The organism is Ruegeria sp. BG3 (genome assembly GCF_056538485.1).
This window is the reverse complement of record NZ_JBQFTE010000009.1, coordinates 1-115,343: the sequence shown is the minus strand read 5'-3', so window position 1 is coordinate 115,343 and position 115,343 is coordinate 1. Positions and strand designations below refer to the sequence as shown.

The 115,343-nt window shown below is 57.5% G+C and carries 97 protein-coding genes, 1 tRNA gene and 3 pseudogenes (1 of these 101 running past the window's edge); 45 read left to right on the top strand and 56 right to left on the bottom strand.

The window, feature by feature from the left end; genetic code table 11:
- From ACR0AI_RS15090 to ACR0AI_RS15070, 5 genes are all read right to left on the bottom strand, one after another.
- On the bottom strand, positions 1–105 hold the 5' portion of the coding sequence (locus tag ACR0AI_RS15090; protein ID WP_480675286.1) for an ABC transporter ATP-binding protein. Its footprint begins 1,599 nt before the window's first position; the window shows 105 of its 1,704 coding nt (coding positions 1–105); it begins with the start codon at positions 103–105; its stop codon lies off the left edge, out of view.
- A 4-nt stretch (positions 106–109) separates the two neighbouring features.
- Positions 110–1,060: an ABC transporter permease gene (locus ACR0AI_RS15085; RefSeq protein WP_170471477.1), complete on the bottom strand. Its 951-nt coding sequence runs from the start codon at positions 1,058–1,060 to the stop codon at positions 110–112.
- On the bottom strand, positions 1,057–2,034 hold the full coding sequence (locus ACR0AI_RS15080) for an ABC transporter permease (RefSeq protein ID WP_170483132.1): 978 nt from the start codon (positions 2,032–2,034) through the stop codon (positions 1,057–1,059). The genes ACR0AI_RS15085 and ACR0AI_RS15080 overlap by 4 nt, the downstream gene beginning before the upstream one ends.
- 106 nt (positions 2,035–2,140) lie before the next feature.
- On the bottom strand, positions 2,141–3,706 hold the full coding sequence (locus ACR0AI_RS15075; protein WP_480675288.1) for an ABC transporter substrate-binding protein: 1,566 nt from the start codon (positions 3,704–3,706) through the stop codon (positions 2,141–2,143).
- A 90-nt stretch (positions 3,707–3,796) separates the two neighbouring features.
- A complete protein-coding gene (locus ACR0AI_RS15070) occupies positions 3,797–5,377 on the bottom strand; it encodes an ABC transporter substrate-binding protein (protein WP_480675290.1) in 1,581 nt (526 codons plus the stop codon).
- A gap of 273 nt (positions 5,378–5,650) precedes the next feature.
- Between ACR0AI_RS15070 and ACR0AI_RS15065 the strand changes: the two genes are divergently transcribed.
- The 3 genes from ACR0AI_RS15065 (at position 5,651) to ACR0AI_RS15055 (ending at position 11,641) form a co-directional block, all read left to right on the top strand.
- The gene (locus ACR0AI_RS15065) at positions 5,651–7,393 is read left to right on the top strand and encodes a type I secretion system permease/ATPase (RefSeq protein ID WP_170638171.1); all 1,743 of its coding nucleotides are present in this window, start codon (positions 5,651–5,653) and stop codon (positions 7,391–7,393) included.
- On the top strand, positions 7,390–8,697 hold the full coding sequence (locus tag ACR0AI_RS15060) for an HlyD family type I secretion periplasmic adaptor subunit (protein WP_480675292.1): 1,308 nt from the start codon (positions 7,390–7,392) through the stop codon (positions 8,695–8,697). Before ACR0AI_RS15065 ends, ACR0AI_RS15060 begins: the two co-directional genes overlap by 4 nt.
- Positions 8,698–8,851: 154 nt before the next feature.
- On the top strand, positions 8,852–11,641 hold the full coding sequence (locus ACR0AI_RS15055) for a bifunctional aconitate hydratase 2/2-methylisocitrate dehydratase (RefSeq protein ID WP_480675294.1): 2,790 nt from the start codon (positions 8,852–8,854) through the stop codon (positions 11,639–11,641).
- 72 nt (positions 11,642–11,713) lie between these two features.
- On the opposite strand, the gene ACR0AI_RS15050 is transcribed toward ACR0AI_RS15055, so the two are convergent.
- From ACR0AI_RS15050 to ACR0AI_RS15020, 7 genes are all read right to left on the bottom strand, one after another.
- Positions 11,714–13,747 (bottom strand): bifunctional aldolase/short-chain dehydrogenase, encoded by a 2,034-nt coding sequence (locus ACR0AI_RS15050; RefSeq protein WP_480675296.1) that lies wholly within the window; start codon positions 13,745–13,747, stop codon positions 11,714–11,716.
- Positions 13,748–13,774: 27 nt separating this feature from the next.
- Positions 13,775–14,875 carry an S-methyl-5-thioribose-1-phosphate isomerase gene (mtnA, locus tag ACR0AI_RS15045; protein WP_480675298.1) on the bottom strand — a complete coding sequence of 367 codons (1,101 nt, stop codon included), beginning with the start codon at positions 14,873–14,875 and terminating at the stop codon, positions 13,775–13,777.
- 105 nt (positions 14,876–14,980) lie between these two features.
- Positions 14,981–16,282, bottom strand: coding sequence for an NAD(P)/FAD-dependent oxidoreductase (locus tag ACR0AI_RS15040; RefSeq protein ID WP_480675300.1), 1,302 nt, complete (start codon positions 16,280–16,282; stop codon positions 14,981–14,983).
- On the bottom strand, positions 16,279–17,097 hold the full coding sequence (locus ACR0AI_RS15035; RefSeq protein ID WP_170375678.1) for an ABC transporter permease: 819 nt from the start codon (positions 17,095–17,097) through the stop codon (positions 16,279–16,281). Before ACR0AI_RS15035 ends, ACR0AI_RS15040 begins: the two co-directional genes overlap by 4 nt.
- A complete protein-coding gene (locus ACR0AI_RS15030; RefSeq protein ID WP_170528328.1) occupies positions 17,094–17,984 on the bottom strand; it encodes an ABC transporter permease subunit in 891 nt (296 codons plus the stop codon). The genes ACR0AI_RS15035 and ACR0AI_RS15030 overlap by 4 nt, the downstream gene beginning before the upstream one ends.
- Entirely contained in the window at positions 17,984–19,111 is a 1,128-nt protein-coding gene (locus ACR0AI_RS15025) for an ABC transporter ATP-binding protein (RefSeq protein WP_170375680.1), read from the bottom strand. Before ACR0AI_RS15025 ends, ACR0AI_RS15030 begins: the two co-directional genes overlap by 1 nt.
- A 67-nt stretch (positions 19,112–19,178) precedes the next feature.
- Positions 19,179–20,264 (bottom strand): polyamine ABC transporter substrate-binding protein, encoded by a 1,086-nt coding sequence (locus tag ACR0AI_RS15020; protein WP_170375682.1) that lies wholly within the window; start codon positions 20,262–20,264, stop codon positions 19,179–19,181.
- 142 nt (positions 20,265–20,406) lie between these two features.
- On the opposite strand from ACR0AI_RS15020, the gene ACR0AI_RS15015 reads away from it, so the two are divergent.
- Positions 20,407–21,090: a GntR family transcriptional regulator gene (locus ACR0AI_RS15015; protein ID WP_170766770.1), complete on the top strand. Its 684-nt coding sequence runs from the start codon at positions 20,407–20,409 to the stop codon at positions 21,088–21,090.
- 75 nt (positions 21,091–21,165) lie between these two features.
- Entirely contained in the window at positions 21,166–22,563 is a 1,398-nt protein-coding gene (locus ACR0AI_RS15010; RefSeq protein WP_475218331.1) for an aspartate aminotransferase family protein, read from the top strand.
- A gap of 71 nt (positions 22,564–22,634) precedes the next feature.
- Here ACR0AI_RS15010 and ACR0AI_RS15005 read toward each other — a convergent pair whose 3' ends face one another.
- The 5 genes from ACR0AI_RS15005 to ACR0AI_RS14985 all read right to left on the bottom strand — a co-directional run bounded on the left by ACR0AI_RS15005 (position 22,635) and on the right by ACR0AI_RS14985 (position 27,883).
- The gene (locus ACR0AI_RS15005) at positions 22,635–23,951 is read right to left on the bottom strand and encodes a lytic murein transglycosylase (RefSeq protein WP_480675303.1); all 1,317 of its coding nucleotides are present in this window, start codon (positions 23,949–23,951) and stop codon (positions 22,635–22,637) included.
- 86 nt (positions 23,952–24,037) lie between these two features.
- The gene (gene nagA, locus ACR0AI_RS15000) at positions 24,038–25,195 is read right to left on the bottom strand and encodes an N-acetylglucosamine-6-phosphate deacetylase (RefSeq protein ID WP_480675305.1); all 1,158 of its coding nucleotides are present in this window, start codon (positions 25,193–25,195) and stop codon (positions 24,038–24,040) included.
- Positions 25,192–26,223: an SIS domain-containing protein gene (locus tag ACR0AI_RS14995; RefSeq protein ID WP_480675307.1), complete on the bottom strand. Its 1,032-nt coding sequence runs from the start codon at positions 26,221–26,223 to the stop codon at positions 25,192–25,194. Before ACR0AI_RS14995 ends, nagA begins: the two co-directional genes overlap by 4 nt.
- A gap of 8 nt (positions 26,224–26,231) precedes the next feature.
- Positions 26,232–26,996 (bottom strand): GntR family transcriptional regulator, encoded by a 765-nt coding sequence (locus tag ACR0AI_RS14990; protein WP_170638126.1) that lies wholly within the window; start codon positions 26,994–26,996, stop codon positions 26,232–26,234.
- Positions 26,996–27,883: a glucosamine kinase nucleotide-binding domain-containing protein gene (locus tag ACR0AI_RS14985; RefSeq protein WP_480675309.1), complete on the bottom strand. Its 888-nt coding sequence runs from the start codon at positions 27,881–27,883 to the stop codon at positions 26,996–26,998. The genes ACR0AI_RS14990 and ACR0AI_RS14985 overlap by 1 nt, the downstream gene beginning before the upstream one ends.
- Before the next feature lie 156 nt (positions 27,884–28,039).
- Here ACR0AI_RS14985 and ACR0AI_RS14980 point away from each other — a divergent pair, with 156 nt between their 5' ends.
- The 6 genes from ACR0AI_RS14980 to ACR0AI_RS14955 all read left to right on the top strand — a co-directional run bounded on the left by ACR0AI_RS14980 (position 28,040) and on the right by ACR0AI_RS14955 (position 34,054).
- Positions 28,040–28,921: an N-acetylmuramic acid 6-phosphate etherase gene (locus tag ACR0AI_RS14980; RefSeq protein WP_480675311.1), complete on the top strand. Its 882-nt coding sequence runs from the start codon at positions 28,040–28,042 to the stop codon at positions 28,919–28,921.
- A gap of 31 nt (positions 28,922–28,952) precedes the next feature.
- Entirely contained in the window at positions 28,953–30,203 is a 1,251-nt protein-coding gene (locus tag ACR0AI_RS14975; protein WP_480675313.1) for an ABC transporter substrate-binding protein, read from the top strand.
- Positions 30,204–30,267: 64 nt separating this feature from the next.
- Entirely contained in the window at positions 30,268–31,182 is a 915-nt protein-coding gene (locus ACR0AI_RS14970) for a carbohydrate ABC transporter permease (RefSeq protein WP_170459957.1), read from the top strand.
- Positions 31,183–31,192: 10 nt separating this feature from the next.
- Entirely contained in the window at positions 31,193–32,032 is an 840-nt protein-coding gene (locus tag ACR0AI_RS14965; RefSeq protein ID WP_480675315.1) for a carbohydrate ABC transporter permease, read from the top strand.
- Positions 32,029–33,057 carry a Gfo/Idh/MocA family protein gene (locus ACR0AI_RS14960; RefSeq protein ID WP_480675317.1) on the top strand — a complete coding sequence of 343 codons (1,029 nt, stop codon included), beginning with the start codon at positions 32,029–32,031 and terminating at the stop codon, positions 33,055–33,057. The genes ACR0AI_RS14965 and ACR0AI_RS14960 overlap by 4 nt, the downstream gene beginning before the upstream one ends.
- Before the next feature lies 1 nt (position 33,058).
- Entirely contained in the window at positions 33,059–34,054 is a 996-nt protein-coding gene (locus tag ACR0AI_RS14955; protein WP_170471518.1) for an ABC transporter ATP-binding protein, read from the top strand.
- Positions 34,055–34,056: 2 nt separating this feature from the next.
- On the opposite strand, the gene ACR0AI_RS14950 is transcribed toward ACR0AI_RS14955, so the two are convergent.
- From ACR0AI_RS14950 to ACR0AI_RS14885, 14 genes are all read right to left on the bottom strand, one after another.
- Positions 34,057–35,316: an aminotransferase class V-fold PLP-dependent enzyme gene (locus tag ACR0AI_RS14950; protein ID WP_480675319.1), complete on the bottom strand. Its 1,260-nt coding sequence runs from the start codon at positions 35,314–35,316 to the stop codon at positions 34,057–34,059.
- 146 nt (positions 35,317–35,462) lie between these two features.
- A complete protein-coding gene (locus ACR0AI_RS14945) occupies positions 35,463–36,569 on the bottom strand; it encodes a LysM peptidoglycan-binding domain-containing protein (protein ID WP_480675321.1) in 1,107 nt (368 codons plus the stop codon).
- Between the two features lie 40 nt (positions 36,570–36,609).
- On the bottom strand, positions 36,610–37,719 hold the full coding sequence (locus tag ACR0AI_RS14940; protein WP_480675322.1) for a LysM peptidoglycan-binding domain-containing protein: 1,110 nt from the start codon (positions 37,717–37,719) through the stop codon (positions 36,610–36,612).
- A gap of 45 nt (positions 37,720–37,764) precedes the next feature.
- Positions 37,765–39,027 (bottom strand): transporter substrate-binding domain-containing protein, encoded by a 1,263-nt coding sequence (locus tag ACR0AI_RS14935; RefSeq protein ID WP_170375717.1) that lies wholly within the window; start codon positions 39,025–39,027, stop codon positions 37,765–37,767.
- A gap of 21 nt (positions 39,028–39,048) precedes the next feature.
- Positions 39,049–39,834, bottom strand: a complete 786-nt coding sequence (locus ACR0AI_RS14930) for a PP2C family protein-serine/threonine phosphatase (protein WP_480675324.1) — start codon at positions 39,832–39,834, stop codon at positions 39,049–39,051.
- A 3-nt stretch (positions 39,835–39,837) separates the two neighbouring features.
- The gene (locus ACR0AI_RS14925) at positions 39,838–40,908 is read right to left on the bottom strand and encodes an FHA domain-containing protein (protein WP_480675326.1); all 1,071 of its coding nucleotides are present in this window, start codon (positions 40,906–40,908) and stop codon (positions 39,838–39,840) included.
- Between the two features lie 203 nt (positions 40,909–41,111).
- Positions 41,112–43,343 (bottom strand): serine/threonine-protein kinase, encoded by a 2,232-nt coding sequence (locus ACR0AI_RS14920; RefSeq protein ID WP_480675328.1) that lies wholly within the window; start codon positions 43,341–43,343, stop codon positions 41,112–41,114.
- A 340-nt stretch (positions 43,344–43,683) separates the two neighbouring features.
- Positions 43,684–44,967 carry a dynamin family protein gene (locus ACR0AI_RS14915; RefSeq protein WP_480675330.1) on the bottom strand — a complete coding sequence of 428 codons (1,284 nt, stop codon included), beginning with the start codon at positions 44,965–44,967 and terminating at the stop codon, positions 43,684–43,686.
- Positions 44,964–47,006 (bottom strand): dynamin family protein, encoded by a 2,043-nt coding sequence (locus ACR0AI_RS14910; protein ID WP_480675332.1) that lies wholly within the window; start codon positions 47,004–47,006, stop codon positions 44,964–44,966. Before ACR0AI_RS14910 ends, ACR0AI_RS14915 begins: the two co-directional genes overlap by 4 nt.
- Positions 47,007–47,074: 68 nt before the next feature.
- Positions 47,075–47,905 (bottom strand): hypothetical protein, encoded by an 831-nt coding sequence (locus tag ACR0AI_RS14905; protein WP_480675334.1) that lies wholly within the window; start codon positions 47,903–47,905, stop codon positions 47,075–47,077.
- A gap of 23 nt (positions 47,906–47,928) precedes the next feature.
- The gene (locus tag ACR0AI_RS14900; RefSeq protein WP_480675336.1) at positions 47,929–48,330 is read right to left on the bottom strand and encodes a hypothetical protein; all 402 of its coding nucleotides are present in this window, start codon (positions 48,328–48,330) and stop codon (positions 47,929–47,931) included.
- A gap of 37 nt (positions 48,331–48,367) precedes the next feature.
- Positions 48,368–50,098 (bottom strand): dynamin family protein, encoded by a 1,731-nt coding sequence (locus ACR0AI_RS14895; RefSeq protein WP_480675338.1) that lies wholly within the window; start codon positions 50,096–50,098, stop codon positions 48,368–48,370.
- An 8-nt stretch (positions 50,099–50,106) separates the two neighbouring features.
- The gene (locus tag ACR0AI_RS14890) at positions 50,107–52,119 is read right to left on the bottom strand and encodes a dynamin family protein (protein WP_170375735.1); all 2,013 of its coding nucleotides are present in this window, start codon (positions 52,117–52,119) and stop codon (positions 50,107–50,109) included.
- A 2-nt stretch (positions 52,120–52,121) separates the two neighbouring features.
- Entirely contained in the window at positions 52,122–52,544 is a 423-nt protein-coding gene (locus ACR0AI_RS14885) for a hypothetical protein (protein ID WP_170638087.1), read from the bottom strand.
- A 415-nt stretch (positions 52,545–52,959) separates the two neighbouring features.
- On the opposite strand from ACR0AI_RS14885, the gene ACR0AI_RS14880 reads away from it, so the two are divergent.
- Positions 52,960–53,044, top strand: a tRNA-Leu gene (locus ACR0AI_RS14880).
- Between the two features lie 80 nt (positions 53,045–53,124).
- Here the strand turns inward: ACR0AI_RS14880 and ACR0AI_RS14875 are convergent.
- On the bottom strand, positions 53,125–54,183 hold the full coding sequence (locus ACR0AI_RS14875) for a transporter substrate-binding domain-containing protein (protein WP_170678141.1): 1,059 nt from the start codon (positions 54,181–54,183) through the stop codon (positions 53,125–53,127).
- A 208-nt stretch (positions 54,184–54,391) separates the two neighbouring features.
- On the opposite strand from ACR0AI_RS14875, the gene dapE reads away from it, so the two are divergent.
- Both dapE and rnr read left to right on the top strand, forming a co-directional pair.
- A complete protein-coding gene (dapE, locus tag ACR0AI_RS14870; RefSeq protein ID WP_480675340.1) occupies positions 54,392–55,531 on the top strand; it encodes a succinyl-diaminopimelate desuccinylase in 1,140 nt (379 codons plus the stop codon).
- Positions 55,532–55,593: 62 nt separating this feature from the next.
- On the top strand, positions 55,594–57,852 hold the full coding sequence (gene rnr, locus ACR0AI_RS14865) for a ribonuclease R (protein WP_480675342.1): 2,259 nt from the start codon (positions 55,594–55,596) through the stop codon (positions 57,850–57,852).
- On the opposite strand, the gene ACR0AI_RS14860 is transcribed toward rnr, so the two are convergent.
- The 4 genes from ACR0AI_RS14860 to ACR0AI_RS14845 form a co-directional block, all read right to left on the bottom strand.
- Positions 57,849–58,961: a TfuA-like protein gene (locus ACR0AI_RS14860; RefSeq protein WP_480675344.1), complete on the bottom strand. Its 1,113-nt coding sequence runs from the start codon at positions 58,959–58,961 to the stop codon at positions 57,849–57,851. The genes rnr and ACR0AI_RS14860 overlap by 4 nt on opposite strands.
- Positions 58,958–60,091 (bottom strand): YcaO-like family protein, encoded by a 1,134-nt coding sequence (locus ACR0AI_RS14855; protein ID WP_480701379.1) that lies wholly within the window; start codon positions 60,089–60,091, stop codon positions 58,958–58,960. The genes ACR0AI_RS14860 and ACR0AI_RS14855 overlap by 4 nt, the downstream gene beginning before the upstream one ends.
- A gap of 95 nt (positions 60,092–60,186) precedes the next feature.
- Positions 60,187–60,483 (bottom strand): hypothetical protein, encoded by a 297-nt coding sequence (locus ACR0AI_RS14850; protein WP_480675348.1) that lies wholly within the window; start codon positions 60,481–60,483, stop codon positions 60,187–60,189.
- Between the two features lie 102 nt (positions 60,484–60,585).
- Positions 60,586–63,876, bottom strand: coding sequence for an adenylate/guanylate cyclase domain-containing protein (locus ACR0AI_RS14845; protein WP_480675350.1), 3,291 nt, complete (start codon positions 63,874–63,876; stop codon positions 60,586–60,588).
- 172 nt (positions 63,877–64,048) lie between these two features.
- On the opposite strand from ACR0AI_RS14845, the gene ACR0AI_RS14840 reads away from it, so the two are divergent.
- Positions 64,049–64,693: an NADPH-dependent F420 reductase gene (locus ACR0AI_RS14840; RefSeq protein ID WP_480675352.1), complete on the top strand. Its 645-nt coding sequence runs from the start codon at positions 64,049–64,051 to the stop codon at positions 64,691–64,693.
- A gap of 102 nt (positions 64,694–64,795) precedes the next feature.
- Here the strand turns inward: ACR0AI_RS14840 and ACR0AI_RS14835 are convergent.
- Positions 64,796–64,976, bottom strand: a pseudogene (locus tag ACR0AI_RS14835) (IS3 family transposase); the annotation flags it as partial.
- A 291-nt stretch (positions 64,977–65,267) separates the two neighbouring features.
- Here ACR0AI_RS14835 and ACR0AI_RS14830 point away from each other — a divergent pair.
- Complete coding sequence (locus ACR0AI_RS14830; RefSeq protein WP_480675354.1) at positions 65,268–66,698, top strand: DUF1214 domain-containing protein; 1,431 nt, start codon at positions 65,268–65,270, stop codon at positions 66,696–66,698.
- Positions 66,699–66,827: 129 nt separating this feature from the next.
- On the opposite strand, the gene ACR0AI_RS14825 is transcribed toward ACR0AI_RS14830, so the two are convergent.
- A complete protein-coding gene (locus ACR0AI_RS14825; protein ID WP_480701396.1) occupies positions 66,828–67,217 on the bottom strand; it encodes a helix-turn-helix domain-containing protein in 390 nt (129 codons plus the stop codon).
- 616 nt (positions 67,218–67,833) lie between these two features.
- Between ACR0AI_RS14825 and ACR0AI_RS14820 the strand changes: the two genes are divergently transcribed.
- The 3 genes from ACR0AI_RS14820 to ACR0AI_RS14810 all read left to right on the top strand — a co-directional run bounded on the left by ACR0AI_RS14820 (position 67,834) and on the right by ACR0AI_RS14810 (position 71,436).
- Positions 67,834–68,055 carry a hypothetical protein gene (locus ACR0AI_RS14820; protein WP_480675360.1) on the top strand — a complete coding sequence of 74 codons (222 nt, stop codon included), beginning with the start codon at positions 67,834–67,836 and terminating at the stop codon, positions 68,053–68,055.
- A 6-nt stretch (positions 68,056–68,061) separates the two neighbouring features.
- The gene (locus ACR0AI_RS14815; protein ID WP_480675362.1) at positions 68,062–68,583 is read left to right on the top strand and encodes a DUF3299 domain-containing protein; all 522 of its coding nucleotides are present in this window, start codon (positions 68,062–68,064) and stop codon (positions 68,581–68,583) included.
- Between the two features lie 108 nt (positions 68,584–68,691).
- Positions 68,692–71,436, top strand: a complete 2,745-nt coding sequence (locus ACR0AI_RS14810; RefSeq protein WP_480675364.1) for an AsmA family protein — start codon at positions 68,692–68,694, stop codon at positions 71,434–71,436.
- An 11-nt stretch (positions 71,437–71,447) separates the two neighbouring features.
- On the opposite strand, the gene ACR0AI_RS14805 is transcribed toward ACR0AI_RS14810, so the two are convergent.
- The 6 genes from ACR0AI_RS14805 to ACR0AI_RS14780 all read right to left on the bottom strand — a co-directional run bounded on the left by ACR0AI_RS14805 (position 71,448) and on the right by ACR0AI_RS14780 (position 77,218).
- Positions 71,448–71,948 carry a hypothetical protein gene (locus ACR0AI_RS14805; protein ID WP_480675366.1) on the bottom strand — a complete coding sequence of 167 codons (501 nt, stop codon included), beginning with the start codon at positions 71,946–71,948 and terminating at the stop codon, positions 71,448–71,450.
- Between the two features lie 567 nt (positions 71,949–72,515).
- The gene (locus ACR0AI_RS14800; RefSeq protein ID WP_480675368.1) at positions 72,516–74,021 is read right to left on the bottom strand and encodes a S8 family serine peptidase; all 1,506 of its coding nucleotides are present in this window, start codon (positions 74,019–74,021) and stop codon (positions 72,516–72,518) included.
- Between the two features lie 74 nt (positions 74,022–74,095).
- Complete coding sequence (locus tag ACR0AI_RS14795; RefSeq protein WP_480675370.1) at positions 74,096–74,419, bottom strand: hypothetical protein; 324 nt, start codon at positions 74,417–74,419, stop codon at positions 74,096–74,098.
- A 16-nt stretch (positions 74,420–74,435) separates the two neighbouring features.
- Positions 74,436–75,086 carry a copper chaperone gene (locus tag ACR0AI_RS14790; RefSeq protein WP_480701394.1) on the bottom strand — a complete coding sequence of 217 codons (651 nt, stop codon included), beginning with the start codon at positions 75,084–75,086 and terminating at the stop codon, positions 74,436–74,438.
- 89 nt (positions 75,087–75,175) lie between these two features.
- A complete protein-coding gene (locus ACR0AI_RS14785; protein ID WP_480675374.1) occupies positions 75,176–76,783 on the bottom strand; it encodes a tyrosinase family protein in 1,608 nt (535 codons plus the stop codon).
- A 3-nt stretch (positions 76,784–76,786) separates the two neighbouring features.
- The gene (locus ACR0AI_RS14780) at positions 76,787–77,218 is read right to left on the bottom strand and encodes a hypothetical protein (protein WP_480675376.1); all 432 of its coding nucleotides are present in this window, start codon (positions 77,216–77,218) and stop codon (positions 76,787–76,789) included.
- Between the two features lie 393 nt (positions 77,219–77,611).
- Between ACR0AI_RS14780 and ACR0AI_RS14775 the strand changes: the two genes are divergently transcribed.
- Positions 77,612–77,875, top strand: a complete 264-nt coding sequence (locus ACR0AI_RS14775; RefSeq protein ID WP_480675378.1) for a cytochrome d ubiquinol oxidase subunit II — start codon at positions 77,612–77,614, stop codon at positions 77,873–77,875.
- A 293-nt stretch (positions 77,876–78,168) separates the two neighbouring features.
- Here ACR0AI_RS14775 and ACR0AI_RS14770 read toward each other — a convergent pair whose 3' ends face one another.
- Genes ACR0AI_RS14770 through ACR0AI_RS14760 form a run of 3 tightly spaced genes read right to left on the bottom strand, consistent with a single transcriptional unit; the run spans position 78,169 to position 80,569 of the window.
- A complete protein-coding gene (locus ACR0AI_RS14770; protein WP_480675380.1) occupies positions 78,169–79,332 on the bottom strand; it encodes a saccharopine dehydrogenase family protein in 1,164 nt (387 codons plus the stop codon).
- Complete coding sequence (locus ACR0AI_RS14765; RefSeq protein ID WP_480675382.1) at positions 79,329–80,030, bottom strand: DUF4166 domain-containing protein; 702 nt, start codon at positions 80,028–80,030, stop codon at positions 79,329–79,331. Before ACR0AI_RS14765 ends, ACR0AI_RS14770 begins: the two co-directional genes overlap by 4 nt.
- 41 nt (positions 80,031–80,071) lie before the next feature.
- Complete coding sequence (locus ACR0AI_RS14760) at positions 80,072–80,569, bottom strand: GbsR/MarR family transcriptional regulator (RefSeq protein WP_480701392.1); 498 nt, start codon at positions 80,567–80,569, stop codon at positions 80,072–80,074.
- A 611-nt stretch (positions 80,570–81,180) separates the two neighbouring features.
- Between ACR0AI_RS14760 and ACR0AI_RS14755 the strand changes: the two genes are divergently transcribed.
- The 4 genes from ACR0AI_RS14755 to ACR0AI_RS14740 are packed head-to-tail and all read left to right on the top strand — an operon-like array spanning position 81,181 to position 84,138.
- Positions 81,181–81,522 (top strand): copper resistance CopC family protein, encoded by a 342-nt coding sequence (locus ACR0AI_RS14755; RefSeq protein WP_480675386.1) that lies wholly within the window; start codon positions 81,181–81,183, stop codon positions 81,520–81,522.
- Positions 81,523–81,524: 2 nt separating this feature from the next.
- Positions 81,525–82,391, top strand: coding sequence for a copper resistance D family protein (locus tag ACR0AI_RS14750; RefSeq protein ID WP_480675388.1), 867 nt, complete (start codon positions 81,525–81,527; stop codon positions 82,389–82,391).
- Positions 82,392–82,399: 8 nt separating this feature from the next.
- Entirely contained in the window at positions 82,400–83,710 is a 1,311-nt protein-coding gene (locus ACR0AI_RS14745) for a multicopper oxidase family protein (RefSeq protein WP_480675390.1), read from the top strand.
- Entirely contained in the window at positions 83,707–84,138 is a 432-nt protein-coding gene (locus tag ACR0AI_RS14740; protein WP_480675392.1) for a c-type cytochrome, read from the top strand. Before ACR0AI_RS14745 ends, ACR0AI_RS14740 begins: the two co-directional genes overlap by 4 nt.
- 170 nt (positions 84,139–84,308) lie before the next feature.
- On the opposite strand, the gene ACR0AI_RS14735 is transcribed toward ACR0AI_RS14740, so the two are convergent.
- Positions 84,309–85,211: a LysR family transcriptional regulator gene (locus ACR0AI_RS14735; protein WP_170718713.1), complete on the bottom strand. Its 903-nt coding sequence runs from the start codon at positions 85,209–85,211 to the stop codon at positions 84,309–84,311.
- A gap of 194 nt (positions 85,212–85,405) precedes the next feature.
- Between ACR0AI_RS14735 and cuyA the strand changes: the two genes are divergently transcribed.
- The 5 genes from cuyA to ACR0AI_RS14710 all read left to right on the top strand — a co-directional run bounded on the left by cuyA (position 85,406) and on the right by ACR0AI_RS14710 (position 90,796).
- Positions 85,406–86,419 (top strand): D-cysteate sulfo-lyase, encoded by a 1,014-nt coding sequence (cuyA, locus tag ACR0AI_RS14730; RefSeq protein ID WP_480675437.1) that lies wholly within the window; start codon positions 85,406–85,408, stop codon positions 86,417–86,419.
- A gap of 32 nt (positions 86,420–86,451) precedes the next feature.
- Positions 86,452–87,411, top strand: a complete 960-nt coding sequence (locus tag ACR0AI_RS14725) for an ABC transporter substrate-binding protein (RefSeq protein WP_170377011.1) — start codon at positions 86,452–86,454, stop codon at positions 87,409–87,411.
- Between the two features lie 69 nt (positions 87,412–87,480).
- Entirely contained in the window at positions 87,481–88,536 is a 1,056-nt protein-coding gene (locus tag ACR0AI_RS14720; RefSeq protein WP_170377013.1) for a betaine/proline/choline family ABC transporter ATP-binding protein, read from the top strand.
- Positions 88,533–90,077 carry an ABC transporter permease subunit gene (locus ACR0AI_RS14715; RefSeq protein ID WP_480675395.1) on the top strand — a complete coding sequence of 515 codons (1,545 nt, stop codon included), beginning with the start codon at positions 88,533–88,535 and terminating at the stop codon, positions 90,075–90,077. The genes ACR0AI_RS14720 and ACR0AI_RS14715 overlap by 4 nt, the downstream gene beginning before the upstream one ends.
- The gene (locus ACR0AI_RS14710) at positions 90,074–90,796 is read left to right on the top strand and encodes an alpha/beta fold hydrolase (protein ID WP_480675397.1); all 723 of its coding nucleotides are present in this window, start codon (positions 90,074–90,076) and stop codon (positions 90,794–90,796) included. The genes ACR0AI_RS14715 and ACR0AI_RS14710 overlap by 4 nt, the downstream gene beginning before the upstream one ends.
- A 263-nt stretch (positions 90,797–91,059) precedes the next feature.
- Here the strand turns inward: ACR0AI_RS14710 and ACR0AI_RS14705 are convergent.
- Positions 91,060–91,575 (bottom strand): annotated as a pseudogene (locus ACR0AI_RS14705) (glycine betaine ABC transporter substrate-binding protein).
- A 15-nt stretch (positions 91,576–91,590) separates the two neighbouring features.
- On the opposite strand from ACR0AI_RS14705, the gene ACR0AI_RS14700 reads away from it, so the two are divergent.
- Positions 91,591–91,755: a hypothetical protein gene (locus ACR0AI_RS14700; RefSeq protein ID WP_480675399.1), complete on the top strand. Its 165-nt coding sequence runs from the start codon at positions 91,591–91,593 to the stop codon at positions 91,753–91,755.
- A gap of 27 nt (positions 91,756–91,782) precedes the next feature.
- Here the strand turns inward: ACR0AI_RS14700 and ACR0AI_RS14695 are convergent, their stop codons facing one another.
- Complete coding sequence (locus ACR0AI_RS14695) at positions 91,783–92,025, bottom strand: glycine betaine ABC transporter substrate-binding protein (RefSeq protein ID WP_480675401.1); 243 nt, start codon at positions 92,023–92,025, stop codon at positions 91,783–91,785.
- Between the two features lie 137 nt (positions 92,026–92,162).
- On the opposite strand from ACR0AI_RS14695, the gene ACR0AI_RS14690 reads away from it, so the two are divergent.
- The 8 genes from ACR0AI_RS14690 to ACR0AI_RS14655 all read left to right on the top strand — a co-directional run bounded on the left by ACR0AI_RS14690 (position 92,163) and on the right by ACR0AI_RS14655 (position 100,942).
- Positions 92,163–93,182 (top strand): GlxA family transcriptional regulator, encoded by a 1,020-nt coding sequence (locus tag ACR0AI_RS14690; RefSeq protein ID WP_480675403.1) that lies wholly within the window; start codon positions 92,163–92,165, stop codon positions 93,180–93,182.
- Between the two features lie 198 nt (positions 93,183–93,380).
- Entirely contained in the window at positions 93,381–94,424 is a 1,044-nt protein-coding gene (locus tag ACR0AI_RS14685) for an aromatic ring-hydroxylating oxygenase subunit alpha (protein WP_480675405.1), read from the top strand.
- Positions 94,421–95,950 carry a choline-sulfatase gene (gene betC, locus ACR0AI_RS14680; RefSeq protein WP_480675407.1) on the top strand — a complete coding sequence of 510 codons (1,530 nt, stop codon included), beginning with the start codon at positions 94,421–94,423 and terminating at the stop codon, positions 95,948–95,950. Before ACR0AI_RS14685 ends, betC begins: the two co-directional genes overlap by 4 nt.
- Entirely contained in the window at positions 95,950–96,747 is a 798-nt protein-coding gene (locus ACR0AI_RS14675; protein ID WP_480675409.1) for an SDR family NAD(P)-dependent oxidoreductase, read from the top strand. Before betC ends, ACR0AI_RS14675 begins: the two co-directional genes overlap by 1 nt.
- A 148-nt stretch (positions 96,748–96,895) precedes the next feature.
- Positions 96,896–97,828, top strand: coding sequence for a 3,5-dioxohexanoate:acetyl-CoA acetone transferase (kce, locus tag ACR0AI_RS14670; RefSeq protein ID WP_480675411.1), 933 nt, complete (start codon positions 96,896–96,898; stop codon positions 97,826–97,828).
- Positions 97,829–97,845: 17 nt separating this feature from the next.
- Positions 97,846–99,264, top strand: coding sequence for an aminobutyraldehyde dehydrogenase (locus ACR0AI_RS14665; protein WP_480701377.1), 1,419 nt, complete (start codon positions 97,846–97,848; stop codon positions 99,262–99,264).
- Entirely contained in the window at positions 99,264–99,998 is a 735-nt protein-coding gene (locus tag ACR0AI_RS14660) for an SDR family NAD(P)-dependent oxidoreductase (protein WP_480675415.1), read from the top strand. Before ACR0AI_RS14665 ends, ACR0AI_RS14660 begins: the two co-directional genes overlap by 1 nt.
- Entirely contained in the window at positions 99,998–100,942 is a 945-nt protein-coding gene (locus ACR0AI_RS14655; RefSeq protein WP_480675417.1) for a 3-hydroxyacyl-CoA dehydrogenase NAD-binding domain-containing protein, read from the top strand. Before ACR0AI_RS14660 ends, ACR0AI_RS14655 begins: the two co-directional genes overlap by 1 nt.
- A gap of 839 nt (positions 100,943–101,781) precedes the next feature.
- Here ACR0AI_RS14655 and ACR0AI_RS14650 read toward each other — a convergent pair.
- Positions 101,782–102,129: an FGGY-family carbohydrate kinase gene (locus tag ACR0AI_RS14650; RefSeq protein WP_480701375.1), complete on the bottom strand. Its 348-nt coding sequence runs from the start codon at positions 102,127–102,129 to the stop codon at positions 101,782–101,784.
- A gap of 214 nt (positions 102,130–102,343) precedes the next feature.
- A pseudogene (locus ACR0AI_RS14645) lies at positions 102,344–102,832 on the bottom strand (FGGY family carbohydrate kinase); the annotation flags it as partial.
- A gap of 177 nt (positions 102,833–103,009) precedes the next feature.
- Here ACR0AI_RS14645 and ACR0AI_RS14640 point away from each other — a divergent pair.
- From ACR0AI_RS14640 to ACR0AI_RS14610, 7 genes are all read left to right on the top strand, one after another.
- Positions 103,010–104,056, top strand: a complete 1,047-nt coding sequence (locus ACR0AI_RS14640) for a LacI family DNA-binding transcriptional regulator (protein WP_480675421.1) — start codon at positions 103,010–103,012, stop codon at positions 104,054–104,056.
- 94 nt (positions 104,057–104,150) lie between these two features.
- On the top strand, positions 104,151–105,455 hold the full coding sequence (locus ACR0AI_RS14635; RefSeq protein ID WP_480675423.1) for an ABC transporter substrate-binding protein: 1,305 nt from the start codon (positions 104,151–104,153) through the stop codon (positions 105,453–105,455).
- 107 nt (positions 105,456–105,562) lie between these two features.
- Positions 105,563–106,429 carry a carbohydrate ABC transporter permease gene (locus ACR0AI_RS14630; RefSeq protein ID WP_170375757.1) on the top strand — a complete coding sequence of 289 codons (867 nt, stop codon included), beginning with the start codon at positions 105,563–105,565 and terminating at the stop codon, positions 106,427–106,429.
- A 12-nt stretch (positions 106,430–106,441) separates the two neighbouring features.
- A complete protein-coding gene (locus ACR0AI_RS14625) occupies positions 106,442–107,272 on the top strand; it encodes a carbohydrate ABC transporter permease (protein WP_068333782.1) in 831 nt (276 codons plus the stop codon).
- A gap of 12 nt (positions 107,273–107,284) precedes the next feature.
- Positions 107,285–108,289 (top strand): ABC transporter ATP-binding protein, encoded by a 1,005-nt coding sequence (locus ACR0AI_RS14620; protein WP_170375758.1) that lies wholly within the window; start codon positions 107,285–107,287, stop codon positions 108,287–108,289.
- On the top strand, positions 108,286–109,059 hold the full coding sequence (locus ACR0AI_RS14615) for an L-iditol 2-dehydrogenase (RefSeq protein ID WP_480675425.1): 774 nt from the start codon (positions 108,286–108,288) through the stop codon (positions 109,057–109,059). Before ACR0AI_RS14620 ends, ACR0AI_RS14615 begins: the two co-directional genes overlap by 4 nt.
- The gene (locus ACR0AI_RS14610) at positions 109,059–110,555 is read left to right on the top strand and encodes a mannitol dehydrogenase family protein (protein WP_480675427.1); all 1,497 of its coding nucleotides are present in this window, start codon (positions 109,059–109,061) and stop codon (positions 110,553–110,555) included. Before ACR0AI_RS14615 ends, ACR0AI_RS14610 begins: the two co-directional genes overlap by 1 nt.
- Before the next feature lie 75 nt (positions 110,556–110,630).
- Here the strand turns inward: ACR0AI_RS14610 and ACR0AI_RS14605 are convergent, their stop codons facing one another.
- From ACR0AI_RS14605 to ACR0AI_RS14590, 4 genes are read right to left on the bottom strand one after another with little or no spacing between them, the layout of a single operon-like run.
- Positions 110,631–112,124 (bottom strand): cryptochrome/photolyase family protein, encoded by a 1,494-nt coding sequence (locus ACR0AI_RS14605; protein ID WP_480675429.1) that lies wholly within the window; start codon positions 112,122–112,124, stop codon positions 110,631–110,633.
- Between the two features lie 27 nt (positions 112,125–112,151).
- Positions 112,152–113,387 (bottom strand): FAD-binding domain-containing protein, encoded by a 1,236-nt coding sequence (locus ACR0AI_RS14600; protein WP_480675431.1) that lies wholly within the window; start codon positions 113,385–113,387, stop codon positions 112,152–112,154.
- Positions 113,384–113,515 carry a DUF2256 domain-containing protein gene (locus ACR0AI_RS14595; RefSeq protein ID WP_170552600.1) on the bottom strand — a complete coding sequence of 44 codons (132 nt, stop codon included), beginning with the start codon at positions 113,513–113,515 and terminating at the stop codon, positions 113,384–113,386. Before ACR0AI_RS14595 ends, ACR0AI_RS14600 begins: the two co-directional genes overlap by 4 nt.
- A 2-nt stretch (positions 113,516–113,517) precedes the next feature.
- Positions 113,518–115,032, bottom strand: coding sequence for a cryptochrome/deoxyribodipyrimidine photo-lyase family protein (locus ACR0AI_RS14590; RefSeq protein ID WP_480675433.1), 1,515 nt, complete (start codon positions 115,030–115,032; stop codon positions 113,518–113,520).
- Positions 115,033–115,343 lie beyond the last annotated feature (311 nt).

The window sequence follows — 115,343 nt, the reverse complement described above, 5'->3', positions numbered from 1 at the left end:
GATTTCACCCGGCTCGACGGACAGGTCTGCGTGATCCACCGCAGTGAACAGCTTGCGGCGGGTCGGGAATTCGACGGTGAGGTCTTGGATGGTCAGAAGGCTCATGAAATCACCGCAGTTTTGGGTTCAGCGCATCGCGCAGCCAGTCGCCCAGCAGGTTCACCGACAGGGCGAGGGCCAGAAGGGTGCAGGCGGGGAAGAACAGAATCCACCACTCTCCCGAGAACAGGAACCCCTGTCCAATACGGATCAGCGTCCCCAACGAAGGTTGGGTCGGAGGCGCGCCGACGCCAAGGAAGCTCAGCGTCGCCTCGGCGATGATGGCCAGCGCCAGCGAGATCGTTGCGATGACCAGAACAGGGCTGAGGACATTGGGAAGGATGTGTCGGAACATAATCGGGATTGAGCCGCGACCGATCAGCCGCGCCGCCTGCACGTATTCTTTGTTCTTCTCGACCAGCGCCGCCCCGCGGACGACCCGCGCAAACTGCACCCAGTCGGACAAAGCGATGGCGATGATCAAAACGTAGATTGCCATCTCATCGCGATATTCAGGCGGGGTCACGCCCTTGGCAATGCCGAAGATCAGCATGGCGACCAGAATGGCCGGAAAGGTCAGCTGAACGTCGGCGATCCGCATGATCAGCGTCTCGACCCAGCCGCCAAAATAGGCCGCGACCAGCCCCAGAACGACTCCGATGATCAGAGCCAGCAATACGGCGGCAGCCCCCACGAACAAGGAAATGCGCAACCCGTAGAGGATGGTCGAGAATACATCCCGACCCTGGTCGTCTGTGCCCAGCAGGAAGGTTTCCTGCGTAAACGCATTCGGTGTGCCCGGCGGTGTGAAGCCGTTCATCAAGTTTAGCGTCGCCGGGTCGAACGGATTGTAGGGCGCGATCAAGGGCGCGAAAATGGCGCAAAACACAAGGATCAGCACAACGGCCGAGGCGATGACAGCCACGGGCGAATGCCGGAATGACCAAGCGAAATCGCTGTCCCACGCTTTGGCAAAGCGCGACTTAGAGGCGGGTTGCGGGGTTTCGATCGTATCGGTCATGTGGCCCTCGCGTCGACACGCAGGCGCGGGTCAATGGCATAGTAAAGAAGATCGACGATCAGGTTGATCGTCACGAACATGACCGAGATCAGCATCAGATAGGCGGCCATGACGGGAATATCGACGAACTGGATTGCGTTGATGAACAGCAGTCCGACACCAGGCCATTGGAACACGGTCTCGGTGATGATGGCAAAGGCGATGATCGAGCCTAGTTGCAAACCAGTGATCGTAATCACCGGCACCAGCGTGTTTTTCAGCGCGTGGCGGAAGTTGATTACCCTGTCCGAAAGCCCTCGGGCACGGGCGAAACGGACGTAGTCGGCGCGCAGGACCTCGAGCATCTCGGACCGCACCAGACGCATGATCAGGGTCATCTGATACAGGCCCAGCGTAATCGCGGGCAGGATCAGCGCCTTTAGGCCCGAGGTGGTCAGAAACCCGGTTGACCAACCTCCGATCATGACCGTCTCACCTCTGCCGAAACTGGGTAAGAGGTCAAGTTCGACCGAGAATATGTAGATCAGCAATATCCCGATCAGGAAGGTGGGCAGAGAGACCCCGATCAGACTGACCGTCATGATGATATTCGCCGCCACTCCTTGTCGTCGGATCGCCGTGAAGACGCCCAGCGCGATGCCCATGGTGATGGCGAGGAAGCCTGACACGAAGGCCAGCTCAAGCGTCGCAGGCGCACGTTCAGCGATGATGGTCGAGACCGGACGGCCTTGACGGTAGGACACTCCGAAATTGCCCTGAACCGCGCCCTGCAGGAACTTGGCGTATTGCACGATAAATGGCTGATCGAGGCCCAGTTCCGTCCTCAGCCGGTCGATATCGGCCTGTGTGCGTTCCTGACCCAGCATGTTGTCGATCGGATCGCCGACAAAACGAAACATCGAGAACGCGACCAGACCCACGACCAGCAAAACGATCACGGATTGGAACATCCTTCGAACAATATATGCGAACATTCAGAATCCCCGGTTGATCGGCCTGTCTAAGCCGCGTCTGACCAAATGGTCAAGATACCGCTAACGAAACAGGGGCCAGAACGATCCGGCCCCTTGAACAGCGTTTTCAGTTTACACTCACCCACCGCAGGATGAAGAAGTTGTCCGGCCGTTGGGTCAACTCGATATTGCTGCGCGTTCCCCAGACCAGAGGTTGCACATACATCGGGACATAGACCTGCTCATCCTGAATGATGCTGGTGACCTCGTCCAACATGGCCTGACGGGTGCCTTCATCCAGCTCGGACTGAATCTGCGGCAGCAGTTCATCGACACGCGCGTTCGAGAAGCCACCGAAATTCCAGCTGCCCAGCTTTTTCTCTTCGTTGGGCGTCGCGACCAGAAAACGCACGGGGTGTTCGGCGTCGAACGTGCCCGGACTCCAGCCCAGCAGGTACATGTCGTAATTGTCCTCGCGCAGTTCGGGCCAGTAGTTGCGCACCGGCATCGCGTCCAGTTCGGCTGTTAGGCCGATCTGTGCCAGCATGCTGACAATCGCCTGACAGACGGCCTCGTCATTCAGATAGCGGTCATTGGGGCATTTGAGGCCGAACGAAAACCCATCCGCGTATCCAGCTTCGGCCAACAAGGCCTTTGCTGCCTCGACATCATAGGCGGGGCGTTCTGCATTGGCCGCAGAGTAACCACTCATCGCAGGGCTTACGAGTTGCGAGGCCGCCTCGGCATTGCCGCGCATGATCGTGGCGAGGATGGCATCGACATTCACCGCATGCGCCACGGCCTGGCGCACACGCGCATCCCGGAACGGGTTGGGTTTGCCAGCATCGTCGGTGTATTTCAGAGCCTCGGCCTGATGATCAAAGCCCAGCATGATCACGCGGGCCTCAATCCCCTGAATGACCTCGACCTCGTCATTGCCCTGAAGGCGCGCCACGTCCTGAATCGGAACGGGCTCAATCATATCTACATCGCCGGACAGCAAAGCCGCGACAGCGGTAGCAGAGTTCTGGATCGGGTTGAATTCGGCGCGGGCAATGTTGTGCTCTGCCTCACCCCACCAATCTTCAAAAGGCTCCAGAACAGTGCGCAGACCGGGCTCACGCGCGGTGATCTGAAACGCGCCGGTGCCGTTGGCGTTCAGCGTCGCGTAATTCCCGGTTTCCTTGTCGGGCAGAGCCGCCTCATTCGCCTCAGCCCAGCCCTGATCCATGATCATCCAGTTTGCGATGGACGACGGGAACAACGGGTTGGGTGCAGTGGTCATAAAATCGACGGTGTAGTCATCGACCACCTTGACCTCGCTGATCGGTGCAAACCAGCTGCGGGTATCCGAGACCTCATCCGAGGCACGTTGATAGCTGAACAGAACATCCTGCGCGTCGAATTTGCTGCCATCGTGGAACGTTACGCCCTCGCGCAGGGTGAACCGCCAGCCTTCGCCGTCTCCAATCGGTTCCCAACTAGTGGCCAAAGCGGGCTCGACGCTCATGTCCTTGCCGCGGCGGACCAGCCCTTCGTAGACATTGTTGAGAAAGCCAAGAACAGCAGCCGAATTGACGGCATGCGGGTCCATGGTCTGTGGATCGGTGGTCGAGGCCCATTTGAATTCAGCTGCCTGAGCGGCGCTTGCGGCCAAAAAGGCCAAACCGATGGCCGTTGCCTTGAAGGTCATGGCGATACCTCTCTGTTTTAGGTGAACAGTCGTGAAACACCAAATGACAGGGCGCTGGTCCGCGCCCTGCCCTGTCTTGCACCCTGAACCTTAGTTCATGGTAAAGTATTTGATCTTCGGCGAATCTTCCGGCTCAACGATTGTGCCGACATTCGACTTCATACCCCAGTTCAGCACCTGATGGTGAATCGGGATATACAGTTGATCGTCCTGCACAACCTGCCAGATCTCGGCGATCTGCGCGTCACGCTTCGGAAGGTCCGTTTCAGAGGCCAGCCCCTGGATCTTGGCGTCCAGATCCGGGTTGTTGTACCGGGTCGCATTCCACGAGCCGTATTTCTCACCCTTGGTGTGAACCAGGAAGTTGAAGATATACTCGGAGTCGTAGGTCGGAACGCCCCAGCCCAGCATGTAGAAGTCGGTCTCGAGGTTCGAGAGCAGCGGGAAATGCTGCGCCTTGGGTTTGGCATCCAGATTCACCGTGACACCAATCTGCGCCAGCATGCCGACGGCAGCCTGACAGATCGCTTCGTCGTTGACATAGCGGTCATTGGGGCAGTTCAGCGTGATGGAGAACCCATCCGGATATCCAGCCTCGGCCATCAGGGCCTTGGCGCCTTCGATATCGGTCGTGGAGGAGCTGTCCATGCCCTCATCCCAACCGTTCACGAAAGGCGGTGCGATCATGCCAGCAGGGGCCGACTGGCCACGCATAACGACCTGCTTGATGGCATCCCGGTTGATTGCCTTGGACATCGCCTGACGCACGCGTACGTCTGCCAACGGGTTCTTCCCGTCCACATTGTCCGAGCCCAGATCCGCATCACCCATGTTCATGCCGAAGAAGATCACGCGGTTCTGAGGCGCCGTTCGCACATCCAGACCATCGGTATCCGCAACACGGGCCAGATCCTGAACGGGGACGTCCTGAATGAAGTCGACCTCACCCGATAGCAGTGCAGCAACTCGGGTCGCGGCGTTCTGGATCGGGGTATAGATGATCTCGGTCACTTCCAAGGGGAACTCATCCTTACCCCAGTAGTTCTCGTTCGCGGTCAGGACGGTTTTCACGTCCGGTTCACGGCTGACCAGCTTGTACGGGCCAGTACCGTTTGCGTTCTTGGCGGCGAATGTATCCTCGCCCCCTTCATAGTCCTGCACCTTCACGGCGTTATTCGCCTCGGCCCAAGCCTTGTCCATCATGAACATGTTGGTCAGGTTATTGGGCATGATCGGGTTCGGACCGTCGGTTTCGATCTCGACCGTGTATTTGTCCGGCGCGCGCACCTCTTTGACCGAGGCGAGCAGCTCTTTGTAGTCCGAATCCGGCGTCATCGCGCGGTTGAGCGAAAAGACAACGTCTTCGCTGTCGAACTCGGCGCCGTCATGGAAAGTCACGCCTTCACGCAGTTTGAACACCCAGACATTCGGGTTTTCCTCGGACGGGGCCCATTCCGTCGCCAGCGACGGCACAAGCGCCCCGGAATGGTCGCGCATCACCAGCGTTTCCATGATCTGATGCGCCATGGCCGAGGTCGGACCCTCGTTCTGCGCATGCGGGTCCATCGTAAGCGAGTCGCCCGCGCGTGCCCAGCGCAGCGTTTCCGCAGAGGCAGTACCAGCCAAAAGGGCCATGGCACTGGCTGCGACCAGCAAGTGTTTCACTCTCATTGTAATCTCCCCAATTCTTTTTTAACCCGCACGGATGGCGGGTGATCGACGAAGCGCGATCAACGTGCCCTTGATAATCCAAATCATTCTGAAACTTGCAATGCCTAATTGGGGTGCTGGACCCGAGGGGAACCTGCCAGATTTTAGCCGTTTGGCCGGATTTCGCTGGTCCTTTGACGATCGAGTTGCATACCCTAACTCTTTCTTCGAGACTCGGTTCGCGGTAAAAAAACGTAGCCGCATCAGGCTGGACATCGTGTCGGGGACATTGATTTGAAACAGACAAACCGCAAACCGCCCAACCCGAGGCGAGAGCTTCAGAGCGTGCGCAACCAGAGCGTATCGTTTCTGGGTGTCGCGTTTCTATTCAGCATCTTCGTCAACCTGCTGATGCTGACCGGGCCGCTGTTCATGCTGCAGGTCTATGACCGGGTTCTCAGTTCGCGCTCGGTCGAGACGCTTACGGCGCTGTTTCTCCTGGTGGGGCTACTATACGGCTTGATGGCCATGCTGGACTACGCGCGCGGCCGGATTGTGGCGCGGTTCGGGGCCAAATTCCAATCCTCACTGGACGAGAGGGTTTTTGACGGAACCATTCGGCGCGCACTGTATCCACAGGTGCGTTCGGCCCCGGCAACGGCGTTGCGCGATCTGGAGGCCGTTCGGTCGCTTTGCGCGTCGCCTGTTTTCCTCGCCGTCATGGATATCCCGTGGACGCCCGTTTTCCTGGCTGCGATCTTCCTGTTTCACCCCTTGCTCGGCTGGCTGGCGGTTGCTGGTGGTAGCTTGCTGATCGTCATCGCATTGCTCAACCAGATCTTGACCAAACAGAAGGTGGCCGAGGCACAGGTTGCCTCGGGCCGGGCCAATGCCTTTGCGGAACAAGCGCGGCAAGCCGCCGAGGTAGTGCGGTCGCAGGGCATGCAGGGCGACGTCGCACAGCGCTGGTTGTCACAGCGTAGCAACGCCTTGTCACAGAGCATATCGGCCAGCGACTGGACCGGTAGTTTCACGTCTTTGACCAAATCGCTGCGCCTGTTCCTGCAATCCGCGATGTTGGCGCTTGGCGCTTGGCTGGTGTTGCGCAACGAGATGACAGCCGGGGCCATGATCGCCGGTTCGATCTTGCTGGGCCGCGCTTTGGCACCTGTGGAAATGGCGGTGGGCCAATGGGGGCTGATCGAAAACGCGCGAACCGCATGGTCTCGTCTTGGCACCTTCCTCGATGAAACCCCTCCCGAGCAGACCAAGACCAAGTTGCCCGTGCCCGAGGCGCGTCTCGTCGCAAAAGGTCTGACGGTCATTCCGCCCGGCGTTCAAAAGCCAACCCTGCGCAATGCCTCGCTGCTATTGGAACCCGGCAAGGCGCTGGGTGTGATCGGCAAAAGTGGCTCGGGCAAGACGACTCTGGCCAAGGCGCTTTTGGGCTTGCTGACCCCCGCAGCGGGTGAAATTCGCTTGGGTGGCGCGACACTGGATCAATATGCTGCAGATGATCTGGGCCACTACATCGGCTATCTGCCGCAACAGGTCACGCTGTTCAACGGAACCGTGACAGAGAACATCGCCCGGATGTCGCAACAACCTGATGACGCCGCTGTTGTCGCCGCCGCCAAGAAGGCAAACGCACATGAGCTGATCATGTCTTTGGAGAAGGGTTATGACACTTTCCTGGAAGGCAATGACAGCCAGCTGTCCGGCGGTCAGAAACAACGGATCGCGCTTGCCCGAGCGCTCTATGGTGATCCTGTGCTGCTGATCCTGGACGAACCGAACTCGGCCTTGGACGCCGACGGCACAGAAGCGCTGAACCGCGCGGTGCGCAGCCTCAAGAAAAGCGGCAAGGCCGCAATCATCATGACGCACCGCCCGCAGGCGATTTCCGAATGTGATGACCTGATCGTGGTCGAGAAAGGCCAGATCGTCAAAGCAGGCAGCCGGGACGAAGTTCTGGGTTCGATGGTTCAGAATGCCGGTGCGATCAAACGACACCTCAATAAAGTGGGTGAGAAATGAGCAACCCTCCTGCGCGCCGCAGTTGGCGCATAACCTTCCCTGCAACTGTGGGCTTTGTTGCGCTGCTCATCCTTGTTGTGGGCATCGGCATCTGGAGCGTTCGGACCCAACTGGCCGGTGCGATCATCTCACAGGGTGTGATCGAGGTGCAAAGCAACCGTCAGGTGGTCGAGCATCCCGATGGCGGGGTCGTCGGCGAGATTTTTGTGCGCGACGGGGATCTCGTGGAAAGCGGCGATCTGTTGCTGCGTCTGGACGATACGTTTCTGGCTTCGGAAAAGACCGTGGTCGAGACGCAATTGTTCGAACTGCTCAGCCGTCAGGCTCGGTTGGAAGCGGAACGCGATGGGGCCACCTCCGAGGAGTTGGCGGCAAAGCTGCGCGAGTTGCAGCAACGCGAAAACATCCCAGACGATCTGATCGCAGGTCAGCAGCGCCTGTTTGACGCTCGCAACGAGACTTTGACCCAACAGACCGAGCAATTGACCCGTCAGAAAACCCAGATCGAAAACGAAATCGACGGCACACAGGCACAGTTGACCGCCGCCCAAAAGCAAGTGGAGCTGATCAGCGAAGAGCTCAAGGATCAGGAAAGCCTGTTGCAGCGCGGCCTGACACAGGCCAGCCGCGTATCGGCCTTGCAACGGGAAGAGGCCAATTTGACCGGCGCCATCGGGCGGCTCGAGGCGACCATCGCCCGGCTTAAAGGACAGATTGCATCGACCGAAATCCAGATATTGGAGCTGAACGCAACCCGCCGCGAAGAAGCGATCACTACGCTGCGTGACGCACAGACGCGCATCGCCGAGCTTGCTGAACGGCGCCTGTCGCTGACCGAGCGCCTCTCGCGTCTGGATATTCGCGCGCCCGTTTCGGGAACCGTTTATGACAGTCAGGTTTTCGCCCTGCAGTCGGTCATCCAGCCAGCTGAACAGATGATGTATGTGGTGCCTCAGGATACGCCGCTTCTTGTGGCAGCCAAGGTCGATGCGATCCATGTGGACCAGCTGTTTCGTGGGCAAGAAGTCGCCCTGCGCTTTCCCAGCTTCAACCAGCGGGAAACCCCGGAACTTGATGGCCATGTTATCAATGTCTCAGCGGACACATTCACTGACGAGGGCACAGGCTTTACCTTCTACCGGGCCGAGCTGGTCCCCGATGACGGTCAACTGGATCGCCTCAACGGTCAAACTCTGCTGCCAGGCATGCCGGTCGAGGCGATGATCAAAACAGACGAGCGCACTCCGCTGTCCTACCTGACCAAGCCGCTGACCGACTACTTCACGCGAGCATTCCGGGAATAACACATCGCGCCTGGGGCAACCTGTCCCAGTATCGCAACTTGCAATCCCTGCTGATTTAGTATACCGCCGCATACAAAGAGTATGCCCGGGCGTCAGATCCATGTCTGAAACCGGGACCTCAAGCACCTTCTAACGCCAATACGTCGGGATAGCCATGAGCCTGTATACTGATTACCTTGCCGAGATCGAAACACGCAAAGAGCAGGGGTTGAACCCCAAACCCGTCGATGACGGTGCCCTGACAAAAGAGATCATTGACCAGATCCGCGACGCTCAGAATGAACACCGCGCGGACTCGCTGCACTTCTTCATCTACAACACCCTGCCCGGCACAACCAGCGCCGCAGGTGAGAAGGCGGCGTTTCTGAAAGAGATCATTCTGGGTCAGGCCGATGTCGAAGAAATCTCGCAGGATTTCGCGTTCGACCTGCTGTCGCACATGAAAGGCGGCCCCTCGGTCAAGGTACTGCTGGATCTGGCATTGGGCGACGATGCAGCGATTGCGGGCAAGGCGGCTGAGGTTCTGAAAACGCAGGTCTTCCTGTATGACGCGGATACCGACCGGCTGAAAGCTGCGCTCGATGCTGGCAATGCGGTGGCGAAAGACATCCTTGAAAGCTACGCCAAGGCCGAGTTCTTCACCAAACTGCCCGACATCGACGAAGAGATCGAAGTCGTCACCTATGTCGCCGCCGAAGGTGACATCTCAACCGACCTGCTGTCGCCCGGCAATCAGGCACACTCGCGCGCGGACCGCGAATTGCACGGTAAATGCCTGATCTCCGAGGCCGCGCAACAAGAGATCGAAGCGCTCAAGCTGAAGCATCCCGGCAAGCGCGTCATGCTGATCGCTGAAAAAGGCACCATGGGTGTGGGCTCGTCCCGTATGTCGGGTGTGAACAACGTGGCCTTGTGGACCGGCAAACAAGCCAGCCCTTATGTGCCTTTCGTCAACTACGCCCCCATCGTCGCAGGCACCAACGGCATTTCTCCGATCTTCCTGACCACCGTCGGCGTGACCGGCGGCATCGGGCTGGACCTGAAGAACTGGGTCAAAAAGGTCGATGAGGATGGCAACGCAATCCTCAACAATGACGGCAACCCGATCCTGGAAGAGAAGTACTCGGTCTCCACCGGTACGGTTCTGAAGATCAACACCAAAGACCACAAACTGCTGAGCGAAAACGGGGAAGAGCTGGTCGACGTGACCTCGTCCTTCACACCGCAAAAAGTTGAATTCATGAAGGCAGGCGGTTCCTACGCCATCGTCTTTGGCAAGAAACTGCAGACATTCGCGGCCGAAGCACTGGGTGTTGAGGCACCGCTGGTCTTTGCTCCGTCGAAGGAAATCAGCCACGAGGGCCAGGGCCTGACAGCGGTTGAAAAGATCTTCAACAAGAACGCCGTTGGGACCACACCCGGCAAGACCCTGCATGCCGGGTCGGACGTGCGCGTCAAGGTCAACATCGTCGGCTCACAAGACACAACCGGCCTGATGACCATGCAAGAGCTTGAGTCGATGGCGGCAACGGTTGTCTCACCCATCGTCGATGGGGCGTATCAGTCCGGCTGTCACACGGCCTCGGTCTGGGACCTCAAGGCGCAAGCCAACACCCCCCGCCTGATGAAGTTCATGAATGACTTCGGCCTCGTCACCGGGCGTGACCCGAAAGGCGTCTATCATTCGATGACCGACGTGATCCACAAGGTGCTGAACGACATCACCGTGGATGACTGGTCGGTCATCATCGGCGGCGACAGCCACACCCGCATGTCCAAAGGCGTGGCCTTCGGGGCCGACTCGGGTACCGTGGCGCTGGCGCTGGCCACGGGTGAGGCCTCGATGCCGATCCCTGAATCGGTCAAAGTGACCTTCAAGGGCACGATGGCCGAGCATATGGATTTCCGCGACGTGGTGCATGCGACCCAGGCGCAGATGCTGGAACAGCACGGCGACAACGTGTTCCAAGGCCGCGTGATCGAAGTGCACATCGGCACGCTACTGGCCGACCAGGCGTTCACATTCACCGACTGGACTGCCGAGATGAAGGCCAAAGCCTCAGTCTGTATCTCGAACGACGAGACCCTGATCGGCTCGCTGGAGCTGGCCAAGTCGCGCATCCAGATCATGATCGACAAAGGCATGGAGCATGAGAACGGCATGCTGCAAAAGCTGATCAACATCGCCGACGCTCGCATTGCCGAAATCAAGTCCGGCGAAAAGCCAGCGCTGCGCCCGGATAACAACGCGAAATACTTCGCCGAGGTAGTAGTTGATCTGGACCAGATCGTTGAACCGATGATCGCCGACCCGGATGTCCACAACGCCGATGTCTCCAAGCGCTATACCCACGATACGATCCGCCCGATCTCGTACTACAATGCCGAAAAGCATGTGGATCTGGGCTTTGTCGGCTCGTGTATGGTGCATAAGGGCGACATCAAGATCGTGGCCCAGATGCTGAAGAACCTTGAAAAGGAAACCGGCAAGGTCGAGTTCCAGGCCCCACTGGTCGTCGCAGCCCCGACCTACAACATCATCGACGAGTTGAAGAAAGAGGGCGACTGGGAAGTACTTGAGAAGTACTCAGGCTTTGAATTCGACGACCTGTTCCCGAAAGAAAAGGCGCGGACTGAGTACGAGAACATTCTGTATCTCGAACGTCCCGGCTGTAACCTGTGCATGGGCAACCAGGAAAAGGCCGCCAAGGGCGACACGGTTCTGGCCACCTCGACCCGCCTGTTCCAGGGCCGCGTCGTGGCAGATGCGCCGGACAAGAAGGGTGAATCGCTGCTGGCCTCGACCCCGGTTGTTGTCCTGTCGGCCATTCTGGGCCGGACACCCACGATCGAGGAATACAAAGCCTCGGTTGAAGGGATCGACCTGACCAAGTTCGCCCCTCCGGTTGCGAAAAACCCGGCCACTCAATCGGCGCATTTCTAACGCCGCATTTGACACGTTTTTCCTGCGCGCGGCCATTCATCGGTCGCGCGCAGGTGTTTTCAGGGGGCGAAGCTAGCGCAGCTCGGCTTCGGTGTTGCCACCGTCGACCGTGATGACGTGTCCCGTGGTACGCTCCATCAAGGCAAGATTGACAAAGCCTTCGGCGACATGATGCGCCTCGACCTCACGGCCCAGAAGGTTGCCGCCCATATAGACCTCTTCGCTAACACCTCGCGCGGCGGCGCGTTCCCTGATGAACGCATCCGTCAGCAGGCCCGATCGTATCTTGTCAGCATTGACCCCGTTGACCCGAATACCAGACCCCGCCAGTTCCAGCGCCAGTTGCCGCATCAGGAACATCGTGGCGGCTTTGGGGGTTCCATAGGCGCCCAGGTTGCGACCGGGATTGACCGCCTGTTTCGAGATGTTGAACAGGATCTGTCCACCACGCCCCTGATCCTGCATCAGCTTGGCAGCGGCGGTAGCAAAGGCCTTATGCGCGAAAAAGTTCAACTCGAAAGCCGCGCGGAAGGCGTCATCCTCCAGCTCAACCAGAGCGCCACCGGTGGCCGTGCCCGCATTCGACACCAGAATATCCAGCCCCCCGAAGGCCGCAACTGCAGCCGCCATCGCTGTATCGGCAGCGTCAGCTTGCGTGATGTCGAGCGCGCAGGCCGCGTGCCAGCGACCCAACTGGGATAGGGCCGCATCCAGCGCCTCCTGATCCCGATCCACCAGAACGACATTCGCGCCCTTGGCGGCAAAGGCTTTGGCGGTTGCCAGACCAATAGCGCCTGCCCCTCCGGTCACCATGACGACCCGGCCCTGAAACGGCGGAGAGGTGCCTTTGCCCAACTTTGCTTGCTCCAACGACCAATATTCGCAATCGAACATGTCCTTTTCACCGATGGGATAGAACCCGCCCGCATCTTCTGCGACCGCGCGCACGCGGATGTTCTGTTCAGCAAGATCAGCCGAGGCTGAGGCCGCCTTGGCGTTCACCCCAATCCCCAGCACACCGATCCCTTCGATCCACGCATGTTTGGGATCAGGGGTCAGCATGGTCTTGGGTTCCGCGGCCTGAGGGGCCTGACGGTCGAAATAGGCGCGGTAATCCACAGCGAAGGCTTCGACCTTGGCCTTGATGCTCTCTCGGTCGGTTAGGTCCGCCTGTTTCAGCACCAGCGGCCAACCCTTGGTGCGCAGAACGTGATCCGGTGAGGCCATGCCGCGAGTCGCCAGCGCGTCCGCATCGGCGCGCGCCATAAACGCATGTGTCGCGAGGCCATTTCTCAGATCGAAAACGGGCATCGCGCCGTCCCGATCCGCCGTGACCTCGGCGATCACACCGCGCAAGACGGGCAACATTTCCAGCCCGTTGGCAGGCAGACGTTCACCAATTGGCGTCAGTTCGGTCAGGCTCAGATAGTCCGCGACCTCATTGGTATGCTGAACGATCTTGTCATAGCTTTCCTGCGCGGTGGCGCCAAAGGCGAAATGACCATGTTTAAGGAGCAGCAGCCCTTCAACATCAGGGTTGGCGTCGTACACATCCGCCGCTGCTTTCGCGAGGCTAAAACCGGGCATGATGTAAGGCACGATCCCCAGCCGGTCGCCGAAAATCTCGCGACAGACCTCCTCGGCATTGGGCAAGTCGGCGAGGATCAGAAACGGCGTCGCGTGGGTGTGATCGACGTATTTGTGTGGCAGGAAGGCATGCAGCAGCGTTTCCACTGACGGGTTGGGCGAGGCCGAATTCAGCAGGCTTGAGCGCTGATAGTTCACCATGTCTTCATCCGACAACTTATCGAGTGTGCGTAGCTTCAACAGTGGCTCTTGCCAGACACCGGGCAGTCCGGGCGCTTCGATCGTGTCCAGATCCCAGCCCGAGCCTTTGACGTGCAGAACCGGCCGCATCTCGCCGAACAGATCGGGGCGCTCTAGCTTGACCGAGGTATTACCCCCGCCATGCATCAGCAGATCCGGGTTCTGACCGATGAGGCGCGAAGTGTAGACCCGCTCTGCCAATTCCTGATCCGCCGGATCGGCCCCGGCAGCCGCACGCCAGTCTGCGGCGGCCTGCGCCTTGTACATGTTTTCGATCATGTTTTTTGTATCCTTGTCGTTCTGCGCTCAGGCGGCTTGGCCAACCTTTTCGGGGAACATGGCTGCCAGACCTTCGGCGCTGGCTTCGCAGACGCCCCGTTCGGTGATCAAGCCGGTGACCAGACGGTTCGGCGTAACATCAAAGGCCGGGTTGCCCACAGCCGAGCCATCGGGGACGACACAGACCTCTCCAATGCCCTCCTCTGTCATGCCAAACACATGCGAGATTTCGCGGTCCGGTCGGTCCTCGATCGGGATTTCGGCGACCCCGTCCCGCAGCGTCCAATCGATGGTGGGTGAGGGCAAGGCCACATAAAACGGCACATTGTTGTCATGCGCGGCCAGGGCTTTCATATAGGTGCCAATCTTGTTGCAAACATCACCGGTCGAGGTTGTTCGATCCGTCCCGGTGATCACCAGATCTACTAGACCATGCTGCATCAGGTGACCGCCTGCGTTGTCGACGATGTATTGATGGCTGATGCCATGTTCGCCCAGCTCCCAAGCGGTCAATGCCCCTTGGTTCCGAGGTCGCGTTTCATCAACCCAGACATGGATCGGCAAGCCAGCGTTATGCGCCTGATACATCGGGCTGGTCGCAGTGCCCCAATCCACGGTGGCCAGCCACCCGCCATTGCAATGGGTCAACAATCGCACCGGCTCACCTGAGGGTTTGCGGGCGGCGATGTCGCGGATCAAAGCAAGCCCATGTTCTCCGATCCGGCGATTGATCTCGATATCCTCTTCGCAGATATCATCCGCCAGCGCCCAGGCCGCAGCGGCGCGCTGATCAATTGGCAGAGGCAGCAGGGCCTCCCGGCAGCGCTGCAACGCCCAATTCAGGTTTACCGCCGTTGGCCGGGTCGCGTTCAGAACCGAGGCTGAATGTTCAAAACTCTGATCAGACGGGTCCCGAGACATCGCATCCGCCATACCATAGGCAGCGGTCGCCCCGATCAGAGGCGCCCCACGCACCCACATCTCGCGGATTGCGGCCTCAAACTCGGCCAGAGAGGACAGGGTGGCGATCCGGAAATCATGCGGCAGCCAGCGCTGGTCGATGATCCTGACCTCGCCGCTTTCAGCGTCGCGCCAGATTGAGTGGTAGTGAACACCGCCATTTTTCATCCTCTGCCCTCCGGTCGGGTTTCATGGGGTCTTCCACACGTTCCAGTATTTTCACGCAGGCCTCAAGCGCCGATGGGTTGTTTCTGCAAAGCCTTTTGCAGTGGATCACAGATCGGCCAACCCCATAGCGGCATAGGCGGGCGGCATCAGGGCGCGCCGCCACCAGCCCAAAGGAAAGCGCCGGGCGGTCTCGGACACAACCTTTGGCAATTCGCTGGTCTGACCCAGCGCCAACCGCCCCAGGGCCCGGCCGCTATAGGTGCCCATGGCGACCCCGTTGCCATGATAGGCAAAGCCCGCAAACATCCCTGCCTGCCCCGGAACCGGCCCGACAAAGGGCACCAGATCGCGCGACATGCACACCATGCCCGACCAGATATGAGTGACGTCTACCTCGGCCCACGCCGGGAACATGTGCTTGAAGTCGCACTGCACTTGCGTGCGGATCGCTGCCTCGGATTTGGGTGAGGACAGCAGCCCGCCCCGCATGCCAAACAGGAACCGACCGTCCGGCATCAGGCGGAAATAGTGCAAGAGATTGCGCGTATCGTAGGACATCTGATCCGAGGTCCAACCCTGCGCCTCCTTCTCGCCCGGCGTCAGAGGACGAGTGACCAGCACCGTGGATTGGGCAGGCATGTAACGAGCCGACATCCAAGGCGGGATATCTTCGCTGGAGTACCCATTGGTGCAGACCAACACTTTGTCGGCTCGGATTTGGCCCTTTGGTGTTTGAACAGCAAAGCCTGACGCGGTCTTCTCAATGCTCAGAACGGGGCTGTTCTGAAAAAACATTGCGCCTTGCGCCTGCGCGGCTTGGGTTAAACCAAAAAGGTATTTCCGGGGATTGAGGCCGAAGCCGACAGGTGTCGTGTACCCACCATGGAACGGCCCGTTCAGGCCTAGACCGGGTAGATCGGTAGCTTCATGCAGTATGCCTTGATCTTCGGCCTTGCGCCTCAGCGCCTCCATCGCGCGGCGGGAATGGGCCAGTTGCGTCTCACCTTTTGAATGCCGATCCACGTCGATCCCATAGCGGTCCAGAAGGCTTGCGACGAGTTGCACCGCGTCGCTTTCAGCTTCGGAATAGGCTTGCGCGGAAGCTTCACCATAGCGACGACACATGGCCTTGTAGCTGAGTTTTGATCCCCCCAAACAGCAGAACCCACCATTGCGTCCTGAAGCCCCCCAACCGGGTGTTTCGGCTTCACACACAGCGACGGACACGGCGGCATCCGCCAGATGCAGCGCGGCCGAAGCTCCGGTGAAGCCGCCGCCGATGATGGCAACATTAACCTGCAAATCACCCTGCTGCTCGGGCCAGTCGGGGGCGGCTATAGTTTCATCCCACCAGCACCCCTGCCTTGGCCCATCGCCATAGGTGTAGTCTGGAAATATCCGCTTCATTCGGCGCGCACGGCGGCCATCTCATCCTGCTTTTGCCGCATCATGGCACGCTTGGTGACCAATGAGGCGGTGATGACGCCGATAGTCACAACCGCGATCATGAGAGTCGACAGCGCGTTAATCTCAGGGCTGACACCAAGCCGCACGGCCGAGAAAATCTTGATCGGCAAGGTCGTGGCAGACGGACCCGAAGTAAAGGACGCGATCACCAGATCATCCAGAGACAGAGTAAACGCCAGCAGCCAGCCTGAGATCACCGCCGGTGCGATGATCGGCAGGGTCACCAGACGAAACGCTTGCGCGGGCGAGCAGCCAAGGTCCAAGGCGGCCTCTTCCAGCGACTGGTCAAAGGTCACAAGACGCGAGGAGACAACCACCGACACAAAGCACATCGAAAAGGTCGTATGGGCCAGAACGATGGTCAGAATCCCCCGGTCCAATCCGATGCCGATGAAGAGTAGCAACAGCGAAAGACCTGTGATCACCTCTGGCATGACCAGCGGCGCATAGATCATTCCCGAGAACAGGGTGCGGCCAAAGAAGCGCCCTCCGCGAACGAGGACATAGGCCGCGGCGGTACCCAGAATGGTTGCCAGCGTCGATGAGAACACCGCCACCCGGATCGTCACCCATGCCGCGTCCAGAAACGCTTCGTTCTGGGCCAACTCTCCGTACCATTTGGTCGAGAACCCAGCCCAGACAGTGACCAGTTTGCTTTCGTTGAAACTGAAGATGATCAGGATGATCATCGGGATGTACAGGAACGCGAACCCCAGTGTCAGGGAAACCGTGTTGAACCAGCTTAATCTGTTCATTTCTCAGCCTCCGCCTGTTTCTGCTGATTGCGCTGGAACAGCACAATCGGCACCACGAGGATCAGCAGCAGAACCACCGCCACCGCGCTTGCGACCGGCCAGTCACGGTTTGAGAAGAACTCCTCCCACAGGACCTTGCCGATCATCAGGGTGCCCGAGCCGCCCAGAAGTGAGGGGATCACGAACTCACCGATCACCGGGATCATGACAAGGAAACAGCCCGCAATGATGCCGGGGCGCGACAAGGGGATCGTCACCAGCCAGAAGGCCTGAAGGCGCGAGCATCCAAGATCCTCGGCGGCTTCGATCAGTGACTCGTCCATGCGCTCCAACGACGAATAGATCGGCAGGATCATGAACGGCAGATAGGTGTAAACGATGCCGATATATACCGCCGTGTTGGTGTTCAGAATCGTCAGCGGGGTCGAGATGATACCCGTCCACAGCAAGAGCTGGTTCAGATACCCTTCGTTCGACAAGATACCCATCCAAGCGTAAACGCGGATCAGGAACGAGGTCCAGAACGGCAGGATCACCAACATCATCAGTGTCGGGCGCCACTCAGCAGGCGCGCGCGCCATGCCATAGGCAATCGGATATCCCACCAGCAGCGTGAGAAAGGTTGAGATCAGGGCGATCTTCAGGCTGGAGAGGTAGGCCTTCCAATACAGGTCATCCTCGGTCAACCAGACGAAATTCTCAAAATCCAGCTGGCTGAAGAAATCCTTGATCCCGGCCCAACCCTGCGACAGGTCCAAGGTCGGCGTGTAGGGCGGGATCGCCAGTTCCGTGTCCGAGAGTGAGATTTTCAGGACAATGAAAAACGGCACCAGAAACAGCGCCAACAGCCAGACATAAGGAACTGCGATCAGCAGCGCGCGGCGCATCAGCTTGCCAACAGGACCGCAGCCGTCGCTGTCCAAGACAGCCAGACCGGGTCTTCCCATGTGAATGACCGACGCGAGATGCGGCGGGTATTGGCCGTTTGCGCCTTGATGATCGTGCCGTTCGGCAGCTCGACATGATAGGTCGAGAGGTTGCCCAGATAAGCGATATCCAACACCTTGCCCTGCACGGCATTGATTGCCTCGGCAGGGCGGTCGGTTGAGATCGTCACCTTCTCGGGCCGGATCGCCAGATGGCAGGCCTGACCCTCCGAGAAGCCGTTCGCCGAGGTTGCCGTCAGCGGAGCCTGCCCTTCGGCCCAGTCGATCCGATAGGTTTCCTCACCATTCGCAGTGGCGTGGCCTTCGATGATGTTTACGTCGCCGATAAAGTCAGCAACATAGACCGAGTTCGGGTTTTCATAGATGCGATCGGGCGTGGCGACCTGCATCAAGCGACCTTGATCCATTACCGCCACGCGGCTGGCGACGGTCATGGCTTCCTCCTGATCGTGGGTAACGATCACAAAAGTCGTGCCGGTCTTCTCCTGAATATCCATCAGTTCGAACTGCGTGTCCTGTCGCAGTTTCTTGTCCAACGCACCCAGAGGTTCGTCCAAGAGCAACAGCTTAGGCGCCTTCGCCAGCGACCGCGCCAGCGCGACCCGTTGCCGTTGACCGCCCGAGATCTGATGTGGCTTACGGCGTGCAAATTGCTCGAGCCGGGTCAGGCGCAGCATCTCTTCCACCCGGTCCTCAAGGTCATGCTTGGGCATGTTGTCCCGACGCAGACCGAAGGCGATGTTTTCCCAGATGCTGAGATGCGGAAACAGCGCGTAGGACTGGAACATCATGTTCACTGCGCGTTTGTTGGGCGGGATCGGGTCAATGTCCTGACCGCCCAAAATGATGTGCCCTTCGGTCGGCGTTTCGAACCCCGCCAGCATGCGCATCATCGTGGTCTTGCCGCAACCCGACGGACCGAGCAGGGCAAAGAATTCTTTCTCAAAAATGTCCAGAGACAGATTGTCTATGGCCGTGAAATCTCCAAACCGTTTGGTAACATTCTGGAATTGGATCAAGGGTTTCGCCTGCGGGTCATCCCACGGCGCAAAGACGTCAGAGTTCAAAACGGCCCCCGTTCGACAATCTGGAAGTGGGCGCAAGGCGATCCCCGCCGCCTTGCGCGAAATCGGATCAGGTGCCCGATTTGATCTTGGTCCACATACGGGTCACAACCCGCTGTGTTTTTGCCGGGTAAGGTGTCGTGATGTAGAGGTTTTGCATCGTCGCATCATCCGGATAGATCGCCGGATCACCGATCACGTCTTCCTCAAGGAACTCTTGCGAGGCCTTGTTGCCGTTGGCGTAGTACACATAGTTCGACGCCGCCGCCATGTTGTTGGCATCAAGGATGAAGTTCAGGAACTTATGCGCGCCTTCCGGGTTCGGAGCGTCCGCCGGAATAGCCATCTGGTCGAACCACATCAGCGAGCCTTCTGCGAAGGGGTGGTATTCGATCTCAACGCCGTTGTCGGCCTCGGCCGCACGGTCGCGGGCCTGCAGAATGTCACCCGACCAACCAACTGCAACGCAGATATCGCCATTGGCCAGCGCGTTGATATATTCCGAACTGTGGAATTTCTGGATGTAAGGGCGCACGCCGGTCAGAACTTCCTCGACCTTCTTGATGACGTCCGGGTCATGGCTATCCGGGTCCTCCCCCAGATATTGCAGTGTCATCGGGATCATTTCAGCGGGGGCATCCAGGAAATGCACTCCGCACTCGGCTAGTTTCTCCATGTTTTCGGGTTTCAGCACCAAATCCATGCTGTTCAGCGCAACGTCATCCCCCAGCGCTTCTTTCACCTTTCCGACATTCACACCAATGCCCGTGGTGCCCCACATGTAGTTGATCGAATAAGCATTGTTCGGGTCGTATCCGGCAGTACGCTCCTGGATGACATCCCAAAGGTTGCCAGCATTGGACAGCTGAGCCGTATCCAGTTCCCGGAATGCTCCGGCCTGGATCTGGCGCTGAAGGAATGTACCCGAGGGCACCACGACATCATAGCCAGAGCCACCGGCCAGCATCTTGGTCTCCAGCAATTCGTTGCTGTCGAACACGTCGTAGATCAGGGTCAGCCCTGTCTCTTCCTCGAACTTCGTTAGAAGCTCCTCGTCGATATAGTCCGACCAGTTATAGACTCGCACCTCTTCGGCGAAGGCCGCCGAAGTCCCCAATGCGAGAACCGCTGTCAGTGTCAGCGTCTTGAACATCATTTTTGTTCTCCCTGCGATTATGGTGGGTATTGTCCCGTTTTTTTGGATTTGATCAAGTTTTGCGTTTTTCGACTTTCTGAACTATGGTTCCAAAAGGTCAACAGCCCGGCAAGTCGGCACCCATCGAGACAAGGCAAACCAATTGGATTTGATCAAAAATAAGGCACCTAAGCCCAATATTGACGCCGGGAAACGGCCCGCGCACGAACAGGTCTACCACACCCTCAAATCTATGATCATGTTCGGCGAGCTGGTCCCAGGTCAGCCCGTCACCATTCAGGGCCTGACTGATTCGCTCGGCGTCGGCATGACCCCCGTGCGTGAGGCGATTCGTCGTCTGATCTCGGACGGCGCATTAGTGTTTCAGGGCAATCGCAGGGTCAGTGTGCCCCTGTTGTCCAGCGGTGATGTTGAGCAAGTGATCTTCGCCAGAATTGCCATAGAATCAGAGCTTTCAAGGCGATCCACCGCCAAAATGTCCGCCAGCGACATTGATCAACTGGAATCAATCGACCAGCAATTGGACCAGATGATCGCGGATGGTGACGTTCATGGCTACCTGCATCTCAACCACAGATTCCACGAAACGCTATATGCACATGCCGATGCGCCCGTTCTGAGCGATTTGGCCGAGCGTCTGTGGCTCCGATTCGGGCCATCCTTGCGTGTGGTCTGCGGTCGCTTCGGCACTCAAAGCCTGCCTGATCGCCATAAGGACATCATCGCAGGGCTGCGTGCCGGGGATGCGGAAAAGGTGGCGAAAGCGACCGCTCAGGATATCGAGCAAGGCATGGAACTGATGATCGAGTCTGCCTCGGACATCTAGAAAACACCGATTCGATTGACAGGAAATAATTTGATCATATTGTGACTCGCAACCACCGTTGCAGGAGTCTTTCGGATGTCCACGATCACAAACCACATGCCCACCGCCGAATTGCAAGCGCTGGATGCCGCCCACCACATGCACCCGTTCTCTGCCAACGGAGCGCTGGGGAAAGAAGGCGCGCGCGTCATCACCCGCGCCAAAGGCGTCTATCTGACAGACAGCGAAGGCGAACAGATCCTGGACGCGATGGCCGGCCTGTGGTGCGTGAATATCGGCTACGGGCGCGATGAGCTGGCCGACGCCGCCGCCCGCCAAATGCGCGAGCTTCCCTACTACAACACCTTCTTCAAAACGACCCACGTGCCCGCAATTGCACTGGCCAACAAACTGGCCGAGCTTGCGCCGGGCGATCTGAACCACGTATTCTTCGCCGCTGGCGGGTCCGAGGCGAACGACACCAACATCCGCTTGGTGCGCACCTATTGGGCCGAAAAAGGCCAGCCCGACAAGAACATCATCATCAGCCGGCACAATGCATATCATGGCTCGTCAGTGGGCTCCGCTTCGTTGGGCGGAATGGCCGGCATGCACGCACAGGGCGGTATTCCGATCCCGAACATCCACCATATCAATCAACCCAACTGGTGGGCCGAAGGCGGTGACATGACGCCCGAAGAGTTCGGCCTCGCCCGTGCGCGAGAACTAGAAGAAGCCATTCTGGAACTGGGCGAAGACCGGGTCGCGGCCTTCATCGCCGAGCCTGTTCAGGGCGCAGGCGGCGTGATCGTCGCGCCCGATACCTACTGGCCCGAAATCCAGCGCATCTGCGACAAATACGATATCCTGCTGATCGCCGATGAAGTGATCTGTGGCTTTGGCCGCACCGGCAACTGGTTCGGATCGCAGACCGTTGGCATCAAGCCTCATATCATGACTATCGCCAAGGGCCTCAGCTCGGGCTATGCGCCCATCGGCGGGTCAATCGTCAACGACGAAATCGCCGAGGTGATCGGCGGCACGGAGTTTAACCACGGCTACACCTATTCCGGCCACCCGGTCGCGGCTGCTGTTGCTCTGGAGAATCTGCGCATCCTCGAAGAAGAAAAGATCGTCGAGCATGTCCGCGACGTCGCCGCCCCATACCTGAAGCAGAAGTGGGAGGCGCTGGCCGATCACCCGCTGGTGGGCGAGGCCAAGATTGTCGGCATGATGGCGTCGATCGCGCTGACCCCGGACAAAGCCAGCCGCGCCAAGTTCGCCTCAGCCCCCGGCACGGTGGGCTATATCTGCCGCGACCGCTGCTTTGCCAACAACCTGATCATGCGGCATGTGGGTGACCGGATGATCATCTCTCCGCCTCTGATCCTGACGACGGCGGATATTGACGAGATGTTTGTGCGCATCCACAAGTCTCTGGACGAAGCGCAAGCCGAGATCATCGCGCAGGGCCTGATGAAGGCGGCCTCCTGATCCGCCCTTCATCTGGCTGAAAATATCCCGGGGGAGACGCCGATAGGCGGCGGGGGCAGAGCCCCCCTCCTCTACCTCAACCGCTCAAGCAAACGAATGGACGCATAGCCATCTGGCAGCAGTCCTTGAGCCAGCTGATAGGCCCGCACTGCATTCACCGTATTCGGCCCGGTGCGCCCATCTATGCCCTGGGTATCAAACCCGGCCTGCGTCAACCGCGTTTGCAATTCCTTTTTCTCGGTAAAACTCAGCACCCGGTCACCACGCGGCCAACTGGCCTGAAACGCAGCATCTCCACTCAAACGATCCGACAAGTGGCCGATTCCGATCACATAGGCATCCGCACCGTTATACGCCTCGATCACGCGGAAGTTGTCAAAGATCATCAGCGCAACGCCCTGCCCGCCCGCAGGCAGCAAGATCGCCGCCCGGCCATGATCGCGCACCGGTTTGCCATCCAGCCCGACCACACCACGTGCCGCCCAGTCAGACGGCGTCAGAGTGTAATCCCTCTTAGCCGTCGCATAGTCGAACCCCCCGGGCAGGCGTACCTCCACACCCCAAGGTTGCCCCTTAGTCCACCCATGTCGGGCCAGATAAGCGGCGGCCGAGGCCAGCGCGTCGGTCGGGTCCTCAGACCAGATATCACGGCGCCCATCGCCATCGAAATCAACTGCGTGGTCCAGATACGAGGTTGGCATGAATTGCGTATGCCCCATTGCGCCAGCCCAGCTGCCCACCATGCGACCCGCACTTACATCCCCAGCCTGAATGATCCGCAAAGCGGCAATCAACTGGGTCTCGAAAAACGAAGCACGACGGGCATCAAAGGCCAAAGTCGCCAGCGAGCGGATCGTCTGGTTGCTGCCACGATACGACCCGAACGAAGTCTCGAGGCCCCAAATGGCAGTCACGACCTCTTTTTCGACGCCATATTGCGCCTCGATCTGCAGCAGGACTTTCCGATGCCGGTCCAATGCCGCGCGACCATTTGAGATGCGTGTGTCCGAGACAGCCGCGTCCAGATATTCCCAGATCGGCTTTGAAAATTCGGCCTGATTGCGATCCCGCTTGATGACCTTTTGGTCATAACTCAGCCCGGACAATGCGTGATCCAATGTCTGCTGAGTAATCCCCTGCGCCATCGCCCGCCGCTGAAACGCGCCGAGCCATGCCTGAAAGCGGGCGTTGCCTTCTACCGACACCCGAACGGCCTCAGCCGAAGGTCGCGGCACCGGCCGGAGGGAGACCACCACATCCGCCGAGGCCAATTGTATCGTATTGTCCAAAAGTCGATTTTCTGACCTTTTGGAAGTTTCTGCTAAACCTGCCTGCATCATGGATGCCCACAATGCGGCGGTCATGACGCCGCCTATGCATTTACGCATTCCGTTTTTTCCTGATTACTGCTCTGGTTCAGGATAGCGCAAGATGGGCGATTTTCAAAGCGCGCAGACCAGTGCCACCGACAGCCTCAGCCGCGGATTTGCTGACCGTCCTGCCAGACGGCCAGCAGGTCCCCCTCAGGGCCGATATGCAAGACATGTGCCAGCGCGCCTCTGGTCAAACGTCCGATCTGACGATTGCCGATCAGATTCGCAGGCACAAGGCTGGTCATGTGCAGGGCTTGTTCAAACGGCACACCGACCTGCTCGGTAAGATTCCGCGCCGCTTGCAGCAATTCCAGATGCGCGCCTGCCAGCGTTCCGTCGGCCAGCGTCAGCCGGTTGTCGTCGCGGAGAATTTCGCGGCCGTTGAGTTCAAACACGCGGATATCCGACCCTGCCGTCGCCATGGCATCGCTGACCAGAAAAATCTCACCGGGTCCCAGCTTGGCATTCAACGCATTGCGGATCATGGCGGGATGAACATGGATCATGTCCGCGATAAGACCCGCCGAGAATTTTCCCTCGGCCAATGCCGCGCCAACGGTTCCCGGCGCGCGTCCTTGCATCTGGCTTTGCGCGTTGAACAGATGCGTCACACAGCGCGCACCAGCCTTTGCGGCGGCAACGCAGACCTCATAACTGGCATCGGTATGCCCCAAGGAGACCAATACGCCGGCCGCCGTCAGTGTTTCAATCTGGGCGTTAGTGACGCTTTCGGGCGCCAGTGTCACTATAAGCACCGGCAATTGGGCGGCGGCCTCAAGCAGGGCCGCGACATCCGCATCCTCCATCGGGCGGATAAAGGCAGCGTCATGCGCGCCTTTGCGGGAGACAGCCAGATGCGGGCCTTCCAGGTGCAGGCCAACGATCCCCGGAACGCCTTGCCGTACGGCCTCAATCGCGGCTGAGATGGCGTTTGCGGTGACCTCGGGCGAATCCGTGATCAAGGTCGGCAGGATCGAGGTCGCCCCGATCTGCGCATGAGCCCCAGCCATGATCTGCAGCGCGTCGACATCCGGCTGGTTGTTGAACATCACCCCGCCGCCGCCATTGACCTGCAGATCGACGAAACCCGGCGCGAGAAGTCCACCCTCCAGCGCGACTGGCACATGCCCAGAGCCAAGTTCCGACATGGGAACGACGCCATCAACCCGCCCACCCCGATGCAACAGCGCGTGGTCTTTCACGATGCCGTCCGGCGTCAGAATATCCGCTCCGATGAGGGCGTGGGTCGTCTCCGTCATACCGTCTCCGTCACCTTCTTGAGGTGCCGGGGGGCATCCGGGTCAATGCCGCGCGAGGCGGCGAAAACCTCGACCATGGAGTAGAACGAAACGATCAGGCTCAGCGCGTCGGTCAGCGGGTGTAGCGTGCGGACATGTTCGACCGGCGACGCAGATTTGACCTTGGTCGTGGTCGCAAAAACGCGGGCCCCTTTGGCGCTGATCGCATCGGCGACCTCGGACAACGCGGATTCCGCAGCATCGGCAGCAGCAAAGCTGAGGACAGGAAACCCTTCTTCGACAATCGAGACCGGCCCATGCAGCACTTCGGCCGAAGAATAGCTTTCGGCATGCAACTGGCAGGTCTCTTTGAACTTCAAAGCCGCCTCGTTGGACATGGCCAGCACCTGCCCGCGCCCCAAGGTGAACAGCGACGCGTTCGCCCCAATCGCAGCCCGTACCTCAGGCCAGTCAATACGCGCAGCCTGCGCCAGCCGTTCTGGTAAATCGCGAATGGCCGCCAATAGCGCCTCATCCCGCGCCCATTCAGCCAAGACCCACAGGCCTGCCACGGCCGAGGACACAAATGTCTTGGTCGCGGCCACACTTAGTTCGGAGCCTGCCTGTATATCAATCGTATGGGCGCAGGATGCTGCCAGCGGAGAGGCCGCGTCATTGGTCAGTCCGATGGTCAGCGCGCCATCACGATCCGCGCTGCGCACCATCGCCAGGATATCCGGGCTTTGCCCGGACTGGGACACGGCCAGACATAGGCTGTTTTGCAACCGAAGCCGCGCGTTGTAGATCGACGCGACAGAAGGCCCAACCGAGGCCACCGGCAGGCCCAACAGGATTTCCGACGCGTATTTGAGATAGGTGCAGACATGATCCGACGACCCCCGCGCCACGCTTGTCAGAAAGGCAGGATCAAGGGTCCGGGCGACCTCGGCGGTGGACGCGATGTCCTTTTGACCTCGGCTGAGCAGCCGTTCGACCACTTCGGGTATCTCGTCGATTTCCCGGCGCATCCGGGTGATCTGTTGTTGCATAGGCTTTCCTAGCTATTTGCAAGGCGCAGTTCGGCCACGAAATCATAGGCATCACCGCGATAGACAGAGCGGGTGAATTCCACCACACGTCGATTGGACAGGAACGAGGTCCGGACGATCCGCAGCCCTGCCACGCCCGGCTCGACCCCCAGAACGGCGGCATCGTTGGCCTCAAGGTTGATCGCTGAAATTCGCTGCATGGCGCGTACCGGGCGGTTGCCATCACGTTCCAGCACTTCATAGAGCGAGGATGTTACGCCTTCGGGATGCGGCAGGATATCGACCGGCAGGGCCGCGTGCTCAATCGCCATTGGCCTGTCATTGGCCATGCGCAGACGCGACAACCGCGCCACCTCTTCGCCCGAGGACAGGGCCAGCGCCATGACCTCTTCCGGTGAGGGTGTGTGGATGCCCCGGTCCAACCACTCGCTGGTCGAATCCAGCCCCCGACGGGTCATGTCTTCGGTAAAAGAGGTCAGCAGAGACAGCGATTGTTCGACCCGAGGCGTTCCGTCCGCCACGAAACTGCCCGAGCCCTGACGCTGCACGATGATGCCACGCTCGACCAGATCCTGCAGCGCGCGCCGGACGGTAACACGGGACAGGCCGGTCAGATGGGCCATTTCACGCTCGCCCGGTAGCGGGGCGCTTTCGGCCAGAACGCCAGCCTCGATGCTTTGCTCAAGTCGCTTGCGCAGCCGTACGTAAAGGGGGCCTGTGGCCTCCTGCAGCCAATCGGCGGGTTTCAGGAATGTCTCGATCGTGTCGCTCATCATCCCGCTCCTACCTTTGCCCGCTCGGCCAGGTGACGCGCCAAAATCAGGGCACCGTCAAGCGGCGAGCCCTTGGCCTCGGTCAGGCAGGCCTGCATGTGAGGCGGCAGATAGTCCGTATAGTGCGGCGCGACCCCGCCGATCATGCAGATAGGCGATCCATCGGTGTGACCAAGTGCACGCAGCCCTTGCGCCAGATAGTCGGCCCCGCCCTGCATCAGTTCCTGCGCCACGGGATCACCACCAGCCGCAGCCGCGATGATCTCGGGGGCGAGGCTTGCGAAATCAGAGGGGATCGCCTGTCCAACAAACGCAACGATTTGCATAGGATCGTCGTCATACTCTGCGCTGATCGTTAGGGTCAGCGTGCTGTGTGGTTGAATGCCGTCCATCGCCAAAAGAACGCGTTGCAGTAGCTGAACGCCTAACCAATTGCCCGAGGCCTGATCGCCGATCAAAGCCCCGTAGCCGCCAATAAACTGCGTTCGCCCATCGGCCTGACGGGCCAGAAAGGATCCCGTTCCAACGCCGATCACAGAACCGTCCTGCGCGCCCAACGCGCCCACAACCGCCGATCTGCGGTCATCTTCGACTTCGACAATCCGCGAGGGCAGACTGCGCGCAACCTCCGACGCCGCAACGGCATCCGTCACCCCAGCCAGCCCTGCATAGGTCGGCATCTCGGCCAGATGTGCTCGGGATAATTGCGCTTTATCGGCCAAGGCCTGCAGCCCCTCATCGAGGGTACGCAGCGCTTTCTGACGATCCGAGAAGGCATTGGCACTACCCAATGTCACCTCGACCCGACCGTCAGGTGTGACCATCGCGAACCGGCATTTTGTGCCACCGCCGTCGATTGCAATCAGGTATTGGAAGGACTCATCCATATAGATACCTTTAGAATACCTTTTGCCGAAAAAAAAGACCTCAGCTTATAGAAACTGAGAATTATCGGCCAAATCAGGGGTTTTTAGCATATTTTTCCAAGGAGAGGTAGACAAAAGGTATTATATAGGTATTACTCTCATCTGGGGAGGAATCAAATGCTGCCGCAAACGGAAATGCTGCGCGACGAGGTCGAAGGGCTCGACCTGAGGCAAAATGCCGACATCCTGGGCTATCTGCTTGAGGCACAGAAGGCGGCATTGCGCGGGCTTGACGGCTGCTTGGATGCCCTTTCAGAGGGAGCCGCCATTCTGACGCAGACTGTGCGCCGGGGCGGCAAGATTTACTACGCTGCAGCCGGTTCGTCGGGCCTGATGGGGCTGGCGGACGGGGCCGAGTTGTCCGGAACATTCGGCCTTTCGCCTGAGACCATGGCGATATGCATGGCAGGCGGGATACCGCAGGGCGCAGCAATGCCCGGTCATACCGAAGATGATGAAACTGCGGCGCAAACTGCGGCGGCCAAGGTACAACCGGGTGACGCTGTAATCGCCCTTTCCGCCAGTGGCAGCACGCCCTATGCCGTCCAATTTGCGCGCCGTGCGCGCGCGCAGGGTGCCAAAGTCATCGGAATCGCCAACAATGCAGAGGCACCGCTGTTCGCCTGCGCAGACTGCGCTATCCACCTGAACACGCCGCCCGAACCCATTGCAGGCTCAACGCGCCTTGGGGCCGCGACGGCGCAGAAAGTGGCTCTTAATATGATGTCCACGCTGATGGGCATTCGCCTTGGGCATGTGCACGACGGGATGATGGTGAACGTCATTGCCGACAACCATAAACTGCGCCAACGCGCCGAAGGGATCGTTGGAAAAATCGCCGGGGTCTCGTTAGAGCAGGCCAGTGATGCACTGACCCGCGCGTCCGGCAACGTGAAACAGGCGATCTTGCTGGCCGCAGGCGCCGAAAGCCCGGAGCGGGCCGAGGCGCTTTTGGCGCAATACGATGGCCACCTGCGCCCAGCACTGAAACAACTTTAAAACCAAACAAAATACCAAGGGAGAAAAGACCATGAAGAAAGTATCACTAAGCGCCGTTTTGCTGGCGTCGTCGGCCCTTGCAGGCGCCGCCTATGCCGAAACGGTTCTGACCATCGAAAGCTGGCGCAATGACGATCTGGCCTTGTGGCAGGAAAAGATCATCCCTGCCTTTGAGGCGCAGAACCCGGATATCAAGATTCGATTCACGCCTTCGGCCCCTGCAGAATACAACGCGGCCCTGAATGCTAAACTGGATGCCGGATCGGCCGGAGACCTGATCACCTGCCGTCCGTTCGACACTTCGCTTGGCCTTTATGAGGCCGGTCACCTGACGAATCTGTCGGATCTGGGCGGCATGGCCAATTTCTCGGACGTGGCGAAATCTGCGTGGCAGACTGATGACGGCGCGGCGACCTTCTGTGTTCCCATGGCCTCGGTCATTCACGGTTTCATCTACAACAAAGACGCCTTCAACGAGCTGGGCATCGAAGTCCCGACAACCGAGGCTGAGTTCTTCGCCGCGCTCGACAAGATCAAAGAGGACGGCACCTATATCCCAATGGCCATGGGCACCAATGACCAGTGGGAAGCGGCCACCATGGGCTACAACAACATCGGCCCGAACTACTGGAAAGGTGAAGAAGGCCGCCTGGCTCTGATCGAAGGCTCACAGAAGCTGACGGATGAGGCATGGGTTGCACCCTATCGCCAATTGGCGAAATGGGGTGAGTACATGGGCGACGGGTTCGAAGCCCAGACCTATCCGGACAGCCAGAACCTGTTCACTCTGGGCCGCGCAGCCGTCTATCCGGCAGGCAGCTGGGAGATCAGCGGTTTCAACAATCTGGCCGATTTCGAAATGGGTGCGTTTAAGCCTCCGGTCCAGAATGCGGGCGATGAGTGCTATATCTCGGATCACACCGATATCGCTATCGGCTTGAACGCCGCGTCACCCAACGCAGAGGCTGCGCGCACCTTCTTGGATTGGGTCGGCTCGGAAGAGTTCGCAACCATCTACGCCAACGCCCTGCCCGGCTTCTTCTCGCTGTCCAGCTTTGACGTCGCGATGGACGACCCGCTGGCGCAGGAGTTCGTAAGCTGGCGTGGCGAGTGTGGCTCGACCATCCGCTCGACCTATCAGATCCTGTCGCGCGGCACGCCAAACCTTGAGAACGAGACCTGGAACGCCTCGGCTCAGGTCATCAAGGGCGAAGAAAGCCCCGAGGACGCGGGGCAGCGCCTGCAGGATGGCCTCGCCTCCTGGTACGCACCGCACCAATAACCACTCACGAAACCAACGGGTCCGGCCTTCGGGCCGGACCCACCCAGAACAGTCGAGGCACAAGATGGGCAACAGCCGGATCAAATGGCACATAGTGGTGTTCCTTGCGCCCGCCGTGCTGGTTTACACTGCCGTGATGATCCTGCCGCTTTTCAACACGCTGCGGCTGGCGCTTTATACCGAGGTCGATCAATCCCGCGTCTTTGTCGGGCTGGACAATTTCCGTACCCTGTTCGGCGATCCCTTATGGTCGGATGCGTTCTGGAATGCGTTAGGTAACAACTTCTGGTTTTTCTTCATTCACATGCTGGTGCAGAACCCGATCGGCATCGCTCTGGCCGCCATGCTCAGCCACCCGCGGCTGAGGTTTGCCGCTTTCTACCGCTCGGCCATCTTCATTCCGACAATCCTGTCTTTCGTGATCGTTGGCTTTGCCTGGAAACTGATCCTGTCGCCGATCTGGGGCATTGCGCCGGACATGCTGGCCGCTGTTGGCCTGAAATCCCTCTATGCTCCGTGGTTGGGGAAAGAGGAGTATGCCCTGACCACCCTGGCGCTGGTGTCGGTCTGGCAGTTCGTCGGTATCCCGATGATGCTGATCTATGCTGCCCTGCTGTCGATCCCCGAAGAAATCCTTGAGGCCGCCGAGGTCGAGGGCATCACTGGCATGGCCGCCTTCTGGAAGATCAAACTGCCGCTGATCCTGCCGTCGATCGGCATCATCTCGATCCTAACCTTCGTGGGGAATTTCAACGCGTTTGACCTGATCTATGCTGCGCAAGGCGCGCTGGCGGGGCCCGATTTCTCGACCGATATTCTGGGCACCTTCATGTACCGCACCTTCTTCGGGTTCCAGCTGCAGCTTGGCGATCCGCATATGGGCTCGGCCATCGCGACGGGTATGTTTGCGATCATCCTGACTGGCGTCTGCGTCTATCTGTTCCTGATCCAGACCCGCATCCGCCGGTATCAGTTCTGAGGGCCTAAAGATGAACAAAGCCCGCAGAAACCCGTTCAATATCGCCGCCATGCATGGCGCGCTGATCCTGTACACCCTGATCGCGCTGTTCCCGGTCTTCGTGATCGTGATCAACAGCTTCAAGTCCCGCAAAGCGATCTTTCGTGAGCCGTTGGCCCTGCCGGATGCCGAGACATTCTCGATGATTGGCTATCAGACGGTGATGAAACAGGGGGATTTCTTCCTCTACTTCCAGAACTCGATGATCGTCACGGTGGTCTCGCTGTTCTTCATCCTGCTCTTCGGCGCGATGGCGGCCTTTGCCCTGAGCGAGTACCGCTTTCGCGGCAACACCGTAATGGGCCTCTATCTGGCCTTGGGCATCATGATCCCGATCCGTATCGGCACGGTCGCCATCCTTGAGATGATGGTCGCGACCGGGTTGGTGAACACGCTGATGGCGCTGATCTTGGTCTACACCGCGCAGGGCCTGCCACTGGCCGTCTTTATCTTGTCCGAGTTCATGCGGCAGGTCAGCGACGATCTGAAAAACGCGGGGCGCATTGATGGCCTCAGCGAATACACGATCTTCTTCCGACTGGTTCTGCCGCTTGTGCGTCCAGCCATGGCGACGGTGGCGGTGTTCAACATGATCCCGATCTGGAACGATCTGTGGTTCCCACTGATCCTGGCCCCAGCCGAGGAAACCAAGACACTGACGCTGGGCAGTCAGGTCTTCATCGGGCAGTTCGTCACCGACTGGAACGCGGTTCTGTCCGCGCTCAGCATGGCGATCTTGCCGGTCATGGTTCTCTATGTCATCTTCTCGCGGCAATTGATCCGCGGCATCACTTCGGGGGCGGTTAAATGATCCGAGTCCTCATCGCAGGTCTGGGCAATATGGGCCTCAGCCACGCGCGAGCGCATCACCATCATACCGACGCGCAGATTGTTGGTCTGGTCAATCGCTCGGGCCAGGTCGATCAGTCGGAGTTGCAGGGATATCCCGCCTTCTCCGACTTCCACACCGCTCTGGCAGAGACTGCACCTGATCTGGTGGTCATCGCGACCTACTCCGACAGTCACGCCGACTATGCCTGCGCCGCGATGGAGGCGGGCGCGCATGTGTTTGTCGAGAAACCTCTGGCCACCACGGTCGAGGATGCGCGCCGCGTTGTCGCCAAAGCGGCCGAGACGGGGCGCAAACTGGTGATCGGCTATATCCTGCGCCACCACCCCTCGTGGATGCGATTGATCACTGAGGCACGCGGCTTGGGCGGGCCTTACGTGTTCCGCCTGAACCTCAACCAGCAATCCACCGGCCCGACTTGGGAGACGCATAAGGCGCTAATGCAGACCACCTCGCCGATCGTCGATTGTGGCGTCCACTATGTGGATGTGATGTGCCAGATCACCGACGCCCTGCCCGTACGGGTCAACGGCATGGGCCTGCGCCTGTCGGATGAAATCGCCCCGGATATGTATAATTACGGCCAGTTTCAGGTGGTGTTCGAGGACGGTTCGGTCGGCTGGTACGAGGCCGGATGGGGCCCGATGATGTCCGAAACCGCGTTCTTCGTGAAAGACATCGTCTCACCCAATGGGGCCGTTTCGATCACCGAAGGTAACAAGGGTGCCTCGGACGATGTGGACGGGCACACCAAAGTGGGCGGCATTCTGGTGCATCGCCCGGATGGGGACAGTCTGATCGAAATGGACGGCGAACCGGGCCATCAGGAGCTGTGCGATGCAGAGCAAGCCTACATGCTGCGCGCCATCGCCGAGGATATCGACCTGACCCGCCACATGAGCGATGCGGTGCAATCCCTGCGGATCTGCCTGGCGGCCGATGAAAGCATTCGAACCGGACAGCCGGTTGACCTGAAGGAGGCGTGACGTGACCGCCCTGAAGCTGAGCAAAGTGTGTAAATCCTTCGGGCCGGTTGAGGTGCTGAAGAACATCGACCTGACCGTCGAGGAGAACGAATTCGTGGTCTTCGTCGGCCCCTCGGGCTGCGGTAAATCGACCTTGTTGCGGGTGATTGCAGGGTTGGAGGATGCAACCTCAGGCACGGTCGAAATCGACGGTGAGCAGGTCAATACCGTGCCCCCGGCGAAACGCGGGCTCGCGATGGTGTTCCAGTCATACGCGCTATACCCGCATCTCACGGTGCGTGGAAATATGGCGCTTGGGCTTAAACAGGCTGGGCACCCGAAGGATGAAATCTCGCGCCGCATTTCCGAGGCCAGCCGGATGCTGTCGCTTGAGGACTATCTGGAGCGCCGTCCCGCCGAACTCTCAGGCGGCCAACGGCAACGCGTCGCCATCGGACGTGCGATTGTGCGCAACCCGAAACTGTTCCTGTTTGATGAGCCGCTGTCCAATCTGGACGCCGCCCTGCGCCTGAACACACGGGTCGAGATCGCCAATCTGCACCGACAGATTGACGCCAGCATGATCTACGTGACCCATGATCAGACTGAGGCGATGACACTCGCCGACAAGATCGTGGTTCTGCGGGATGGACGCGTGGAACAGATCGGCAGCCCAATGGACCTCTACAACAACCCCGCCAACCGCTTTGTGGCCGAGTTCATCGGCTCCCCCGCCATGAATTTTGTCCCGGCGGATATGATCGGCGGACCAAAGGGCACCTATTTCGGCATCCGTCCGGAATACGCCACCCATTCTGAAACCGGGGCTCTATCCGGCACCGTGGTGCATGTGGAAAACCTGGGTGCGGATACGAACATCATGGTCGATATCGGAACCGGAAAACCCTTCACCATCCGCGCCTTCGGCCAACACAGGGTTGAGCCGGGCGCGCAGACAGGGATCGCGTTCGATCAGGCCAACGTCCTCGCTTTTGGCGAGGACGGGCAGAGACTTTAGCGCTACGCGTCTTCCCCAAGCTCTTTGACGGCGGCCAAGAGGCGGGCGATTTCCTGTTCCGTGTTGTAGTGACAGAAGGAAATGCGGATGCAGTCTGATAGTCCCAATGGCCCTAGCACATTGCCCGAGTAATGGTCGGCCTTGCGCGTATGGGTTCGAATGCCCTGCTGGTTCAGCGTCTCGACTACGTCTTCGGATGCCTTGCCTTTGACCACGATCGATACCAGCCCCTCTCGCGCTGGGTTGTCGGCCCCGGCCAGAATGGTGACGTGAGCCATATCGCGCAGACCGGGCAGGTTGCCGGTACCGTTGATGGCGGTGTTGGTCAGATGAGTTTCGTAGGCGTGAATGGCACGACCCGCAGCCTCGATCCGCGCGCGCGGGTCGGTCTCGTCCGATACTTCCCCGCCCAGCCAGTCGAAATAGGACACCACATCCGAGACCGTCGCATAGGAACCTGCGTCGCGGGTGCCGAACTCCCACCCTGTTGCGGGGGCGTCGATCAGCATGTCGTGGGGCGTATGGGTCAGCCGGTCAGAGATCCATGCAATCCCGTATCCGTGGCGCGAGAACACTTTGTAAGGTGAGATCGCATAGCCATCGACGTTGTACGCATCCAGATCGAGCTGCCCATGGGCCGCATGCTGGATGCCGTCGACGATGATCATGCAATCCGGCGCAACCGCCCGGATCGCAGCCGAGATCGCGGCCACATCCATGCCCATGCCCGTCACCGGTGAGGCATGCAGGATCGTCGCCACCGCCACATCCGGGGTCATCAGTGCGGCGTAGTCCTCAGCCGTGACCAGACCCGTATCGTTGTCATGCGGCACGTTCACATAGTCGAGCCCTGCAATCTCGGCCCAGCGGCGCGCGGCGCTGCGGGTGGCCGGGTGCTCGATGGAGGACCCGATCACTTTGGCCCGTTTGGGTGCGGCCAGACACGCGGTACGGATCAAGCGGAACAATAGCTCGGTGCCGCTTTCGCCGGCAAAGAACTGGCCGCTTGAGGCGTTCATGAACACGCCCAGATCCTGCTTGGCCTTGTTGATCACATTCTGCGTGCCCTGCCCCGCAGGGTTGATACGGCCCGGATTGTCCGGGATCGCCGCATAAAATGCTGAGGTCTCAGCCACCGATTTCAAAGTCAGGGCGCCGCCTGCATTCTCAAAGAAAATGCGTTCGCCCTGAAACGGGCAAGTTTCGACATGAGCGAACCTGTCGCGAATGGCATCAATAAGCGCGGGGTTGTCTTGGATCATGAGTCAGTCCTGTGGAAAGTCAGAGCGTTCGGACAGCTTGCACAGGCGTGCCGAACAGATCGAATTCAAACACCGGTTTTGTCTTCATGACAAGAAAAAGGGCCGGTTGAAACAACCGGCCCTTCTGCGTCAGTTGAACCGAGGGATCAGTTCGAACCGGCGTTCAGCTTTTCGTTCTGCTCGCGCAGCGTGTCCGAGATGATGGCGTACCATTCGCCGGACTGGCGCATCTCGTTCAGACCTTTGTTCATCATCGCGATGTATTCGCGGGCAAACGGGTTCGAACGGTGGGCCAGGAAGCTCATCGACGACAGGGTGGACACATAGGGGTTTTCAACGATGTCTTCCGAGGTCAGGCCCATGTCTTTCATAGTTGCCGCAAACAGCTCCACCTCGAAGGCAGCGACGTCGGCAGTGCCGGTCAGAACCGCATCCAGACACTCACGCGCCGAGTTGGGATGGATCAGATTCAGGTTCTTGCTGTTCAAGCCAACCTCTTCCAGAACTACCATGCTCCAACCCTGCATACGGCAAAGGGTTGCGCCTTCGAGCTCCGCGAATGTGGTCGCGTTGGTGTATTTGCTTTCGGGCAGCGTGAAGAAGCCACCAACAACGTCATAGACCGGAACGGTCCCGACGAACTGGGTACAACGAGCCTCGGTTGCTTCGGACCATTCGTAGGACCGGTTGGTGCAGTCCGGTAGGGTCCACGCGATCGAAATGTCGAACGCGCCCAACGGTAGCAACGTGTCCAGGTGCGAGGTCCAGTCATCCACGAAGCTGACCGAGAAGTCGCGGCTGTTGCCAGCGCGCTGCAGGCTGGTTGTTGCCAAACGGGTCATAATGCCGCCGCCACTCAGACCTTCGGTGGTGAACGGTTCCCAACCGTTGCCAGCAACCATCTTGATCGGTGGCGCATAAACGTTTGACCGTTTCACGCTAGCCGCGCGCTCTTCTTCCGCCGCGATGATTTCCTGCGCCGACTGCCCGTTGGGCAGGCTGCCATCCTCACACGGCAGAGCCAGGACCAGGCCGGGCTCTAGCGAATTGGGGTTGGTGATCTCGTTGCGGTTCGCGTTGAAGATCGGCTGATAGTTCGATGTGCCATAGGCTGCGATGGCGATGGTTGCCATCGTGTCGCCGTCCTGCACGGTGTAGTTTGAACAGGCTTCCTGCGCTGCTGCAGCACCTGCGGAGAGTGTGAGGACGGCGGTTGCCGTCATCACTTTGGTATTGAGTTTTTCTCTTAGCATTTTTTATTCCTCCCATAAGTTGGAATGTGGAGATGAGGTTTCAGTTGATTGCGTCTAGCAGTCTTTCGTTATGCTCATTCAGGCTATCCGAGATGATGGCGTACCATTCCCCGGTTTCACGCATTTCGTTGAGGCCCTTGTTCATCAGGGCAAGGTATCTTTGACCCTGAGGATTGGACCGGTGAGTAATGAAGCGAAGGGACGACAGCGTCGAGACATAGGGGTTCTCGACCAGGTCGTTGGCATTCAGGCCCATTTCGCTCATGGCGTCTGCGAACAGCTGCAATTCGAACGTGGCGATGTCGGCTGTTCCAGTGATGACCGCATCCAGGCATTCCCGTGCGGTGGCGGGCTGCACAACCGTCATGGTGTCGTCGCGCAGCAAACCTTCTTGCTCCAGATCGTGCAAAGGCCAGCCTTCCATACGGCAGATCGTGGCGCCGTGCAGGTCGTCAAAGCTGGTGGCTCCGGCGTATTTGCCCTCGGGCACGCTGTAGAAACCGAACACGATGTCGTAGACTGGGGCCGAGGCGTGGAACTGCGTGCAGCGGACCTCGGTCTCCCATGACCATTCATAGCTGCGGTTGGTGCAGTCGGGGATGTTCCAGGCCATCGATACATCGAACGCACCCAGCGGCAGCAGGGTTTCGATATGCGAGTTCCAGTCATCCACGAAGCTGATCGAGAATTGCTCGTTATTGCCACCACGCTGCAGCGTTGTGGTGCCCAGACGGGTGATGAACCCGCCACCGTTCAGGGTTTCATCCGCGAACGGAGCCCAGCCATTGCCGGTCACCAGTTTGATCGGCCGTTTGAACGCACTGCTCTGCGCAGAGTTTGCAAAACGCTCCTGCTGCGCCGCGATGATGTCGCTTGCGCTCTGACCGTTTGGTAGGTTTCCGTCCTCACAAGGCAGGACCAGAGACAGCCCAGGATCCAGCGCGTTGGGGTTGCTGATCGCATCGCGGTTCGCGTTGAAGATGGGCTGGTAGTTGGACGTGCCATACGCGGTCAGCGCGATGGATGCCATGGTATCGCCGTCCTGCACGGTATAATTCGTACAGGCTTGTTGGGCGGCAGCGGCTCCGGCACTGACCGTCAATACGGCAGCGGTTGTCAGCGCAACACTATGGAGCGTGAAGTTGGGCATTCGGTGTTTTCTCCAGATAAAATTTGAGATGGCTTTTCAGTTTTCTCAGCCGTTTTCCATTTGATAGCGAAGAGCGGATGACACGATGTCTCGCCATTCGCCGGATTGCTGCATGATCGCCAGACCCTTGTTGAGCGTTTCCAGAATCGCCTCTCCGTCCGGGTTGTCCTTGTGCGTCATGACATTCAGCGACTTGATCGCCGCCAAATTCGGGTTCTCGACTATGCGGTGTTCGTAGCCAAGCCGACCGATGGCTCCGTCGGCCAGGTGCGCTTCGATTGCGACAATGTCGGCCTCGCCCGTCATCACTGCTTCAAAGCACTCGTCCGGCGATTCCGGGCGCAGCAAGGTGATGATCGGCTCGTACAGACTGACCGCATCCATATGTGACAGCGACCAACCTTCGGGGCGGCAGATCGTCGTTCCGGCGAAATCAGCGTAGCTGAGCGCTTCGACATAGCTTGTGCCTTCGCGGGCGAAGAACGTGTCGACCACTTCGTAGAACGGGTTCGAGAAGTTGTAGGTCTCACAGCGGTTGCGGTCGTTTTCGGACAGCGCCGCGGGTTCTTCGCAATTCGGACGCGACCAGGGGAAAGTTCCGTCAAACGCAAGTGTCGGCATCAGAAGATCCAGATGCGAGTTCCAGTCGTTGACGAACTGAATCTTGTAGGCCTGCTCGGGTGCGGCGCGCAACATCGCGGTTTCCACCAGATGCGTATAGAGGCCACGGTGCGGCAGTGCTTCGTCGGTGAAGGGCTGATAGTCGCCGCCGGTGATCAATAGCACCTGACGGTCGCGCACCTCAGGGCGTTCGCCCGTCCCGGCATCGCGGATCAGGGCGGCACCTTCGGCGCGTGCGGCCTCGATTTCTTCACGTGCGGCGGCCTTGGCTTCGACCACGGCCTGTTCACTGACCTGCTTGGCCTCGGCTTCGGCGGCGGCTACACGGGCTTCGGCCTCGGCAATCGCCTGTTCTGCACGCTCTTCGGCAGCTTTGACCAGCTCGGCTGCCATTTCGGCGGCCAGACGCTCGGCCTCGGTATCAGCCAGAACCGGAGTGCGACCGATATCTTCAAGGCAGGGCATTGCCAGTACGTCACCGACCCGAATGATGTTCGGATTGGATCCAATCACATCGCGGTTGGCGTCAAAAATGATGCGGAAATCTTCCGTCGCATAGACCTGAATCGCCAGCTCTCGCAGACTGTCGCCGCGCTGAATCTCGTAGTTCGAGCACGCCTCTTGCGCGGATGCTGCACCTGTAGCCGCCGCCAGGGCCAGGCTCGATATGATCAATGTGTTTTTCATGGGTCCCGTTGCTTTGCCTTATTATTGTTTCGCAAGTTTCACGACTGCGATTGAGAGGTTGTCTTGATCAGGGTTGTTCTTCGCCAGCACCGCCTGCTGCAATGCCTCTGCGATTTCTTGCGCCAATGCCTGCGCGTGGGTGCCCACAACCGCCTGAAGCTCGTCATCGGTCAGGGTCTGCAGGCCATCACTGCCGAGGATGAGGATATCCGCAGCCGTCAATGCCAGCGGATCTTCCGGGCAATCCACTTTGGGAATTGCACCCCCCATAATGACCGAGGTCAGCTGATTGCGGTCCGGATGAGACCGAGCCTGCGCTTCGGTCAGCGTACCGTCGGCAACCTGCGCGTCGATCATCGGTGCCATGGAGTGGTCTTCGTTGATCTGCAACAGCGCGCCGTCCCGAAACAGGTAGAGCGGGCTGTCGCCAATCGAAATCCAGAACAGACGCTGCCCCAACAGCAAGGTGCCCAGCAAGGTGGACCCCATGTTGCAGCCTTCGCCCTGTTCTTCATTTCGGTTCGAAATCAAAGCGTTAGCCTGCATAGCCGCCAATGGCAGCGCATCTATTGCCGCGCGCTCAGACAGGGTGTCGCTTTCCAGCTCGGCGTCCAGTGCCTCGCGCCAGGCGGCAACCACGAGGCTTGAGGCCACCTCACCGGCCTCATGCCCGCCCATACCGTCGGCAATCACCACATAGCCTGCATCCGCTGCGTCGAACATACGCGCAGCGATAGCATCCTCCTGCGTGTCCCGCTGACCCTGGTTCAGGATCAGCGCAACGTCATATGCCGGAGTCGCGAGCATCTATCAGGAATCCCGCCAATCAAAACCTTCGTCGCAGAAGGCCATGAAACGGATCGAGGTTTCGCTGATGCGGATCAGATCGCCATTGGACAGCGCCACAGTACTGAGGACCGGCTTGCCGTTCAGGCGCACCAGATTGGCCTTGCCGCCGTGACCCAGATAGCATTTGCGATCTTCCGGGTCATACGCAATCACGGCGTGGTTGCTGCGCGAGATTCCAGTGTCGCCGAAATCCAGCTGGATGGCCTGATCATCATTGCGTCCGATCTGCATCAGACCTTCGGTCAGGGTGATGCTGGACCCACGGCCAGGGCCTTGGGTGACAACCAGCCAACCCACAGGGAAGGTCTCCTGCGCGGCTTCGGTCTTGGCGACCGGCTCGGCGGTTTCGATCAGATCCTGAACGTGTGTATCTGCGCGTTCGAAACCCAGGAACGTGGTCTTCACACGCGAACGGCGGTCCTCGGCTGGGGCCGGGGCCGGAGTTGGCGCTGGTGTCGGTGTCGGCTCAACCGCAGTGGCCTGCACCTCGGGTTCAGGCTGCGGTGCGGGGGCTTCCGCCACCGGTTCCTGAACTTCGATCTCAGGCTCGACCGGAGCGGAGGTTGCTTCCGGAATAGGCTCGACCGCGACAGGTTCGATCGCTTCGGGCTCTGCCACTTCGACCTCATCCTGAACCGGCGCTTCGACCCGCTCGTCTTCGGACAGATGCAGGGTCACGATCTGCTCGTCAGCTTCCGGCTCGTCAATCGCTACTTCCTCAGCCACCTCTTCGGTCACCGGAGCCTCTTCTGCGAAGATCGACGTCTCTTCTTCGGTGTCCTCGGCCACGTCTTCGGCATCCGAAAACTCGGGCATCTCGCCTTCGGCGGTCAGCTCATCCTCTTCGTCATAAGTCTCTTCATACGCCTCAGAGGCCAGATTGCCGCCGCCCAGCGCCGCGCGCAGCGCGTTGAAATCCGCAATCGGTTCGGGCTTTTCCTCGGTCGGGGCTGCTGCCTCAGTCGTTTCTTCTTCTTTGGCTTTGCCGGCACCTTCTAGAAGCCGGCTGAGAGGGCTTTTGTATTTGAACATGGTGTCGACACCTTCAACTTGTTGGCACGCAATTCTGTGCCGTTTCGATACCCGCACCGCGTCTGTCCGCGCTGCGGTCTTTAATCTTGAAACCAGGAAACTTTTTACCTTTCTGCGTCGGGCCGGATCCCGTCAGGGTGGCTGTCTTTCGGGGGCCACCCTCAGCAAACACACGCTGGCAGATTACGTTCGAACCGGTCTGATCACTCCTGCGCAAGAGGCATGGTTGCGCCTGTATCGGCACCGTTGCGCGATACTGTAAACCGCGCCTGAGGCTGCTCGTCCGAGACCAGTTGCGCCAACACCGCATCGAGGCTTTCCGGTCCTTCAAAAGCAAGACCCGTTTCGGCCTCGCTGACCAGAACATCCCCAGTTTGCAAGCTGCCCGACGCGCCTTCAGGCACCTCAGTCACGACTGTCTGCCAGCCACCGGCCCCATTGCCATTGACGCTAAAGCCGTAGCCGTTTTCCAACCCGATCGTGCGGAATGCAGGCAGCGCCAGCAATCCGTTTTGCGCCCGTGTCTCACCCAGAGGACGGTAGCGCGCAGCCACGCGCAGATACCCGTCGGGATCCACCTGCAGGTTCTCAAGCACCTGTGCCGCAAACGAGGCATCATCGCGTACCGGCTTGCCATTCAAAGTAAAGATGGTGGCCCCGCGCTGAACCCAGTCGCCAATAATCGACATATCCTGATTGGCATCCACACCCGTGATCGAGAACATATTGCCAGTCGAGGCGCGACGACGGGACGTGTCAAACGGAACCTCAACATCCCAATGCGAGAACGCCACCTGAGCCTCGTCCAGATTGACCGGAGCTGCCGGGGCCTCAGCCTCGGGCGCGGTCACTTCGGGTGCGGCTACCGTTTCTTCGGGTGCAGCTGCGGCTTCTTCGTTCGCGACTGCTGTTTCTTCGGACGCAGCTGTGGTTTCTTCAGGCGTTGCTTCTTCGGTCACCGTTTCTGCGGGGGCTGCTTCTGTGGCAACCGTCTCCGCAGTTTCAACCGGCTCCTGCTCGACAGGCTGCACTGCAGCGCTGACTTGTTCCAGTTCCTGTGAAGGCTCTTCCGTTTGGGCCGGTTCGACGGCCGCTGTTTCGGTTGCCACCGCTGCGGTTGCGGGTTCCGCCGCTTCCGCCGCAGGGGTCACCGCCGCCGTCTCGACCTTGTCCGCATCTCTGGACATCATCACATACCCACCTGCGGCCAATGCGATGGCCACAACAGCCACACCTGCCAACAGCTTGCCATTGCCGCTCGATCCGCTTTTGACAACTGTATCGACGGCAACCGCCGGTTCCTCGCGGGGTGAGAGCTTGGACAGATCCTCTTCGGCCTTGTCCTCATTGCCCATGACAATGTCGGAATTGCCCGCCAACAAAGCGGTCACAACCGCCTCGGCATTTTCGCTTTCGGCCTTGATCCGCGCTTTCTCGGCCTCTTTGTCCTCACGGTCCATGCCGACGATGACCGAGACCGGACGGTAGGCGAATGTGTCGAACATCACCCCCGGCCCGCGGAACATGCGCAGCCAATCCAGCGCCGATTGCAGACGGTCGGTGGCGTGAACCTCCATCGCCTTGTCGATCGCTTCCAGGAATCCCTCGGGATAGCCTTCGAACCGACCGGTCAGCGGGGTGTAGGGATCTTCCTGACCGTTATTGAACGCGTTCAGGCGGCTTTGACCGTCAATCGGACGCTCTCCGCTGATCGCGTGATACAGCGTTGCCGCCAGCACATAGAGGTCACTACTGGGACCTTGCTCAGCACCGCGTACATAGAATTCATGGGGTGAGTAGCCATCCTTGATCACCCGCAGCGTCAACAGCGCTGCCGACTTGTTCGCCGCCTGCTCGCGTGCAGCGCCAAAGTCGATCAGAACCGGATCGCCATTCTCGTCGATCAGGATGTTGTCAGGGGAAATGTCCCGGTGCAGCATGCCGCTCTGGTGGATGAACGAGACCGCAGACAGCATCTTTTCGGTCACCTGCACGATGAAGTCAGGGCCGCTTTCGTTCTCGGGCTTGTCCATGTAGTCCAGCAAGTCGCACCCGCGGATCAGGTCCATGGCGATATAGGCGGTGTTGTTGTCCTCAAACACCTGATGAACGTCGACGATGTTGGGGTGCACCAGCCGCGCGTGGTTGCGTGCTTCCTGAATGAAGAGGTCAACAATCGCGCGCAGGTCTTCGGAGTAGGACGGATCGGCGGCTTCGACCAGGTCTCCATCGCGACGGCAGAGCGCGCCGGGGAAACACTCTTTGATCACCACGTCCCGCTCCAGGCTGTCACGGGCCAGATAGGTGATTCCGAAGCCACCATTGCTGAGATAGCTCAGGATTTCATACTGCCCCCGCAGGAGCTTGGCTCCGGGTTGCAGGCCTTCAATTTTTGGTTCGTCGTGCGATGCACCGACAGCCTGGTTATGGCTCATTTCAATCCGCCCGTATTTCTCAAATCGCGGCACAGAAAACTGGGCAATCAGCCCGCGAACTCATAACCAAAAACAACCGCAGGACACTTAAGTCCGGTTAGACGTTTCAAATTTGACTTTATTGGGGCCGCCTCATGGCTTCACTATGGATCGTATTTCCCCTAAATCAACATATAGTGTTGAGTCCATATTGCAATCATATATGTGGTAAAATCACATATATAATTCGAAAACTGAACCGACCAAAACAAGCGGTTGGTCTACGAATTCGAAACAATAGGGAATCGTTTTGGGCAGGCTTCGAATCGCCGCAGTGCAGCTCAATTCCAGGTGGCGCGCGTCAGGTTCCGGTCTTGGACTGCTCGGTCGCCACGGTACTGCCAGCCCAAGCCAGGTTGTCGCTCAGCTGTGCCAGAATGCTGATGGCATCACGCAAAGGCGCATCGCCGCTTTCGAATTGCAGGAGAAGAAGAAGGTCGGTGGCCTTTTCGAACTCACCGGGAATCCAGTCCGCTTCGGGGTCGATCTCACCGCCCTGTTCCAGACGTTCGGCAAAATCCTCAACGATTTCCTGGCAGCTTTGCAGAAAAGCGGCCGGTTCGATATCCGAGGACTCACGCAGGTCTTCATAGATGCTGGCAATCGCGGCCAGCCAGTCTTCGAGGATCGGGTTGTTCAACGGTGGTAAGGCCGATCCAAGCGCAGCTTGAACCGAGGGGCTTTCGGTCTCCGGCTCTGGCTCGGGGCCAGCGAGAGTTTCCAGAAATGGCTGGAACAACTCGGCGATGTCTTTTCGGGCTGCGTTCAGGTCATGCATCCGACGCGCGGAAGCTGCCTCGAGCACCTTCTCGGCCAAATTCTGACCGCCGCAGTTTTCCCACAGATCAAAATCTGGTTCAGGCTCTTGCGCCATAGCTTTCACAGCGACGGGCGTACCGATTGGAACCACGGCGTTGAAAAGGCCTGTTTTTTCCTTGTTCAACCGGGCAAGCACACGGTCCAGAGCATCACGGACGTGAGGCAAATCGGTATGGGTAACGGCAAGCAGACTGTTGTCGCGCAATTCCTGCGGGACCTGTGCCCAGAGATGACGCTCGGTCTCGCGCCAGGCGTTTGTGCCGTTGGTGCACCAGATGGCGCAGTCCACGAAACGCAGCAGGTCGAGCGTTGGTTTATAGGTCTCATCCAACGCGCCCGAGCCGGGCAGGTCGAAGAGAGAGATCTCGCGCAGCGCGGGCGTGTTCAACCCGACCGAGATGAAGTCGGGCTTATCTTCTGCCGCTTTCTCCAGCACGATCCCTGAGTAAGTCTTGGGCTCCTTGTCCCACCAGCCGACGGTGGTTTCAGGCGCATCCGCATAAGCAACTATCACGAGGGGCAGCTTCAGATGCTGTGGGCCGGTGGGCAGGATATCCGCCCCGGCCAGCATGTTGGCGAGGCTGGATTTGCCCGCCCCGAATTCCCCGGCAAAACCGATATTGACCGCATTGGACAGACGCTCAGCATGGGCCAGAGCCTTCGAACGCATATCCTCCAGCGCCGAATCCATTGGCAGGGATTCGGTTGCGTTCAGAAAGCGCTCAAGCTGTCTGACGTCCTGTTCGGTTCCGGGAAATTCGATCATTCCGCTGCCTTTGCTTGTCCTTCATCCGTGCGCACCGGGCCGAACACCGTTTCCAATTCATCAGCGATGCGACGGGCCCGATCGAACGCATCCTGCGCTTCGGCCTGAGCATTAGTTTCACCCGAACCGGTCCGGTGTTCAAGATAGCCGCCCAACAGCGCCACATAGTGGTCCAGAACCGTTTTCAGCCGCTCCATCATGTTTTCACGAGCCGTATCGATCAGATCATCCCCGATCAGTTCGAATTCCTGCACGATCATCCGCTCTGCACGCGTGACGACGCTTTTGCGCGAAATCAGGCGCGACAGCCAGTTCACCCGCAACTCCACCGTAATACCGCGGGTCAGCGCCGTGGTGTCCGGCCGGAACCACCGCACCGCGCTGGTGTTCATGCGGTTGTCGACAGGGTCCTGCCATCCGGGCAAGGCGCGCAGGGCCGCGTTGGCCTGCATGTCGATCGCGTAAAGCTCACTCAGCATGCGCTGGCGGACGACCTGCGTGGCCCCCTGAATCAACTCGCGCATCCGGTCGCGCAGAGGGGTAAAGTTCAGCTCGGTCTCAGCGCCTTTGGCCAGCAGAGGCGAATTGCCATCCGGGCCACGCACCACGGCCGAGACCGCCTCGGCCACCGTGTCATCCATAACGCCGCGCAGATTGGCCAGCACGTCATCCATATCGCGCGTCATCACCTCGGTCTTCTCGGCGACAAGCGCCCTGAGTTCGCCAAGCGTCTTGTTGTTTTCATCCAGATCGACTGTGGCCGAGCCATCCTCGGACTCCAGCGCGCGCAGCTCGGCCTGCGACCGTTCCAATTCGCCCTGCGCGAAGCTATTCAAATGCTGCCACGCCATCCGCAGCTGTTCACTGCGCGGCCCGTCGGCCAAGGCCTGTGTCACATGCCGCCGCAGATCCGGCAGGCCCGAGGCGATCATGGCGGCAAAGCGCAGCACGCCTTCACGGCTGATCGGGCCAGGACCTTGCTTGATCTCCTCCACACCGTCCAGATATTGCTTCATCTGCTCGGGATGGGCGCGCAGCCAGGCCAGAACGTCATCGTGATTGACGCCGGTCTCATCCCCGGTCAGAGCGTAATGCGCCCATTGGGCACTGCCCATCAGCACGTCAATGTCCGAGTTCCCCAGCGCTTGTTCCAGACCGTCCAGAACATCACTGCGCACCTTGCCTGCATCCTCGGCTCCGCCGCCCAGCTCATCCACGCGGTTGATGAAGACTACGATCTGACCCAGTTCCAGCGCCTGCATAAGGCGGAACAGCTTCAGGTCAGCCCGCGACAAGGCCTGATGCGCAGACAGAACCACCACAAAGAAATCGGATTCCTTGAGGTACTGGCGCGAGATTTCTTCGCGGATCAGCAGCGGGTCGTTGACGCCCGGCGTGTCGGTAACGGTCAGCGGAAACGGGAAATGGCCGATGTCAAAATAGACCTCGGCCTTGCGGGTGATATCACTGTAAAGTCCCCGATCCGAGCCGGGATCGTGGGTTTCGCTATCGCTCGGATCATCGCCCGCGCAGACATAGCGGGCCAGATCGTCCGAGTTCAGGTCTTCCAGATCGTGGTGCTGACCCAACATTTGTTCGTAACTGTCGCCCAGACGCAGACGGGCGCGGGTTTTCATCGCCTCGACCTGCTCTTCGATCATCTCGCGCTTATAGCTGTCCTCTTCATCAGGGAACATGTTGCGCAGCTCTTCACCCTCAGCGATCAGAGCCTGCCACTGGTGATTGTCGAAGAAGTGGAACTCTGCCCCTTCGGTGCGGCCCGAAGGATGGCCGAAGTGCATATCGGTGATCACCGTCGTCCACGGGTTCACATCCGAGGGCAGGTATTCGGCCTGCCCCGTGAAGCCGTTGATCAAACGCGATTTTCCCGCCTTGATCTGCCCAACAAAGGCGATCGACGGTTTCAACCCTGAAAGGTCTCCGACAATGCGCGAGATAAACTGACGGGTTTCGTCATTGCTCGTCTCGTTCATGTCCTCGGCAATGCGAATAAGCTCGCGGCGACTGGTTTCACTCATAACTTTTTACCCTGGTAACAAGAAACACTGGTTTGAATTGATCGAAAATTTGAAGGATCGGGAGGCGCTCATGAGTCACCCCCGGAAAGTTTGGTCCACAGGCCAACAACGGCACCCAGCTTGCGCGCGTCATGCACGGCAATGGCGGTCTGGCCTTGATCCTGCACCACCGCCACGGCGGCCCCCTTACCCCCCGAAGGACGCATGACAATCAACTGAGGCTGTTGCAGTTCGGGCTGGCTATCCTCGTTCCATCCGGTCAGATCCGCCATGAAACGCGCCAGAAGATCGGCATCGGGGCGCAGTGCGGCGTCCCCTTCGAACTGAGGATAACCCCCGTCGATCAGGCCACGCGCCTGCGCGAAACGCTCGGCACTGTCAAAGAAACCCCGCGCGGAAGAAGTGGCATTCGGTGCCTGAGGCGCGGGTTCTTCAACATCCGGTACAACCGAAACAATCGGCTCCGCCGGGAGTTCGATCCGGGCGCAGGCCGTTTCGATTTCGCCAAGTGTGACGCCGACGTCATCGGCCTCAAGCTCGGCATCGGGTTTTAGCGAGATGAATTCCAGCGGCGCGGGCGCGTCGGCGATGTCCGACACTAATTGCGCAAGTTTGCCGATCAGCCCTTCGCGTGGTTCGGTTTCAAAATCCGGCACCATACCCGACCGGACGCGGAACACATCGGTCACGCGGGCATTGCTAACCTCGATTGCCAGCACGTCTCCGTTGGCCGCGGTAAACTCCAAGCGACGCGGCAGAACGGTGCCACGAATTGCGCGCAGAACACCCGCCCGGCGCGCAACCGAGGTCTCGCCCTCGACCGGGACGGCAGGCGACAAACGTGCAACCGAGGACCGCCCGATATTGTCGAGCATGTCGAGTATGTTCGTATCCATCATACCGTGACCCCCTCTGGTCCCGTTCAGACTGCGGCCGCAACCGGCCCTAAGCTGAGATGTGATTTTGTCAGCGCCAACCCTACATTCGCGCTGTTGCTGCAGATGTAGCAGACCACATGTTCGGGATATTCCCGGGTCCGCTGGAAAATGATCAACCTGTCGCCGGAAAACACCGCGATTTCCCCAAATCCCGGTGTTTCAGATGTATCCCCTCCTGCTTCACGCAGCATGGTTTCAAAAGCCACCACCCCGCGCCCCTGAAACAGGTTTGCCGCGGCCAAAGCCAGCGTGTCCAGCATGTCCGATGCATCAGGGTCTTTGACGCTGGTGCCCAGCAACATCCCCGTTTCCATGTCGACATACCCGGCTGCAACGCAATCGGGTATCGTCTCCATCGCCGCGGTCAGAGCAACTTGAATAGACATTTAACCCCTGACCTTCTTCGTGTCTTGTCGGCGTCGGCTACAGAACATGCCATTCTGCCCCTCTGTGTTCCCCGGCTTTGGGAATGGACCTGATCGCCTCTTTGGCCTGAGTTTCGATATGCTCAAGGGCAATCTGGTCGAACTCAGCCAGGAAGGCCAAGAACGCGCGTTGAAGACCCTCAGCATCGGTCGGCAGATCCCCGGCGGCGGCAAGCTCTCGCCACATTGCGGCTGCGCTGGGAAGCTCACCTGTGGGGATGTCCATCAGCCCCTCGTTTGCATCTTCCTCAACCTCTTCCGGTTCGGGCTGCGGCATCAGTCGCACTTCGACCAGGCCGTTGGTTTCGGGCTCCGGTTCAAAGTCATCTTCATCGCTGCCCGACTGTTCCGCCATCAATGCCGTGATCGACGAGACCGAAACCTCGATCCCGGGCGCATCAGACTGGTCTTCTGTGGCCTCCGTCGGCGCAACCTCTGGTGTGTTGGACAAGGTCTTGTTGAGCGATTCCAGAAGGTCTTCAGATTCCTCAGCCTCAGGCGCTGCCTCAGCCACATCATTTGAGGGGCTGGGTGTTTCATCCTCTTCGGCAAAGACATTCTCATCTTCGTCTTCCGCACCCGAGAATTCGAACACGTCCAGGTCCGCCCCGTTATCAGCGAAAGAGGACAGGTCCAGCGGGTCTTTGGGGTCTTCTTTGAACTGGGCGCGCAACTGGTCCTCTTCCGTCTCGGCGGGTTGAGGGTCCGGCGTCGGGACCATTTCGGCGCGCAGGCGCTCGGCCTCGTCCGCATTGATCCGCTCCCGCTCTACCTCGTCCGAGCGGCGTTCGACGCGGGACGGGCGCACTGGGAAATTGGTGACCACGCCACTGTCCTGATCTGCCACCTCCGGGGTCTCCGAAGGAACCGGATCCACCAGCTTCAGCGGCGCGACCTCAGCGGTCTCATCCTTGCGCTTGGGCCGGGTCGGGCGCACCAGCGGGCCGTCAGACTGGCTCTTGTCAATTTGGTACCGCGACAGATGGCCGGCGCGGGTGTCCATGATCTGCTCGGTGATCCCAAGGAAGCAGTCGATCATCTTGCCGCCACCACTGCGCGCCCACATCTCGGGGTCGCCGGTTTTGTCACGCGCGGTAATCGCGTCGCGGGCGGAAAACAGGATCGAGCGGTTGAACAGATGCCCCGCTTCGCGGTTGACCCGCCGCAGAACTTTTTGGCGGTCCTTCTGGCCCAACGCATCGGCGCGCGTAATCAGCAGGATCGAATTGTTCTGCAACCGTTCGGGCAGAGAGACCCATGTCGCACGTTCAGTTTCCCGCCAGGCCTGTGTCGCATGTGTACACCACAGAACGCCATTAGCCTGCCCGACAGCGCGCTGCCAAACATCGGTCGAGATTTTGGGGTCCGAGATACCAGGCGTGTCGATCAGATCCACCGCCTCAAGAATATCAGCCTCAAGGAAAATTCGAATGAACTGCGCGTCGTTGACACCCACACTCTCAAGCTGATCCAGCGAGATATCTTCGGTGCTGCCATCATGGCGTTTGACGTAAGCTGAGCGATTGCCATAGCTGAACCAAACCGGTGGCAGCTGGGTTGCGGTGACTTGCGTCGGCAAGGCCTGCTTGCGCAGCAGAAAGTTCATAAGCGTCGATTTACCGGCGCTGAACTCGCCCATAAGGGCGAAAACCGGCTTACGGCGCGACCACTGCTCGATACGCTCCCATGCCTTGGGGGTGATGAAACGGTTTTGGATGTCTTTTGCCATTTTTCTACTTACGCCGCTTCGTTGCTTAGATCTTTGAGGATGCTGCCCAGAATCTCGTCACGGGATTTCTGCAATTGCAGACCCGCCATAAGCGCCGGATTCTGCCCTGCATCCTTCTCGGCCGTGGCCGAGATATTCAGCAGGGTTTCCTTCTGCTCGCGCAGGAAATCGGTCAGGACGGCCCGCACGTTTTCAAGTACGGCGGCGACCTGATTTTCCTCGATATCCTTGGTGATCGAGTTCGCTTCGGACGCGATCAGACGGGTGTAGTCAGATGCATAGGCCTCGAACCCTTTGCGCCGCTGCCACCAGCGCCGCCACCATGTGCTTTGCAGGTCCAGCGCGATGGTGCGACCGATCCCCAGCGGGGGCGGTACACGGGGCACGATCGGGGCTTCGATGTTGAACTCACCCAGATGATTGCCAAGCAGTTTCTGATAGAGCGCCTCGACATCCGCCGCTGCTGCCGAATAAAGCGCGCCGGCTTCCTTGCGCATCGAACGGGCAAAGCTGAAATACGCCGCTTTCTGCAGCGTCCGCAGACCCGCAGGATCATACTGCCACGTACCCTGTTCACCATTCTGTTCCAGATGCGAAATCAGGGAGTCAGTGGCCCGTTTGACAAAGCTCGTCTCGGCCGAGTTCAAACGCTCCAGCACCTTGTCGCGTAGCTTGGCGGTCAGGTCAGCGGCCTTTTTGTCATACTCGGCGGAAACAGCGGCAATCGCATCTTCAGGCGACGCGCCGTCAAGATCGCGGACGACGCCCTCACCCCCGGACAGAGTCTTTGCAACTGCAGTGGCGCGAATCTGGCTGGCAATGTTGCGCGCCCGGTGGCGCACACGGTCCAGCAATCTGGCCCCTGCCCCTTCGGCGATACGTTCGTTCATTGCCAACAGAAGGTCGGGCAGCCCCGAAAGCGCCCAGATCTTATCCAGTGACGGCGCCTGATCCCCGAACCCTGCAGCAAGGTAGAAGGTGTTCAGGGTCTCGCGCGATTCCTCGGTCAGAATATCCGGGTTGCCGGTCAAGGCGGCCTCCGCCCAGAGGGCGCTGCCGAAGACAACACTCGTGTTGGCGTCGATGTTGTTCTGTTTCAGCGTGTCCTGAATCCGGTCACGGATCTCGGGCACCTGGTTCACCGGATCAGCCAGCTCATCGATACGGTTCACGAACAGGACGATCTGACGGTTTTCGAACTGAGCGATGATCCGCATCAGCGCCATATCCATCGTGGTCAGCGCCTGACTTGCGGCCAGCACGACAACACAAACCTCGGACCCGCGCAGGCTGCGCAGCGTGATCTGCTCGCGCACCATGAAGGTATCGTTCACACCGGGCGTGTCGCAGAGCTTCAGCGCAATCGGGTATTGCGGGATGTCCATGTAAAGCTCGGCCGATTTGGTCACATCGGCGAACCGTCCGGTTTTCGGGTCGATATCCGGGTCATCCTCATCGCCCAGACAGACGTAGCGCTGGATCAGCTCTTCGTCGAAATAGTCATACTGGTGGCTTTGGCCCAGAATCAGATCGAAATGCTTGCCAAGGCGTTCTTCTGATTTGGCCTTCATCTCACCGATCTGGCGGCGGATATCGTCCATTTCGTCATCCGCACCGGCGCGGTTGGCCAGCTCGCCCAGACGACCACCACCCACCATCAGGTTGTCCCATTCTTCCTGCTCGAAGAAGGTGAACTTGGACTTGGTGTCGCCCGGCGGGCGCGTATTGATGTTCAGCGTCGTGACCACTGAGGTCCACGGGTTGACATCCGAAGGAAGCAGCGCAGGGCGGCCAGCCAGAATGTTCACGATCGAGGATTTGCCGGCCTTGACCTGCCCCACCATCGTCACGCTGGCGGTGAAGTTCTCCATCCGCGTCTTGAGCGTCGCCAGACGCGCCGAGGAGCGCGCATCCGCCACCTCTGTCAGTTGGTCGATCTGCGATGTCAACGACGTCATCGCCGACGTCATCGGCATCAGAGCTTCGTTGCCCACAGACAAAAGGTGGTCATTGCGCGCCATGTTCAGCCTCCGGTTCCTGTTGCCGCGATCCGGTGCGCGTGGTCCGCGCCTTGAGCCGGGATCCCGGTCAGGGTGTCGATACGGGCAATCAGGTTCAGGGCGTTGCCCAGAATCTCGGCCTCGGCCCGTGGTGTAATGGTTTCATAGCCTTCGGAATCTGCCAGAACCTCGATCGAGCTGAAGCGGTCGCCATTTTCAAGACAGGCAACTCGACGCCCGGTTGGAAAGCCATCAGACTTGCTGGCGGGCAGCGGCATCCGCGCGTTTGCCAGCAGATAGTGCTGGCCCGAATGGGTGCGCAGTGAAATTCCAAAGCCGGTATTGGGGTAGTCACGGTTCAGGGTTTTGAGTTCACCCAGAAAACTCTCACGTGCAAAGATGACGGCATCCTGCTCGTGGGCAGCGGAGTTGTTCAGATCGGTCACAGCAAAGAACCTCGAGACTGGAGTTGAGCAAAAAACTCGTAAAGGTGCCTAAGTGGCAGAAAAGACTCATTAACTCCTACGCGACCAAGAAGCCCGTTCAAGGCGGTGTTAATTTGACGCGAATAAGATATTTTGGCGTTTCAAATGTGGCGCCATTAAGGCGCGTGATTCATAAGAATGCCTCAACCCCTACGTGTATGGAGTTCTCTTTCAAAAACATCTATCTCGCGACGAACCGCATAGTTCGCAAATTGGCAACGTTGGCGGACTATACCGCAGCGCTTGGCAAACACCAGCGAATCGCAATGGCGTTTTGTTCAAGCGCAAAAACTTGCCATTGGGTGGATTTTACCCCTCGCGCTGGCGGAAAAGCTTTGCTATCCAGCGCTCCAGTCCGACGCGTAAGCGTCCGGTTGCGGGTGTGGCGAAATTGGTAGACGCACCAGATTTAGGTTCTGGCGCCGCAAGGCGTGGGGGTTCAAGTCCCTCCACCCGCACCACTGATATCCATAGGCGACAATTGTAGCATTTCAGCTGGTCCGCAAAGCCGGCTGTCACTGCGAAACCAGAGGCCAGCCTCTTAGTTTCGGGACCCGAACCATTTGCGGTAAATCTCGTCATAGGTGCCATCTTCTCGCAAAGCCAGCAGCGCCTGATTGACCTCTTCCACCAAGGGTGATCCCGTCGGGAAGGCTATGCCGTAGTTTTCGCGCAGGAAGATCCCTCCGGTCATTGTGGCGATCCGACGACCCTCATGGGCAGCGAAATAGGACAGGACCGGGGCGTCGAATACGACGGCATTCAGGTCTTCTGCCTTGAAAGCCTCCAACATTTCATCAAGCCCGGGGTAGGCGACGTATTCGATCTCGCGCCGGTTGAGGAAACTGGCAGCCGTCGATCCCTCGATCGTGCCGACATTTTTGCCGTAAAGATCATTGACCGAGTTCACATTTCCGGTGATCGCATCCACCGTCATCACACTGGTGATCCGGGCGGTGAAGACCGAGACGATGAACAGGGACGACACCACCAGTATGACGCCCAAGATTCGTCCAAAGGGCGTGCGCGGCATCCTCTCTTCAAAGCCGCCGTTGACGACCAGGTTCAGTGCCCACCAGAAGGAAGGGAACCAAGCCTCGTTCAATTTTCGGTCGAAATAGGGCTGCGCGCGACGTTCGAACCCCCACATCAACATGCCGCCGCCCAGAAGGATGGCAAAGGCCAAGCCGATGGCAAAGAACAGCTCGGCCGACAGCAGCGCCTGCAGCAGCGACGGCTTGCGCGCCGAATCCGAGGGCACCATGATCTGCAACCCGGCCTCGAAGATCGGCTGGCTGAAATCCATCTGCGTCTCACGTAGCGCGGTGATCGAGATGTTTGCGATCGCTAGGTCCGCCGTGCCATCCTGAACGGCCCCCAGCATGTCACCGAAGGCCTCGACCCGGGTAACGGAATACTCCCACTCCAGCGACTCGGCGAGGGCTGCCAGCAGGTCCATCGAAAAACCAGCCTCGGCACCGTCCTCAACATAGGAAAACGGCGGGCGGGTCACCGTGGTGACGTTCAAGGTTTGGGCCAGGCTTTGCTGTGCGAGAACGGCGAAAGTCAGGCTGATCAATGCGTAAAAGGCGCGCTTCATGGTCAAATTACCTGTGTCGCCGCCCTGTAGCGCGATTGAGGTCAAAACAGCAAGGTCGCCGCTGGGTAAAGCGCCATGTTTTATTGGCGTCTCAACTCGACACATTTTGGGAATTACCGGGGGAATCTGGCGGATTGGGGTTGGCAATCCGGCCAATTCGTTGAATCTGTGCGGTAACCTGAACGAAAACCCAATCCCGAGGCCCGAAATGACGGACGCAGTTCAATTGACGGCGGATTTGATCCGTTGCCCATCGGTCACACCCGTTGAAGGGGGGGCTTTGGTCTTACTGGAAAATCTGCTGTCAGAAGCGGGGTTTGACTGCACGCGGGTGGATCGCGGCGGCATCTGCAATCTGTTCGCTCGTTGGGGGGCCAAGGGGCATCCGCGCAGTTTTGGCTTCAATGGCCATACCGACGTTGTCCCAGTAGGCGATGAGGCCGCATGGACTAAGCCCCCCTTCGGGGCCGAGGTCCATGACGGCGTCATGTTCGGACGCGGCACAACCGATATGAAATCCGGAGTCGCGGCCTTTGCCGCCGCAGCTATTGATTTCGTGCGCGATACGCCACCCGACGGGGCCATCATCCTGACCATTACCGGGGATGAGGAAGGCGATGCGCTGGACGGCACAACGGCCCTGCTGGACTATATGGATCAATCGGAAGAGCGGATGTCGGTCTGTCTGGTAGGCGAGCCGACCTGTCCGAACCATATGGGCGAGATGATCAAGATCGGTCGTCGCGGCTCAATGACCGCATGGTTTACAGTGACCGGGGTGCAGGGGCATTCGGCCTATCCGCATCGGGCGAAGAACCCTCTGCCGGCGATGGCGCGGCTGATGGATCGGCTCGCCAGTCATGAGTTGGATCAGGGCAGCGACCATTTCGATGCCTCCACGCTGGCCGTTGTGACAATCGACACCGGCAACGCCGCGACCAACGTGATCCCGGCGCAATGCAGTGGGGCGGTGAATATCCGCTTTAACGACCTGCATTCCGGGGCTGCCCTTAGCGATTGGTTACTGCAGGAGGCCGATCAGGTGGCGCAGGGTTTCGGCGTTGAGATTGAGACACGGATCAAGATCTCGGGCGAAAGCTTTCTGACCCCTCCGGGCACGCTTTCCGATCTGGTGTCAAAAGCCGTCAAAGCCGAGACTGGCATCACGCCCGAGCTGTCGACAACGGGCGGCACGTCCGACGCACGGTTCGTCAAGAACCACTGTCCGGTGGTCGAGTTCGGGCTGGTCGGACGGACCATGCATCAGGTGGATGAATGCGTCGAGGTGGCTCAGATCGAGCAACTCAAGGCGATCTACACCCGCATCCTCAAAGACTACTTCGCCTGAGCGGGTCAGGGGGCCGTGATTTTAGTCATGACGCCGTCGCACCACCGTGCTAGGCCAAACCCATGACTCGCATCCCCACCAAGCAAGAGGTCCTGGATTGGATCTCGGCGAACCCCACCCTGACCTCGAAACGCGATATCGCCAAGGCCTTTGGTATCAAGGGCGCGGATCGGATTGATCTGAAACGCATCCTCAAAGAGCTTGAGGCCGAAGGGCATCTGGAAAAGCGCAAGCGCAGCTATCGCGACCCGGATCGCCTACCTCCGGTCAGTGTGCTTCAGGTGAAGGCCCCCAATGAGGATGGCGACCTGTTCGCGCGGCCTCTGGAGTGGCATGGCGAAGGGGTTGAGCCGGTCGTGCTGCTGATCACCCGCGCCAGCGATCCCGCGTTGGGCGAAGGCGACCGGATTCTGGCCCGTTTGACCGTCGTGCAGGAAGAAGACCACAACTACGAGGCCCGCCTGATCCGCCGTATCGGGACCAACCCGCGCAAGATTGTGGGCCTGTTCCGCAAAGGAACCGAGGGTGGGCGGATCGTGCCTATCGACAAGGCGAGCCAGACCGAATGGCAAGTGCCCGAAGGTGCGGTGCATGGGGCCAAAGATGGTGAGCTGGTCGAGGCCGAACAGGCCGGACCCAAGTCCCGCATGGGCCTTCCTCGCGCCCGCATTGTCGAACGTTTGGGCGACCCGTCCGCACCCAAGGCCGTGTCGCTGATCGCGATCCATCAACATGGCATCCCCGACGATTTTCCCGACAAGGCCATCGCCGAAGCTGACAGGGCCAAACCCGTTGGTCTGAAGGGTCGCGAAGACTTGCGGGACATACCGCTGCTGACCATCGACCCCTCGGATGCGCGCGACCATGATGACGCCTGCTATGCCCATGCCGATGACGACCCCAAGAACCCCGGCGGCCACGTGATCTGGGTCGCGATTGCCGACGTTGCGGCTTATGTGCTGCCCGGCACCGCACTAGACCGCGAAGCACGCAAACGCGGCAACTCCAGCTATTTCCCGGATCGCGTCGTGCCGATGCTGCCGGATCGCCTGTCCGGTGATCTGTGTTCCCTGCACGAAGGCGTCCCGCGGGCCTGTATCGCTGTGCGGATGCAAATCGACGCCGAGGGCAACAAGATCGGGCATCGCTTCGTGCGAGGTTTGATGCGCTCGGCCGCGTCGCTGCACTATGCTGAGGTGCAAGAGGCCATCGACGGCTCCCCCAACGACCGCACCGGACCGTTGCTAGAGACGGTTCTGAAACCACTCTACGCCGCCTATTCCGCACTGAAAACCGCGCGCGCGGCACGGCAACCGCTGGAGTTGGACCTGCCGGAACGCAAGATCATCCTATCCGACACGGGTGAGGTCACCAGCGTCGCTTTCCGCGACCGTTTGGATGCGCATAAGCTGATCGAAGAGTTCATGATCCTTGCCAATGTCTCGGCGGCTGAGACGCTGATTGCGAAACGTCGGCCCCTGCTGTTCCGCGTCCACGAGGAACCCGCGCCTGAAAAGCTGGAAAGCTTGCGTGAAACGGCCCAAGCTGCCGGCCTGAACCTTGCCAAGGGTCAGGTTCTGCAAACCCGTCACCTGAACGCCCTGCTGAACGCCGCGGCGGGCACTGAGGATGCGGAACTGATCAACCTGACGACCCTGCGATCGATGGCGCAGGCCTATTACAATCCCGAAAACTTCGGACATTTCGGGTTGGCACTACGGAACTATGCACATTTCACCTCGCCCATTCGGCGCTATGCCGACCTGATCGTCCACCGCGCGCTGATTTCGAGCCATGGCTGGGGTGATGACGGTCTGACCGAGGATGAAATCACCCGGCTGGACGAAACCGCGACGCATATCTCGGACACCGAGCGGCGTTCGATGATGGCCGAGCGCGACACCACTGACCGCTATCTGGCGGCCTATCTCAGCGAGCGCGTGGGCAATGAGTTCACGGGCCGGATCAGCGGCATCGCGCGGTTCGGGGCGTTCGTGAAGATGGACGAAACCGGCGCGGACGGGCTGGTGCCGGTCCGCTCGCTGGGGCGTGAGTTCTTCCATTTCGACCGCGAGGCGGGAACCCTCATGGGCTCGGATACCGGACTGATCATAGCGATTGGCCAACGTGTCACCGTGCGACTAACCGAGGCGACACCGGTCACGGGCGGCTTGGAGTTGGAGCTGCTCTCCATCGACGATCAGGCCTTGCCCCGTGGACGCGGACCGAAAGGGCGCGCAACCAGACGCAAGGCGGTCAGCACCAAGCGCAAGAAGGACAAGATCAAGCGTAAGGTCGAGCGGAAACGGCGTCAGCGCTAGCCTTTGTCGCCGGGTTGTGACGGCCCCTGTGCAAAGACGAGCAAGTCACGCATGCGGTCGTTCAGATGGGGCTCAATCTGTTGCCGCGCCCGGGCGATCCGCGCGCTTTCCTCCAACTTGCGGGACAAGGCGTCGATATTCACGCCGTTTCGACTCAGCCAGTGCTGCAGCGCCTGCTGATCAAGCAGGCCGTGCTGCTGTCGAAACTCTGATACTGCACGTACAAGGTCTTCGCCCGGAACGGGTTGCCCGGAGTGCTGGTCCAGCGCAAGGGCCAGCGCGTCGATCTCAGCGGCAAGGCGCAGCGCATCGAACCCATCGCCGGAGGCGGTCTCGTATCGCATAAGAACCTCGGGATCGTTCAACGGGCTATGTGACAGCACACCCGCTAGAAGGGTTTCGAACGCATCCGTATGCCGAAACTCGAACGCTGGCGCGTCGGGTAGCATGTCGTTCAGCCAGTCGCTCTCCACGCGCTGCAAACAGGCCTGCGCATCTCGGTTTTTCTGATCAATTCGGCCCTCGGGAAGCCATGCCTCAAGGCGATCTGCGGCGGCCGAATCCAAAGCAGCACAGTCTTCCAAGAGGCTGCCAAAGCTGCGATCGGGATAAAACCTGCGACAGGCGGCGGCGACAAGGGCATCCGCCAACTGCCGCTCAACAACCTGAGCGGCGACAGCGGCATCCAACGTCCAGCGGATGTTCACCAGTGGCTCGGAAAGGTTGGCAAAACCAACCTCTTCAGGCGCATGGATCAGCGCGACCTCATCATCAGCTTCAAGCCGGAATTGGGCGAACGCGTCAAAGATCTCACCGACCCCGACCATGCCAAAACTGCCAAGCTCACACGCGCGCAGGGCTCCGATCGAGGCGGCGCCATAGACGGGGATGCCTTCGGAAAGGGCCCACAGGATTTCCTTGTGGTAGACGGCGGGCAAGGCCTCGAAATAGCCATCCAGCAGGATGATGGCACGCGGGCGGGCGAGCGCTGCCTTCAGCAGATCGCCCTGCGCTGCAGGCCCAAGGCGCCGGATCGGCAACCGGTCTTCCACACCAGTTGGGTGAGGCAGGGAAGGACCGGCGAAAAGGATGATATCACCTTGGCTCATGGCACCTTCCGCGCGCGCGCTCCGGGGCGGTATCCGGGCGCGTAGGATGTACCTTCAAGCCCCGGTGCAATGACCCGTATGACCGTCGCGGGCAGGTCGGGCATCGAAAGATCAACGGCGACCGGCACCTCAAGCCCGGCCCGTTCAAGCGCGGCCAGCATGCAGTCAAGGCTATCACGAGGGGAGCGGACCTGATGCAACGGCGCCTGATCGAACCTGTGTGGCGTGTCCCCCTCGACGATCTCGGCGCGCTGCGACCGGAGCGTTTCCGCATTCCGCCGCGCTTCATAATAGTCGCGCGTCCGATCGTCCCGCGCGCCCGAGATGAGGGTCAGCCGACTTTGCGCCGCTTCGGTCAGGGCACGAGACAAGGCGATGCCCCGCGCAGGGTGGCACCCTGCCCCCGAGGCCGCCTGCAAGCCACGTCTCGTGTCATCCTGACCATCGATGATTGTTGCAAAGAATGCGGGAATTCCAAGGTCCGAGGTCACATCCCAGACCGCGCAAGCCACGCCTGCGGCCTCGAACCTGTCGAGAAACGCTTGGCAGGTCGGGTCTGTGACGGAGTGCAGATCGACCCGGCAGGACGCCATGATGCTGGGGTTGCGCTTCCACAACGTCACTGCATCACGCTCAAGCGTTTCGGCCAGCGCCTGACAGGTAGCCTCATCAACGCTGCTGCCCGAGGCGAGGCCGGTCGACGACATCAGAAAACACCCCACCCCGGGCTGCAGGGGCAGCGTGTAATCCATATGGACCAGCTCGTAAGGAACCCAGACCGAATGATCATCTGAGAGCGCCTTGCCCTCGGCCCAAAGCACGGGTTTGCTACGCGAAATGGGGTTATCTGAGATCCGGGGCAGACGCTCAAGATCAATCACGTTTTCCGACTTCGCCAAGTCATCGGCGCTTGCCAGACGCAGGGGCAAAACCGGAGTTTCTGCGCAGCTGAGTTCGACCGCCTCCATCAAGGCCGAAACCTTTGCATCCGCGATGGTCGCGCCTTTGCCTTGCGTCACGGCCAGAGACCGCGCATTCGGGCGGTGCGCGGCGTAGACGGGAATACCGATGCAATCCAAGCCGGTCAGTTCGGCCAACCGGGTGACACCAAGGCTTTTCATATGGGGCAAGACGCGGTCCAGAACCTGTACGGACGGAACCGCGTGGGCAGGCGCTCGGTGTTGGTCTTCCCCCTCCTGCCCCATGTTTGTCAGCGGGCCTGATCCTAGCTGCGTGTGAATTTGTGCCTCTGTTTCAGCCCGTCGATATTGACCAGATAGCAGGTGCCTTCGGGTTCGAACTTGTCAGGCGGCAGAAAGTCTTTGGGTGGGATGGTGGCAAGGTTTACGCCACATTCCAGAAGCTCTCGGACCAAGGACCAGCAAGGATCGTTCTGATATCTCTCAGGGTCTACCTGATATTCCTTGTTGTCCCAGACATCACGCGGGATATGCAGCACTGTGCCATCATCGCTTGCAATAATCAGGTCGTGTCTAAAGTTTTCAATATCGCTTTCGGACATTATGTCTCCTCCACTCAATAAAGGCGTGTTCACTACAGCAAATCGAACCCGTTGCCGCAAGCTTTCCCTCGGGCTGGCGCTGACTTGTTCAAATGAGCCGTGTTAGAGGAACCCAGAATAGCGTGCAGCGTCGATCAACGCAGCGATGCGCTGTTTGATCAGAGGCGTGTCATCCGAGCCTGTCAGGGTGGCGATATCTGCCACGACATTGCGCAGCGTCTCGGGCAGGTTCTGCTGGCTGCTGTCCAGAAGGCGCGCGCACAGCTTTGGCACCTCGGAGAGGTCTTTCTGCGTCTGGCTGGATGCGATCAAGGGCAACAGCGCGGACCATTCAAAGGGATAAGCGATCGAGGTCTTCTCGAACTGAACCATCGCGTCGCGAGCCAGCTTGCACGCTGTGCTGTCTGCGCCGCGCTGCCATGCCTCCCACGACAGGTTGGCGGTTGCCAATGCGATATACTCATGCATCTGGAGTTCCCGCGCCAAAGCAATGCTTTCGTGAGACAGGCGCGTAGCCTGGGATGGGTTGTGCATGCGCCGGTAGACGAGCGACAGATAGGTCATGCAGCGCAACTCGATCTTGCGGTGACCGGATTGGCGCGCGGCCTCCAGACCCGCGCTCATCGCCTCTTGTGCCTGAGGCAGGCGGATGCAGTGCAGATTGACAAACCCAAGGATAAAAAGGGCCGAGGCAACTATGGCGAGGTTACCGGTTTCCTCAGCCGCAGACACATAGTTCGATGCGGTTGCAATAGTGTCCTCGGTCGGATCATAACGCGACATTCTGAGGTCACGCAGTACCAGTTGATCGAAATACTCGGCGCGTTGTTCGGCCGTCATGCTACCTACATCCTGCGCAAGCCCAGCCGCCAGTTGAGACATCGCCTCGCCGTCCCCGCTCCAGTAGTGAACGTTGAGCGTATTAAGCTGGATGTCGATCCACTCCCGCAGCAGTTCGGCGTCGTCCCGCCACGAGGTTTGATCCAGCGCAGCCTCGGCAGCGGCGAGTTCGGCCAGTGATCCCGCACGATCCTGCTGCAAGGCGTTGCCGGTCAGACGGTGTAGCCGAGCCGTTTTCCGGGGGTTGTCTTGAACCAACCCTACGGCCTCACGATAAGCCGCAACCGCGCCGTCAAGGTCGTGAACCAAGGTCAAGACGGTGCCAAGCTGCTCCAGCAGATCGGCTCGCTCCGGCAGAGTGCCAGGGTGCAACCCGTCCGAAAGGGTGACCTGTTCCAGATGGTTCAACGCGGATTTGAAATAGGCCGTGGCCTCTGTATTTGCATAGCGCGAACTTGCCTGCTCCGCCGCTTGCTGGAAGCACCGAGTCGCTTCCGCATGGTTTCCGGACAGCCCCCAATGGCTCCCCAGAACATGGGCGGGCGTGATTTTTCGAAACCGCGCACCAAGTACAGCCGCAATACGCGCATGCACCATTGCACGCACGGATCGCAGCATGGTTTCATACGCGGCATCTCGCATCAGGGCGTGGCGGAATGAGTATCTACGGGCCGCAGCCGGGGTGGGAACAATAATCTGCGCAGATACCAGCGTGTTCAAATGAGCCGACAGCGCATGATCGGTTTCATCAATCACGGCAGACAGAACGTCGAAGGAAAAATCCCGACCGATGGCCGCAGCCGTCTGCAGTATCCGGCGGGATTCGGGGTGACGATCAAGGCGCGCGACCAACAACTCGTTCAGCGTGGTCGGTACCGCCGTCTCATCAATCGAGGTGCCGCCCCCATCGGTTCGGTCAAAGACGCCGGTTTCTATGAACGACTTGGAAAGTTCTTCGGCAAAGAGCGGCACCCCGTCGGACCGATCCGCGATCAATTCCAGGACCGGCATCGGCACCGGTTTCAGATCGTAGACATGTGCGGCAATCTCGCCGATTTCCTCGTTGGACAGCCGGGTCAGTTCGACGCGGGAATTGACCTCCCACGCGGTTTGAAACGCGGGCCTGCAGGTAAGCAGTACCATGACCTGCTCATCTTTGAACGTCTCGAGCAGCCGTCCCAATAGCTCTTTGGTGGTCGGGTCGATCCAGTGAAGGTCCTCGAAGACAACCAGCACTTTCTTGTCGCGCACATACCATTCGAACAGAGCAATCAGCGCCTGAAACGTCATCTCTTTCCGGCCCAGCGCATCAAGAGGCAGCGTGGTGTCGCGCCCGTGTTCGCGAAACTGCATCAAGGCATCCGCCAATGAGGCTGTCTTGCTCGGATCCAGAGTTGTAGCCGAAAAAATCTGTTCCAGCCGCTGGGCCGTGTCCCCGGCCGAAAGCTGCCCCCCGCCCAAAACCATAGACCAGATTTGGTTCAGCACCGGATACAAGGCGTCATTGGTGTGAAAGGGCGAGCATTGAAAGCGCAGAACGTCGCCCTCGGCCTCAAGCACATGCGATACGAACTCTTCCACCAGCCGAGACTTACCGATCCCCGGCTCACCAGAAATGAGCGTCGACCGCGGTACGCCCTGCTCGACCTGCTCCCACGCGCTATCCAACTGGGCCAGTTCAACCTTGCGATTGATGATCGGTAGCTTTTCTTTTGACCGACGCTTGAAATCGGGGGAGGGGCCGTCCGTTGCGCCTTCGACGCGCCAGATACGCACCTCGCCCCGGAAGCCTTTCAATTTGTGATTTCCCAGATCGGTCAGATCGAATTTGCCTTCGACGATCTTTTTGGTTTCATCCGAAATCGCCAAGGTGCCCGGTTTTGCCATCAACTGGATACGGGCAGCCAGGTTGGGCGCGCGCCCGACGGCCTGATCCTCTTCGATATACGAGTTGCGGATCAGGTCCCCGACAACGACATTGCCCGTTGCGATGCCAATGCGGCAATTCAGCTTGACCCCATGCGGCCGCCCCAGAAAATGCATCGAATCGGCGATGCTCAGCCCCGATCGGATCGCCCGTTCGGCGTCATGATCATAGGCCTGCGGCCAGCCGAAATAGGCCAGAACGCCATCACCAAGATATTGCGCGACAAAGCCGCCATATTCCTCGACGATCTCGGTCACGGCGCTTTTGTAGCTGGTCAACAGGGTCGAAAGCTCTTCTGCATCCAATTGTTCGGACAGTTGGGTCGAGCCGACAAGATCCGTGAACACCACTGAAAGCTGCCGCCGCTGTTGCGGCGCGACCGAGTGACTGCGATCCGCCTTTTCCGCAAATGGACCGTTTGTCAGGTCCGATGCCTGACCACTGCGGAGCAAAGCAATTGCGTTCAGCAACTGACGGCGATGGCCAACCGACGCGACCCCCATATCCCTGAGATCTTCTGCAGTGATCGTCGGCAACAGGCTGCCATCCACATCATGGTCATGAAACGCTGAGATGTAGCGCTCCATTCCAAGCGCGCGCAGCCAATCGTCGAGATCAATTGCCATCGTGTTGTTTCACCATTCACCCTGCCAACGGGCACTTACAGCGCGGCTGAAACACACCAATCGCCCGCCTGAAGCGCTGCAATCTGAAAGAGAGCGCAAAAAACAATTATCATCATGATACCGATTCCACTATCCTCGGAATCGCAACATTATCAAGGGGAAGAACGTCGTCGTGCCCAACTCAAGAAATTTGCTTATCGTCGGAACCGGCAATGTCGCCAACGCGCTTGCGCGCCGGTTTTCTGCAACGGATCATGTGGTTCATATAGGCTCGCGAGATGCCGGACGTGGGGTCGAGGCCGCGGATCGGCATGGTATTAAAGGCGGCCTTGCAGCCGATCTGGTTCAACACGCCGAAGTTGTGTTCATCGCCGTACCGTTCACGGCGTTGGATGATACATTGGAGGCTTTGGGATCACTGGAAGGCAAGGTGGTGGTCGACTGCACCAACCCCCTGACCGATGACTACATGGCTCTGACCCTGGGGCATTCCACGTCCGCAGGCGAGGTCTGCCAAGCGAAGCTGCCGGGCGTCCCGGTCGTCAAAGCCTTCAACGCGATCTTCGCGGATGTCGTTGACTCGGATCCGACCTATGGCGGCATCCGCCCTCAAGTATTCCTTGCCGGGGATGACGCTGGGGCAAAAGAAACGGTGGCCGAGCTGGTGCGTGCAATCAACTACGACCCGGTAGATAGCGGAGCGATGCTGAGTGCGCGGTATCTGGAACCTCTGGCCGAGTTGATCATTCAGATGGCCTATGTTCAGGGCGAAGGCACGCGGATCACGCCTGTCATCCTGCGCTCAGACGCCGAGTGAACACATTGACGCGTTATTGACAGGATAAGCAGGTAGGCTCAGAAGCTCTTCCTGTTTCAGAGGCTGGTCGAAAAAGCAGCCAGCGCCGCGCGTCTGGGCCAGAGCTTCGGCTCGCCGGTCCTGAACTTCTGACGTGGTCGGCCGTTGGACTGTGTCACCCGAAATTCGTTTCTTCCCAGCTTCGAGAAACTCTTTCGATCAAAAGAAATACAGACTTTCGGTAGACCGTCGCGGTAGCACAGGCGACAATGCTCACCTCTCCAAAGAGGCCGGTTAGAACAATCGTATCTTCTTTTCAACCGAATACTACTTGGGCGTCTTGCGTTTGACACCCTCGACCAGCGTGTTAACCGCACGTCTCGATGCAAGTTTTTCTGGGACGTAGCAGAATAGTCCATCGCGCAATATTGGGCCAAAAGGCAAGCCCTTCAGACCAAAGAAGATACAGTTGCAACTTCTGGACAGTCGTCGGCCATGCGGACTAAGCGGACTTTCTGATTGCCCTTAAAGAGCCTTCGTCTAACTTTAAGGAGGGCCTGCTCCTGCTATGGACAATTCGAGAAAGGTTTTCCCCATGACACGCTTTAGAGGCTTCGTACTCGCTACGGCAGTTATTTTTGGCGCGGCCGCCGCTGCAACAACCGCGAAGGCAGCAGAGTTTGACCAATCAAACGCAAGTTTCGCTGATCGAATGACCTATCACCGGGCCATCGATGCCGCTGTTTGGGCCATGCCTCTTATGAATTTCAAGTTTTATCGTGATGCGTTGGCCCAAGCTGGGGTTGGTCCCAATGACATTGGATATAACTCAAAAGTCCAAGATTGGCGTTTCCAGACGGCAACACCGAACAACACAACACCCTACATCCACGCCTATTGGACTATCGAAGACGGCCCTATCGTTTTTGAGATGCCCGCGTCCGAAGAAGGTATTGGTATCTTCGGCACAATTATGGATGCATGGCAGCGCCCGCTGGACGACGTCGGTTCCAACGGTCGGGACCGCGGTGTAGGAGCAAGGTATATGCTGGTGCCTACGGGATACAACGGTCCACTGCTTCCGAACGCTCTGGTCTATGAACAAGACACGAACTTCGGCTTTGCCGCGCTTCGTCCGATCCTTGCTGGTGGCGCCACGGAAGAAAACCTCGCTAAAGCGACGGCGTTGACAAAAAAGATCAAGGTTTACCCAGTATCTGAGGCAGATGGTGAGGTATCAACAGAGTACGTCGACGTTTATGGGGTGAATTTAGAAATGACGCCGGTCATGGACGGCGGCATATACGGCCATATTCATGAGATGATCGGTGAGGAGGTCGTGCTTGACCGAGACCTTACAATGATGGGCGCGCTCGCAAGGATTGGGATCAAACGAAATGAACCCTTTGAGCCCGATGCGGAGATGCAAGCCATCTACGACGCCGCAGGGCCCGAGGCGTTGGAGTACATGATCGATCAGTACCATCGTGTTCTAAACCCTTTTGTCTTCGAAGGTAAACGATGGTCTGCGCTTGTGCCTAACGGATCGCGTGAGACGGAATGGAGCTACGAGTACCCATCCTACTACGATTACCATGCCCGCGGCGCACTGTATTACGCAATCATCACCAGCATCAAAAACTACGGCACTTCAACGTACTATCTGGATCTTGCCGAAACACCGGACCAGGAATGGCTGGACGGCGGGAGAAACTACAAGTTGACTGTGCCTGCCAATGTTCCGGTTCGGGATTTCTGGTCGATAACAACCTACGATCTGGTCACCGCGTCCTATCTCCGGGACATAAATCCCAGCACCATAGATTCCACCATGCCGGACGTTGCAGTGAACGATGACGGATCAGTCGATATCTACTTCGGCCCCACTGCTCCAGAAGGTAAGGAGAGCAACTGGCTTCCAACTGATCCAAACCGAAGGTTTTTCTTGCTTGCCCGCTTCTACGGACCGGAGCCGAGCCTTCTCGACAATAGCTTTGAATTGAACGATATGGAGCGCTTGGACTAGGACCGCTCTGTGCTCACTGCAGACTTTCTCCGCGACTTGCCTCGATTGTTCGAAAGAGCCCAGACCCACCGAAAAAAGTCCAGTGCGCCCTGCACTTGTATTTAGTAGGTTGCAGTCCGACGCGGAAATTCAAAACAGACTTTGCAATTCCGGCTTTTTGCGAGAACGGGACAAGAGTGAATGGTGTTGCACGCACCCGATCAAATAATCGCATAAGTATGCGCAATTTGATATAAATTCAGCTAGCATTCTCTTCCTATGACCGAAAAAACGATGGCGAGCAACACGCGTCCCTACTAGCGTCCGTTTTTTGCCCCGCCCTTTCACCAAATTCCTATAAGCCGACGGCGACATTCGAGACCATCTTCTTAAGGCCCTCGAAAACGTGGTAGCGTCTGCGCAACCAAGCTGCAGCGCAGTCTCACCAACAGACGTTCCGACCTGATTCAACAGCTCCTTTGCTTCGTCCAGTTTGACGCCAGATATGACATGAGAGGCTGATTGCCCGCATTCGCGCAAGAATCCGGTACAACTGAAGTCCCGCAAACAATACGCTTTGAAACCTACTTTCGGCCAGTCGTGAAGCAAAGTTGCAACTTGCCCAGGTGAACCGCGAACTAGCTAAAATCGCAGCGGAACGGGCGATTCTCGCTTATAGGAGGACATATCTCACCTATAGTCTTACCTAGTTAAATGCCCCTTTTTCGGGGATTTTCAGCCAACCGGGTGTCAAGCGGTACCAGCATCTGAGTACGGAAGGGCTGGAGGACGAAACGCCAGCGATCCTGTCAGACATCCAACCAGACTACGTTGTCGTCAAAAGGCCCTAGGAGGAATTCGCCAAACGGCGTCAGGTATTTGAGACAGATGCAAACACATTTGAAGGACGCAACCTGTCTTTGCAGATGCCAAACGGACAAATGCGCCCTTACGAGCACCGTTATTTTGGTGGAGCAATCAAGGTTAATCCAAAAACGCAGTTGATGGATGTGTGGGCCGAGTGTCCGAATCCAGAGTTGCTGTTTCGTCTGGAAGCAAAAGTCACGGCGATATCAAGTCTGAAGACCTGAAAGATGACCCTTTGGAGCCATTGGCAGTGGGCGCTGTTTTGTCGACAATTGAGGAGCTTATGATAATGCGTCTTTCCTTTGCGGTAGTCACTGCGTGTTTTCTGGCTTTGCCGGTTCATTCGGAAGGCACACGTGTCGAGTGGTCAGACCTGATCGATGAATCCGCTCAAAGCTACGAAGCCCCTTTCGTCGAATTGACTTGCAAACAGATTTACGCACTTCGCAAATTGGTCCGGTTGCGCGCACTGGTAGAAAAAGGCGGGGCCACGCCAGAACAGCTGGACTAGATTTAAGTGGATATCGAGGCGACCGAAGCAACTCTTGCTGAGGAAGGCATTGATGCGAACTGGCTGATTTCCCAACGCTGGGTTGTGGTGGAAAGACGTGAGCAGGCGGGCACGACCACCAACGTCGACATCGATGGCGTGACCGTTTCATGGGGCGGGTTTGTGATCCCGGCAACCCGCGACGAAGATGGCTCCCAAAAGGCATATATCGTGCGGGAACGTGGAATGTGCAGCCACGTACCGCCTCAGCCACCAAACCAGATGGTGCGTTTGCGCCTAAGTGGTTCATGGACGCCATCGACAGGTTACGAGCCCATCGTCGTAACTGGTCAAATCAGGATCGACCCGACGCAGAAAGAAATGCTGGTTGTTGATGGTCCCGTTCTCATGAAGGCTGCGTTTACTTTGGAGGTCGATGACGTTCAGACTTTTGGACCAACCAAGACCTCCGAAGAGGCTACGACCAATAGGGCAAGCGTACTGATGGGAAGAATAAAAGCGACCGGCGGGGCTATCAAAGACGAATAGTGACACGGTCCAACTGACCCGAATAAGGTTCAGAAAGGGCATTCAGTTTAGTGGGCCGAATATCTGCTTGTGAGAGACTGAACGGCGAAGGCGGCGATAGGGGAGCGCATGAGGGTTTGGCTTTTTAGGATAATTGGGCTTGTCGCACTTCTCGCTTTCGCAGCAGTCGCGTTTGTTTGGTTGTTGTTTGCTGCTCCGATGTTCTCGGACATGCGGCGCGACCTTGTGGAAAGAGTTCTTTCGGAACAAATTGGTCGGCCACTTCATGTCAATGATGATGTAAGCGTCGCGCTTGGCCGCACGAGTTACATTTACGTCGGTGGTGTGGTCATCCCGAGCCTGACAATGCCGGAGGAAGCTCTTGTGGAATTGAACCTGCTGGAGCTGGAACTGGATTTTGCCGCTTTGGCCAACAGGCGCCTGCACTTTGACAATCTCGTCGTGGAAGGCCTCCAAGCAAATCTTCTGACGGCAGAAGACGGCACCACAAGCTGGCGAAAAGGCGAGCCAACACCCAAGCCAACTTCAGAGGAAACTGTATCAGCGGATGATCAAAAAGACGTCGCTAAAGCTAATGGTACCGATAAGACCGACACGGAAAGCAGTGGAATCCTGAACTTCCTGAGCGACAAGAACGTCAGCTTCAGGTCAATCGGGTTAAACATTGACGACAAGGTCTCGGGCTTCTCTTTTGTATTTGACCTTCAGTCACTCGCGCTCGAACAAGTAGATAATGGACAAAGAACAAATGTCTCTGGTTCCGGCTCCGTCAACGGTCAGGTTTTCGAAATCGAAGGCGACTACCCACACGCCGCACCGTTTACGACACGCGCCAGTTTTGGCGAAATGACCGTAAGCTACGATGGCGAGCCCTTCTCGGCAGACGAAGGGGGCGGTTATCGGGCAGTCTTGGAAATGGACACAGGTGAGTTCGGTGATTTTCTAGACGTCATCGGGCTGGAACGCGTTTTGGAAGGCAATGGTCAGCTGCAAGCAGAACTCGTTTCTCAGGACGCTCTGAAGATCGAGGCGTTTACAACAACTGTAAGCCTGGAGGATGGGCAAAAACTCGAAGCTGAAGGTTCAATAGATGACCTCTACACCGCTCAGGGCGTCGATCTGATCTTCAACGCGCGGCTTCATCCCGAAGGACAGCCTCCGCCAGCAGCAAAAAGTATCCAGGAACTTAAGTTCACTGGATTTGAAATGCATATGGTCGGATCTCTGGCTTCCTTCGAATTTGAGAAGTTGTTGTTCCAAACCAATGCATTTGACCAAGGGCTGGACGTAATAGGCCCAGCCTCAATCGAAAGTATTCGCCGCATGCCAGACGGACGGCTCGCCATGCTGGGCATCGCGCTAAAAGCCGGTCCAATTGAAGAGCCTGTCCTGAAAGCCGAAGGTGAAATCCTCGATCTGCTTCAGCTTCAGGACGTGACTTTCGATGGGGAGCTAAACGGGCCCGCCAAGTTGATTTTGCCCAACCTCGATGAAGACTACGTTGACCAGTTCGGCGGCATCAAAGCCGATTTCAACATATCCAATGCGGGTGGGCCGGTTTCACTCAACAGGTTTAACGCGACCAACTACGGCACCGATCTCTGGGCGCTCGATCTCGCACTATCTGTCAACGAGCTAAAAGGGCTTGCCGGTCTCGATTTCGACGTGGAACTGGACATCGACGACAGCGCCAAGTTTCTGACCGCAGTGAATCTGCAACCTGTCGAAATCGGATCGCTAGCTATCGATGCTGAAACCTCCAAACAGGGCGAGGACTTTGATGCCGCAATCCAGTTCGAAGCAGGGTCCTCGCATCTTCTTGCGGCTTTGGACGCAAAATTTCCCGAGGGTGCTTCTGTTGTTCGGGGCAACATCACGAGCGAAAGGCTCGATCTCAACGACCTGAAGAACCTAACTGCCGTGCTGGACCAACTGAAGAGCTTGGTAGGCGAGACCACAAAGGAACCTGAAGCCGAAGTTCAGCCTTTGGTTTTACCGAAGGAGACAGACGTCCAGCCCTTGGTATTGCCAAAGGAAAAAGGGAAACCTGCCGATCTTCTGGATGTGCAGCGCGTGCTTCGAGAAGCGGACGTCGAGGTACAGATCGAATTCAAAGAGATTGCAGGCCAGCAAGGAGTAACGTCTGTTTCAAGCCAATTGTCTGCCAAAGAAGGGACCGTGGATTTCGGGCCTCTTCAGATGGCTTATGGTGGCGGAAACTTCAGCCTGCGGGCCATCATGGATCTGATTGACTCTCCTGATTGGCTTTCATTGTCGGGATCGACCTCGGGATGGGAATTCGGCGAAATCTTTGATGAGTTGGGCATTGGTATTGAGGCCTATGGGCGTTTGAGCGGTGAGTTCAACGTGTCTGGCAGTACCGCCTCGGGCAAGGCCTTCGTCAATTCGATGCGTGGCAATGCGTCGTTGTCGATGTCGCAAGGTTACATTAGTACCAGCCTACTAGAGTTGGCCGGGCTAGGTATTTTCCCCTGGCTCTTTTCAGAAGAGTTCCGACAAGGCTATACCGACATCACTTGCGTAGTCGCCCCGGTTGATATCCAGGCCGGACGGGTCAGTTCAAACTCCATCGTCATCGAAACAGGGTCAGTTCAATTGGTGGCCAGGGGGCAAGTGGACTGGCTGAACGATAGCATCGCATTAAGAGCGGAGCCTCGTCGCGTCGGCAAACCCCTATCCCGGAGTGCTTGGCCATTTGATGTAACGGGTCAGCTTTCGTCGCCAAAGTTCAAGCTGGATGTGGGTGGGTCGAGAAGCAAGGCTCCAGAGGGCGCTGACGCTATGCCTGTCGACAGGCAACCCTGTGTGCCGGACATCAATCAATTGCAGTAGTCGGGCGTGACCTAGTTCTTCAGTGGTTCCGGCTGTTCGGCCTGACACGTCAGAACGGCCTCAATGGCTTTTGCGGACCCGCTGAGGTCGAGTTCAACCTCGGCGCCACTTTCGCCAATAATCGTAACGCTTTGGCGTTTTCCAAACTCGGTCACAAACGCTGGGTTGTCGAAAAAGGCATAGCCACCGGGAACTCCATTCTTGTAGACACCAACCGCTTCGCCTTCGAATTTTGCATCACCAAAGTCGAACTTTACGATGCCGGTCGCGCCGTCCTCGATCTGCACCCAGGCCGGATTGTAGGCGGCAAAAAAACCACCAGCCTGATTGGGAGCCGCGCCAATTTCAACGGTCATTTCGTCTTCAAAGGGCTTCCAAGCAAGACAGCCATTGCCCTTTTCGGGATCAATCAGGATTGTCCAGTCTCCGGAGTCACCCCACCGCTCCATACCAGCAGCCCACACTGCGCCAGTGGAGATCAATGCCATTGCTGTCAGCGCCAACCTGTTCATTCAAAGCTCCACACATGTTCGGCTAATCCTTTTATGCATTCAGATTATCGCTCGGGGTCAATCAATTACAACCATTCAATTTCTGGAATGCTGAACCAACGCCAGCAGCATCGGGGTACTTGACCGACGACAATTGTGGGCTGCACGCCAGACTTTACAAAGCCTGACTTCTGCACACTTTTAACGTTGCATAGCCAAATTGCTTCTGGGTGGTGAATTAGAGCTTCGTACTCTAGTTGTGCGTTCAACTAGTCCAAAAATTTGAGCTTGCGGTAAGCGGCAAGTTCTATGGGCCGCGGTGCAGCAAGAATAGCCGACGTCGTGAGTCCGTAAAAGGCCGCCAGGAATAGGGCACAAAGAGTGCGTGCCCACTGCCTTGCTGCCCTTGGTCGGTCAATGGATGCTGCGGAAGCTCGCGTCCAAGTTTTTAACCCGTGCACCGATCCATCGTCGCGGCTGTCGCTTGATTGGAAGGTGGCGGAGAAGTGGCGTGGCATGCCATAAAACACAGCACTTTATTCCACCTCTCCCGACTCTCTCTCAAAAGGTATAGGCTTTGGGTAAGCCTCAGATCACACTCAAGGCAGCACCTACATCCAACAGCCCTGGGCCTGTCGCGCCATCGCGCCCGGGAGCGGCCTGTTTGCCGCCCATATTTGCGTTGCTTGCCGGGTTAGCGGTGCCTGCAACAATATCCCGGCTGCTTTGATCAAAGGCTTGCTTGAGATCGCTGGTCGTGAGTCCGGGGTTCTCTTCCAACAATAAAGCAATCGCACCAGCCAGTTGCGGCGCCGCGGCAGATGTCCCGCTGATCACTGCCCAGCCATCATTGATACCGGTGCCGTCGTTGTTCTGGCGGTCAATCTCACAACCGGGTTGCAAAGGCAGCATAATGTATTTCGCCCCATTGTTCGCCAACCCCACCAAACCACAGACATCGGGTACCGCGCGCCCGGGATAGATGGCGGAGTCAAAGGCGCTGGCATAGTCGGAGGCCTGCATCGCGCCATCCTGAGCCACAAAAACACCACCGGCCGATATCACCTCGGGCATCATGCCCGGAAAGGCGACATGCCCGTTGCCAGCTGAAAAGACGATGATCGTACCTGCTGCTGTGATCGCTTGAATTTCAGCCTCTAGCGCTTTGAGATTGTTGGGTAGCGACGTCAGGTGCGTGTTGCTTGTCCGCGCGCCGGTCAATGGGTTAACTGGACACATGTCGTACCCCAGACTGACCGAAATGATGTGCGGGTTATGCTGCATCGCTGTTTGCAGCCCTTCGAGGATGGTCGCACCATTTGCTGGGAAGTTCTCATTGTCGAGCTTGACGCCAGTGAACTCACATTGAGGGGCTAGCGCCAGGACGTTGGCAGATTCCGCTGTGCCATGCCCGTTGCCATCCAGATCGATATCTGTTGCACCCGGTGCCAGCACGGTTTGGGTATTGTATCCATGTTCAGTGAAATAGGCGTGGTCCATGGCAAAGCCGCTGTCGATCATCGCAACACGCACACCTTTGCCTGTCAGCCCCTGACGCTGTGCGGCGTCCGCATTCAACAGCATGGTCAGGTCACCCGGCACGCGCAGGTGGTGATACCCAACCGTGGGCGGTAGGCCAGAGGTTGTGCCGGGAAACATCGTGTTCATGTAGATATGTGGCCATTGGATGTAAGCGTCGTCGATCATCTCACTGAGCGTCGCGTCAGGGTTCCAGGCCGCGTCATGTCCGGGAAAGTAGAAGGCGTTTGACTGGCATTTTTGCCCATCCGCAAAGGGCAGTTCATGACGCGAAAGTTTGGTACCAAAGATTGCCTCATATTGCTTGCGCGTGCATCTTGCAGTGATCGACATCTTCCCGGCTCCTGTGACCTCGAAGCCCATCTTTTTTAGTTGTTCGATGGTCTTTTTGACATGGGCTTCATCCGGGCGCATGTCGCTCAGTACTGCTGGAGTCATCGCGCCGGAAAACCGTACAGGTCCGACGTTGCTGCCCGCGCCGGGAAGGGTAATGGCGACACGTACCGTGTCGGACGCCTTGCGACGTGTGTGTCTTTGGGAACGTGATTTGTTCATGAAAATTCCTCCTTGCAATAAAGCAGGGAAAATACCCTGCGGTGGTCAGTTAAAAAACGGGCGGTTTCGGAATGCTAGAGCCCGCCGGTAATGCGCCGTGCCGGTGGCGCGATTGAAAGTGCATCAACATAAGGGGCGATGGCGTCAGGTGGGGTGACTTTAATGTCGGGGCCGATGCCGCCGCCAATCGCGTCAGCCGGTCGCGCATCTTGGTTCAGGTTAGTTAGATCCGTACCGAAAACCACATCAAACGCCGCCGCAGATGCGACATAGGATAGGGTTGTAAAGCCCCCTCCGGTCAGCGCGATGCCATGATCTGCGAAATAAGCGGTGATCGCTTCGCGCGCAGCCTCGGTTCGACCTTCCGAGGTCAAGGTCACGGCGAATTTTATATCCATAACCGTGATCCTTGTTTCATGCTACAACCCGTAGTCGGCGTATTTGATGCAGACCGGCGCGCACTGCGCGCAAAGGCAAACGGAACCCAAACGCCGGTTTTTGTGGAGCCTCGACCCGTTCGGCCCAAATCCACAATGCAGCGGCTAACATCCACACCGGGTTTTGGCCGGAGATGACCATGGCAGCGACCATCAAGGGCGCACAGCTTGCCACGCACCAAAGGCTGTAAGACGTGCCAAATCCTACAGACCGCCCAATAGGTGTTTGACCATAGCGGGAGAGCGGTGGGCGGGCGTGGCAGGCGTTTAACGTCTTTTGCTTCCAGCGGGTCACCTGCCATGCCAAAGTCAGCGTCAACACCAGCGCTCCCGCGACCATGGGTGACGGAGTGACCACTATGATCAGAATTGCAACAATGACAAGAACGACACCTGACAGCATCCAAATGCCTAGATAGCCCAATAAAAATCCCGCTGTGGCACGTGTTTGATCACGGCTAAGGCTTCGGGTGCGTATGTGGTTCAGGGCAGGTCCAGCCAAAGGCAACATCATTGCCACTACCATCAATACCCAGCTAGCTGCCAAATGCTCGGGTGGTATCCAAGACAACGAATAGGACACTTCCGCACTGCTGGGCAGACCAGTGATTAATGCCCCGGTGCACATAACCGGTAGCAAACTAAGAGGCCCGCTGCTGACCAGGATCACACCCCAAGCCAGGGCCGCAAGGCTCCAGTGGAAAGGTACTATTGGTGTCATTGGCTTTGACGGTAGAGACTGATATTGCCAATCTCTACCCCGGCTCCGACTGGAACGTCGCCTGCGGGTACAAGATCAACGCTCAATTCATTCACGCCCAATGCGCTTTCCAGATGTAGTCGGTCGACAATGTCAGTGATCTCGATTGCGTGAGTGATCCCGTTGCCTGCGTGGAGATCTTCGGGATCGCTGGCCAGCGCGCTGCCAAACAGCGATACGGTGCCTGCAAGATTCTCAGGTGCATCCGCGGGATCCATTCCTTCGGCCAGACCGACATAGACCTTGAACACCACCGCATCCGATTTTGATCGTACATTTTCTAGGTTTAGAAACACTCGATCTGGAAGACTGGGTGTTTCCACTGAGCCTGTTAAAGTCGAGGTCAATCGCGTCATCGAAGGCGTATCCAGCATGACGCCGCTGCGCTGAGTCGTGGTGCCAGCCAGCGTCACTTTGCCAGACCCTGAACCGATCATCTCGACTGTTTTTTCACTTGAGTCCGAGGCCATCGTCAAAGCTCCTGTCATTGCAGCTGCAGGGGTGTCGAGCCCAAGACGCGCCACCCGGTCCGACAACGTATCCGCAGGTATATCAGGGCCAGGTGTCAGGTCATCATACTCGTACTGTAAGTCCTCGAGGCTAACCATCTCGCCTGGCGCAAATGTCCATTGCGTCCCATCTGGCCGGGGCATCGCAAAGGCGCGGTCACCCTGTGCGGCGGGCCCATCGTTCCAGTTGGCTCCACTGGGATTGCGCCAATCGTTTGGATTGAGCTGAGGTTTTCCGGGTGGAAAGCTGTTCCAGCTTTCCCACAAGCGGTCGATGTTGCAATGGTGCAGCCAAAAGATCGGGTCCAAAGCCGCCGTGCGCGGATCGCTCATCAAGCCCGGTATAGGAATTTCGTGGTTTGGCGGCGGCAGCGGGAGGAAGTCTGTTGGGCTTTGCGCACCGATGCGTACGTGTACAATGTTGTGGGGTTGCCATTCTGCCCCGCCATTTTCGCCGCCCGACCAATTGAAAGACGTTGGCGGCCCACCAAACCCAGTACTTCCGCCATTGCCGGGGCCAGAAAATTCACGATCTGACATGGGGTTCACGCTGATCTCAGTTGCAGGATCATACGTTGGGTCCAAGGCCATCGGCCCCCAACGTTGCGGCACAAACAAGGGATTGTCATCCACACCATCTGGCCATACCGGAGAACGAAAGGCCGGGGGGATCTGACCGCGCCCTACTTCCAGATAGTTCCAATAAGGTAGGGCCCAAGTGTCGTGTGGGCCGCCCAACACTTGAATCTCGCTTCGTATCAACTGTTCGAGCGCCAAAAGGTAGCCTCGATGCCAAGGAAGAAAGAACCAGCTTTGGTGCTGACACTGATTGATATAGGTGTCAATGTCGGCTTGGGTTGGTTCCGCTTCACCTGCGGTGGTGATGCCCTGAATGTCCCACAACACCCGCAAATAGCCGTGAATGGCACCGTAGAATTTCCATGATGTGATATCGTCCAGTGGGCGGGCCTGCATTGCTTTGATCCCGCGTGCATACCAAAGAACCGGGTCGGCCCAATCATCTGCTATTTCATAGACGTTTTGGCGCGTGAACATGGTCTATCTCCCTAAAATAATTGTCAAAAATTGCCACCGCGCATGCGAGGGCGGCGGAAATAGTCTCCGTGAAACCAGCTGTTTCTTGACAGCCGGAACGTGCTTCTGAGCGAATGACCGAATTGGTGCTTGTGTCGACTTGATCAACGACGACAGCCCAATGAGTAGTGATTTTCTCGAGGTTTTCATAAACCAATGCTTCGCTCCCGTTGCCGACACGCCCCATCCGCGACGCTTGGGCAAGGTGCCCGTTGTCACCATGCCAATGAGGCCCAATTCCCTCCCTTTACTGCCAAGAGTACCGGTCAATTCGAGGTCACAAACGTTGAACTTAAGCGTGCTGAGGCCAACAGCGAGATTGCCAAAAGGAACGGCAGGGTTCGGATTGTTCAAAAGGCTGCGGTAACTCCACATCCCCGAAATATCGTTGGTCATAGCGCTCTCGATCAAAATAGATCATAGAAGTACGCCAATCGGCGTGCCGCAAATACGCGGCTCAAAATAAAACACCATCGAGTATAGCGGTTTTTTCTGTTCTATCAACTTTTGGTCCCTCGTCTTGAGGGGTTGAAGTGGGATGCGTTTTCGACCGTCTTCATTCAAAGGTCACCAGGGCCAGGATGTCGCGCGCCAGTCAGCAATTGCTTGGTCCAAAGGTGGCCAGACCCGGCATTTGGGTATCGAGCGTTGACATCGGCGCGGTGTCAATTGCGGCCCCTTGGGTCATCGCTCGCATCTTTGTCAAATGGTTCACTTTCCCGAGTTCTTCCTGTCGCTGTCCCTCATGTCGGGCATTCTGGTCGCTTTGAATTGTATGCCTTGCGTCACTTGCCAACCCGCAACGACAGTTGGGCCTGGTTTCCCTTCGCGGCGTCCATCGTTCTGTCCACACTGGCGTTTTTCGGGATGGCCTACAGCTTCTACCCCTATGTGGTGCCCGAACAGCTGTCGATCTACGAGGCCGCAAGCGCTCCGGAAAGCCTGTTCATCATTCTGATAGGGACAGTCTTTGTTCTACCGGTGATCGCCGGATACACGGTGATGGCTTACACGATCTTTCGGGGCAAGGCGACTGAGTTGCGATACGACTGAGCCGCGACAATCCTTGCATGACTAGTGGACCTGGAAAACGGGTTTTTTCGCAAAGCCTGGAGGGGCCGAGATCGTCCATTTCTTAGACCCGAACCGCAAGAAACTCGAGCAACTGGTTGTGTTATGATCCGAAACTCCTGGAAGTACGACAATAGGCCAATCTCAAAATCATCTAAAAACAGAATATTAAGCCGAAATCTATCGTGTCTGTTCAGACCCCGATCTCCAGCTGCAACTCATCTCGCAACCCGCGGAAAATACATTCTTGGCACTGTCAGCCGTTCGGTGCGAGGTTATCGTGGGGCGGTATTTTGGTACATCTGACGTCTAGGGGAACGATTTATGGTTCCGACCGTCTCTTCAGTGTCTCTCGGATCCAGGTGTTCGACCACTCCAGTGCGAAGCTGCAAATCTTCCATCGCGTGTTCAACCTCGGGCCGTGGAACCTCGTTCAAGCACGGACGCGCACCGGTCTTGATGTTTGCCAACTCTCGTAGGATCGTGCGGCACATGATGCCGGGCACAAACGGACCGTGACCCTCTTCGGCGATCAGCCGCCACTTGCGAGTTATGCCTCGTCCGTTGCATTTGCCAGAAACACTCACCTCCATGCCTCCACGGTCGCTCCCGAAGGGATAGAGCGTCTGTGAAATCATGTGGAGTGCGAAATAGGCCCATTCCGGGAACTCGAGCCACGCGTGTTGCCTCAACCGCGCCAGCAGACGGAGAGCCACGTTCATCACCGGCAGTTCAAGGCCAGCGCGAAAGGCTACAGTCTTTGCGCCGGTCAGGGTCGGAAGAAGCGCGATGTCGGGAACGTTGACGCTGTATCCAGCGCGGATCAAACCCGGCTCCAGTTCATACAGTTTGCGATCCGTCCATCCGATGGCCGTCCGCCAAGCTCCATCACGCCACAGTTGATATGGACGCCCGACGCCGCTCACGATGCTCTTGATAACGGACATGCCACGCGGTGCCCGGTTGCCGGGTAGGATTGCAATGTCGATCGTGTCGACACCCTCCAGCCCTTCGATCAGGTCTGCGGCGATACATGAGGACAGGCCGGGCACGCTGGACGCGCCTGACAACACGAAAACACCGGCCTCCTCGGCATCGGTGTTCAAGGTTGCGATGCCTTGTGTGAATGTCGCACTATCCGACAGGTCAAGATAGTGGCAGCGATTGGCGATGCAAAGCTTTGGGATCGTATAGGGGTCACCGCGATAGTGCTGGAACGGTCCTGCGGCATCAATAACCACGTCCGGTTTCTGATCAAACAGCGCCTCAGGTGCTGCGCTGATGTCCAGTTTCAAGGTCTGCGCATTCAGCTCCTGAGCCAGAGCGCGCCCCTTCTCGGGATGCCGTCCAACCAACCAGAGCTGGTGCCCGTCCCGCGCCAGCAAGCGGGCAGTCAGAGATCCGAAAACACCGTACCCCCCTATGATCACGACCTTCATGACCTGATGCTCCGGACAATTTCCGCATCGCGGAAGGTGGCGTCCTGCCAGATCAACGCGCCAAACAACGGATGTGTCAGTTCCAGGGTGAATCGGAAATATCCTCCACCAAGCTCTTCGTGGCCGACCACCAGACGCCCTGGACATACCCATCGCGGAAAAGACAGCCGTCTTTGTCCCAGTTTCAGAAAATACCGGTCACTGACGAAGTAGAGGCCGGTCCGTGTGCTTTTGAGTCTGAGCGAGATGCCGATCCCAAAGCCTATATATTCCTCCAACCCGGTTGGTCCGGCAAAGCGTTTGGAACTGCCAACCATCTGCGGAAACCCTTTGGCCCGGCCATATTGCCGGATCCAAAATTGACCGTCCGTTGCCGCATCTTCTGTGACGGTCACCACGGCGGAGCGACCGACCGAGGTGCGATCGAAAGGCAACGGTGCACCTATAACTCGCAGGGCAATGGCCAAAGCGCATCCAACGAAGTTCATCTGCATGTGGATTACGCGCCCCTGATAGGCAAGGCTGGCATCACCCAGCAGCCGTTTGCTGAATCTGCGTCGGATTGCTTTGGGTAAACGGGCCCATGCCGTAGCCCCCAGTAGGTTTTTGAACCGGTCGTCCTGGCCGCAGGCTGTATTGAATTGCGGTTGAATTGGTTCTGTTCCAAGCGCGGTCGAGGTTTCCTGCATTTCGAGCATTCTGTTGTTTCCGTCATAAGAGAAATTGAGGGTCAAATTTTTTAGCGGCTCTTTTTGCCTCCGGTAAGGCTGAGCAGGGAAACAACCTTGGTTCCCATTTTCATCAACATCATCAGCTTCGGACGGGGCACCGTCAGCATGTCGCGGAACCATGTGTCGGCCGTTGTCAGGAACTCTTGCATATCCTGCATCCGCTGCAGCGTGATTGGGTCCAACCCGCTTTCGGTTTCAGCTTGGTCAACGCATGCGCGCAGAGCCTGCGTTGCGGGATCAATCTCGCGCTCTTTACGTCCCTGAGCGATACGGATCCCCATTTCCCAAACATCTACCTCGGCCTCATAGTGTTCGCGCCGATCACCCGGTACAGGTACGCGCCGGATGAGACGCCAGCTCACCAATTCCTTTAGAGAGTTGGACACATTGGATCGGGCAATGCCCAAAGATTCGGCAATTTGTTCCGCGTTAAGGGGTCGGGAGCTGAGGTACAAAAGCGCGTGTATTTGTGCCACGGAACGATTGACACCCCACTGGTTCCCCATGTCCCCCCAATACAGGATGAACTGGCTTGCAGCATTTGATTTCGTCATGTCGATAATTTCTGTCATGACAGAAATATCAGGCATAAAGCACTGAAAATCAAGAGCACGATTGGAACTTCAAACAACAAAGCTATGTGGGGTGGGAGCTGAAGCGTCAAACATGAGATAAAATACTGGCTGAAAACGGTTTTTCGTGAGCGCTTTGATTTGGGCCGTCCGCTTGATCTCAACGATAACTTTACATGCGCCCAGATCGGTGCATTGCCCTTTTCGGCTTTACGTCAAGTCGCGCGCAAAAAGAAAGCGTAGTAAGAGGATAAGTTGGGGGGTCGAAAAGAGGGTTTTTTAGAATAAGCTGAGAGCAGAAACACTGCCACCTGTTCTCCGATTGGCGAACTTATGCGTATTCAAAATATTTGAGTGCAGATAGTGCTAGCAAATTTGGGCGTACCCGCAGCATTAGTTTCCACTTGAAGTGTCAGATTCGGGCCGTAAGCAACGGCTTGGCGACACGCCTCTGATGAAGCTCTGACCCTTGGTGCGGTGGCTCTGGTCATCAACTACATCCGCAGAATACAGTGTACTAATCAAATAAACTGAGGAACCTACCAATGAAAATGCTCCCCATATTTGCATTGATTTCCGCGCTTGCCACAACCGCTTTTGCCCATTCGAAAGTGGACACCACCACACCCGAAGACGGCACGACAGTTGCCGAGGTACCCTCTGAGATCAGCTTTAATTTCACGGATGATATTCGCCTGACAAAGGTTAACATGATCCATCAGGATGCGCATACCGTCACGCTCGACTTGGGAGATCAGACAAGTTTTAGCCGCGCGTTCGCGCTCCCGCTTCAAGGTATGGGTGAAGGCATCTATCGAATTGAATGGCGGGGCTTGGGTGTGGACGGGCATGCCATGCAGGGTGAACTCACATTTACAGTGGACTGAGTATGCCCGATATCTGGGGAATAGGCGCAATACTGTCCAAACTGATACTCTATGTCGGTATTGGCGGTTCGACTGGGCTTTTGATCACTCAGATTGCTTTCACCGACCTTTTGTCGCCTCTCAGCGATAGGGTGCGTCTGCAGGTTGTGCTGTTGGCGGCGCTTGCGCTTGTTGCCTCTGTCCTAGGGTTCATGCTGCTTGGCGCTGCCCTGACGGGTGGGGCCGATGGGATGATCGATCCTGAAATGCTCGGTCTGTTGTGGCAGACATCGGTTGGCGACGTTCTCGTCTATCGGATCACTGGAGCCATACTAATCCTCGCCGGAGTGTTTATTCCCTTTGTTGGGCAATGGATCGCCCTCGTGGGTGGATTGCTTGCTTTGTGGTCCTTTGCTCAGGTTGGGCATATTCCTGAATTGGAACCAATAGGTGTTCGCTTGCTCTTGCTCTTGCACCTTTTAGGGGTCGCGTTTTGGATCGGCATCCTCGGACCGTTGCGCACCCTTTCGCTACGGCAAGAATATCTGAGCGACGCAGCCAAGTTGGGCCATCGATTTGGCCAAGCGGCTTCGATTGTTGTCCCTGCTATGATTTTGGCAGGGCTAATAATGGCTTGGATGTTGTTGGGCGATGTGAGGGCGCTGACGACTACCGGGTACGGTCAAACCCTTCTGATCAAAATTGCATTTGTAGGAGTGGTCCTGACGTTGGCGGCCGTAAACAAACTCCGCTTCGTTCCAGCCATGCAAGCAGGGGACGATAAGGCGGCGCGTCATCTAGCGCGCTCGATTGAAATTGAAACTACGGTCATACTGATGGTGCTTGTCGCCACCGCGACGCTCACCAGCGTTCTGACCCTACCGAATTGAGGCATTTTATGAAAAGGCGAGACTTCCTGTTCACAACATGCGCGGCGGCACTGGCACCGCGCATTACTCTTGCATCAGCACCCTTTGAACTGGTCGCACAGCCGGTCAATGCGCAAATTCTGCCCGAAGGTGATCCGGCAACTCCGATGCTTGGCTTTAATGGCAGTACGCCCGGTCCGGTGCTTCGCGCCCGTCAGGGTGATACATTTGATATTCGGTTCCTGAACCAGATTGGTGAAGGCTCGGCGGTGCATTGGCACGGGCTGCGCATCGAAAATGCGATGGATGGCGTGCCGGGGATGACCCAAGACGTTGTCGAGAAGGGTGCTGAGTTCGAATACAGCTTTCGAGCACCCGATGCTGGCACGTTCTGGTATCACTCCCACAACCGATCCTGGGAACAGGTCGCCAGAGGTCTCTACGGGCCGCTGATCGTTGAGGAGCTAACCCCACCCGATGTGGATCACGATCTGATTGTTATGATTGACGACTGGCGCATCACCGAAGACGGAGCGCTTGTCGACGGCTTTGAGAACAGGCACGATCAGGCGCATCAAGGGCGGTTGGGGAACTACGCCCGCGCGCTTGTAGAACCAAATACGCCGGTCCGGCGCGGTGATCGCTTGCGCTTGCGGTTGATCAATGTCGCAACAGACCGGATATTCCCGATTGAACTTGAAGGCATCGACGGCAAAATCGTTGCGTTCGACGGTATGCCACTGCCGGACCCGCAAGAGGTTTCAAACCTTATTCTCTCACCGGCTCAACGCTTAGATATCATTGCTGACGTAACATCAGCTGATCACATTGCCTTTGTTTTCCCAACGCGCGACGATCCTTACCTGTTGGGTGAAATTCCGGTCGAAGGGGTGAACAGCACGCGGCAACCGTCCGCGATTCCCACGCTGCCACCAAACGAGCGGAAGCAGCCAGACCTGGACAATGCGGTGGCCCTGTCGCTCACCATGCAAGGTGGGGCTATGAGCCGTCCCGTAAGCACGCAAACTGACATTTGGGCATTCAACGGACAATCGGGCTTATCAGATACGCCGCTCCACAAGTTTGAACGTGGCCAAACGGCGCGCATCCGTCTGGTAAACGACACCCGTTTCCCGCATGGCATCCATCTGCACGGGCATCATTTCTTTGAAGTTGGGGCGGACAGCAGCTTAGGCGCTTTCCGGGATACGGCGCTAGTCAATCCTGGTGAGACCCGCGAAATCGTTTGCGTGTTCGACAATCCCGGTAAATGGCTGTTGCATTGTCACATGCTAGGGCATCAGGCGGCTGGCATGAAAACATGGGTGGAAGTCGTATGAAACGCGTGCTGGTACTGGCTCTATGTGGCGTTGCGAGCGAGGCAATTGCCAGCCACGAAATGGAAGACCGAGATTTGACCAATGGGCGCGTTCTTTACGGCGAACACTGCGCGTCCTGCCATGGCATCAATCTGGAAGGACAGCCAAATTGGCAGACTCCTGATGACAATGCTGTTCTGCCTGCACCACCGCATGATGAGACAGGGCACACTTGGCACCATGATAATCAGCTTCTCTTCGAGTACACACGACTTGGTGGCGAAGCAGCGCTAGCCGTACGCGGGGTCACTGGCTTCGCAAGCGGCATGCCGGGATTTAGGGATGAACTCACCGAAAATGAGATTTGGGATATTCTGGCTTATATCAGGTCAACTTGGCCCGATCGCATTCAGGAAATGCAAGCGAGTCGTAGTCCGCCGCACAATTGAGGAAGACGGTCTTTTGTCCGGTGTGCCAGTAGGGTCGCCCACATCCAAGACTGGTCCGTCTGCTGCCAAGACGCCACGGGGTTACGGCTTCATTTTGAAGGGTTCCGTCACTCAAAATTCGGTTCTAACAGAGTGTCTTGGTTTCTGGCCAGAGCTTGCGCTTTATAGGCTCAAGACTTTGAGGACGGCTTGTTTGTCCAGAAATCAAGCAAGGTTTTCGCTATCTCGGTCTGGTGGTGGGCATAGACCACCACGTCGAGCTTTTCCTGACCCAATTGGTTGCGTAGGGAGATCAACTCGCCGCTTTCAATTTCCTTGTGTACCATGCTGAACGGCAGCCAACCAACACCGAGACCGTTCAGGATCATTTCTTTTGCTCCACTTGAAAAGGCCGTCTGGCAAACGGGATTTTTGCTGAAATCGGCGGTTCCGAAAGGGAGTTTGCTCTTGTTCAATGCTTCGCCAAAATAGCTGTTTTCGGGATAGACGATGGCAGGCGTATCCAAAGGCACGTCACCGTTTCCGCGCACGGCATAGCGCAATCCGCCACCGATGACCGGAATGAGGTAGTCGTGACCCCAAGTGCCGCGACGAATGCCTGCTCCGAACGGCATTGGGGCGACGGTTTGCGCCTCGTAGCATAGCAGCATGTTGGTATCGCCGCGCAGGAACAGAGTAACACAATCGTTCAGATTGGCCGTTCTCAGGCGAAACCGGAGCCCCTTGAACGCAGCACGTGCACGCAATGCCATATCGGGGAAAGTGGAGACGACCGATGCGTGGGTCGCGGCGATCGTCACAATCGAAACGGTGGGGCCATGTTGCGCAATTTTTGTGCGCAGGTCATTCAATCTAGCGATCAAAGAGCGGATTTCGGCTTCGTTCGAAGCCAGTGCCGGACTGATCTCGACCCGGTTCGATTTGCGATCAAGAACTTCAATCCCCAGCCACTCCTCAAAACTGCGAATACGCCTTGAGAACGCGGGTTGAGTGATGTTTCTGCGGGCTGCAGCCCGCGTCATGTTCCGCTCTTCCAGAAGGGTCAGAACATCGTCAAACCACAGCATATTCATCCGCACCTCCATAGCACCCAAAGAAAATGTATGGGCAGCCTGCGAAATATGCACTGTTTTTATTCTTTTTCTTTTGAAACTGTTTGGCTGTAGGCAAAAGCAGGGAGAGAGTGGTGGCTGAGTCAATGCAGATGACCGGCGGTGACGCGGTGGTCGCGCCGGAGATGGTTTTGAGCTTGTGCAAGGAGCTATCGCTGACGCTGGCGAAATTTCCCCGGGTATCCCTTGGCCATCTTCCTACGCCTTTGGAGCCGATGGATCGCCTGAGCGAGGTTTTGGGTGGCCCGCGTTTATGGGTCAAACGGGATGATTGCACCGGCCTCTCGTCGGGTGGAAACAAGACCCGTAAGCTAGAATTTCTGATGGCTGACGCAGTCCAGAAAGGCGCAGATACCATCATCACGCAAGGGGCGACGCAATCCAATCACGCGCGTCAAACAGCAGCGGCGGCCGCAAAACTCGGCCTTGCGTGCCATATCCTGCTTGAGGATCGCACCGGTTCCAATGATGCGAACTATATTCTGAATGGAAATGTCCTGTTGGATCGTTTGCATGGCGCCAGTGTCTCCAAGCGTCCCGGTGGTGCGGACATGAATGCCGAGATGGAAGCCTGCGCTGCGCAGATGAAGGCAGAAGGCAAAAACCCCTACATCATTCCGGGCGGTGGATCCAACCCGATCGGGGCATTGGGCTACGTGAACTGCGCGCGCGAGTTATGCGAACAGGCGGCCAATGCAGGTTTGAAAATTGATGCGCTGGTCCATGCGACCGGTAGCTCGGGCACACAAGCCGGATTGGTCGCCGGTCTTGCGGCCCTTGAAAGTGACATTCACCTTCTGGGCATCGGCGTACGTGCCCCACAAGACAAACAGGAAGGCATGGTCCATGATCTGGCCGTGCGCACTGTCGAATATATGGAGACGGGTACGCCGATTGCGCGAGAAAATGTACGTGCAAACTGCGACTACGTCGGTGCAGGATATGGTCTTCCGACCAAAGGGATGATTGACGCGCTCAAGCTGTTGGCCCGCACCGAAGGACTTTTGTTCGACCCAGTCTATTCAGGTAAAGGATTGGATGGGCTCATCGACCAAACCCGCAAAGGCTATTTCGATGGTATGGACAATGTCGTTTTTCTGCATACCGGCGGAAGCGCAGCCCTGTTTGGCTATCCCGAAACTTTCGAACTTCCTGGCTACGTGGCCTGAAAATAAACAACAAACCAACAAGGAGATATCAAATGAAACTAAAAAAATACTTGATCAGCGCGGCTTTGGTTTCAGCTCTCGGCGCACCACTTGCCGCTGAAGAGGTTAAGATCGGTGTTCCTACTTGGACAGGCGCACAGGCTATTGCCCATGTCTTGGGTGAGATCGTGACCACCCGCATTGGCGGCACGGTGGAGTACGTGCCCGGTAACAACGCCACAATCTTTCAAGCGATGGATCAGGGTAAGGGCGATATCGATGTGCACCCCGATGTGTGGCTGCCAAATCAGGAAGCATTCACCAAGCAATATGTTGATGGTGCTGGCACCGTAACGTTGTCATCGAACCCCTATCAGGGCAATCAGGGTTTCTGCGTCTCCAAAGACTTTGCAGCAGAGATGAATATCACCGACATCGCGGACCTTGGACGCCCTGATGTGGCGGCCGCGATGGACAGCGATGGCAATGGCAAGGGTGAGATGTGGATCGGCGCACCCGGCTGGGCTTCGGCCAATGTGAACGAGGTGAAAGTCCGCGACTATGGCCTGTTGGACTTCATCGATCCGATCCGCGCCGAGGAAGCTGTTAAGACCGCGCGCATCAAGGACAGTATCGCCAAAAAAGAAGGATATGCCTTCTACTGCTATGAGCCGCATGCCGTCTGGTACATGTTTGACGTGGTGATGCTGACCGAACCGACTTACGATCCTGAAAAATACGTCATGGTGCAGCCTTCCGACGACCCTGACTGGTACAACAAGTCGATGGTGGCCAGCAAGGACGCCCTGAAGGAAGTGCAGATCGCTTGGTCCAACTCGCTTGGGGATCGCTCGCCGGCGATTGCGGAATTCTTCGCGAACTTCTCCCTGACCGCCGATGACGTGAGCTCGCTGGCCTTCGAGATCAGTGCCAATGGGCGCGATGCTGAGGAAGTTGCAGCCGAATGGGTTAACGCCAATTCCGAGCGCGTAGATGCGATGCTGGGTCTCTGAGCCAGACCAAAAAACAACGGGCAGCACCTAGCGGTGCCGCCCTACTTGAAGGCACGCACGGGTGGGCGGATGAGCGACGAGACTGTAATCGAAATTTCCAATATATGGAAAATCTTTGGCGCTAAGCCCGAAGCTGCTCTGGAAGCCATTCGTGCGCGTGGACTGACCAAGGCTGAAGTCCTTGCCGAATTCAATGCGGTGGTGGGCGTGGCCGATGTCAGCCTCAACGTAAACCGCGGTGAGATCTTCTGCATCATGGGGCTGTCAGGGAGTGGCAAATCCACACTCGTGCGCCATTTCAATCGCCTGCTCGAACCAACGGCCGGCAAAATCGAAATCGAGGGCACGGACGTCATGGCGCTCGGCACAAAGGAGCTTCAGGCTTTCCGCAACCGGAAAATCGGGATGGTGTTCCAGAATTTCGCGCTGATGCCCCACCGTTCGGTCCTCGATAACGTTGCAATGCCATTGGAAATCCGCCAGGTCGCCAAGAATGAGCGTATGCGGCAGGCGGCTGCTATTCTCGACATTGTCGAATTGGGAGCGTGGGGGTCGAAATTTGCGCACGAACTCTCTGGCGGCATGCAGCAACGTGTGGGGCTTGCCCGTGCGCTCGCGGCCAATCCTGATGTTCTGTTGATGGATGAGCCATTCTCCGCACTTGATCCCCTGATCCGACGGCAGTTACAGGATGAGTTCATCCGGTTGTCGAAAATTCTCAAGAAGACCACGATCTTCATCACCCATGACCTTGATGAGGCTGTCCGCATCGGGGACCGGATTGCGATCATGCGTGACGGCAAGATGGTGCAGATCGGCTCGGCTGAGGACATTGTCATGCATCCCGCTGATGACTACGTCGCTGATTTCGTGGCCGGGATATCGCGGCTGAAGGTGGTGCATGCTCATGCGGCAATGCAACCTTTGGACAGCTACCTCGCCACGCACGGCCCACTGCCGGCTGACATCGACCGGGTGGACCACAATGAGACACTTTCCGCTTTGATTACGCGAGCCATCGACGACGAACGGCCGGTTCTGGTGTCCGAAGGCGGCGAGGACAGAGGTGTCATCACTCGCGCAGATCTGTTGCGCACCGTGATTGAAGGGACGGAAATGTCATGAGTGAAGATCTTGGTGTGAACCCCCTTGAAGACACAGAAAGCGAAGCCGCGCAGGCCTATGCTGAGGAACGCCGGGAGAATATCCGCACCTTTGTGCGCACGAGCCCCGATTACTACATCCGCAATTTCGACAAGATCGGGGCATCCGCGCGTTTTACGGCAACCTTCAACTTGATGGCCGGGCTCTTTGGTCCAATCTGGTTCGGCGCACGCGGACTTTGGTCCTGGGCATTGGCTTTTCTTGTCGTCGAGGCGATCGGCTTTGTGCAGATCGCGCGGGGCCTGTTCGGAGATCTGGGAGCAGACGCGCTGGCCCGTGTGACCTCGATCGAAGGTACGCTCGATTTGCGCTACCAGCAGCTTGCAGCCGCCCAAGAGAGCGGCTCGGATCGAGCCGCAGCCATCCAGCGCCAGATCGAAGGGCTGGAGGCCAATATTGAAGGCTTCCGCGCTGAGGCAGAGTTGCTTGCCGCACAAGGTCCGTCGATTGCACTCACCGGTGTTGTCATCTTGCTTGTGGCCAAGCTCATACAGGCTGTGGTCGCCAACTGGGCGCTGGAGGCCCGGTTTTCTGACTGGCTCTCAGATCGCACAATTCGCTCTGGCATGCCGGTCAGCCAGATAGTCTTCAGCGCGGGTTTCATGATCCTTTTGGTCGCGACCGCAATGATCCACTACAGTTTCCCGGGTCGTTTTTCGTTTCTTAGTGAATTCCCGACAGATAACTCAATTCGCCTGGCCAGTATTGACAGCGTAGAGGCATTTATCGCCTGGTGCGTCGCCAACAGTGTGGCGTTCTTTGACGGACTCACCGCAGCTATTCGCTGGTTGCTGGATGCCATGGAGGTGGCGTTGGTTCAGACCCCTTGGATCGTGGTTGCCGCGCTGATCGTTCTGTTGACCTGGCTCACGGCTGGCTTGCGCATGGCTATATGGTCTGGTGCCTTTCTGGCCTATATGGGCCTTCTCGGCTTCTGGGAAAAAGCTATGACGACGTTGGCGCTTCTCGGCACAGCGGCGCTGCTTTCCATCGTGATAGGCATTCCTCTGGGCATGTTTTCTGCGCGTCGACCGCGCTTCTACGCTGTCATCCAACCGATCATGGATTTCATGCAGACCATGCCTGCTTTTGTTTTCATGGTGCCTGTGATTGCCTTTTTCGGGGTCGGCAAACCAGCGGCAGTCATTGTTACGATGATCTTCGGTGGGACACCCGTGGTACGCCTTACTGTTTTAGGCCTGCGTGGTGTTCCCGAAAGCGTGCGTGAAGCCGCGATCAGTTTTGGCGCCAACAAGTGGTACCTTCTCACCAAGGTCGATCTACCGCTCGCCAGCCCCTCCATTCGCGCAGGCATCAACCAGACAATCATGCTGTCGCTGGCCATGGTCGTCGTGGCCTCACTTATTGGTGCGAAAGGGCTGGGCGAAGACGTCCTCGAGGCGCTGCAATACGCCAATGTGGGCCAAGGTATCCTCGCAGGCTTTGCCATTCTCTTCTGCGCGATGATCCTTGACCGGATCGTACAAGGCCAGCGAAAGTGACCCCCCTTGTCCTTGTTCATGGTTTCATGGGGGGCAGCGCACAATGGGATGGATGTCGCGATACACTGCAGCAGCAAGTTGATGTGATTGCAGTCGACCTGCCCGGGTTCGGAGCAAATGCCCATCTGCCGCCAATCGACAGTATCGGCGGATATGCGGATTGGGTTGTCCAGCACCTCCGCGGCCTTGGAGTGGAGGAGTATCATCTGCTGGGTCATTCCATGGGCGGCATGATCGCTCAGGAAATTGCTTTGCGAGATCGTGAAAGGATTAACCGTCTTGTGCTTTACGCAACTGGCGCCATCGGTGTTTTACCAGGGCGGTTCGAGACTATTGAGCAGAGTAAAAAGCGCGCTGCGGAAGACGGCGCGGCTGCCACAGCACGCCGGATCGCAGCGACTTGGTTTCTGGATTGCGAAGCTGCAACCGGATATGAACACTGCGCCGCGATTGCCGCTCAAGCCAAGCTGCCGGCCTTGGAGGCCGGCCTAGATGCGATGCAAGCCTGGTCAGGAGAACAGAACCTCCCCCATATCCAGCAAGAAACTCTCGTCCTTTGGGGCGATCAGGACCGGACATATCCATGGATCCAAATTCAATTGCTTTGGGAGACGATCCCTAATACATCGCTTGCGGTCGTACCGGCCTGCGCCCACGCGCTCCATGCGGAGAAATCTGATCTGTTTCAAAGATTTATATCCAACTTTTTGGATCGCTGAGGTATGCAAACGAGTCTTTTATTTGCAGGGCGGCAGCCGAAGGCATTTTTTTAAAGACCTACAGGTTCGTTACCCGCTCGATTTGGCCGTTGCAGCGATAGCCTAGTTTAGTTAGCCGCGCCGCAGCAAGTGTCGGAATAACTAACCCTTTTTAGCGCGCCAAACGCATTGAAAAGTCTTCCATAGGTTGCCATTGAATCCCCCGCTGATGGCGAAAAGGCACGCCTAAGCTAAACCCAGCGCGCCTTTCATCCTTTGTCCTGTTATTGCTGCAAGGCAGCGAGTTTGCCGCGCGCATCGTCATTGAGCCAGTTGCCCCAGACGTCGCCGTAGTTTTGCAGGAAAAAAGCGGCCGCTTCTTTGCAGGACGCTCCGTTTGCATCCTGCCAGGTCAACACTTCACCCATTTGCGCGTTCCTGAAGGACATGTTTGTCAGGAACTCGACGATTTCGGGTTCCCGTTCGAGCAAGCCCGGAGCAACGGCAGTCACGACCTTTACGGTCGGATAAGCAGATGCCTAGGGATTGGTGCATCCAGGCTCACCGTCACAGGTATGGGCTGCCTGCTCGAATCCAGCAACTTCAACTTGAACCATGGGGTACTGGCCCAAAACGGATGTTCGAGCCCAATAGTAGCCATACCATGGTGCTTTGCTTTCATAGGCAGCGGTAATCGCTGCGGCGAGCGTCTCGCCTGAACCATGCTGGAATCGCTCCAAGCCGTTCCCAGCGGCGTTGATGACGCGGAGACTGTTGTTGTTTACAGCAACACATGCCAAAACAGCAGGTCAGCCATGGAATTGGCCGCCGACGAGTTTCGGATTGGCCAAAATTCCATCGATCCTGGTCAGTTCCGGTTGTTCTTCAGCCAGGCAATCGGCTATACACCACGCCTCGATGCCTCCGTCAAAAAGGAAATGGGTCAATTCGACCAGCTTGTTCTCTGCGACTTGACCTAAGTAGACCGGCGAAGAATTTGTCCAAAGCTAGGGCAGAATGTCTGGCTCACCAGTTTCAGCAATGGACGCCATAGCCGGGGTTGAAGAGGATGGTAAAAGCTGCATGGTGCATCCGTAGACATTGGCCATCAGGAAATTCGCGACATGAGTCGCCACGGTGGACGACGCCCAATCCATTTCAGTGATCGAGACTTCACCGCAGTCCGCATACGCCGCGCCTGCGGTTCCAAGGGCAGCCGCAAAAGCGAAAGCGGTCAGCTTATTTTTCATGGTTCTTCTCCCTGTCGTGCTTGATTAACGAACAGGCTAGGCATGACTCTCGATCCCAATATGTAAGGCTTTGGCCGAAAATTTTACTTGGTTGGACACGCGTTCCGCCTTAGCAACAGATCAAGAGGAACTGGCAGATGCTCGAACAAGGGGGAAAGGACAAGGCGAACGAATTAAGAATCGCTGTAACACCTTTTTTCAATTTGGCGGCCACGATGACATTTCTCGATCCGTTTCGAGCCGCCAATTACCTCGAAGGGATGACGTTGTTTCGTTGGAAAATCGTGTCCGAGACGGGCGGCATGGTGTCGGCGAGCAACGGTGTTGAGGTTAACTCCACCAAGTTCTCAGATGCAGGGATGAATGACGCAGACATGCTCGTAGTATCCTCAAGCTGGGAACCCGAGCGACATGTTTCGACAGCAATTCGTGCGGAACTCAGAAATGCCGCAAAACGTCAGGCGATCTTGGGGGGTATAGATACCGGGGCCTTTATTCTCGCCCAAGCCGGATTGCTGGAGAACTACACTGCAACAGTCCACTATGAACATATTGATGCGTTCCAAGAGCTTTTTCCAAACACAGACATTAGTGAGGCACTCTGGGTCATCGATCGCCGTCGGGTGACCTGCTGTGGGGGAGTTGCGTCGCTTGATCTGGCCTTGCATCTGATCCAGCAGTCCCACGGCAGTGCTCTGGCAAATGCTGCTGCACGCTATGTGTTTGCCCCACCGGTCCGCGATCATGGGGCATTGCAATACCCAGAGGATGCAGAACCACTAGGCAATTCTGTCCCGACGAGTGTACGCGCCGCCATTCAGGTCATGGAGGAGAACTTAGAAACACCGTTGTCCATTGCAGAGGTCTGCCGACATGTCGGATTGTCGCATCGCCAACTCGATCGGCTCTTTGCTCAATTTGTGCGGAAAACACCGGCCCTTTACTATCGAGACATCCGTCTCGACCGTGCTCGTGGCCTCGTAACGCAAACAGATCTAAGCATGTCCGAAATCGCCTTTGCGAGCGGATTTTCGAGTCAGGTCCACTTTAGTCGAGCCTACAAAGAACGTTTTGGCCTGCCGCCAAGCAAAGACCGTGTGCAGGGACGAATTCCATTCGAGTTCAGAGCATGGCCAATGCACCGCGCACCGCGATAGGTGGCGATTTAAGTTAAAACTTCGGCCATCGGTAATAAGCTTGCCGCTGAAATCCGAGAGATGTTGTTTTTATGGAGCCCGATTCCAGCCGCGAGGACAGCCATGACCAAGTTTCCAGACCAAAGCGCGTTCGAAGCAATCAAGGCTGGCTTCGACCCCGATCCCAATCGAGCGCTCTCATTGCGCAAAGAGGCTTATGTGGACGCGGATTGGTACGAGGTGGATCGCGCCGGAATCCTTGCCAAGTCCTGGCAGTGGGTGTGTCATGTCGAAAAGCTGCGCACGCCCGGGTCCTATGTGGCGACGCGCATTGCAGGTCACCCGATCGCCGTGGTCAGGGATCGCGAAGGGGTTTTGCGGGCGTTCTACAACGTCTGCAAACACCGAGCTCACGAGTTGTTGAGCGGCGAGGGTGAAACGACCCGTATCATGTGCCCCTATCATGCATGGGTGTATAAGCTCGACGGGCAGCTTGTCCGTGCGCCCGAAACCGATCATCTAGAAGACTTCTCGCCGCGCGACATTTGTTTGGATTCCGTTCAAGTTGAGGAATTTTCAGGCTTCGTTTTTGTCAATCTTGACCCGCAGGCCGCCTCTCTTGCGGAGCAATCCGGCAATCTTGAGACAGAGATCCGCTATTGGGCGCCTGATATCGACAAGCTCACCTTTGGCAAGCGACTGACCTACGACATCAAATCCAACTGGAAGAATGTCGTCGACAACTTTCTTGAGTGCTACCACTGTCCGACCGCCCACAAAGATTTTTGCGATCTTGTGGACATGGACACGTACCAAGTCACGACATATGGGATCTATTCCAGCCACATGGCTGACGCCGGGAAAAACGCTAATACCGCGTATGACGTCTCAAACGCGACAGTGAAAACCCATGCCGTTTGGTGGCTATGGCCCACGACATGTCTGATGCGATATCCGGGCCGGTCCAGCATAATTGTGCTCAATATCATTCCCGTCGGGCCGGATCGCACGATGGAGACCTATGATTTCTTCCTCGAGACGCCGGAACCGGACTCGATGGAACTCGATGCGATGCGCTATCTGGACGAAGTATTGCAAGTTGAGGATATCGGCCTTGTCGAAAGCGTGCAGCGCGGGATGGAAACGCCGGCCTTTACACAAGGTCGTATCGTTTCTGATCCATCAGGATCGGGAAAATCCGAACATGCGGTGCATCATTTCCACGGTCTGGTCCTCGATGCCTATGCAAGGGCGGCCCCATGACGCGGCCGAATATCGTAGTAGTGATGGCCGATCAGTTGGCCCCGCATTTTATAGGCGCCTACGGGCACAAGACTGCAAAAACCCCGCATATGGATGCGCTTGCCGCGCGGGGAATACGCTTTGACGCCGCCTATTGCAATTCGCCGCTCTGTGCGCCGTCGCGGTTCGCGTTCATGTCCGGACAACTTATCAGCCGGATCGCGGCTTATGACAACGCTTCGGAGTTTCGTGCAAGTGTGCCGACATTTGCACACTACCTGAAAGCACTGGGTTATCGGACCTGCCTTTCGGGCAAAATGCATTTTGTCGGACCTGACCAGATGCATGGGTTTCAGGATCGCATCACAACCGACATCTATCCCTCAGATTTCGCGTGGACCCCAGACTGGGAGGCCCATGATGAGCGGATCGATAAATGGTACCACAACATGCAAACAGTCAAGGAAAGTGGTGTGGCGGTTGCCACATTCCAGACCGACTATGATGACGAGGTTGAATTCGCGGCGCGACGTTGGTTGATCGACCGTGGCAGAGATCGGGCCGCAGGCGATGACACGCCGTTTTGCCTAGTGGCAAGCTTTATCCACCCGCACGACCCTTACGTTGCCAAGCCGGAATACTGGGATCTTTACAGCGATGACGAGGTCGACATGCCGGAAGGCTTGCCTCTCGATCAGCACGATCCGTTTTCGAAGCGTGTAATGGACGGGATCGAGGCCTCGACCGTGCCACTGACCCAAGAAGAAGTACGCCGTGCCCGTCGCGCATATCTGGCGAATGTTAGCTATTTCGACAGCAAGGTCGGCGCGATTGTGAAAGCGCTGGAAGACACCGGCGAGATCGACAATTCCCTGATCATCGTGACGGCCGACCATGGGGACATGCTCGGTGAGCGGGGTCTTTGGTACAAGATGACCTTTTTTGAGCATTCCGCACGCGTTCCGATGATTTTCGCCGGACCCGGTGTGTCCAACGGCGCTGTGTCAAACGCCTGTTCCCTGGTCGACCTTTTGCCGACTTTCCTCGATGTCGCAGGCGGAGGGCCTGACATGCTGGGTGAGCCGATAGACGGGCGGTCCTTGATGTCCCTTGCACGCGGCGAAGATGCGTCCGAGGACATCGCAATTGGCGAATATTGCGCCGAGATGACGCCATGGCCCGTCTTCATGATCCGGCGCGGCACGTTGAAGTATATCCACTGCGATATGGATCCGCCGCAGCTCTACGATGTGTCCAACGACCCCGATGAGCGCTCAAATCTGGTCAACAATCCCGCTTACTCTGAGGCGGCAGCCGCCTTCGCCGCAGAGGTCGCAGAACGCTGGGACAGCAAAGGCCTTCGGGCAGATGTCTTGCGCACCCAGAAATCGCGACGTGCACTTCACGCGGCAATGGAGGCTGGGGCCAGTGAGCCTTGGGACTACAATCCGCCGCGCGACGCCAGTCAGGAATATGTGCGCAACAACATGGATTGGACGGTGGCAGCCGCGCGTTACCGCTTTCCGCCAACGGGAGAGGACACTTAATGGGGACTCAAGACGGAAAAGTCGCATTGGTGACTGGTGGTCGCGGCGGTATTGGCCGCGCGATAGTGGATCGCCTCTCGCGGGAAGGCGCCATGGTCTACGCGGCCGACCTGAGCGAAAGCGGTTCTTTAGCGGGGGCTGTCGAGGCTCGTTGCCGCTTCGTTCGGCTGGATGTGACCTCCGAGCCAGAAGCCATTTCCGCGATGGAGAAGGTCCGCCAAGAACATGGCAAACTAGATATTCTGGTGAACGCCGCCGGTATTGAGATCGAAAAAACGATCGAGGAAACCAGCCTTGAAGAATGGAACCGCTCTTTTGCGGTGAACGTGACGGGCACGTTTCTGACCTCAAAACACGCGCTGCCCCTGATGCGCGCGGCAGCAATGGGCGGCTCGTCCGCCTCTCTTATCAATTTCGGCTCCTATGACGGATTCATCGCGGATCCGGGGCTTGCGGCCTATTGCGCCACGAAGGGCGCGGTTCACGCGCTGACCCGGGCCATGGCCTGTGATCACGGGCCCGAAGGCATCCGCGTCAACGCGATTTGCCCCGGGTATATTGACACGCCAATGCTCCAGAGCTTCTTTACCGGCGACGGCTCGGGTGGTGGCGGTAAGACCATTGATGAACTGCAGCAAGCGGTGCGCGACGTGCATCCGATGCGCACCTATGGCACGCCCGAAGACATTGCGAACCTCGTCAACTGGCTGGCCAGTGACGAGGCACGATATGCCAGCGGGCAGCTATGGGTGTTGGACGGAGGGCTGAGCGCTCAGGTTCAGCAAATGCGCCTATGACCGTCATTATTCAGCCCAGAACGATGGAAGAGGCAGAGACACCTATGCGCCGCTTTACGTTCGGAGAAATGCCCGACGTGCATCTGATCTACCGCCCCCTAGACCCACGACAGTACCTGCGACTCGTTGCGTTACGAGAGGGTGAGACATGCCAAAATCCGTAATCATCACTTGCGCCCCAACTGGGGGTATCCACACCCCAACAATGAGCCCGCACCTGCCAATCACACCGGCCGAGATCGCAACCGCCAGCATTGAAGCCGCAGAAGCCGGAGCGTCAATCATCCACCTACACGCTCGCCATCCCGAAACAGGTAAGCCTGATCCAAGGCCCGAGCTGTTCCAGCAATTCATGCCGGTCATCAAACAATCGACCAATGCCGTGATCAACGTTTCAACCGGCGGCGGTCTCGGCATGTCAATGGACGACCGGATGCTTGCCGCGACCAGAACAAGTCCGGAAATGGCATCGCTGAACGTCGGCTCGTTGAACTTTGGCATTTTCCCGATGCTGCAGAAATACACGGAGTTCCAGCACGATTGGGAACGCTCTTTCCTCGAGATGACCGAGGATTTTATCTTTCCCAACACGTTCAAGACAATCCGGTATGCCATCGAGAAACTCGGCGGGGAGCATGGCACGCGGTTCGAGTTTGAATGCTACGATCTTGGACACCTTTACAATGTGAAATGGTTCGTGGACCAAGGACTCATCAAGCCGCCTTTCTTGATCCAGATGGTGTTCGGCATCTTGGGGGGCGTGGGAGCCGATCTTGACAACCTGATGCACATGCACACGATCGCAGATCGGCTCTTTGGTTCTGAAAACTATGAGTGGTCGGTGCTGGCAGCCGGGCGTCATCAGATGCCTTTCGCGACACAGGCCGCACTCTTAGGCGGCAACCTTCGGGTTGGACTGGAAGACAGCCTGTTCATTGGCAAAGGTGAACTTGCGACGTCAAACGCTCAGCAAGTCCGAAAAATACGGGAAATAGTCGAGAACCTCGGACTGACCGTCGCAACACCCGCCGAGGTGCGGAAGCGATTGGCGCTCAAGGGCGCGGACCGGGTAAACTTCTGATCGGGGTAGTAGAAAACATGCAGACAAAAATGCTGATCAACGGGGAAATGGTCGATGGGACCGGAGCCGCGATTGACGTGCTGAACCCCGCTACCGGAGAGACCATCGGTCAGATCGCGCAAGCCAGCGCCGACCAGGTCGACGCGGCTGTTAAGACATCCGAAGAAGCGTTTGAGACATTCCGGCATACTCCCCCTGTAGAACGCGCCGCCCTGCTATTGCAGATCGCGGAAATCATTGAGTCCAAACAGGATGAATTGGCAGAGCTCGAAAGTCTTGATGTCGGCAAGCCTTGGCCCTCGGCCCGTGACGACGAGTTTCCTCTGACGATTGATACTTTCCGTTTCTTTGCCGGTGCCGCGCGCACTATGACAGGGTCTGCCGCAGGAGAATACGTAGCGGGCCACACGTCAATGATCCGGCGCGACCCAGTTGGCCCAGTGGCAGCGATTGCGCCTTGGAACTATCCGCTGATGATGGCAGCTTGGAAAATTGCGGCGCCGATCGCAGCTGGTTGTACAGTTGTTCTAAAACCATCAGAGATTACGCCCTTGTCCACTTTGCGGCTTGCGGACCTTCTGCAAGACGTCCTGCCAAAAGGGGTTTTGAATGTAATCCACGGCTCCGGTCCAACGATCGGCGATCAACTGATCAACAGTCCCCAGATGGAAGCGATCACCGTCACCGGGTCCCCAGCAACAGGCATGGCAGCCATGAGGGCCGCGAGCCAGCAAATCCGCCATGTGCATCTCGAACTTGGAGGCAAAGCTCCGGTCATTGTTTTCGAGGATGCAGATCTGGAGACCGTGGCCGAAACGATCCGATACGGCAGTTTCTTCAATGCCGGACAGGATTGCGCACAACCTTGCCGGATTCTGGTGCAGGATAGCGTCTACGAAAAGCTAGTCGCAGCGGTTGAAGCACAGGTCAAACAGATCAAGCTGGGCGCTCCGAAAGACGAAAGCACGGAAATGGGACCCATCGTGTCAGCCACTCAACGCGAGCGCGTAGCAGCCTTTGTCGATCGTGCGCGCCTGGGGTTTGAGATTGTCACTGGCGGTGCGAGCGGAGACGGTTCCGGCTTCTTCTATCAGCCGACGGTCGTTGCCAACGTTGATAGCGCCGCCGAGATTGCAACGGATGAAGTTTTCGGCCCGGTTGTCACGCTCTCGCGGTTCTCGGATGCTGATGAGGCCATCAAGGTTGCCAACGCGGGTCGATATGGCCTCGCGTCCTCTGTCTGGACGGCCGATGTGGGGCGGGCCATGTCGATGACATCGCGTCTGCGCTACGGCTTCACTTGGGTCAACACGCATGGTGTGGGAACGCCAGAAATGCCGTGGGCGGCCATGAAAGGATCTGGCACCGGATGTGACATGAGCGTCTACGCGCTCGACGCCTATACCTCGATCCGCCATGTGATGGTTGCGCACTGATGCGGTTGGCTGGAAAACGTGCATTCGTTACAGGCGGACGTCAGGGGATCGGACGTGCAATTGTCGAAGCCTTCCTCGCCGAGGGCGCATCGGTCATCGCGTGCGGGCGTGGCGACGCCCCGGACGCCTTACCCTGCGACTGGCACAGTCTTGATGTGAGCGACCCCAGAGCCGTAGAACAAGTCGCCTTGGCGGTCGGTGCGATAGACATTTTGGTCAACAACGCGGGCGTTCAAGTTGAAAAGACGGTGACGGAAAGCAGCGACGCGGATTGGGATCTCGTAATTGGCACCAATTGCAGGGGCGTTTTCAACTGTTGCCGCGCCTTCATTCCGAACATCCGAGCGGGTGGCAGTGTCGTCAATATCGGCTCGATCTCCGGCAACGTCGCTGACCCATCTATGGCGCTATACAATGCATCAAAATCCTTTGTACATGCGCTCACACGGTCGATCGCGGTGGATCATGGCCCCAATGTTCGATGCAATGCAATTTGTCCGGGTTGGATCAATACAGGTATGCTAGAGGCCGGGTTCGATCTAGCGAACGACCCGGTCGCGGCGAAAAGGGACGCGTTGGCGCGCCACCCTGTTCGTCGGTTCGGAGAACCGAATGACATTGCCCGCACGGCGGTCTGGCTCGCCTCAGATGAGGCCGGTTTTGCAACGGGCCAGCTCTTTACCATTGATGGCGGCATGACAGCCGCGTCGCCTCTCAACCCCGGAGTATTCTGATGTCAGCGATCTCCCAAACAGCGATACTTGGTGCTGGCGTTATCGGATCAAGCTGGGCTGCGCTTTTTCTTGCGGCTGGGCGATCGGTCACCGTCTATGACCCGGCTTTGGACACGGAAAGGCTAACCCGCAAGGCCGTGGAGACTGCCTGGCCGACGCTCGAAGAGTTAGGGTTGACCGAAAGGGCAACCCCGGACGATTTGACATTTGCTACGACAGCATCCCAAGCGGTTGAAAGTGCCGATTTTGTGCAGGAAAACGTCCCAGAAAGAGAAGCGATCAAACACGCTTTGTACTCGGAAATTGAACCGGTGCTGAGCGAAGGTTCGATTGTCTCAAGCTCGACTTCAGGCATGACTCTCGAGGCCTTGCAACTGGGTTGGAAAGACCCCGCGCCTCTCATTCTTGGACATCCTTTCAATCCACCGCACCTGATCCCCTTAGTGGAGCTCACGGCGAACGCGCGTACAGGACCTGGCGTGCTTGAACGAACCGACGCGTTTTACAAAGACATCGGCAAAGTCACGATCCGCATCAAGAAAGGCATGCCCGGTCATGTGGCCAACCGATTGCAGGCCGCGGTCTGGCGCGAAGCGGTGCACATGGCCATTGAAGGCGTGGCATCGGTGGAAGACATAGACAAGGCCATGTGGGCTGGGCCTGGTTTAAGATGGGCTGCAATGGGTCCGACGATGCTCTTTAACCTGGGGGCGGGTAATGGTGGATTGCGTGCCTTTTGTGAACACTTCCGGGACACGTTCAACGGTTGGTGGGACGGATTGGGTCAGCCGCACCTCGATGACGACGTAGTCGAAGCGCTCGTTCAAGGTATTAACGACGTGGCAAATGGGCGATCTCCCCAGAGTCTCGCCGCAGAGCGAGACGCTCTCATTGTCGCTATGCAAAAATCTCTCAAGGACATCAGAACACAGTCGAAACCGTGAGTACTCGATGGCCTTGACCTTGTCGACTTAGTTCGTTCGCCAACAGTTAATGCTGGTGCTGGTACGGGACTGCATCAACGAGAGACAGAGCGTGAAACCGCCTCTCACACGAAGTCGTTTAAGGCGAGCACAAACCGATAGTTGACCTGCGTGATAGAAACAGAATGTCCCGCGAATTGATTCATGCAGCTTGAATCTATCCCGTGCGAACGACGAATTGCTGGTTTCGTGTCAGCGCTGCATTGTTCAAAATTTGCAAATGCCGAGGTTCTCCTGCTGCGAGCGCACGCAGCAAAAAAAACGAATAGACAATTTGGGCTCTCTGCCGAAATTCACTGTGGCTCTCCGTCATGTAAATCTGCAACCCGTCGCCAATTTCATCAAAACAGTAATGTTAGGCGGGTCGACTACAGTGAAAAAGCCCTGAGTTCCAATTCCTGCAACCCTGCAAACAGATCGAATGCGCTGGAAGCGCGTTTATCAAAAATGGTAGATAGCCTGCGCAGGTGGCCAAAAAGACGACTGGACAAGGGTCATTCGACTGCACTGACCGCGTTTTTAGTCGACGATACAGCATTAATCTGTCGCTCAGGGCGCTGGATTCAGCGGGTTCAAAACGGTCCATTGCTTCGCGTTGCACCGCCAGTTCGGCAAGATCAAACGCACCTATTGCGCAGCAGCCAGCATGGCCGCGCCATACGCGAGGCCAGATCTGATCCCTCTGATCGCGTCACTGGCTTTCTATCACCACTACTATCACACCCGGCAAGAGGTCCGACTGATTTCCTTCCCCCTATGGCTGCCAATTCTGGCAATTCGTCGATCTTCCCACCGAAACTCTACGCGGTATCTGCAAAGCAGAAGGCAATCGCCTCAACCAAAGAGAGGTAAATGTCAGCGCGTGTCGCAGAATCCTCCAGAACAAAGAAACAGGCCCGGGTATTCGGATCGCCCAGAGGACTGCACTCGCCGGTGACATATGGTAGAAATATTAGCATCCGATCCCTTTCAACCGTTTCGGCAAGCGCAACAGCTTCGGCAGCAGACAGCCCCAATTGACCGCCAATCCATGAGATCGGCCTTGCACCGTTTAGCATCACCGTCGTATGTTTCCAGCGATCCGGTAGTGTGTGCGCAAAAGCATGCACATATCGGTCGGGGTTGGGTTTGTACCTACGATCCACCACGAACTATTGCCCGGCCGTACCCAAGAAGATGAAGCCCTATACCACTTCAGTCGCGCCCAGAGATACCGGCCCGGTTGCAGCATCTCTTTCTTCAGCTACGATAGGCACGCCGCGTCTCAATCATTTTACTTCAACAGCTTGCGCCGTCACTTTTCCAACAAATTCGCAACCGCTAAAAACCTGCGGCAGCCAATCCGACCTCGTATCAGTAGCTTCAGCAACGCCGGGGTGCCAAAACGCGCGTGGCGTGATCCAGCCACAGTGTCCCGGCGTCGCCCGAGGTGTCGGTAACCAATTCCCCGTACAGGCATAAACCGATGTAGTCCTTCGGCAACAAGATATGAACAATTCGGCGATGGGTGGCAGGTTCATGTCGTTGCAACCAAGCAAACTTGGGCGCTGTGAAACCCGGCAAAGGAGGGATGCTGGCAAAATGACCAATCCGAGCATCGGTCGCACCAAGCTCTTCGCATTCACGCAATGCCCTGCTGTCATTCCACAGGATTGCGGGGCCTATCGGGGCCAGATCACCGTTCAACAAAACAGCCACATGCATTTGACCGGACAGTCCGATGACCCGTACCTCCGACAGCGCGATTTGCCCTGAAAGCTGGTCCAATGCGTAACGTTTCGCCCTCCACCAAAGATCCAGGTGCTGCTTTGAGCAGCCGCGGTCTGGCGAGGACGTTGCTATCCCAATTGAGGACGTCGCGAGAGTTCGATCCGGAGGCGGTCAAACAAGCTCGACCACCGATGTCCCGATATCTATCCTAAGATACATTCAAACCGCTTGCCTACAGAAATACAGGGAACTTGCCTAGGTATTGATTTTTTAGCGCGCGCAAAGAATATGTAAAAGTTAGATAAGATCAAGGCGGCTATGATCCGCAGGCAGGCTGGCATGACCAAAATCAAGAATATGGAAGAGTTCGCGGCGCTCAGCGGAATCTCGCGGCCCACGGTGTCCAAGTACTTCCACGATCCCGACAGCGTTCGCCCAACGACAAGGGCGCGTATTGAAGAGGCGCTGGAGCGATTTGACTACCGCCCGAACATCTATGCCGTGAACCAAAACCGTAAACTGACCAAGAATATCGGCATTGTCGTGCCCTATCTGGCTGATCCGTTCTTTGCTGAAATCGCTCGGTATCTGGAACAAAGCTGTATCGCAGCCGGGTATCGTCCGTTCCTTTTCAGCGCTCACGGTGAACAAAAGCTGGAAAACGAAATCCTGGACGGTTTGCAATCCCTTAAACCTGCGGGCGTGTTGTTGGCGCCTTTGGGGCGTATCTCTGACAAGTCAGCGATCGAGAAATTCTGCGCCAGTGTGCCGACGGTTCTGTTCGACAGTAACCTCGACGGTTTGGGCGCAGCGTTTATCGGGTCTGACAATTTCAGCTTTGTGTCTCAGACCGTGGAATACATGACCCGCACGGGCGAGCCGCCCTCGTTCTTCGAAATGCGGACCCCTGCAAACCCCAATGCCAACAAGCGGCGCAAGGCCTATGTCGAGGTGATGGAGCGTTTGGGTTTTGAACCACACGTGATCAAAATCGAAGGCACGGGCTGGGCCTTTGAAGAGATTGGCCGACAGGGTGCGCTTAGGGTGTTGGATGAACGCAAGTTACGCACGGATTCGGTTTTGTGCAGCAATGACCGATTGGCGATCGGCTTTCTGGCGGCGTGTTTTGAGCGGGGGATTCGCGTCGGGCGGAAAGCCGATTGTGCGCTTCGGGTGGCCTCAAACGACGACCATCCTTTTGCGAAATTCACATGCCCCTCGCTGACAACCGCGGCGCATGACTATGACAATGTGGCGGCGCGAAGTGTCGAAACGCTTTTCGAACTCATTGAAAACGGTGGGAAATTCGACAAGCGGACGGAAACTTTGTTCCCGGCGCGATTGGTTCTCAGGGAATCCGCATAACGTCAAAAATTAACGCGCGTAAAGTTTTTATTGACGCCGCGACAAATCTTGAACTAGTCTTCCTGCACAGCATCCAAGCTCAGGGAGGACAGGGATGTACTTGAAACACGCACTTCGTGCGGCGACAGCTTTGACGTTCGTCGCGACGGCCGCGGCCCACGCACAATCCATCACGATCGCCACAGTAAACAACGGCGACATGATCAGGATGCAGGGCTATACCGACAAATTCACCGAAGCGACGGGTATCGACGTCGAATGGGTGACGCTGGAAGAAAACGTACTACGCCAGCGCGTGACGACCGACATCACCACCAAAGGTGGTCAGTTCGACATCATGACCATTGGCATGTACGAAACCCCAATCTGGGGAGCGAACGATTGGTTGGTCCCCTTGGAAGGCATGTCGGACGGGTATGACGTTGACGATATTCTGCCTGCCATGCGCAACGGTCTCAGCAACGACGGTACGCTCTATGCAGCGCCCTTCTACGGCGAAAGCTCGATGGTGATGTACCGCACCGACCTGATGGAGCAGGCGGGTCTGGAAATGCCCGAGGCCCCCACGTGGCAGTTCATCCGTGAAGCTGCGGCGGCAATGACCGATCGCGACAACGACATCAACGGCATCTGCCTGCGCGGCAAGGCGGGTTGGGGTGAAGGCGGGGCCTTCATTACCGTCACCGGGAACTCGTTTGGCGCGCGCTGGTTCGATGAGGATTGGAAACCTCAGTTTGATCAGCCCGAGTGGAAAGAAGCGCTAACCTTCTTCGTGGACATGATGAATGAATCCGGTCCGGCAGGATATGCCACAAACGGGTTCAACGAGAACCTGTCGCTGTTCCAGCAGGGCAAGTGCGGTATGTGGATCGACGCCACTGTTGCGGCATCCTTCGTGACCAACCCCGACGACTCGACCGTCGCGGATAAGGTTGGGTTTGCGCTCGCACCAAATTCAGAAGGTGTCGACAAGCGCGCCAACTGGCTTTGGGCTTGGGCTCTGGCCATCCCTGCTGGCACACAGCAGGAAGATGCCGCCAAGCAGTTCATCGAATGGGCCACGTCCAAGGACTACATCGAGTTGGTGGCCGAGAACGAAGGTTGGGCCAATGTGCCTCCGGGTGCGCGGACATCGCTGTATGAAAACCCCGAATACCAGAAGGTTCCGTTCGCCAAGATGACGCTGGATTCAATCCTTGCGGCCGACCCAGACAACTGCTGCGCACAACCGACGCCCTATGTTGGCATCCAGTTTGTCGCGATCCCAGAATTTGCTGGTATTGCCACTCAGGTGAGCCAGGAATTCTCGGCAGTCTACGCGGGACAGCAAACGGTGGATGAAGCGCTGGCCAAAGCGCAGGCCTTCACCGCTGAAGAAATGGAAGCCGCAGGGTACTGAGGCATCCTCCCACGCGGGCGGGCAGAGAGCTGCCCCCCGCTCACCCCTTCCACAACCCACGTTTTTCTCGCAGGCTAAGTTACGCCTGAACAGAGAGGGTTTGCGTAATGGCTACTCAACATTCCCGATCAGTCGCGCGCCTGATGATGGCACCCGCAGTGGTCCTGCTGCTTGGCTGGATGCTCGTGCCCCTGACGATGACGCTGTATTTTTCCTTCAAGAAATATCTGCCCCTGCGCGGTGGCGATCTGGGCTGGGTCGGCTTCGACAACTACGTCCGGTTCGTATCGTCCAGCTCCTTCTGGCCCGCGGTTCAGGCGACGCTTGTGATCGTCGGAGGGGTTCTGGTCATCACCGTTATCCTGGGTATCCTGCTGGCGATGCTTCTGGACCAACCGATGTGGGGCCAAGGGGTTGTCCGCATTCTCGTGATCGCACCCTTCTTCGTCATGCCCACCGTGTCCGCCTTGGTCTGGAAGAACATGTTCATGGACCCGGTCAACGGCCTGCTGGCCCATCTTTGGCGCTTTTTCGGGGCCGAGCCGATCTCATGGTTGTCCGAGGCGTCGATGACCTCAATCATCATGATCGTCTCATGGCAGTGGTTGCCTTTTGCGACCCTCATCTTGCTGACCGCAATCCAGTCGCTGGACAGTGAGCAGTTGGAAGCGGCCGAGATGGACGGCGCGCCGGTCCTGAAGCGGTTCTACCACATCATCCTGCCGCATCTGAGCCGCGCGATCACCATCGTGATCCTGATCCAGACAATCTTCCTTTTGTCGATCTTCGCCGAGATCTTCGTGACCACCGGCGGCGCATTCGGCACCCGTACACTCACCTACCTGATCTTCCAGCGTGTGCTGGAAAGCCAGAATGTTGGTCTCGGATCAGCCGGAGGTGTCTACGCAATCATCTTAGCCAACATCGTTGCGATCTTCTTGATGCGCATCGTCGGCAAGAACCTGGACGCGTGAGGAGGTAAGAACATGGCCCGCGCTGTCACAACCCGCCGCAAATCGCTGAATACCGCCCTCGCTTGGGCCGTTGGTTTGCTGATCTTTTTCCCGATCCTCTGGACCATCCTGACCAGCTTCAAGACCGAGGCACAGGCGATCGCCAGCCCACCGCTGTTCCTGAACTTCAACTGGACGTTGGAAAACTACGCCATCGTGCAGGAACGGTCCGATTACATGCGGTTCCTTTGGAATTCGGTCATCATAGCCGGGGGCTCGACTATTCTGGGCGTCATCATCGCCGTCCCCGCTGCTTGGGCGATGGCCTTTGTGCCGTCCAAGCGCACCAAGGACATCCTGCTATGGATGCTGTCCACCAAGATGCTGCCTGCGGTCGGCGTTCTCTACCCGATCTACCTGCTGTTCATTCGGTTGGGCCTGCTAGATACACGCGGAGGACTGGTCGTCGTCCTGATGCTGATCAACCTGCCGATCATCGTCTGGATGCTGTACACCTATTTCCGCGAAATTCCGGGTGAGATCCTGGAAGCCGCACGGATGGACGGGGCGACGTTGAAAGAAGAAATTCTCTATGTTCTCACCCCCATGGCCATCCCCGGTATCGCCTCGACCGTTTTGCTGAACTTCATTCTGGCGTGGAACGAGGCGTTCTGGACCCTCAACCTGACCGCCGTCGACGCGGCTCCGCTGACAGCGTTCATCGCCAGCTATTCCAGCCCCGAAGGCCTGTTCTTTGCCAAGCTCAGCGCGGCCTCGACCATGGCAATTGCACCAATCCTGATCCTCGGCTGGTTCAGCCAGAAACAACTTGTCCGCGGCCTGACTTTCGGCGCTGTGAAATAAGGAACACGACACATGGGACGTATTCAACTCAAGTCCGTGACCAAAAGCTTCGGCGACGTACAGGTCATTCCACCGCTGGACCTGACCATCGAAGATGGCGAGTTCACCGTTTTCGTCGGCCCCTCGGGCTGCGGAAAATCCACCCTGCTGCGTCTGATCGCTGGGTTGGAGGATATCACCTCGGGCTCTATCGACATTGACGGGGCGGACGCCACTGATGTGCCACCCGCGAAACGAGGGCTGGCGATGGTGTTCCAGTCCTATGCTCTCTACCCCCACATGACGGTACGCAAGAACATCGCCTTTCCCCTGCGGATGGCGAAACTGGATCAGGCCGAGATCGACAAACGCGTCGAAGGTGCCGCCAGCGTTCTAAACCTGACCGACTATCTGGACCGCCGCCCCGGCCAGCTGTCGGGCGGCCAACGCCAGCGGGTCGCCATTGGGCGCGCTATCGTGCGAGAACCAGCGGCGTTTCTGTTCGACGAACCTCTGTCAAACCTCGACGCGGCACTTCGCGTTGGCATGCGGCTAGAGATCAGTGAGCTGCACGAACGCCTGGCGACCACGATGATCTACGTGACCCACGATCAGGTCGAAGCCATGACAATGGCTGACAAAATCGTTGTCCTTCAGGCCGGAGTAATCGAACAGGTCGGCAGCCCACTGGAGCTGTATCGCACACCGCGCAACCTGTTTGTCGCGGGCTTTATCGGTTCGCCCAAGATGAACTTCATCGAGGGCGAAGAGGCCGCAAAACATGGCGCGAAAACCATCGGCATCCGCCCGGAACATATCGCTGTTTCAGAAACCGAGGGCGAGTGGTCCGGGGTTGTCAGCGTCTCAGAGCATCTGGGCTCGGACACCTTCTTCCACGTCCACGACACCGGATTGGCCGAGACGATCACGGTTCGCGCCGATGGCGAGGTTGGGTTCCGTCACGGGGATCGTATTCACCTGACGCCACGGGCCGACGTCATCCACCGCTTCGACGAAAAAGGACTGCGGATCGAATGACCCGTCTGAATGGCAAAATCGCTCTGATCACCGGGGCCGCGCGCGGCATCGGGCTGGCCTTTGCCAAATCCTATGTCGCGGAAGGCGCACGCGTTGCCATCGCGGATATCAACATCGAACGCGCCCAACAGGCCGCAGCCGAGATCGGCGCGTCCGCCATGGCCGTCGAAATGAACGTGACAAACCAGCAGAGTATCGACGACGCCATCACCCGCACGGCATCGCATTTCGGCCCGATCGACATATTGATCAACAATGCAGCGATCTTCACCGCTGCCCCGATTGTCGAGATTGAGCGCGCCGACTACGCGCGCGTCTTTGATATCAACGTCGCGGGTGCCCTATTCACCATGCAAGCCGTCGCGCGCCATATGATTGCGCATGGCACCAAAGGCCGGATCATCAATATGGCGTCTCAAGCCGGGCGGCGCGGTGAACCGCTGGTCGCCGTTTATTGTGCCAGCAAGGCCGCGATCATTTCCCTGACCCAATCTGCGGGCCTGAACCTGATCTCGCACGGGATCAACGTGAACGCGATCGCGCCAGGTGTGGTGGATGGCGAACACTGGGACGGCGTCGATGCGTTCTTTGCCAAACACGAAGGCAAACCGCCGGGGCAGAAGAAACGCGAAGTGGCCGCTGCCGTTCCATACGGCCGCATGGGCCGGGCCGAAGACCTGACGGGCATGGCGGTGTTTCTCGCCTCAGACGAGGCAAAATACATCGTTGCACAAACCTACAATGTCGATGGTGGAAATTGGATGAGCTGATGAACCCAGTGGCACACTCAAACCCTCTGATTCAGCTGCGGCAAGACAGGCTTGCAGACCTGCCAGCGACTGTCAGTACCCCTAACTATCAGCGTTCGGAGTTGACGCCGGGAATAGTTCATATCGGCCTTGGAAATTTCCACCGCGCCCATCAGGCTTGGTACATTCATCAGCTTTTGCAGCAGGGCCAAGCCCAAGATTGGGCCATCATCGGAGCCGGAGTGCGCAGCTATGACGCCGAGATGCGCGAGAGGCTGTTGGCGCAGGATTGCCTGACCACGTTGATTGAGCTGGATCCCCAAGGAATATCCGCAGAGGTCATAGGCCCGATGATCGACTATCTGCCGATTGAGGCAGGTAACGCAGCACTCATCCGCCGGATGGCGGATCCATCTATCCGAATTGTGTCCCTGACTGTAACCGAGGGCGGCTATTTTCTGGATGCCAACACCGGCATGTTCAACTTGGATCATGAAGACATACGGCACGACGCCGAGAACCCGCACCAGCCACGCACAGTATTCGGTGCGATGGTCGAGGCATACAGGCAAAGGCGTGAGAATAGTTTGGAACCGTTTACCGCGCTGAGCTGCGACAATCTTCAGGGCAACGGCGCAATACTAAAAACCTGCATTGTTGGTTTGGCGCGTCTGGTCGACACGGAGCTGGCCGACTGGATCGCCCAAAAGGGCGCATTCCCAAACTCGATGGTGGATTGCATCGTGCCCGCAACGACTGAGCAGGTCATTTCGCAATGCAGGGCGCTTGGAATAGACGATCGCGCTCCGGTCTCGCATGAGAATTTTCGACAATGGGTCGTCGAAGATGATTTTTGTGCCGGGCGACCGCCCCTCGAACAGGCTGGGGTAACGATGACCCACGATGTTCACGGATATGAAATGATGAAATTGCGCATCCTGAACGGAGGGCACCAGCTGCTTGCCAATATTGGGGAAATTCTGAACGTACCGACGATTTCAGACTGCATGCAGGATCCGGACATCGTAGCGTTTTTCAAGAAGGTTCAGACAGAAGAGATCTTGCCCTATGTCGAAGCCGTTCCAGGCACCACGGCAACTGAATATCTTGGATTGGTTGAAAAGCGATTTGCAAACAGCACCATCCGCGACACGACACGTCGCGTGGCATTTGACGGGTCTTCACGACATCCGGGGTTCTTGCTGCCGTCGTTGCGCGATGCCCTTGCTTCCGGCCGTTCTTTGACTGGTTTGGCTCTGGCCGAAGCGTTCTGGTGCCGGATGTGCGCGGGCGTTCGCGAAGATGGCTTGGAAATTGCGCCAAACGACCCCCAATGGGAGCATTTGCAAAACACCGCTCGGGCCTCCAAGGCCGACCCAAAAATGTGGATCGAGCAACGCCAGTATTATGGTGAGCTAGCTGGCAACACGAGGTTTGCAGAAGCGTTTTCCGCTTGGCTGTCCACAATCTGGCAAGTTGGTTGCCGAGCAGCGGTTACCGACTATGCCACCACATAGGCAAAGCGACACTAATCGTGACACGCAATGGGCGTAAACTTCCCTAACCCTTATTGAGCGGAACCGTAGTTGCACTCAGTTCAATTCGGCCAGAAAAGAGTTGGCCTTTTCCAGATGCTTCTCTTTTGTTTCCAGCGACATCCTATCGCCTGTGCGACACATCATGGCCCAACGCGGATTTTTTGAAAGCGTGTCTTTGTGTTTGAAAATGAAGCGCCAATACAAGCCATCCCAAATCTCGGCCCATTCGCCTTTGCCCCAATGACTCATCTTCCGAATGTAGTTTGATCCCGAAAAATAAGGCTTTGTCGTGATCAACCCGCCATCCGCGTTTTGACTCATTGCATAAACGTTTGGAACCATGACCCAATCGTAGCTGTCCACGAACATTTCCATGAACCAAAGATAGACGTCGTCTGGCTTGATTTCACACAAGAACATAAACCCGCCGAGTACCATCAGCCTTTCGATGTGGTGACAGTAGCCAGTCTGCAGGATCCGTCTGATCGTATCGTCAATCGGGTCTATCCCTGTTGTGCCTTCATAAAAGGAGGAAGGCATTGGTCGGTTGTGACGCCAATGATTGGTTGTGCGCATTCGTACGCCCAAGTCCTCATAGGTGGCGCGCATGAACTCTCTCCACCCTATGATCTGACGGATAAACCCCTCTACAGAGTTGAGTGGCGTCTTCTTGCGCTGGGCATGGTCCAGAGTCGCGTCAATGACTTGCTGTGGCGTGATCAAGCCAATGTTCAATGCAGGTGTAAGGAGAGCATGCCAAAGCCAGCTTTCGCCTTCAACAATCGCATCCTCAAAGTCACCAAACTGGTCGAAACGCCGTTCCAAAAACTGGTGCAGCCACGCCAGTGCAGCAGCGTGCGAAGTTGGATAGTAAAGGGTATCGAGATCTCCTCGCGCGTCGGGAAATTCAGACAGAACATTGTCTTTCGCCGCTTGGTCCACACTGTCGTGCTGCGGCCAGTCGATCCAAGGCAAGCTTTGTAGCAGGGCTTTTGGAACCTTTTTGCGATTGTCTTCGTCGAAACTCCACTGGCCGCCCAAGGGCTGATCGTTCTCAAGCAAAATGTTCAATCGGCGTCGCTGGCTTTTGTAGTATTCCGCCATAAACCAACGTTTGCGGCCGGCAGACCAGGCCTGATTGCTGGCACGTGTGTTCAGAAAGCCGGGCGAAGGTAGGAATTCAGTCGCAATTCCTGTTGCTTTCGATGCCTCACTCAAACGCTTTTCAACGACTGAATCGACGGGATCAGCCATCACGACCCGAGAAATCTGATCCAGAGAAAGCCGTTCGAACAAATGCAGGCAAGCTTTGGTAGAGCGCTCATACTCAAAGAGGTCAACATCAAAGCCCTTGATCTCGAGCTCTTGGCGATACCTGGCCATGCTCGCCCTATGGAGCCAGAGCTTCTGCTTGTGCATTTTGGCGGGATACTGTGGGTCTCCGAAGAACAACGGATCTTCAAACAAGATCACCTTTTGCAGCGGCATCTCAAATGCGGGGTGTTCTGCAAAAATTTGATTTGGAAGCACAATTGCGGCGTATGTCACGGCGTTTTCCCGGTTTTGTTTACACGGCTAGCGGGTCAGATTCAGGACCCGCATTATGGACGGGATCTTCTTCTTGAAGCCAAAGAACCCTGCTTTGGCGTGTGGCCACGTGTGCGCATCATAAGGGCGCCAGATACGATGCAGATGAATGCCGGCCTCGTTCAGCTGTGGTTCGGCACGGTCCAAGCGCACCCGTGTCGGACCGATAGGACAATAGGGTGTGACAATCGTATCAACTTTGTCTGTTTGGGCCGCCTTGATCAGGGGCTCGGTCCAATCGTCCTTGGCCTGTCCAATCTCTCCAAACGGCGAAAGTACGCTATTCATTGCGTGTTCGACAAAAGCTAATGGCAAGTCACCGACCTGACCACGCGAACGACCATCTGTGGCCAGCAGACCGACCACACCTGTGGGGCGAAGTGATGTGATATCTGCTGCGGACATGTCTTCCTCTGTCACCAGCAGCAGATACGGCTTTGAGAAGGGTTTTTCTGACTGCGGGCGGATTTCGATGCGCGGATGATCTGTTGCTTCAACCAGTGGCTTAGCGACGTTGGCCAAGCCTTGGGGCTGAAACCGCCCATCGGTGTATTTCGCGATATTGTCGGCGCGCGCGAGATAGGTTTTTCCCTTTGTGTGGAGACCCGCCACCCAACGCCAACTCAGGGTATTTGACGCCGGATCGCCGTCGACAAGTTGGCGCATGAAGACATCTGCGCCCAGTTCCCAAGGGAGTCTGAGCGTGAAAATCCAAATGGAGGCCACCCACATCCTCACGTGGTTATGAAGATACCCCGTCGCGTTTAACTCGCGCATCCAGAAATCAAGACACTCGATACCAGTACGGCCTGACACAGCATCCCTATACGCCGCATTCAATGCTGTATCGTTTTCCAAACGCTCCAATTGTGCCACCAAGTTTCTTTGGTAGCTAAACCAAACACTTGGCCGTTGCTCCAACCAGCCTTTGAAATACGTGCGCCAAAACACTTCGTGAATGAACTTGTCGGCAACCTTTTCACCATGTGCGGACAGAACGCGTGAAAGAACCTCTTCCTCAGTTATCAAGCGGTGTCGCAGCCAGGGTGAGAGAGTAGATACATTGCCGCGTCGGTCGGGGCCAAAGTCATAATTTCGGCTTTGCGCATAGTCGCGTCCAGCGCGGGGCAGGAATTGCTCCAAACGCCTCAGGCCTGCGGCGCGCGTCGGTTCGAACCTCAGCTGTGCAAAAGCGTTATCCACCACACGAAATTCCAAAGTCATGCGGCAGCCTTGCAGCGTTTCGAGCAGTATTTGACGTCATCCCAGACCTTCTCCCACTTCTTGCGCCACACGAAGGGACGTTGGCAGACCGGACAGATCTTTTGCGGCAAATCCGCCTTCTTGCGCATCTTCACGTGAGGTCTCCTAACGGTAGATCAAGTTGAGCCGCATTCCGCGGTGTTCTGGATTTTCTTTTACGATAGCGTTCAGCCTTTCGGCTTGCGTGTTTGGTGGCGATTGCGTGCGCTCGATCGCGAAATTCGGGCCCGCGCCTCACCGCCCAAACCTTTTCTCGCGCAGCCTTTGCCGCCGCCAGATGGTCAAAGACGCGCATAGGGTATTCTCGGTCAAGCACCGCGTCTGCATTGTCAGCGTTCCATGGGTCATGCAGATGTGCATCCGGTATTTCTGCCAGTTCCGGCACCCACCGACGAATGAATATGCCGTTTGGATCCTGATCCAGGCCTTGTTTGACGGGGTTGTAAATACGGATGGTGTTGATGCCGGTTGTGCCAGATTGCATCTGGACCTGACTCCAATGGATGCCTGGCTCATAGTCGGTAAACATCCTGGCCAGATGCAGGCCCGGCGAACGCCAATGCAGCCACAAATGATAGCTCGCAACTGCCATCACCATGGCTCGCATGCGGAAATTCAACCAACCTGTCGCGCGAAGAGATCGCATGCAAGCGTCCAAGAAAGGATACCCTGTCTCACCTGTTGACCAAGCTTGTAGAAGAGCTGCATCCGGTTCCTTGGGACGCAAGCCATCATAAAGCGGGTGAAGGTTTTCGAACTCTATTTGCGGTTCGTCCTCCAGTTTTTGAATGAAATGACAATGCCAGTGCAAACGCGCTGAAAAGGATCGCATCGATTTCTGCCACTTCCCTGCACCTGCGGGAAGCGTGCGCCGCGCATTTTCCGTCTGTTGCGCAATTTCGCGAACAGAGATCGCACCCCATGCAATATAGGGAGAAAGCCGCGAACACGCTGTCGCGCCACTCAAGGGGCTGGACATTGCACGTTGGTAGTCAACGCTCCTGCTGTTCAGAAAGCTGTTCAAAAGCCCCAGCCCCACTTGACGCCCACCTTTCTGCCGATCCGTACATACGGCCCCTGCAAGGCCAAGATCTTTGCTGCTTGGGAGCGTACCAAGCTCTATGGGTAAGGCTGCAAGCTGCGGCGCCTTTTCTGTTGGTCGCGACATCTGCGCGTCCCAATGGTTCGCCCAGCCGTCTCGGGACTTTAGACGGCGGATAACGCCGTGGTTTTGAATCTCATGCCAAGGGACACCTGCGTCACGACACCAAGCCGCGACATCTTGATCCCTGCGATAGGTCCAATCGTTGCCCGTCTCCTCATGAGACCATAAGGCCTCCAGAAATCCCTGTTTTTTCAGTTCCGCAAGTGTCTCAATCACTGTCCCGATACGAACGACCAGTGGCTGTCCTAATTGAGCAGTGGCCTCCCGCAATTCCGCAAGTGTCTCGCAAACAAAGCTCCATTGTCGTTCTGAGGCATCGGGCTGCAGCCATAGTTCAGGTTCAACAACATACAGCGGCAACAAAGGGCCAACCCTGGCGGCATGCGCCAAGGCCGCATGATCCAAAACACGGAGATCTCGCTTGAACCAGACGACTTGCAAATCTGCACACCTCACCCAAGTCATTCCTTGAATGCATACGCGTCATGTGATGCAACGGATCAGAAAAAGTACTGTCTTTGCAGAATGATCGCGACCTCTTTTCTTGCAGGTCGGCGACTGTAGGTAATGCCCGCTTCTGCGCTTTTTCTCGGTTTAGCTACTGGCAATAACGCGCAACGAAATCGCTAGCGGCCAGACATCGAAGGACGGCTTGGCCCTTAACGGATCAATCAGTCCGACCGAGACGTATAAACGTTTGTTGTCGGCCGATCGCATCCTCGATGCGGCAGCCAAGGCGGTAGAGGCTGACC

Bases quoted from the DNA above. Each gene is read 5' to 3' on its own strand.
- ACR0AI_RS15085 (WP_170471477.1), bottom strand. From the start codon at position 1,060: ATGACCGATACGATCGAAACCCCGCAACCCGCCTCTAAGTCGCGCTTT.
- ACR0AI_RS15080 (WP_170483132.1), bottom strand. From the start codon at position 2,034: ATGTTCGCATATATTGTTCGAAGGATGTTCCAATCCGTGATCGTTTTG.
- ACR0AI_RS15075 (WP_480675288.1), bottom strand. From the start codon at position 3,706: ATGACCTTCAAGGCAACGGCCATCGGTTTGGCCTTTTTGGCCGCAAGC.
- ACR0AI_RS15070 (WP_480675290.1), bottom strand. From the start codon at position 5,377: ATGAGAGTGAAACACTTGCTGGTCGCAGCCAGTGCCATGGCCCTTTTG.
- ACR0AI_RS15060 (WP_480675292.1), top strand. From the start codon at position 7,390: ATGAGCAACCCTCCTGCGCGCCGCAGTTGGCGCATAACCTTCCCTGCA.
- ACR0AI_RS15055 (WP_480675294.1), top strand. From the start codon at position 8,852: ATGAGCCTGTATACTGATTACCTTGCCGAGATCGAAACACGCAAAGAG.
- ACR0AI_RS15050 (WP_480675296.1), bottom strand. From the start codon at position 13,747: ATGATCGAAAACATGTACAAGGCGCAGGCCGCCGCAGACTGGCGTGCG.
- mtnA (WP_480675298.1), bottom strand. From the start codon at position 14,875: ATGAAAAATGGCGGTGTTCACTACCACTCAATCTGGCGCGACGCTGAA.
- ACR0AI_RS15040 (WP_480675300.1), bottom strand. From the start codon at position 16,282: ATGAAGCGGATATTTCCAGACTACACCTATGGCGATGGGCCAAGGCAG.
- ACR0AI_RS15035 (WP_170375678.1), bottom strand. From the start codon at position 17,097: ATGAACAGATTAAGCTGGTTCAACACGGTTTCCCTGACACTGGGGTTC.
- ACR0AI_RS15030 (WP_170528328.1), bottom strand. From the start codon at position 17,984: ATGCGCCGCGCGCTGCTGATCGCAGTTCCTTATGTCTGGCTGTTGGCG.
- ACR0AI_RS15020 (WP_170375682.1), bottom strand. From the start codon at position 20,264: ATGATGTTCAAGACGCTGACACTGACAGCGGTTCTCGCATTGGGGACT.
- ACR0AI_RS15010 (WP_475218331.1), top strand. From the start codon at position 21,166: ATGTCCACGATCACAAACCACATGCCCACCGCCGAATTGCAAGCGCTG.
- ACR0AI_RS15005 (WP_480675303.1), bottom strand. From the start codon at position 23,951: ATGCGTAAATGCATAGGCGGCGTCATGACCGCCGCATTGTGGGCATCC.
- nagA (WP_480675305.1), bottom strand. From the start codon at position 25,195: ATGACGGAGACGACCCACGCCCTCATCGGAGCGGATATTCTGACGCCG.
- ACR0AI_RS14995 (WP_480675307.1), bottom strand. From the start codon at position 26,223: ATGCAACAACAGATCACCCGGATGCGCCGGGAAATCGACGAGATACCC.
- ACR0AI_RS14990 (WP_170638126.1), bottom strand. From the start codon at position 26,996: ATGAGCGACACGATCGAGACATTCCTGAAACCCGCCGATTGGCTGCAG.
- ACR0AI_RS14985 (WP_480675309.1), bottom strand. From the start codon at position 27,883: ATGGATGAGTCCTTCCAATACCTGATTGCAATCGACGGCGGTGGCACA.
- ACR0AI_RS14980 (WP_480675311.1), top strand. From the start codon at position 28,040: ATGCTGCCGCAAACGGAAATGCTGCGCGACGAGGTCGAAGGGCTCGAC.
- ACR0AI_RS14975 (WP_480675313.1), top strand. From the start codon at position 28,953: ATGAAGAAAGTATCACTAAGCGCCGTTTTGCTGGCGTCGTCGGCCCTT.
- ACR0AI_RS14970 (WP_170459957.1), top strand. From the start codon at position 30,268: ATGGGCAACAGCCGGATCAAATGGCACATAGTGGTGTTCCTTGCGCCC.
- ACR0AI_RS14965 (WP_480675315.1), top strand. From the start codon at position 31,193: ATGAACAAAGCCCGCAGAAACCCGTTCAATATCGCCGCCATGCATGGC.
- ACR0AI_RS14960 (WP_480675317.1), top strand. From the start codon at position 32,029: ATGATCCGAGTCCTCATCGCAGGTCTGGGCAATATGGGCCTCAGCCAC.
- ACR0AI_RS14950 (WP_480675319.1), bottom strand. From the start codon at position 35,316: ATGATCCAAGACAACCCCGCGCTTATTGATGCCATTCGCGACAGGTTC.
- ACR0AI_RS14945 (WP_480675321.1), bottom strand. From the start codon at position 36,569: ATGCTAAGAGAAAAACTCAATACCAAAGTGATGACGGCAACCGCCGTC.
- ACR0AI_RS14940 (WP_480675322.1), bottom strand. From the start codon at position 37,719: ATGCCCAACTTCACGCTCCATAGTGTTGCGCTGACAACCGCTGCCGTA.
- ACR0AI_RS14935 (WP_170375717.1), bottom strand. From the start codon at position 39,027: ATGAAAAACACATTGATCATATCGAGCCTGGCCCTGGCGGCGGCTACA.
- ACR0AI_RS14930 (WP_480675324.1), bottom strand. From the start codon at position 39,834: ATGCTCGCGACTCCGGCATATGACGTTGCGCTGATCCTGAACCAGGGT.
- ACR0AI_RS14925 (WP_480675326.1), bottom strand. From the start codon at position 40,908: ATGTTCAAATACAAAAGCCCTCTCAGCCGGCTTCTAGAAGGTGCCGGC.
- ACR0AI_RS14920 (WP_480675328.1), bottom strand. From the start codon at position 43,343: ATGAGCCATAACCAGGCTGTCGGTGCATCGCACGACGAACCAAAAATT.
- ACR0AI_RS14915 (WP_480675330.1), bottom strand. From the start codon at position 44,967: ATGATCGAATTTCCCGGAACCGAACAGGACGTCAGACAGCTTGAGCGC.
- ACR0AI_RS14910 (WP_480675332.1), bottom strand. From the start codon at position 47,006: ATGAGTGAAACCAGTCGCCGCGAGCTTATTCGCATTGCCGAGGACATG.
- ACR0AI_RS14905 (WP_480675334.1), bottom strand. From the start codon at position 47,905: ATGATGGATACGAACATACTCGACATGCTCGACAATATCGGGCGGTCC.
- ACR0AI_RS14900 (WP_480675336.1), bottom strand. From the start codon at position 48,330: ATGTCTATTCAAGTTGCTCTGACCGCGGCGATGGAGACGATACCCGAT.
- ACR0AI_RS14895 (WP_480675338.1), bottom strand. From the start codon at position 50,098: ATGGCAAAAGACATCCAAAACCGTTTCATCACCCCCAAGGCATGGGAG.
- ACR0AI_RS14890 (WP_170375735.1), bottom strand. From the start codon at position 52,119: ATGGCGCGCAATGACCACCTTTTGTCTGTGGGCAACGAAGCTCTGATG.
- ACR0AI_RS14875 (WP_170678141.1), bottom strand. From the start codon at position 54,183: ATGAAGCGCGCCTTTTACGCATTGATCAGCCTGACTTTCGCCGTTCTC.
- dapE (WP_480675340.1), top strand. From the start codon at position 54,392: ATGACGGACGCAGTTCAATTGACGGCGGATTTGATCCGTTGCCCATCG.
- rnr (WP_480675342.1), top strand. From the start codon at position 55,594: ATGACTCGCATCCCCACCAAGCAAGAGGTCCTGGATTGGATCTCGGCG.
- ACR0AI_RS14860 (WP_480675344.1), bottom strand. From the start codon at position 58,961: ATGAGCCAAGGTGATATCATCCTTTTCGCCGGTCCTTCCCTGCCTCAC.
- ACR0AI_RS14850 (WP_480675348.1), bottom strand. From the start codon at position 60,483: ATGTCCGAAAGCGATATTGAAAACTTTAGACACGACCTGATTATTGCA.
- ACR0AI_RS14845 (WP_480675350.1), bottom strand. From the start codon at position 63,876: ATGGCAATTGATCTCGACGATTGGCTGCGCGCGCTTGGAATGGAGCGC.
- ACR0AI_RS14830 (WP_480675354.1), top strand. From the start codon at position 65,268: ATGACACGCTTTAGAGGCTTCGTACTCGCTACGGCAGTTATTTTTGGC.
- ACR0AI_RS14820 (WP_480675360.1), top strand. From the start codon at position 67,834: ATGCGTCTTTCCTTTGCGGTAGTCACTGCGTGTTTTCTGGCTTTGCCG.
- ACR0AI_RS14810 (WP_480675364.1), top strand. From the start codon at position 68,692: ATGAGGGTTTGGCTTTTTAGGATAATTGGGCTTGTCGCACTTCTCGCT.
- ACR0AI_RS14805 (WP_480675366.1), bottom strand. From the start codon at position 71,948: ATGAACAGGTTGGCGCTGACAGCAATGGCATTGATCTCCACTGGCGCA.
- ACR0AI_RS14800 (WP_480675368.1), bottom strand. From the start codon at position 74,021: ATGAACAAATCACGTTCCCAAAGACACACACGTCGCAAGGCGTCCGAC.
- ACR0AI_RS14795 (WP_480675370.1), bottom strand. From the start codon at position 74,419: ATGGATATAAAATTCGCCGTGACCTTGACCTCGGAAGGTCGAACCGAG.
- ACR0AI_RS14790 (WP_480701394.1), bottom strand. From the start codon at position 75,086: ATGTGCACCGGGGCATTAATCACTGGTCTGCCCAGCAGTGCGGAAGTG.
- ACR0AI_RS14785 (WP_480675374.1), bottom strand. From the start codon at position 76,783: ATGTTCACGCGCCAAAACGTCTATGAAATAGCAGATGATTGGGCCGAC.
- ACR0AI_RS14780 (WP_480675376.1), bottom strand. From the start codon at position 77,218: ATGACCAACGATATTTCGGGGATGTGGAGTTACCGCAGCCTTTTGAAC.
- ACR0AI_RS14770 (WP_480675380.1), bottom strand. From the start codon at position 79,332: ATGAAGGTCGTGATCATAGGGGGGTACGGTGTTTTCGGATCTCTGACT.
- ACR0AI_RS14765 (WP_480675382.1), bottom strand. From the start codon at position 80,030: ATGCTCGAAATGCAGGAAACCTCGACCGCGCTTGGAACAGAACCAATT.
- ACR0AI_RS14760 (WP_480701392.1), bottom strand. From the start codon at position 80,569: ATGGGGAACCAGTGGGGTGTCAATCGTTCCGTGGCACAAATACACGCG.
- ACR0AI_RS14755 (WP_480675386.1), top strand. From the start codon at position 81,181: ATGAAAATGCTCCCCATATTTGCATTGATTTCCGCGCTTGCCACAACC.
- ACR0AI_RS14750 (WP_480675388.1), top strand. From the start codon at position 81,525: ATGCCCGATATCTGGGGAATAGGCGCAATACTGTCCAAACTGATACTC.
- ACR0AI_RS14745 (WP_480675390.1), top strand. From the start codon at position 82,400: ATGAAAAGGCGAGACTTCCTGTTCACAACATGCGCGGCGGCACTGGCA.
- ACR0AI_RS14740 (WP_480675392.1), top strand. From the start codon at position 83,707: ATGAAACGCGTGCTGGTACTGGCTCTATGTGGCGTTGCGAGCGAGGCA.
- ACR0AI_RS14735 (WP_170718713.1), bottom strand. From the start codon at position 85,211: ATGAATATGCTGTGGTTTGACGATGTTCTGACCCTTCTGGAAGAGCGG.
- ACR0AI_RS14725 (WP_170377011.1), top strand. From the start codon at position 86,452: ATGAAACTAAAAAAATACTTGATCAGCGCGGCTTTGGTTTCAGCTCTC.
- ACR0AI_RS14720 (WP_170377013.1), top strand. From the start codon at position 87,481: ATGAGCGACGAGACTGTAATCGAAATTTCCAATATATGGAAAATCTTT.
- ACR0AI_RS14715 (WP_480675395.1), top strand. From the start codon at position 88,533: ATGAGTGAAGATCTTGGTGTGAACCCCCTTGAAGACACAGAAAGCGAA.
- ACR0AI_RS14700 (WP_480675399.1), top strand. From the start codon at position 91,591: ATGGAATTGGCCGCCGACGAGTTTCGGATTGGCCAAAATTCCATCGAT.
- ACR0AI_RS14695 (WP_480675401.1), bottom strand. From the start codon at position 92,025: ATGAAAAATAAGCTGACCGCTTTCGCTTTTGCGGCTGCCCTTGGAACC.
- ACR0AI_RS14690 (WP_480675403.1), top strand. From the start codon at position 92,163: ATGCTCGAACAAGGGGGAAAGGACAAGGCGAACGAATTAAGAATCGCT.
- betC (WP_480675407.1), top strand. From the start codon at position 94,421: ATGACGCGGCCGAATATCGTAGTAGTGATGGCCGATCAGTTGGCCCCG.
- ACR0AI_RS14675 (WP_480675409.1), top strand. From the start codon at position 95,950: ATGGGGACTCAAGACGGAAAAGTCGCATTGGTGACTGGTGGTCGCGGC.
- kce (WP_480675411.1), top strand. From the start codon at position 96,896: ATGCCAAAATCCGTAATCATCACTTGCGCCCCAACTGGGGGTATCCAC.
- ACR0AI_RS14665 (WP_480701377.1), top strand. From the start codon at position 97,846: ATGCAGACAAAAATGCTGATCAACGGGGAAATGGTCGATGGGACCGGA.
- ACR0AI_RS14660 (WP_480675415.1), top strand. From the start codon at position 99,264: ATGCGGTTGGCTGGAAAACGTGCATTCGTTACAGGCGGACGTCAGGGG.
- ACR0AI_RS14655 (WP_480675417.1), top strand. From the start codon at position 99,998: ATGTCAGCGATCTCCCAAACAGCGATACTTGGTGCTGGCGTTATCGGA.
- ACR0AI_RS14640 (WP_480675421.1), top strand. From the start codon at position 103,010: ATGATCCGCAGGCAGGCTGGCATGACCAAAATCAAGAATATGGAAGAG.
- ACR0AI_RS14635 (WP_480675423.1), top strand. From the start codon at position 104,151: ATGTACTTGAAACACGCACTTCGTGCGGCGACAGCTTTGACGTTCGTC.
- ACR0AI_RS14630 (WP_170375757.1), top strand. From the start codon at position 105,563: ATGGCTACTCAACATTCCCGATCAGTCGCGCGCCTGATGATGGCACCC.
- ACR0AI_RS14625 (WP_068333782.1), top strand. From the start codon at position 106,442: ATGGCCCGCGCTGTCACAACCCGCCGCAAATCGCTGAATACCGCCCTC.
- ACR0AI_RS14620 (WP_170375758.1), top strand. From the start codon at position 107,285: ATGGGACGTATTCAACTCAAGTCCGTGACCAAAAGCTTCGGCGACGTA.
- ACR0AI_RS14615 (WP_480675425.1), top strand. From the start codon at position 108,286: ATGACCCGTCTGAATGGCAAAATCGCTCTGATCACCGGGGCCGCGCGC.
- ACR0AI_RS14610 (WP_480675427.1), top strand. From the start codon at position 109,059: ATGAACCCAGTGGCACACTCAAACCCTCTGATTCAGCTGCGGCAAGAC.
- ACR0AI_RS14600 (WP_480675431.1), bottom strand. From the start codon at position 113,387: ATGACTTTGGAATTTCGTGTGGTGGATAACGCTTTTGCACAGCTGAGG.
- ACR0AI_RS14595 (WP_170552600.1), bottom strand. From the start codon at position 113,515: ATGCGCAAGAAGGCGGATTTGCCGCAAAAGATCTGTCCGGTCTGCCAA.